Origin of the sequence: Streptomyces sp. GSL17-111, from assembly GCF_037911585.1 — a bacterium.
In the GTDB taxonomy this organism is placed as follows: domain Bacteria; phylum Actinomycetota; class Actinomycetes; order Streptomycetales; family Streptomycetaceae; genus Streptomyces.
Genome location: NZ_JBAJNS010000001.1, coordinates 1,115,001 through 1,230,343, shown reverse-complemented (window position 1 = coordinate 1,230,343; position 115,343 = coordinate 1,115,001). Strand labels below are relative to the sequence as shown.

Here is a 115,343-nt window from a genome sequence, read left to right as displayed (position 1 = left end):
ACGGGCTGAACTGCGACGCGTACCACCCCGTGGCGCCCAACCAGGACAGCGTCGCCCGGTGCATGCAGCTGGCGCTGGACGACGCCGAGGTCAAGCCGTCCGAGGTGGACTTCATCTCCGCCCACGGAACCGGCACGAAGGCGAACGACGTGACGGAGGCCGCCGCCATCCGCCGGGTCTTCGGCGACGAGCCGCCCCGCACCGTCTCGATCAAGTCGATGATCGGCCACAGCATGGGCGCCGCCAGCGCGCTGGCCTCCATCGCCTGTGCGCTGGCGATCACCGAGGGGTTCATCCCCCCGACGATCAACCACGTCGAGACGGACCCGGAGTGCGCGGTCGACTGCGTGCCCAACCAGGCGGTCGAGGCTGACCTGCGCGTCGTGCAGAACAACGGTCTCGCCTTCGGGGGCAACAACTCCGTCGTCATCTACGGCAAGTACGAGGGGCAGCAGTGAACGTGCGCCGCGCACTCCCGGGAGGAGTGTCATGAGCGTCCTGGTGACCGGCGCCGGGGCGATGGCCAGCATCGGCTCCGGTGTGGACGAGGTCTTCGACGCCCTGTGCGAGGGGCGCAGCGGTCTGGCCGAGCTGCGCGGGTTCGACCGGGAGCGGTACCGGGCCCGGCACGCCTACGAGATCGACGACCGGCCGGAGCCCGGCGCCGACGAGCCGTACCGGGCGACCCGGTGGCTGCTGCACGTCGTCGAGGAGGCGGCGCGGCAGGCCGGCATCGACCAGGACCTGCGGGACGTGCCCGTCCTGGTGGGCACCGGTCTGCGCGAGCTGCGGTCGGCCGAGCTGGGCTGGCGGGACGGTGCCGACTTCAGCATCGACCGGCTGCACTTCGGCACCGCGCTGCGGGAACGGTTCGGCACCGTCCAGAGCTACACGTTCTCCAACGCCTGCTCCGCCTCGCTGCACGCTCTGGCGCTGGGTGCCGACATGCTGCACGCCGGTGAGGCCGACCACGTGATCGTCGCCGGAGTGGACACGCTCACCGAGAGCATGCACGGGCTGCTGGACCGGGTGCACATGGAGCCGCCGCGGCAGGTGCAGCCCTTCGACCGCGACCGCAAGGGCGTGCTGATGGGCGAGGGCGCGGCGGCGGTGGTGCTGCGCCGGGAGTCCGCCGACGAGGCGGGCACCTCGCTCGGCCGGCTGCGTGCCGTCAGCGTCAACTGCGACGCCCACCACGTCACCGCACCGGACGCCGCCGGCATCACCGAGGCGGTCCGCGCCGCGCACGACCAGGCGGGCGTCAAGCCCGTCGACATCGACCTGGTCATGCTGCACGGCACAGGGACGCTGCTCAACGACGAGACGGAGGCGACCGCCATCTCCGCCGCGTTCGGGAGCGACGCCGACGTTCCGCTGATGACCGCTCTGAAGTCGATGACCGGGCACACCTCCGGAGGGTCGGGGCTGCTCAGCCTGATCGTCGCGCTGCGGGCCATGGCGACCGGCCGCGTGCCGGCCACCGTCGGCCTGAAGGAGCCCGTACCGGAGGCCGACCGGTTCCGCTTCGTCCGCGACGAGGCCCTGCACGCGCCCGGCCTGACGCTGGCGCAGGTGGACGCCTTCGGCTTCGGCGGCGTCAACACGGTCGCGATCGTGGAGAGGACGGACGCATGAGCGCGAACGGTGTGCACGTCACGGGCATCGGCCTGGCCCTGCCCGGGGTGACGGAGGCCGCGGACCTGCTCCGCACCGAGCCCGGCGCCGACGCCGTCTCCCCGGCGGAGCGGATCGGCCGCAAGGGGCTGCGCTACAAGGACCGGGCCACCCAGCTGGCCCTCGCCGCCGCGCGGGACGCCCTGCGGGAGGCCCGGCTGATCACCGAGGAGTCGGAGACGTGCGCGCTCGGCGCCTCCACGGCCGTCGTGGCCAGCTCCAACCTCGGCAACCTCGACACCGTCTGCCGGACGGCCGCCGAGATCGCCGAGCAGTCGGTCGACGGGATCAGCCCGATGGGCCTGCCCAACGCGTCCAGCAACGTGGTGGCGTCGTCCGTCGCCATCAGGTTCGCCCTGCGCGGGCCGAACCTCATGCTGTGCAACGGCGTCACGAGCGGCCTGGACGCGGTGCGGTGGGGTGCGAGCCTCATCGCCTCCGGCCGCGCGGCCCGCACGGTCGTCATCGGTGTGGAGACCCACAACGAGGTGACCGACGCACTGACCGGCCACGCGGGTCAGGACGTGCTGGACGGTGCCGTCGCCGTCGTCCTGGAGCGGGCGGAGGACGCCCGCGAGCGAGGCGTCGTCCCGCTGGCCGAGCTCGGCGCGTACACCCGCGGCGGGTCGGTGGCCGAGTGCGTCGCGGCGCTGCTGCCCGACGACACCGGGGCCGACGTCTGGTTCACCCCGCAGGGCTTCGACGCCGAGCTGCCCGTCCCCGCGACGCACGGCCTCGCCCGGCACGATCTGAGCCGGAACATCGGCCACGCGTCCGGTGCCCTGGGCGTCGCCCAGTGCGCCGCCGCGGTGGGCGGCTTCGCCGGGAACGGCCTCGGCGTCGCCCTGCTCACCAACGGCGACGACAGCTCCGACGCGGTGGCCGGCCTGGTGTTGCGAGCGGTGAAGGGCGACGCATGAGCGCGGGTCCGCCGGTCCCCGAGGACGCACCCGTCGTCGTGCGACGGGCCCGGGCCGCCGCTGCCGGGACGCAGGACGCACCGCGCGTCCTGCTGCTCCACGGCCTGGCGAGCAGCTCCAGCTCCTGGGAGGCGCTCCTCCCGCTGCTGGACCCGGCGTGCGAGGTGTGGACGGCGGACCTGCCCTGGCGCGGCGCCGGAGTGGACGGCTGGTGGGAGCCCGCGCCGGCCACCTGGGCGGACCGGGCGATCCGCGCGGTCCCCGGCGGTCCCGACGTCGTCGTCGCGCACTCCTTCGGGGCGGGCGCCCTCCTGGGCTGGCTCGACGCCCGGTGCGACGCGCCGGACGCGGACGTCGCGTCCCCGCGCGGGGTCGTGCTCGCCTCGCCCTTCTACCGGGCGGCGGCGGAGGACTTCGCCTGGGACACGATCTCCTACTACCTCAACCACTTCGACAAGATCCTCGAGGACGGTGTGCGCGTCCGCTCGGCGGGCCGGCTCTCCGAGGACGTCCAGCACCTCATGGCGCTGAAGGTCCGGGACCGCGTCGGCTGCCACGGCTGGATGCGCTTCTTCGACACCTACCTGAAGACGCCCACCCTGCGCACGCAGGCCATGCGCCTGCCCGTCCGGATCATCGCGGGGGCCGACGACTTCGCGGCCTTCCCCCGGGACGCGCTCGCGCTGGGCGAGGCGCTGCTGGACGCCTCGGTGCACGTCCTGGACGACACCGGCCACTTCTCCATGGTGGAGCGGCCCGAGGTCTTCGCCGACCTGACCAACGCACTCATACACGACGTCAGTGTCCCGGCCCGGCCGGGACACCTGTCAGCTCTGGAGTACAACTGATGACCGCACTGACCGACACCGCCTTGACCACGGGCCTGAAGGCCCTGCTGGAGACGACGTCCACGGTGACCGTCCGTCCTCGCTACGAGGGCTCCAACATCTGCACCTGGATCGGTTTCAAGCACGTCAACTACATGGTGGAGGAGGCCGTCCTCGACCACTTCCGCACGGCCGGCCTCCCGGCGCGCGGGCTGTACGAGGAGTTCGGGCTCGGGCTGGACATCGTCGACCTCGACACGCGCATCCTGCACGCCTTCCACATGGACGACACGGCCCAGGCGGAGGTCGTGCCCCACACCAAGGAGGACGACCGCGTCATCGGCTTCCGCGTGACGGTGACCGTCGAGCGCGACGGGGAGCCGGTGAAGGCCGTCACCTCCAAGGTCAAGGTGTCCCTGCGCCCCGACGGCTACCTCCAGAACGCCGACGAGCCGCCGGCGCTCCTGGGCCGCTTCGTCGTGCCCCGGCTCGGCGCCCACCTGGAGACCGCCGACGCCCCGAGCGTGTCCGTCACCCCGGCGGACAACACGTCCCTGGCCCAGGGCCGTGGCACCACCGTCTCCGACGACCCGGTCCTCGCCCAGCTCACCCAGGGCGAGAACGCGTTCGGGTGGAAGTGGCGCATCCCCTACCCCTACTGCCACTTCACGGAGCGCCTGCAGATGTCGGGCTACCTGCGGCAGATGGAGGAGGTCGTCGACCTGTTCCTCGCCGACCGCGGCATCTCCATCAAGACGCTCCTCGACGACCGGCGGTGGATCCCCGTCGTCCCGCACTCGCGGGTGCAGATCCTCGACGAGGCCCTGATGGAGGAGGACCTCTACACCGTCTACACCGTGGAAGAGGTGTTCAAGGACTTCACCTACACCTCCCGCATGGACTGCTACGTCGTCCGCGACGGTCGGCTGGTGCAGACCGAGACGGGCCGGATCACCCACGGCTACGCGGTGATCGAGAACCGCAAGGACTGGTCGCTGGTCAACTTCGACGAGCGCGTCGTGAACGCCTTCAAGGGCGGACCGGCCCAGAGCTGAGCGAGGGAGTTCCGCGGACGTCGAACGGCACCTGGAGAGACGAATGGACGACGTACTCATCACCGGACTGGGCGTCATCTCATGTCTGGGATCGGGCCTGAACGCCTTCTGGGACGGCATGAACCGGGCCGTCAGCGCGCCGCGGAAGGTCACCGACCCCCACGCGCACATGGACATCCCGCACATGTACGCGGTGCCCGACGCCGACGTCCCCGCTCCGGTGGAGGCGTTGGACGGGCAGCCGCTGGGGCTCGCGTCGCGGTTCGCGCTCGACGTCACGCGGCAGGCCATGGCCGACGCGGGGCTGACGGGCAACGACCCGTGGCGGACCGCCGTGGTCATCGGGACCGGGATGGGTGACGCCGGGCTGCACGAGCAGTGGCGGACCGACGGACACCCGGAGCAGGACCGCTGGAACGCCACGTTCAGCGTCGCCTCCGCCGTCGGCGAGCTGGTCGGCGCCGCGGGGCCGAACACGAGCGTCAGCAACGCCTGCGCGGCGAGCGGCTTCGCCCTGTCCCTCGGGGCGGACCTGATCCGCTCCGGGGAGGCGGACGTCGTGATCGCCGGTGGCGCCGAGGCGTACTCCCGGGTGGCCCTCGGATGCTTCAACCGGCTGGGCGCCGTCGACCCGGACACCTGCCGGCCGTTCGACGCCAAGCGTGCGGGGACGGTCTTCGGGGAGGGCGCCGCGGCGCTCGTCCTGGAGTCCGCCGCGCACGCCCGGAAGCGGTCCGCCGCCACGGTGTACGCGCGGCTGGCCGGAGCCGGCTGGAGCTGCGACGCGCACCACACGACGGCCATCGAGCCGGAGGGCGTGCAGATCACCCGGGCGATGCGCCACGCACTCACCGAGGCGGGCATCGGCCCCGCCGAGCTGGGGTGCGTGGTGCCGCACGGCACCGGCACGCTCATCAACGACACCGTGGAGAGCCGGGCGCTGGCCGGGCTGCTCGGGACGGCCGCCGAGGAGCGGCCCCTGTACAGCCTCAAGTCGCTGATCGGCCACACGGGCGGCGCGGCGGGAGCGCTGGCGGCCCTGTCGGCCGCGCTGATCGTGCGCAACGGAACGGTTCCGCCGAACGTTCCGCGGACCGATCCCGACCCCGAGTGCCGGGTCAGCCTCCCGGAGGAGGCGACCGCACTGGCCACGTCGGCCGTCATGGTCAACGCCTACGCGTTCGGCGGCAACAACGTCTCTCTCGTGATGCAGGAGGCCGGCGCATGACCGCCCTTGACGCCACCCGTGTGGCCGTGACCGGCATCGGCGTCGTGAGCCCGCGCGGCTTCGACGGTTCCGCCGCCGCTCGGGAGCGGACCGCCTCCCCGGAGGGCTGGTTCGACCACCGCACCCACCTCGGGCGCCGGGGCTACAAGTACCTGCCGACCGCCGCGCAGTACTTCCTGGCCGCGTCCAACCGCGCGCTGGAGGCGGGCGGCGGCCTCGACCACGTACCCCCGGAGAGCCGGGGGGCCGCCGTGGGGACCAACAGCGCCGCCGAGGCGCTGCACGCGGCGATGGACACGACGATCACCACCACCAGCGCCACCGACCTGAGCCCGGCGACGGCACCGTTCTTCTCGATCAACCTCTTCGGCAGCCGGATGGCCATGGAACACGGCCTCCAGGGCTTCAACCTGACGCTCACCAGCCCCCGGGTCGCCGGGCTGGAGGCGATCCAGACCGGGCTCCGGTCGGTGACGCTGGGCCGGGCGGACTGGCTGCTGGCGGGCGCGACCGAGGAGGCGCTCGCCCCCCTCGACCCGGCCGCCCGCGACTCCGAGGCGGGTGCCGTCGCCCTGGTGCTGGAACCCGCCCGGGAGGCGGCCGCACGCGGGAGCGACGTCCTCGGCCACCTCGTGGTGCGCTCGGGCTACCTGCCGCCGGGGACGCCCGCCCCCGAGGCCCGGGAACGGGCCGAGCGGCTGCTCGGCGAGGGCCCCGGAGGGCTCGCGCTCCGCGACGCGACGGTCGTCGCCGTCGTCGACGACTCGCCGGTCTCGGAAGCGGTCGTCGGTGCCCTGGGGACCGACGTGCGCCGCGTCCCGGCGGGAGCCGGGTCGCTGGAACCGCTCCTGCAGATCGCGGGGCTGCTGGGCTCCGGGGCCGACGGCCCCACGGCCGTCGTCACGGCGGCGGCCCAGGGCAACGTCGCCCTCTGCTGGGTCATACCCCCCGACCGTACCGACGCAGCCCCGGCCACGCCGCGGGACGAGGCATAGGAGAACAGCATGGAAACACCTCTCGACGGTTCCTGGGCGCTCGTCCTGGGCGTCTCCAGCGGTATGGGCCTGGCGGTGGCACGACGGCTCGCGCACGAGGGGGTGAACATCCTCGGCGTCCACTTCGACACGGCCAGCGGCCAGGAGAAGGCGGAGGTGGCGGTCGAGGAGTTGCGCTCCCTCGGGGTCCAGGCGCACTTCCACAACGCCAACGCCGCACGGTCCGCCACCCGCGCCGAACTGGTGCCCGCCTTTCGCGAGCTGACGGGTGAGCGCGGTATCCGCGTCCTCGTCCACTCCCTGGCGTTCGGCACGCTCGTGCCCTTCGTCCCCGAGGAGGGGACGCCCGGGGTCTCGGAGCGTCAGATGAACATGACGCTGGACGTGATGGCCCACTCCCTCGTCTACTGGACCCAGGACCTGTACGCGGCCGGCCTGCTGCGCCAGGGCGCCAAGATCTACGCGATGACGAGCGCCGGCGACCTCAAGGTCTCGCCGAACTACGGCGCCGTCTCCGCCGCCAAGTGCGCGCTGGAGTCGCACGTCCGGCAGCTCGCGATGGAACTCGCGCCCAGCGGCGTCGCGGTGAACGCCCTGCGGGCCGGAGTGACGGTCACCCCCTCGCTGGAGCGCATCCCCGAACACGAGGAGCTGGTGGAGCGCGCCACGCGGACCAACCCGCACGGGCGCCTCACCCGGCCCGAGGACGTCGGCGAGGCGGTGCTCCTCCTCTCGCGGACCGAGTCCTCCTGGATCACGGGCAACGTCATCGGCGTTGACGGTGGGGAAGTGCTCACCGCCTGATGGACGACACGGAAGCCCAGCACGCCGAGCGTGCCACCGGGGCCCCGGGCGCCCTGTTCCGGGTGCTGACGGCACCCGTGGCGGCGCTGCGCGGAGCGCTGCACGGGGCGCGCCACGCCTACGAGCTGTACCACCCCCCGCAGAGCCGGGTCGGGCGTACCCCCGAGAACAAGGGGCTGCCCATGCGGCGCATGCGGGTCACCACCACTCTGGACCGCCTCACCCTCGAAGCGTGGGTCATCCCCGGGGACGGGCCGCACACCGTGGTGATCTGCCACGGTGTGGAGCGGTCCAGGTCCAGCACGCTCAGCCACATCGAGATGCTGCACCGGGCCGGCTACCACGTGGTGGCCTACGACATGCGCAACCACGGCGAGAGCGGCGGGGACCGGCGGTTCAGCCGCATGGCCCGGCGCTACACCAGCGACCTGCGCGACGTGCTGCGCGAGGTGGCCGCCGACCCCGAGGTCGGCGGTGGCGGGCTGGCGGTGCTCGGCTTCTCCTTCTCGGCCTGGCCCTCCCTCCAGGTGCTCAGCGTGCCGGACGCCCCCGCCCTGAGCGCCGTCATCTGCGACAGCGGGCCGATGCACGACATTCCGGCGGGCCTCGCGGGCTTCGCGGACCTGCGCCGGGGCGGCCTGCCGGAGCACCTGCGGCGCCGGGCCGCGTTCACCGCCTACCGGCGGGTGTTCCGGACGCTCGCCTTCCACATGCTCGCGGTCAGGAACTGGCCCCCGGACATGACCGGGGTGCCGACCCGGCTGATGTTCGTCGCCGGGGCCGAGGACCCCGTCGTCAGCGCGGCGCAGGTCGGCAAGGTCGCCCGCACGCTGCCCGGCGCGCACCTGTGGGTCGCCCCGACGGCGATGCACATGAACGCGATCCGGTTCGACCGGCAGGAGTACCGCACCCAGGTCCTGGACTTCCTCGCCGACGCGTTCACGGCCGGCGCGGGTGCCTCCCGGCCCCGCGACCGACACCACCACCAACGGACGGAGGCCGACGCGTGACGGAGCTCCTGCTCGTCCAGAGCGACGACCCGGCCCACAGCCCCGGAGGCGAGCGGTTCCTGGAGGACGCCCTGCACCTGGCGGCCGCCGGACACCGCACCTCGCTGTTCCTCGTCGACAACGCCGTGTTCGCGGCCCTGCCGGGCGCGCTGCCGAGGGTGGCCGAGTTCCTCGGCGCGGGGGGCCACGTCCTGGTCGACGCGTTCTCCGCGCAGCAGCGCTCCCTCACCCCGGACGACCTGCTGGCGCAGGCGCGGACGGTGGAGATGGACGACCTGGCCGCGCGGCTCCTCGACCCCCAGACGAAGGTGGTGTGGCACTGACATGGCTCCCGTACCCCGTACCGACGTCCTGCTCGCCGTCTTCGGCGGTCCGCACCGCACCGAGCTGGTCAGCACGACCTTCCGCCTGGCGCACGCGCTGCTGGACCGCGGCGCCACGCTCCAGATGTGGACGTGCGGCGACGCGACGGGTCTGACGCGCCGCTCGCTGGGCGACTCCAAGCCCCGCAACGTCGTCGACTGGACGCGTGACCACCCCTCGACGGCCGCCGTGGCCAGGGGGCTCATCGCCGACCACCCCGGGCGACTGCACTGGTACGTGTGCCGGTTCTGCTCCGACGAGCGCGGCATGGGCGACCAGATACCCGAGGTCCGACGGCGGCCGCCGTTCACCTTCCACGAGCACACGCAGGCCGCCGGCAAGGCACTCACCCTGGGGGTCTGCTGAGATGACCACCCCGCAGAACCCGGCGCTGGTCCTGGTCGACCGCGCCTACCGCGGCTCCGTGGAGACGCAGTTCGCCGACGTCCTCTACATCATCCGGGAACTCAACCGGCAGACCGGCGGACTGCACCTCGCCCTGCGCGGGCACGCCGTCACCTACGCCGTCGGGGCCCCGGAGTACGAGCCGAGCGTCCGCATCGGCAGCCGGACCCTCGACACCCTCCCCGACCCCCGGCGTTCGGTGCGCACGATGCTCGACGAGGGCGCCACGGTCTGGGTCGAGGAAGCGGACCTCCAGCGCATCGGGCCCAAGGCGGCGAGCAGGCTGCTGCCCGGCACCCGCACGGCCGAACCGGGCGAGCTGGCGTTGCGCTGGTTCTCCTACTCGCAGGTGTGGTTCATGTGACGCCACCCGTCGGCACGACTCAAGGAGCAAACGAAACGATGGCCACAGCCACCGCTGAAGGCTCGCTCATCTCCGCCTGGGCGGCCGTGTCCCCCTGGGGTCTGAGCAGCACGGAGTTCAGCTCGGGTCTGAAGGACGCCCGTCCGGCCGGCACCCCGGTCGACCCGGAGCGCTGGACCGTCCCGCAGGACGAGGTCTGCCTGGTACCGGAGTTCGACGTCCGCAAGAGCCTCGGCCGCAAGGGCACGCGCTCCATGGACCGCGTGACCGGGCTCGCCGTGACCGCGCTGGGGCAGCTCGTGGGCGGGGAGACCCGGCTGCCCGGGGTCGGCCCGGACACCGGGCTGGCCCTGGGGACGAGCACCGGCAGCGCGCAGAGCATCATGGACTTCACCCGCGACTCCCTCGTCGGGGAGAAGCCCTTCTTCGTCGACCCGGCCCGCTTCCCGAACACGGTCATGAACTGCGCCGCCGGGCAGTCCGCGATCTGGCACGAGCTCAAGGGACCGAACACCACCATCGCCGGCGGCAGGGCCACCGGCCTGCTGGCCCTGCAGTACGCGGTGCGGCTGCAGCGGGCCGGCCGCGCGAACACCGTGCTGTGCGGCGCCGTCGAGGAGTTCTCCGCCGCCCGGGCCTGGCTGGAGTGGCACAGCAACGGCCGGGAGTCCACCGGGGCGCCGCTCGGCGAGGGCGCGGCCGTCTGGCTGATGGAGTCCGAGGAGACGGCCCGCAGCAACGGCCGCACGGGGCTCGCCCGCGTGGAGGGCCTGGAGTTCGGCTTCGCCGGTGAACCCGGAGACATCCAGGGCGTGCTGGCGGAGTGCGTACGGAACCTGTACGAGCGCAGCGGCACCCGGGCCGAGGACCTGTGGGCCGTCGCGACGTCGCAGCTGCCCGGGCCGGACGGGGACGCCGAGCAGGCGGCGCTGCGCGACGTGCTCGGCACGCACCGGCCCCACGTGCTGCCCTGCTCCGAGCTGATCGGCGACACCTACGCCGCCTCGGCCGCGTTCCAGGTCACCGTCATGCTCGCGCACGCCCAGGAGCACCCCGAGGGGGCCGGCCGGACGGCCCTGGTGACCTCCGTCGAGCAGGACGGCGTCGTCGCCGCCGCACTCTTCCGGCTGCTGGGGGAGGAGAGCCGATGACCGCTCCCGTCCCCACCGCGCTTCTCTTCCCCGGCCAGGGCGCCCAGCGCAGTGGCATGGGGGAGCCGTGGCGGATGTGCGCGTCCTGGCGGCTCACCCGGGAGATCTCCGAGACCTCCGGCGTGGACGTCGAGGAGTTGCTGCTCAAGGCGGACGACGAGGCGCTGCGCCGGACGGACCTGGCCCAGCTCGCCGTCTTCACCGCCGACGTCATCGCCCTGCACGAGGCACGCGCCACCGGCGGGCTGGGCACGGTGTGCGGCTACGCCGGGCACAGCCTGGGGGAGTACGTGGCCCTCTACGCGGCCGGCGCCCTGTCCCTCGGCGACGCCGCACGGGTCGTAGCCGAACGCGGCCGGGCCATGCGTCAGGCGGCGCAGGACACCCCGGGCACGATGGCCGTGCTGGTGCGGGCCGACGCCGAGACGGTCGACGCCCTCGTCCTGGCGGTCCGCGAGGAGGGCCACGACGTCTGGGTGGCCAACCTCAACGCACCGGGCCAGGTCGTGGTGTCCGGCTCCCTCGACGGTATCGAGCGCGCCGCCGAGGTCGCCGGTGACTACGACGCCAAGGTGATGCGCGTTCCCGTCGGGGGTGCCTTCCACACCCCGCTCATGGCCGCCGCCGTCGAGCCCCTCACCCGCGCGCTCGCGGCCGTGCCCTTCGCCGCGACGCACGAACCCGTCGTCGCCAACGTCGACGCCCGGGTGCACACCGGGGCCGGTACCGACTGGCCCGCGCTCCAGGTGCGCCAGCTCACCCACCCCGTGCTGTGGGAGCGCGGTGTGCGCACGCTGCACGCCGAGCTCGGCTGCCTCCGGTTCGTCGAACTCGGCCCGGGGCGCGCGCTGTCCGGCATGGTCAAGCGCACCGTCAAGGACGCCGTCGTCGTGACGGTCAACACCCCCGACCACCTTCCGTCGCCGGTCGCCTGACCGGCGTCATCCGACCATCCACCACAGGAGAGGACACCAACCATGTCTGAGATCACCCAGGCACTCGACCTCGAGGACCTGCGCACGACCGTGGCCGACGTCCTGGACGTCGAGGAGAAGGAGCTGACCGACGACGCCCACTTCGTCGAGACGCTCGGCGTCGACTCGCTCATGGCCCTGGAGGTCATGGTCGTGCTCGAGAAGAAGTACGGCGTCAAGCTCCGCGAGGAGGAGCTGAAGGAGGTCACCTCCCTGCGGAAGGCGTACGACCTGCTCTCCGCGAAGCTCGAGGCCCGCTGATGCCGACGGCGTGCACGCCCGTCGACGGTACGCCCGAGCCGGTCGACACCGAGGACGGCACGGCCACGGTCGTGACGGTGGCCGAGGACGAGAAGGTCTTCCCCGGCCACTACCCCGGATTCCCCATCTACCCGGGCGTCTGCATCGTCGAGTACGCCCACCGCAGCGCCCTGGCCACCTTCCCGGCCGAGGGCCGGTGGGACCTGGCGGCCGTGGAGTCCACCCGCTTCCTGTCCCCGGTCTTCCCCGGCGACGAACTGCGCACCGAGCTGACGTGGTCGCAGGACGGAGCGCAGTGGCGGTGCAAGGCGAAGGTCGCCTCGCAGCGCGGGAACGCCGCGCAGATCAGGTTCCGATTCGACGCCGGGAGGGCGGGATGAGCAGCGTTCCCGAGGGGGTGGCCGGAATCAAGGCCGTGCTCCCCCACCGCTACCCCATGCTGCTGGTCGACCGCGTGCTGGAGCTCGTCCCCGGCGAACGGCTGACCGCGCTGAAGGCGGTCACCTGCAACGAACCCTGGTACGAGGGGCTGAGCGAGAAGGCCTCGGAGGAGGACCACGACTACCCCCGGGTCCTCCTCATCGAGTCCTGGTGCCAGGCGGCCGGTGTGCTCATCGCCTCCGAGCGTCCGAACCCGGACGTGCTCAGCGGGCAGGTGATGCTCTTCGGCGGCATATCCGACGTCCGCTTCACCGGCCGGGTGCGGCCCGGTGACGTCATGCGGCACGAGGTCCGCCTCGCCAGGGCACTGACGGACACGGTGATCTTCGAGGGGGAGTGCCTCGTCGACGGGCGGGTGGTCGCGGAGATCGGGCGGGTCGTCATGGCCATGCGCCCCGCGACGGAACTGACGGAACAGGTGCCCAGCACCGCTGCGAGCAGCGAGGAGAAGCCCTGATGGCGGAGAAGACCGCGCGCACGGCCCTGATCACCGGTGGCTCCCGGGGACTGGGCCGGGCGACCGCGCTGCGGCTGGCCGACGACGGCTACGACGTGGCGTTCTGCTACACCGCGAACGAGGAGGCGGCCCGGGGGCTGGAGAAGGAGGTCTCCGAACGGGGCGTGCGCGTCCTGGCCGTGCAGGCCGACGTCTCCGACCCCGACTCCGCCCGCGCCTTCGTGAACGCGGCCCAGGAGGAGTTCGACGCGCTCGACGTCGTGGTCACCTCGGCCGGCATCGTCAGGGACAACCCGTTGCTGATGATGAAGGACGAGGACTGGAACCGCGTCATCGACGTCAACCTCAACGGCACGTACTACGTGTGCCGCTACGCCATCTTCGAGATGATGAAGCGCAAGTCGGGGTGCATCGTCAACATCTCCTCCGTCGCCGGGGTCCACGGGAACCCGACGCAGAGCAACTACTCGGCCTCCAAGGCCGGGATCATCGGCTTCACCAAGGCGATCGCCAAGGAGGTCGGCCGCTACGGCATCCGCGCCAACGTGGTGGCCCCCGGGTTCATCGAGACGGACATGACGTCCTCGCTGACCGACCAGGTGCGCGAGCAGGCGCTGAAGCAGATCGCGCTGGGGCGGCTCGGACGTCCCGAGGAGGTGGCCGACATGGTCGCCTACCTCGCCGGGGCCGAGTACGTGACCGGGTCCGTGCTGCAGATCGACGGAGGCATCGTCCTGTGACGCGGGGCGGGAAGGGTGGGGAACGGTGAGACGCGACCGCGTGCCGCGCTGGTACTTCTCGCTGCGCAGCCCGTACTCGTGGCTGGCGTACCGCGACCTGAGGACGCGTTACCCCGACGTGCTGGACCGCCTGGAGTGGCGGCCCTTCTGGGAGCCCGACGCCCTCTCCGAGCGGCTGCTGACGGAGGCGGGCGGAGCGTTCCCGTACGTGGCGATGTCACGGGCCAAGCACCTGTACATCCTGCAGGACGTGCGCCGGCTCGTGCGCGAACGCGGTGAGGAGTCCACCTGGCCCGTCGACCGCGACCCGTGCTGGGAGGTGCCCCACCTCGCCTACCTCGCGGCACAGGACGAGGGGCGGGGCGCGGAGTTCGTCGACGTGGCCTACCGGGTCCGCTGGAACGAAGGCCGTGACATCTGCGACTCCGGTACGATCGCCGCAATCGCACGTGAGTTGGGGCTGGGGGAGAGCCGGCTGGTCGAGGCGGTCGACGACCCGAAGCTGCGGGAGAGGGGGACGACGGCGCTCCTCGAGGTGCACCGGGACGGAGTGTTCGGCGTCCCGTTCTTCGTCAACGGCTACGAGAAGTTCTGGGGGATCGACCGCCTCCCCGCGTTCGCCGCGTCGGTGCGGGGCACCGGCGGCGCCGTCGGACCGACCGAGGAGACCGCTGCGACGTCCGACCCGGGTGGGGACCAGGGCCACGCGGGGGGATGCGGCTGACCCAGCGGTCCGGGTGCCGGCGGCGCCGGGCCCGACCAGGCCGCTCGTCCCCACCACAGGCCCTCGCGGCCGTGGCGAGCGTCTGGTCCCGGCGAGCCCCGCTCACGACCAGCGAGAGCCCATCACACAACAGGAGTCATCATGGCCTTGGCCCCAGGTAAGAGCCGGTCCCGCGGGTACTCTCCGGTAACCCGCGTCCTCTCGGCGCTCGCCCTGCCCTTCGCGCCCCTGTGCGGGCTCGCACTGGCGTACATGCTCTTCCACCCGCCGCGCAGGCCCCACCACAAGACGCCGGTCGACGTGGGGCTGCCCGAGCCGGAGGAGCTGTGGGTCCCGATCGGCGGGGGCAAGCGTGTCCACGCCTGGCTCTGCCCCGGTGACACCGACCGCGTCGTCGTCATCGGGCACGGCATGGGGCTCAGCAAGTCCGCCACGTTGGGGCACGCCAAGTTCCTGCACGACGCCGGGTACACCGTGTGCCTCTTCGACCACCGCAACCACGGCCGGAGCAGCCAGGACCGCTCGGTCACCGGTCTGAGCGACAAGTTCACCTCGGACGTGCTCTCCCTGGTCGAGCTGTTGCGCGGCCGTGCGGAGTACCGCTCGGCGAAGGTCGCCGTGTACGGCTTCTCCTTCTCGACGTTCCCGATGTTCTACTCGCTCCGGGACCAGGACGTCGCCGTGGACGCGGTGATCTGCGACAGCGGTCCCGGGCTCGAACTGGCGCCGCTCTTCGCGAACTTCCTGGACGCCGACGTGCTCCCGGTGCCGAAGGCGCTGCGGGCCAACCCGGCGCGCTTCGCCATGGAGCGGACGCTGTGCTGGGCGGGCACCACGATGCTCCGCTCCGAGTGGCCGCCGCCGCTGGAGGGCCGCTACGTCGACACGCCGCTGCTCTTCATCGCGGGGGAGGAGGACCGCATCCTGCCGGCCTCCTCGGTGGACGCGCTGGCGGGCTGCTACGCCGACGCGGAGGCGCACATCCTGCCGGGCATCGGTCACCTGCTGGGGCTCAGGGAGGCCCCGGAGAAGTACACCTCGACCGTCCTGGACTTCCTGCGGCGGGCTCTGACGTAACGGAATCGAGCGACGTTGAAGCTTCCACGCGAGTGGGGTGTGCGCGAGGCGGAGGTCCTCGCGCACTACCCCTGCGACGACCTGCTGACCTCCCCCCGGGAGCACTGGTACCGGGCCGTGACGGTCCGGGCCGACGCGGCCACCGTCTTCCGGTGGCTGTGTCAGCTCAAAGTGGCTCCGTACAGCTACGACCTCCTGGACAACCTCGGTCGGCGCAGCCCCCGCCACCTCACGCCGGGCGCCGAACGTCTGGAGACCGGCCAGCGGGTCATGACGATCTTCCGGCTGGTCGACTTCGAGCCCGACAAGCAGCTGACCGTCGTACTGGACAAGCCGAGGGCCCTGCGCCTCTTCGGTGGCTTCGCCCTCACCTACACGGTCGAGGAGGTCACCCCCCGCGTCACCCGCCTGGTCGCCAAACTCGTGGTCGGGGACGACGACGGGGTGCTGGGGCGGCTGCGCAGGCCGCTGATGGCCTGGGGCGACCTGCTCATGATGCACCGCCAGCTCACCACCTTGCGCAAGCTCGCCGAACGGCGATGACGCACACCACGGGGAGAACCGCACCATGACGATCCTGGACGAGCGCCGCTCCGCCCTGCCCCGGCCCGCGACGGCCGAGGACGCCCCACCGCCCGCCGGGCCGCCGACCGAACCGGCGGCCGAACCGGCGGCCGAGGGGCCGCGGACCCTTGAGACGCTGACGGACGAGCTGGCCGCCCTGCGCCGGCGGGCCGTGGACGGCCCCAGCGAGCGGGCCACCGAGGCCCAGCACCGCAAGGGCAAACTGACCGCGCGTGAACGCATCGAACTGCTCCTCGACAAGGGGTCCTTCAACGAGGTGGAGCAGTTGCGGCGGCACCGCGCCACCGGGTTCGGACTGGAGGGCAAGCGCCCCCCGACGGACGGGGTGGTGACCGGCTGGGGCACCGTCCACGGCCGCACCGTGTTCGTCTACGCCCACGACTTCCGCATCTTCGGCGGGGCGCTGGGCGAGGCCCACGCCCAGAAGATCCACAAGATCATGGACATGGCGCTGAAGGCCGGTGCGCCGCTGGTCAGCCTGAGCGACGGAGCCGGGGCGCGCATCCAGGAAGGCGTGACCGCGCTCGCCGGTTATGGGGGGATATTTCAGCGGAACGTCGCCGCCTCGGGCGTGATCCCGCAGATCAGCGTGATCCTCGGCCCCTGCGCGGGCGGGGCCGCGTACTCGCCCGCCCTCACCGACTTCGTGTTCATGGTCAAGGGCACCTCGCAGATGTTCATCACGGGGCCCGACGTCGTCCAGGCGGTCACCGGCGAGGAGGTCACCCACGACGAGCTCGGCGGGGCCGAGGCGCACGGCAGCAGGTCCGGGGTGGCGGCCTTCGTCCACGACACGGAGGAGGAGGCGCTGGAGGACGTGCGCTACCTGCTCTCGCTGCTGCCGTCGAACAACAGGGAGCTGGCCCCGGAGCTCACGTCGACGGACCCGGCCGACCGGGCGAACGACGCGCTGGAGCGCATCGTCCCGGTGGACGGTAACCGGTCCTACGACGTCCACGACGTGATCGAGGAGATCGTCGACGACGGGGACGTCTTCGAGGTGCACGCCACCTGGGCGACGAACATCGTCTGCGCCTTCGCCCGGCTCGACGGTCAGGCCGTCGGGATCGTGGCGAACCAGCCGTCCCGGATGGCCGGAGCGCTGGACATCAGCGCCAGCGAGAAGGCCGCGCGCTTCGTCTCCTTCTGCGACGCCTTCAGCATCCCCCTCGTCACGCTGCTCGACGTGCCGGGCTTCCTGCCGGGCGTCGACCAGGAGCACGCGGGCATCATCCGGCACGGCGCCAAGCTGCTCTACGCGTACTGCAACGCCACGGTGCCCCGCATCCAGCTGATCATGCGCAAGGCCTACGGCGGCGCGTACATCGTGATGGAGTCCCTGTCGATCGGCTCCGACCTGTCGTTCGCCTGGCCCACCAACGAGATCGCGGTCATGGGCGCCGAGGGCGCGGCGGGCGTCGTCTTCCGTCGCGAGATCGCCGCCTCGGACGACCCGGAACGCACGCGCGGGGAACGGATCGCGGAGTACCGCAGGGAGCTGATGCACCCGTACTACGCGGCCGAGCGCGGCCTGGTCGACGACGTGATCGACCCCCGCGAGACGCGCGCCACCCTGGTGCACGGCCTGCGCATGCTGCGTACCAAGCACAAGCCACTGCCGGACCGCAAGCACGGGAACCAGCCGATATGAGAGACGAGGCCACCGCACCGCTGCGCGTCCTGCGCGGCGCTCCGGACGAGCATGAGCTGGCCGCGGTGACGGCGGTCCTGCTGGCCGTGCGGAGCGGCCGCGGCGACGAGGCGCCGAAGCCGGGATCGCGCCGCACCGGGTGGGACCGGACGAGGGCCGGCTACGTCGCGCCCACCTCGTGGACCACCCGCCACCGTTCCTGAGGTCCTTAAGGCCCTCGAGGTTTCCGGCAGCCCCGGACGCCGGGACACCCGCCCGTGGGGGCGGGTGTCCCGCGCCGCGTCAGAAGCTCGCCTCCGGCAGCTCCATCAGTGAGTTGTCCGTCTGCTCGGCCAGTGCGCGCTGCACGGACACCGAGGGCAGGACCTCCGCCGCGAAGAAGGTGGCGGCCGCGACCTTGCCCCGGTAGAAGTCCGCCGCCTCCCCCCGGGCGGTGGGCAGTTTCGCCAGGGCCACGGCGGCCGACCGGAGCAGCAGGTACCCCACCAGCACGTCGCCGGAGGCCAGCAGCAGGCGGGTGGTGTTCTGCCCCACCTTGTAGAGGGACTTCACGTCCTGTTCGGTGGCGGCGAGGTCGGTGAGCATGGTGCCGACGATGGCTTCGAGGTCGGCGGCGGCCTTGGCGAGGGTGTCGCGGGCGGTGGCCAGTTCTTCGCCGCCGGCGGCGTCGGCGAGGAACTTCTTGATCTCCTCGGAGAGGGCGGTGAGGGCCTGGCCCTGGTCGCGGACGACCTTGCGGAAGAAGAAGTCCTGGCCCTGGATGGCGGTGGTGCCCTCGTAGAGGGTGTCGATCTTGGCGTCGCGGATGTACTGCTCGATGGGGTATTCCTGCAGGTAGCCGGAGCCGCCGAAGGTCTGCAGGGACTGGGCGAGCTGCTCGTAGGACCGCTCGGAGCCGTAGCCCTTGACGATGGGCAGGAGCAGGTCGTTGAGGCGGTGGGCGGCGGAGGCGTCCTGGCCGGCGGCCTCCTGGACGAGGATGTCGTCCTGGACGGAGGCGGTGTAGAGGACCAGGGCGCGCATGCCTTCGGCGTAGGCCTTCTGCGTCATGAGCGAGCGGCGTACGTCGGGGTGGTGGGTGATGGTGACGCGGGGGGCGGTCTTGTCGGTGAACTGGGTGAGGTCCGCGCCCTGGACCCGCTCCTTGGCGTATTCCAGGGCGTTGAGGTAGCCGGTGGAGGCGGTGGCGATGGCCTTCGTGCCGACCATCATGCGGGCGAACTCGATGATCTTGAACATCTGGCGGATGCCGTCGTGCTTCTCGCCCAGGAGCCAGCCCTTGGCGGGGTGCTTGTCGCCGAAGGTCATCTCGCAGGTGTTGGAGGCCTTGAGGCCCATCTTGTGCTCGACGTTGGTGGCGTAGGCGCCGTTGCGCTCGCCGAGCTCGCCGGTCTCCCAGTCGAAGTCGTACTTGGGGACGAGGAAGAGGGACAGGCCCTTGGTGCCCGGTCCGGCGCCCTCGGGGCGGGCGAGCACGAAGTGCATGATGTTCTCGGACAGATCGTGTTCGGCGTTGGTGATGAAGCGCTTCACGCCCTCGATGTGCCAGCTGCCGTCCTCCTGCCGGACGGCCTTGGCGCGGCCCGCGCCGACGTCCGAGCCCGCGTCCGGCTCGGTCAGCACCATGGTCGCTCCCCAGCGCCGGTCGACCATCGCCCGCGCGATGGCCTGCTGCGCCTCCGTACCCAGGTCGAAGACGACCCGGGCGAAGCTCGGGCCGCCGGCGTACATCCACAGCGCCGGGTTGGCGCCGAGGATCATCTCGGCGAACGCCCAGTACAGCGTGGGAGGCGCGTTGGTCCCGCCCAGCTCGGCCGGGAGCGCGAGCCGCCACCACTCGGCGTCCATGAACGTGTCGTACGCCCTCTTGAACGACTCCGGCAGCGGCGCCGTGTGCGTCTCGGGGTGGAAGACCGGGGGGTTGCGGTCGGCTTCGATCGCCGAGTCGGCGAGCTCGTGGACGGCGAGCCGCTCGACCTCGCTGAGGATGTCCTCGGCCGTCGCCACGTCGATCTCGGCGAAGGGCCCGGTGCCGTACACCGAGTCCCTGCCCAGGACCTCGAAGAGGGTGAACCGCAGGTCGCGCAGGTTGGAGAGGTAGTGGCCCATGGTGCGTCAACTCCGCTGAAGAAGGACGGACGTTACCGCCGGTGCAGAGGCCGGTGCGACCACTGGCCCGGGCGCTTGCGGCCAGGATGCTACTTACTAGTAGGGCATCGCAACGGTCCACCGGGAGGCGTGCGCCAACTGGCAGGTTCCTGCCCTGCGTTCCCCCTGGACGTCGCCCGCGCCCTCAGCGCCGCGGCAGGACGCAGGCCGTCACGACGAGCCCGTCCTCGGCGAGCCAGCCCCCGGGGAAGTGCCGCGGCCCGCCCGGGTGCCCCGCCGCCAGCACCCGGGCGTCGAACGTCCCCCGCGCGGCGTCGATCGTGACCGTCGCGTCCTGGAACCCGAGCCACCCGCGCGTGAGCGGGAACCATGCCTTGTAAAGGGCCTCCTTGGCCGAGAACAGGACCAGATCCCACCGCCGGCCGGGATGGGCCCGCGCCAGATCCGCCAGCTGCTCCAGCTCCTCGGGGCGCGCTATCGCCCGCAGCGTGTCCGGCCGCATCGCGCGGTCCGACTCCGCGTCGATGCCCAGGGCCGCCACGTCGCCGCTCCGCGCGACGGCAGCCGCCCGGTACCCGTGGCAGTGCGTCATGCTCCCCACCACGCCGTCCGGCCAGCGGGGCGCCCCCACCGCGTCCGGGAGGAGTGGGGCGGGGGCGTGGCCCAGCAGGCCGAGGGCACGGCGGGCGCAGTGCCGGACGGTGAGGAACTCGCCCCGGCGGGCGGCGTTCGATCCTGCCGCCTCCAGGGCCCGCGCCTCCTCCTCGAACGCGAGGGGCCCGGGATCGTCCGCGAGGGCATGCGCCGACACGACGGGTGAGGGGAGTATCCGGCCGATCACCGGCAGGACCGTACCAGGCTCCGCCCGGCCGCCGCGCGGGCGTTCACGGCCGGTGCGGAGCGCCGCTGTGCGCGGCGAGGTACGCGTCGATCTCCGCGTTCAGCGCGGTCTTCCCCGGCTGCTCCAGGAACGACGCCTCCACCGCGTTCTTCGCCAGCGCCGCGACGCCGGCGGCGTCCAGGTCCAGCAGCCGGGCGGCGATCCCGTACTCGGTGTTCAGGTCCGTGCCGAACATCGGCGGGTCGTCGCTGTTGATCGTGACCAGCAGGCCCGCGTCGACCATCGCGCGCAGCGGGTGCAGCTCCATCCGCTCCACCGCCCGCGTCGCGATGTTCGACGTGGGGCAGACCTCCAGCGGAACCCGCCGCTCGGCCAGGTACTCCAGGAGCCGGGGGTCCTGCGGGGCGCTCGTGCCGTGGCCGATGCGCTCGGCGTGCAGGTGGGTCAGGGCGTCCCAGATCGTGCCCGGGCCCGTCGTCTCGCCCGCGTGCGGAACGCTGCGCAGGCCCTCGGCGACGGCCCGGTCGAAGTACGGCTTGAACTGCGGTCGCGGCACGCCGATCTCGGGACCGCCCAGCCCGAAGGAGACCAGGCCGTCCGGACGCAGCTCGCACGCCTGCCGCACCGTCTCCTCGGCGGCCTCCAGCCCGGCCTCGCCCGGGATGTCGAAGCACCAGCGCAGGGTGACGCCCAGCTCGGTGCCCGCCGCCTTCCGCGCGTCCTCGATGGCCTCCATGAAGGCCACGTCGGGGATACCGCGCCGGGTCGAGCTGAACGGCGTGACCGTCAGCTCCGCGTAGCGGATGTTCTGACCGGCCATCTCCCGTGCGATCTCGTAGGTCAGCAGCCGCACGTCCTCGGCGTCCCGGACGAGGTCCACGACGGAGAGGTAGATCTCGACGAAGTGGGCGAAGTCCCGGAAGACGAAGAACTCGGCCAGGGCCTCCTCGTCCGCGGGCACCCTGCTGTCCGGGTGCCGGGCCGCGAGCTCCGCGACGATCCGGGGGGAGGCCGAGCCGACGTGGTGCACGTGCAGCTCCGCCTTGGGCAGGCCCGCGATGAAGCCGGACAGCTCGTCGGGGATCGTCAGGTCGGTCAGGTCGGACAAGGGTGCACCTCCGAAGAAAACAGCGGCCCGTGAAGGCCGCCCGCCATCGTATGCCCGGTGCGGAGGGGGCGGCTTACGATGAACGGCCGAAGCGGAGCCGGGAGGGCGCATGACGCATTACGAGGGCCGGGACGGCGGTCAGGACGGGCCCGACCCGTGGGCTCCCCCGAGCGCGCGGACACCTCTGCACAAGCCGGGAACGCCGCCACCGGTCGACGGGCGGCGGACGGTCGCCGACGTCCCCCTCGCCTCGGGCGATCCCGGCGGCGGCGCCGCGCGGGTGCCGCCCGTGCCGCCCGCCCCCTCGCCGCCGCCGAACGCCCTGCCGCCGCTCGGCGGCCCCTACGCCCCGGCCGCGTGGCCGCCGCCGGTGGGCGGGGCCCCTGCGGGCTACGGCGGCGGGGGACCGGGCCCGGGGTACGGCTACGCCCCGAACGCCTTTCCGCCCGGCGGCCCGTGGCTGCCTCCGCCGCCCCCGCCCCGCACGAGCGGCATCTGCACGGCGGCGATGGTGGTGGGCATCGTGGGCACGTGCCTGGCGCTGACGGTCATCGGCTCCGTCGTCGGCATCGTGTGCGGCCCGGTCGCGATCTGCCTCGGCGCCGTGGCGGGACGTCGCGTCCGGCGGGGTGAGGCACACGGCTCGGGCCAGGCCACCGCCGGCCTCGTGCTCGGCATCGTCGGCACGCTGCTCTCGGCCGTGATCGTCGCCCTGATGGTGGCCGGGTTCACGGCCGGGGAGGACGAGTCGGACCCCTACGGCGACCCCTACGACGGGTACAACGCCGTCACCGCCGCGCCGCCGACGCCCGGGGCGCCCGGCGTCAGTCCCGCGCCGTCAGGGCCGGCGTGGCGCGGGTGAGGACCTCGCCGCGGAAGAACGCCGGGCTGCGGCGCTGCATGACGAGCATGAGCACGCCGCCCACCAGCAGCAGGCCCACGCCGATGACGAAGACGCTGCCCACGCCGGCGATGGCGCTCCCGCTGCCGTAGGCCGGGTCCCACATGTCGATGAGCGTCTTGAAGAACACCGCCGTCAGCAGCACGCCGCCGAGGAGCGGCAGCACGCCCTTGGTGACGGCGTCCCGGGCTCCCCGGCGCAGGTCGTGGCGGAAGTGCCACACGCAGGCGAAGGCGGTCAGCGCGTAGTAGAAGCAGATCATCAGGCCGAGCGCGTAGATCGTGTCGATGAGCACGTTCTCGCTGACCAGGGCCATCACCGCGTAGAAGGCACCCGTCGCGAGACCGGCCGCCACGGTCGCCCTGCCGGGGGTGCGGAAGCGCGGGTGGACCCTGGCGAAGGAGGCGGGGAACGCCTGGTAGGTGCTCATCGCGAGCATGGTGCGCGCCGCCGGGAGGAAGGTCGTCTGCAGGCTCGCCGCCGCGCTCGCGACGACCGCGAGGAAGAGCAGGACGCCGAGCGGGCCCATCACCGGCCCGGCCAGGACGGCGAAGACGTTGTCGGAGGTGTCCGGGTTGCCGAGACCGAGACCGGTGGTGCCGGTCCCGGCGAACATCAGCGCCGCGACGGCGGTCAGCAGGTAGGAGCTGACGAGCACCACGATGGAGATCATCGCGGCCCTGCCGGGCGTGGTGGAGCTGCCGGTGGTCTCCTCGTTGACCGTCAGGCTGGTGTCCCAGCCCCAGTAGATGAAGATCGACAGGGACAGCCCGGCGGTGAACGCGGAGAACGAGGTGACGGAGAACGGGTCGAACCAGGCGAGGGAGAACTCCGGGGCCGCAGCCGTGCCCGGCGCCCCGTCGCCCGCCTTGGCGAAGGCCATGGCGACGAACAGCGCCAGAACGAGCATCTGCAGGGTGACCAGGGCGTACTGGAACCACTTGGTGGCCGTCATCCCCCGGTAGCTGATCGCGGTCGCGACGGCGATGAAGGCCAGGACGGTGACGACGTGACCGGCGGTGGAGTCGCCGAAGCGCGACAGCGCCTCGCTGCCGGTCAGTTCCCCGAGGAGGAGGTAGAAGAACTCGGCGGCGACCCCGGCGAGGTTCGACAGCACGATCACGGTCGCGATGACCAGGCCCCAGCCGGTCATCCAGCCGATCCTGGGGCCGAGTGCCTTCACCGTCCAGGTGAAGGAGGTGCCGCAGTCGGGGACGGCCCGGTTGAGCTCCCGGTAGGCGAAGGCGACCAGGAGCATGGGGAGGAAGCCGGCGAGGAAGACGGCGGGCATCTGAAGCCCGACCTCGCCCACGGTGGGGCCGAGGGTGCTGGTGAGGCAGTACACGGGGGCGACGGTGGACAGACCGATGACGGCGCTGCCGAAGAGACCGACGGAGTTCTTGTGCAGTCCCTTGGACCGGATCTCCTCCGGTGACGCCGCGCTACGCGCTATCCCTCCGGCCGGGCGCTGGTTGACGAGCTGTGGCATGGCCCGGACGCTATAGCGTGCTGGATCCGTAGCGGCTGTTGCGGCCACCGGGGCCCGGGGCCTTGGATGTGAGCGACATTCATCTACCCATCCTCGGATAGCCAGGTGGAAGTCCTGCTCTGGCCATGTATTCCAAGGCGGTCGTCTCCTGTTTCCGGAATGCGGTAATCGCAGAGTGTCCGGTTTGGGGTGGTCGCAAAAATTCCGTCGTGACGCTGTGCGGTCGGTCCACGACCGTGCACGCCGCCGTGCTCCGCCCCGAACTCACCGCTCGGACGGCCATGATGCGCTACGGCCCGCCGGGCCCGCCCCGCCGTCCGTACGCCGCGCGGCCGTCCCGTCCGCCGTGCGGAACGAAATCCTCACCTCTCCGGCGGCCCCGGGACGGTGCGTGCGAGACGTTGACGGCGGCGGCGACCCCGGCAAGCAGCAGCCCGCCGAGGCACCAGCTCGCCACCACGTCCAGCGGCCAGTGGTACGCGCGGCGTACCAGCCCGGCCCCCGCCCCCAATGCCAGCAGCACCGCGGCGGCGCCCAGGGCGCGGCGGGCCCCGGTCCGCCGCAGGTGGGGCATGAGGACGACTGCCGCCGCCCCGTAGCCGACGACGGCCGTCGCGGCGTGGCCGGAGGGGAAGTAGCCCTCGCCGCCGAGCGGACCGGCCCGGTCGAACAGGGCCTTGAGCGGGACGACGAGCAGGGGAACGGCCGCCATCGCCGCAAGGGCGGCGGCGGGCGGCAGGACGCGGCGCCCGCCCCGCACCCGTACGCGAGGGCGAGCGCCACCAGCAGGACGGGGACGGCGACGTGGACGTGGCCGAGGTCGGCGCCCCACTCCGCCGGACCGTCGGCCGCCGCGGGGGAGCGCGGGGCGGCCTGGCGCCACGCACGGGACAGCCGCTCGTCGGCGTCGAGGACGGCACCCGGCACGGCGACCTGAAGGCTCAGCGCGGCGAGGAGCAGCAGACAGCCCACGGCCGTGACCAGCACGGCCGTCGAGGCGCCGAGGCGGCGCGGGAACGAGCGGACGGCGAACGGCCGCCCGGGAACAGGGGGGAGTATTCCCGGACGGCCGTGATCCCGACCGGTCACCGCGCGCCCCGGGGGGTGTGGGGCGGGCGGCGGTCCGACCGGAGTGCTGCCTGCGCCGCGGCGCAGTCCCGGTACCGGGCGAGGCTCGCCGGTCCCGGGGTGCCCGCAGTCCCGCGCGGGCGGTGTGTGCCGTACATCCGGAGCCGACACTACGTCACCGGCGTCCGGCGTGGGGAGGCCGATAACCGAACGGCCATGGGCCTCCCACATCTCCTTCACGGCGTCCCACACCGCGCGACCGGCGCGGCGGGGAGGGACGCGCCCCCGCTCAGGCCAGCTCGGCGAACGCGCTCTCCAGCACGTCCAGGCCCTCGCCCAGCAGCTCCTCGCCGATGACCAGCGGCGGCAGGAAGCGGATGACGTTGCCGTAGGTGCCGGTGGTGAGGATGAGGAGACCGGCCTGGTGGCACGCCTTGGCGACCTTGCCCGTCAGCTCGGCGTCCGGCTCCTTGGTCCCCGGCTTGACCAGCTCGATCGCGATCATCGCGCCCCGGCCCCGGACGTCGCCGATGGCCGGGTGGTTCTCGGCGATCTTGGCCAGCCGGGGCTTCATGATCTCCTCGATGCGCTTGGCCTTCGCGTTGAGGTCCAGCTCCCGCATGGTCGCGATGGCCCCGAGCGCACCGGCGCACGCCACCGGGTTGCCGCCGTAGGTGCCGCCCAGGCCGCCCGCGTGGGCGGCGTCCATGATCTCCGCGCGGCCCGTGACCGCCGCCAGCGGCAGACCGCCGGCGATGCCCTTGGCCGTGGTGATCAGGTCGGGCACGATGCCCTCGTCCTCACACGCGAACCACTGGCCCGTGCGGCAGAAGCCGGACTGGATCTCGTCCGCCACGAACACGATGCCGTTGGCCTTCGCGAACTCGGCGATGCGCGGCAGGAACCCCTTGGCGGGCTCGATGAAGCCGCCCTCGCCCAGCACCGGCTCGATGACGATGGCGGCGACGTTCTCGGCGCCGACCTGCTTGGAGATCTGGTCGATCGCCTGCGCGGCGGCCTCCTCGGCGCAGTTCTCCGGGCCGGTCAGCCAGCGGTAGGGGTAGGCGACCGGTACCCGGTACACCTCGGGGGCGAACGGGCCGAAGCTGTGCTTGTACGGCATGTTCTTCGAGGTCAGCGCCATGGTGAGGTTCGTGCGCCCGTGGTAGCCGTGGTCGAAGACGACGACGGCCTGCCGCTTGGTGTGGGCGCGGGCGATCTTCACCGCGTTCTCCACGGCCTCCGCGCCGGAGTTGAACAGCGCCGACTTCTTGGCGTGGTCGCCCGGCGTGAGGGCCGCCAGCTCCTCGGCGACCTTCACGTACCCCTCGTAGGGGGTGACCATGAAGCAGGTGTGGGTGAAGTCCGCGAGCTGCGCGGTCGCCTCGCGCACGACGGCCTCGGCGCTGGCGCCCACCGAGGTCACGGCGATGCCGGAGCCGAAGTCGATGAGGTGGTTGCCGTCGACGTCCTCGACGACGCCGCCGCCCGCCCGGCGCACGTAGACCGGCAGCACGTTGCCGACGCCGTCGGCGACCGCGGCCTGCTTGCGCGCGTGCAGTTCCTGCGACTTCGGGCCGGGGATCGCGGTGACGACGCGGCGCTCCTGCGCGGGCGTCGAAGAGGTGGAGGTCATCGCACTCTCCTTGAGGTGTTTCGGCGGGGAAGAAAACGGAAGAAAGTGTGTGGGTCGCTCCTCGCAGGCTAGGGGCAGCCGTCGGGGCGTGACATGCACCGCTGCGGAAAAGTCCGCAGGGCGTGTTGGCCACGGCGGACAGGTCCTGCCACCCCGCCCCGAGGGTGGGCGGCAGGGTCTAGATTGGGGCCGCGACACCCACAACGGCGGGCTGGCAGGGGGCGGAACGGCAGATGAGCGCGGACGGCGGCGCGGGCGGCGGGCTGTACGGCGGCACGGCACCGGGCGGCGGTGATCCCCGCGCCCGGTCCACCTCCGCCCGACCCGACTCGGCGCGGCCCCCCTTCACCGGAGGCATGGCGGTGCCCCCGCCCCCGGCCGCGCCGCCCATGCCCCGCCAGGCGCCCCGGGAGGCGCTCGCCCCCCTGGTGACCTGGCTCCGCACCCCCCGGCCCGAGGCCGCCCCCGGTATCTGGCGGTACGGCCACCGGCCCCGGCCGGCCGAGGAGCCGGAGGACGTGCCCGAGCGGCAGCTCCTCGGCGGCGCGCTGCTGGCCCTGCTGTGCGCGCTGCTGATCGGCTCGCTGAGCGTCAACGAGTACCTCCCGTTCGTCGCCTGGATCTACGCGGCGCTGCCCACCTCCTGGTACGACGGGGGCGGCTCGGCCTTCCTCGTGCTGCTCCTGGCGTGGACGGTGCACCTGCTCGTCCTGCTGCCCGTCGGGTGGCTCGCGGGACGCTACGGCCGCTGGCCCCGGGTCCTGCGGCGGTACGCCTCGAAGCGGTGGCGGCGGCGTGGTGCGGTGCTCGTGAGGGCGGCCCGCGCCGTTCGTCCCCACCGCAGGGCCCTCCTCGCCCTGCTCGCCGCCGCCGTGGTGTGGGTGCTGTGTTTCAGCGACGGCGGCTGGACGTTCTGGCTCGCCCCGCTGGACTGGCTCACCCCCGACAGCTGGCGGGAGCCGGTGCAGACGACGCCCTACGTCGTCGCCTACAACGTCTACTACGTCCTCTTCACACTCCTGCTCCTCCTCCTGGCGGCGAAGGCGGGCGGCTGGCGGCGGCTGTGGCACCGTCCGGCGGCCCGGGCCGAGGCCGAGCCGTGGACGCCGATGCCCGAGCGCTCCACCGACGCCCTGCCGGACGAGTGGCCCGAGCTGCGCGCCGCCGGGCTCACCGAGCCCGCCGACCGGCTCACCGCCGACGTGCGCGGCGGCCGGGCGAGCGACCTGGACTACGTCCGCGTCGAACGCGTCTGGCGCACCGTGCGCTCCCGGCCCGACGCGCTCCCCGCCTTCGCCGACGCGGTGCGCGAGCGCGGTGCGGCGGCCTTCCTCCACCCCTCCGGCGCCCGCGACCTGTCCGTCCGCACCGCCGCCCACGACCTGCTGACGGGACAGGTGCGCATCGGCCGGGCCCTGGACGACCGCCGCAACCCCTACCGGCACCGGGACTGCGCGCTGGCCCTCAGCCCAGCGCTGCTCGGCACGTCGCTGCTGGCCGTGGGCCCGCCCGGGTCCGGCAAGACGGGCCGGATCGTGCGGCCCGCCGTCGAGGCGCTCTGCCTGCAGGCTCTCGCGGGCCAGGCCGCCGTCGTCGCCGTCGGGACGGCCCGCGCCGCCCTCGCGCCGGACGACGCGTTCGACGTCGTCGTCCGGCTCGGCGACCCCCGCTCCACCCATGACCTCGACCCGTACGGCGGCACGACCGACCCGGACGAGGCGGCGGCCCTCCTCACCGAGGCCCTGATCGGCCCGGACGCCGCCGACCGCCGTGCCGCGTCCGCCGCCCTCGCCCAGCTCCTCGGCCCCTACCAGGCCGCCCACGGGCACTTCCCGCCGCTGCGCGCCCTGCGCGACCTGCTGGACGGGGACGCCGTCGCCGTGGCCGGGCTGCGCGAGGCCCTGGACGCCGCCGGGGAGTTCGGGCAGCAGCGCGAACTCGACGCGCGCTCCCGGAACGCCGGCCGGCCCGGCGACCCGGGCGCGCTCCTCGCCGATCGGCTCGCGGTGCTGCTGCGCCCGGCGTTCGACGGCTTCTTCGGGGGCGGCACCGGCCGCGGCAGCGGTCCGCAACCGTTCTCGCTGCGCACGCTCCAGCATCCGCTGCGCGTCCGGGTGGACCTCCCCGAACGCGGCCACGCCGAGGCGTCGCGCATCCTCTCCCGGCTGATCCTCGCCCAGTTCACCGCCGGTGTGACCGCGCGCGACGACCGCTCGCTGTTCGCCTGCCTCGTGCTGGACGACGCCGAGCACACCGTCACCCCGGACGCCGTGCGGGGGCTGCGGCAGCTGCGCTCGGCCAACGCCGGGGCGGTGCTGACGCTGCGCACCCTCGACGACGTGCCCGAGGCGCTGCGCGCCGCGCTCATCGGCACCGTCGGCTGCAAGGTCGTCCTCTCCGGCGTCACCACCTGGGACGGCGAGGTCTTCGCCCGGGCCTGGGGCCAGGACTGGGTGGAGACCGAGGACGTCACCCGCAACCCCGACTTCTCCGGCGGCGGCCTGAAGCGCGCGCTCCGTGCGGTGCGGACGGCGTTCACCGGGGTGCGGGCCACGACGACCTCCGTCACCGTCCGGAAGGTGCGGCGGGAGCGCTGGTCGGCGTCGGACCTGGCCCACCACGTGCCCCCGGGCCACGCGGTGCTGTCGCTGACCTCCGTCGGCGGCGAGGCCGGGCCCCCGCTGCTGGCCCGGCTGGGCGGCGGCGCGGGACGGCCCTGAGCTGTACGCTGAGGCCAAGTCGGCGGGCATTCGCACTACCGTGCGGACAAAACCCGCCGCACCTCCCGAGCCCGATCGGTCCGCACCATGCAGCCCACCCTCGCCTCCCTCGTCCAGCACTCCGCCCTCAAGCTGACCGTGCTCGCCGGCTCCGACCGGCTGGACGCGCCGGTGCGCTGGGCGCAGGTGAGCGAGCTGACCGACCCGGTGCCCTATCTGGACGGCGGGGAGCTCCTGCTCGTCACGGCGATGAAGCTCGACGCGGAGGATCCGGCGGCGATGGCCGCCTATGTGCGACGGCTGGTGGCCGCCGGTGTCGTGGGCCTGGGGTTCGCGGCGGGCGTCAACTACGAGCACGTCCCCGCCGCGCTGGTCGACGCCGCTCGCGCCGAGGACTTCCCGCTTCTGGAGGTGCCCCGGCGGACGCCGTTCATCGCGATCACCAAGGCCGTCTCCGCCGCCATCGCGGCCGACCAGTACCGCTCGGTGACCGCCGGGTTCGAGGCCCAGCGGGAGCTGACCCGGGCGGCCCTGTCCGCCGAGGGGCCCGCCGCCCTGCTGGCCCGCCTCGCCACCCACGTCGGCGGCTGGGCCGCGCTCTTCGACGTCTCCGGCGCGCTGGTGGCGGCGGCCCCGTCCTGGGCCGCGCGCCGCGCCGGACGGCTCACCGCCGACGTCGAGCGGCTGCGCGACCGGCCCGCCCCGGCCAGCGCGGTCGTCAGCGCGGACGGGGACGACCGCGTCGAGCTGCAGTCCGTGGGCAGCTCCCGCCGCACCAGGGCCGTCCTGGCGGTCGGCACGGACGCGCCGCCCGGCACCGCCGCGCGGTACGCCGTCAACTCCGCCGTCGCCCTGCTCACCCTCACCACCGAACGCTCCCGCGCGCTCCAGGCCGCCGAACAGCGCCTGGGCGGCGCACTGGTGCGCATGCTGCGCGGCGGCGAGACCGGGCACGCCCACGACGTCGCGGGCCCGCTGTACGGCCCGCTCCTCGACGGCCCGCTGCGCGTCGTCCTCGCCGAGGACACCACGGGCGGCTCCGGCACGCCGTCCCCGCAGGCACCGGAGGCACCCGAAGCGCTGGACGCCCTGGCGGAGGTGGTCGAGTCCGGTGCCGCACGCCGGGGGGAGACCGTCCTGGCCGCCGCGGACGCCGGCCGCCTGGTCGTCCTGGCGGCGGACGGCGGGGCGGCCCTGGAAGCCTGTGCCCGGCACGCGCGGGCGGTGGGGGAGTCAGTGGTGGCCGTCGGCGTCTCCCCGCCCACCGCCGCGGCGGAGGCGGCCACGGCGTTCCGGCAGGCCGAACAGGCGCTGTCGGTGGCCCGGCGGCGTGGGGTGCCGTTCGTGGAGCACGAGGAGATGGCCGCCGGTTCGGTGCTGCCGCTGCTGGCCGACGACGCCGTCCGGGCCTTCGCCGAAGGCGCCCTGCGCCCGCTGCGCGAGCACGACGCCAGCGGGCGCGGTGACCTCGTCGCGTCGCTGCGCGCCTGGCTGTCCCGGCACGGACAGTGGGACGCCGCCGCCGCCGACCTCGGCGTCCACCGGCACACCCTGCGCTACCGCATGCGGCGCGTCGAGGAGATCCTGGGCCGCTCGCTCGACGACCCCGACGCCCGCATGGAGCTCTGGCTCGCACTGAAGGCGTCGGACACGCGCCCCGGCTGAGACAGCCCGTGGTCCGTGGGCCGTGGGCCGTGGTCCGTGGTCCGTCGTCCGCGCCCGGTGCGCTCCGGTCCCCACGCACCGAGCCCGTGCGCCCCTGACGAATCGGCGCGACACGGCTCGGCACTGCTCCGTGCCGGACAAGACACACCCCGGCGCGCTGCCCCTAACGTGGCCAGCAAGGAGCACATCCCACCCCGACCCGGAAGGCCGGTATCGCAGTGACCGACGCGACTTCCACGCACCCGTTCTGGCTCGCCGGCCGACAGGCGACCGGCGACGACACCCTTGAGGTGACCTCCCCCTGGGACGGCCGGACCGTCGGCCGGGTCAGCGTGCCCACCGACGCCCAGGTCGAGGAGGCGGTGGCGGCGGCCGAGGCCGTCGCGGCCGAGTTCTCCGCCGCCCCCGCGCACACCCGCGCGGCGGCGCTCGACCACGTGGTGAAGCGGCTCGGTGAGCGCGCCGAGGAGATCGCCGCGTTGATCAGCGCCGAGAACGGCAAGCCCGTGAAGTGGGCCCGGGGCGAGGTCGCGCGCTGCGTGTCCGTCTTCCGCTGGGCCGCCGACGAGGCGCGCCGCTTCAACAGCGGCGAGGCCCAGCGCCTGGACGCCGACGCGGGCGGCACCGGACGTCTGGCCCTCACCCGCCGCTTCCCGCACGGCCCGGTGCTCGGTATCGCGCCGTTCAACTTCCCGCTCAACCTGTGCGCGCACAAGGTCGCCCCGGCCATCGCCGTCGGCACCCCGATCATCCTCAAGCCCGCCCCGGCCACCCCGCTGTCCGCGCTGGTGCTGGGCGAGCTGCTGGCCGAGACCGACCTGCCGGCCGGCTCCTGGTCCGTCCTGCCGGTGGCCAACGAGAAGATGCCCGCCCTCGTCCAGGACCCGCGGCTGCCCATCATCTCCTTCACCGGCTCGGAGCCGGTCGGCTTCGCCATCCTCGACTCCGTGCCGCGCAAGCGCGTCACCCTGGAGCTCGGCGGCAACGGCGCCGCCGTCGTCCTCGCCGACTTCGCCTCCGACGCCGACCTGGACTTCGCCGCGCAGCGCATCGCGACCTTCTCCAACTACCAGGGCGGCCAGTCCTGCATCTCGGTGCAGCGCGTCATCGCCGACGCGGCCGTCTACGACCGGCTCGTGCCGCGCGTCGTCGCCGCCGTGGAGGCCCTCCACACGGGCGACCCCTCCGACGACGCCACCGACGTCGGCCCGCTCGTCAGCGAGGACGCCGCCCAGCGGGTCGAGACCTGGGTCCAGGAAGCCGTCGACGCCGGGGCCCGGCTGCTGACCGGTGGCAAGCGCGACGGCGCCACCTACGCCCCGACGGCCTTGGAGAACGTGCCCGCCGACACCCAGCTCGGCCGTGAGGAGGTCTTCGGCCCGGTCATGAGCTTCACCCGGGTGGAGGGCGAGGCGGAGGCGTTCGCCGCCGTCAACGACTCCAAGTACGGCCTCCAGGCGGGCGTCTTCACCCACGACGTCCAGGCGGCGTTCCGGGCCCACCGCGAGCTGGAGGTCGGCGGCGTGATCGTCGGCGACGTCCCCTCCTACCGCGCGGACCAGATGCCCTACGGCGGTGCCAAGCAGTCCGGCGTCGGGCGTGAGGGCGTCCGCTTCGCCATGGAGGACTACACCTACGAGCGCGTCCTCGTCCTCACCGGCATCGCTCTCTGACAGCGCCACCGCACCACCACGCCCGCCCCGGCGTCCGGCCCCGCAGGGGGAGCCGGACGCCGGGGCGGTGGGGCGTCACGAACCGAAGATGGCCCGCCCACGTGCGGGCGGAACGGAGGCCGGAGGTACCCGGGGCCCGAGCGGGGAAACGGGCGGGCCCCCGTCCGGGTGAACGCGAAGGGGCGGCGGGAACGACCGAGGGCCGGGTCCGCACCCCGTGGAGTGCGGACCCGGCCCTCGGGTGAGCCGATCGTCAGGCAGGGACGATGTTCTCGGCCTGCGGGCCCTTCTGGCCCTGCGTGACGTCGAACGAGACCTTCTGGCCCTCGGTCAGCTCACGGAAGCCCTGGGTGGCGATGTTCGAGTAGTGGGCGAAGACGTCGGCGCCGCCGCCGTCCTGCTGAATGAACCCGAAACCCTTTTCCGAATTGAACCACTTCACGGTGCCGGTAGCCATGTCCATCTCCTTTTCAGGGGGTGCAGATCGAAAGGCGCCGGTGCGCCTTCCGGGTCGCCGCATTGAGCCCATCCGGAGATGACCGGGAAAACAAAATGCGCCAGAGGGTCACGTCCCGTCCGGCGCACATCACGTTCATGGGTACCAAAACTGCAACTGGTTTCCACCCTAGCACGCACCCTCGCGAGCGTCCGGTGAATCGGGCGACGGTGTTCCGCACGTCGCCCGGAGGGGCCCGTACACCGTGTCCCGGCGAGCGGACACAATGGGGGGATGACGGAGATGCTCGCTGACCCGCATGTCAGCTACCCCGTGGGGGACGGTACGCAGGAAGGGCCACGGGATGTCGTCATCCTGGGGTCGACGGGGTCGATCGGCACGCAGGCGATCGACGTCGTGCTGAGCAACCCGGAGCGCTTCCGGGTGACGGGTCTCTCCGCCGCCGGGGGACGGATCGGGCTGCTGGCCGGGCAGGCGCACCGGCTCCAGGTGCGCACGGTCGCCGTCGCGCAGGCGGACAAGGCGCCGGAGCTGCGGCAGGCACTGCGGGCGGAGTACGGCCCGGGGGAGCCGATCCCCGAGGTGCTGGCGGGGCCGGACGCGGCGACGGAGCTGGCCGCCTCGCCGTGCCACACCGTGCTCAACGGCATCACCGGTTCCATCGGGCTCCGCCCGACGCTCGCCGCGCTGGAGGCGGGCCGCGTCCTGGCGCTGGCCAACAAGGAGTCGCTCATCGTCGGCGGGCCGCTGGTGAAGGCCGTCGCCGCCCCCGGACAGATCGTGCCGGTGGACTCGGAGCACTCCGCCCTCTTCCAGGCGCTGCTGGGCGGGGCCCGACGCGAGGTGCGCAAGCTGCTGGTCACGGCGTCGGGCGGGCCCTTCCGCGGCCGGACGCGCGCCGAGCTGGCGCACGTCACCCCGAAGGAGGCCCTGGCCCACCCCACGTGGGCCATGGGCCCGGTGGTCACGGTCAACTCGGCCACGCTGGTCAACAAGGGGCTGGAGGTGATCGAGGCGCACCTGCTCTACGACGTGCCCTTCGACCGCATCCAGGTGGTCGTCCATCCGCAGTCGGCCATCCACTCGATGGTGGAGTTCACCGACGGGTCGACGCTCGCGCAGTGCGGCCCGCCGGACATGCGGCTCCCGATCGCCCTGGGCCTCGGCTGGCCCCGGCGCGTCCCGGACGCCGGCCCCGTCTACGACTGGACGAAGGCCATGAGCTGGGACTTCTACCCGCTGGACGAGGAGGCCTTCCCCTCCGTGCCGATGGCCGCACACGTGGGCGGGCTCGGCGGCACGGCCCCGGCCGTGTACAACGCGGCCAACGAGGAGTGCGTGGAGGCGTTCCTCACGGGTGGGCTGCCGTTCACCGCAATCATGGATACGGTGACGGCTGTGGTCGAGGAACACGGCACACCCTCACGTGACGCGCTCACCCTGGACGCCGTCCTCGACGCGGAGACGTGGGCGCGCGCACGCGCCCGCGAACTGGCGAAGCGCGCCATGACCACGACAGCGGAGGCCCGCCCATGACGACGGCTCTCATGACGATCCTCGGGATAGTCGTCTTCGTTCTGGGCCTGCTCCTCTCCATCGCCTGGCACGAGCTGGGCCACCTGTCCACGGCGAAGATGTTCGGCATCCGCGTCCCGCAGTACATGGTGGGCTTCGGGCCGACGCTCTTCTCCCGCCGCAAGGGGGAGACGGAGTACGGGATCAAGGCGATCCCCCTCGGCGGCTACATCCGCATGATCGGGATGTTCCCGCCCGGCGACGACGGCAAGCTGCAGCAGCGCTCCACGTCCCCGTTCCGCAGCATGATCGAGGACGCCCGCTCGGCGGCCTACGAGGAGCTCCGGCCCGGCGACGAGAAGCGGCTGTTCTACACGCGCAGGCCGTGGAAGCGCGTGATCGTCATGTTCGCCGGCCCGTTCATGAACCTGATCCTCGCCGTGGCGATCTTCCTCGGGGTGCTGCTGACCTTCGGTATCAACACCACCACGACGACGGTCTCCAGCGTCTCGAAGTGCGTGGTCGCGGCCGACGAGGAGAGCGACACCTGCCCCGAGAACGCGCCGCCCACGCCGGCCAACGCCGCGGGGCTGCTCCCCGGTGACAGGATCGTCGCCTACAACGGGGTGGCGATCACCGAGTGGGACGAGCTCCAGCGGCTCATCCGCGACGGCTCCGGCCAGGTCACCATCACCGTCGAGCGCGACGGCGAGCAGCGGACGCTGACGGCCGAGCCGATCCGGAACACCGTCACGAAGATCGACGAGGACGGGCAGTACGTCCCCGGCGAGTACGTCACGGCCAACTTCCTCGGCTTCGCCCCGGCGAGCGGCGTCGTGCAGCAGACCTTCCCGCAGGCCGTCGACCGCATGGGCCAGATGATGGAGGACGGCGCCGAGGCGCTGGTCGCGGTGCCGTCGAAGATCCCGATGCTGTGGGACGCCGCCTTCAACGGCGGGGAGCGCGCCCAGGACTCCCCGGTGGGGGTCGTCGGCGCCGCCCGGGTGAGCGGCGAGATCGTCGCGCTGGACATCCCGCCCACCCAGCGGGTGGCGATCTTCCTGTTCGTCGTCGCCGCGTTCAACCTGTCGCTGTTCCTCTTCAACATGCTGCCGCTGCTGCCGCTGGACGGCGGTCACATCGCCGGCGCCCTGTGGGAGTCGGTGCGCCGGCTCTTCGCGAAGGTGCTCCGCAGGCCCGACCCGGGACCGTTCGACGTGGCGAAGCTCATGCCCTTCGCGTACGTCGTGGCGGGCGTCTTCATCTGCTTCACGCTGCTCGTGCTGATCGCCGACGTGGTCAATCCCGTACGGCTGGCGGGCTGACCCGGCCGGAAGCGGACGCCCGCCGCCCGGCGCCGTCCCCCTTCGGGCGCGGCGCCGGGCTCGATGTGCTCCGGCCCGGTGGTGTGCCGTAATCTCGGGGCTGGAGCCCGCCGATCACGGCATCGAGTACCACACCTTGGGGTTGCGCCACATGACAGCGATTGCGCTGGGAATGCCGTCCGTACCGATCAAGCTCGCCGAGCGCCGTGCCAGCCGCACCATTCAGGTCGGGTCGGTGGCGGTGGGCGGCGACGCGCCGGTGTCGGTGCAGTCGATGACGACGACGCGCACGTCCGACATCGGTGCCACGCTGCAGCAGATCGCCGAGCTGACGGCGTCCGGCTGCCAGATCGTCCGGGTCGCCTGCCCGACGCAGGACGACGCCGACGCCCTGTCCACGATCGCGCGCAAGTCGCAGATCCCGGTCATCGCCGACATCCACTTCCAGCCGAAGTACGTCTTCGCCGCGATCGACGCCGGCTGTGCGGCGGTCCGCGTCAACCCCGGCAACATCAAGCAGTTCGACGACAAGGTCAAGGAGATCGCGAAGGCGGCCTCCCAGACCGGTACCCCCATCCGCATCGGTGTCAACGCCGGTTCGCTGGACAAGCGGCTGCTGCGCAAGTACGGCAAGGCGACGCCCGAGGCCCTGGTGGAGTCGGCCCTGTGGGAGTGCTCCCTCTTCGAGGAGCACGGCTTCCACGACATCAAGATCTCCGTCAAGCACAACGACCCGGTCGTCATGGTCAACGCCTACCGGCAGCTCGCCGAGCGTTGCGACTACCCCCTCCACCTCGGGGTGACGGAGGCGGGCCCGGCGTTCCAGGGCACGATCAAGTCGGCCGTGGCATTCGGAGCGCTGCTCAGCGAGGGCATCGGCGACACGATCCGGGTGTCGCTGTCCGCGCCGCCGGTCGAGGAGATCAAGGTCGGCATCCAGATCCTGGAGTCCCTCGGGCTGCGCGAGCGCGGCCTGGAGATCGTCTCCTGCCCGTCCTGCGGCCGTGCCCAGGTGGACGTGTACAAGCTGGCCGAGGAGGTCACGGCCGGGCTCACCGGGATGGACGTCCCGCTGCGGGTCGCCGTCATGGGCTGCGTCGTGAACGGTCCCGGCGAGGCGCGCGAGGCGGACCTCGGCGTCGCCTCCGGCAACGGCAAGGGGCAGATCTTCGTCAAGGGCGAGGTCATCAAGACGGTGCCGGAGTCGAAGATCGTCGAGACGCTCATCGAGGAGGCGATGAAGATCGCCGAGCAGATGGAGCAGGACGGCGTGATGTCCGGCGAGCCGCAGGTGAGCATCGCCTGACGGTGACATGCCGCCCGCCGTGCTCGGCCGCCGCCCCTCGCCGCCCCTGGAGCGGGGGTACAGTGCGGAGAATCGCCCCCTGAGGGATCGATCTCCGACCGCTTCGGCCCCCCTCGGGCCCCGCACGGTGAGGCACCCTTCGCACGTGTTGACGACGACTTCCACCCGGCCCCTCGTGCCCGACGACCTGGACGAGGCGCTGGCCGTGCTGCACCGGGAGCCGGTCGCCAACGCCTTCGTGGCGGCCCGGGTGCAGTCCTCCGGGCTCGACCCGTGGCGGTTGGGCGGCGAGATGTGGGGCTGGTTCCACCGGGGTCGGCTGACGTCGCTGTGCTACGCGGGCGCCAACCTCGTACCCGTCTGCGCCGGGCCGGAGGCGGTGGCGGCGTTCGCCGAGCGGGCCCGCCGCCAGGGCCGCCGCTGCTCGTCCATCGTGGGCCCGGCGGAGCCGACCGCCGCCCTGTGGTCGCACCTGGAGCCGCACTGGGGCCCGGCCCGCGAGGTGCGGCCCCGGCAGCCCCTGATGCTCACCCGCACCCCGGCCGTCGACGTCACCGCCGACCCGTCCGTGCGCCGGGTGCGCAAGGACGAGCTGGAGACGCTCATGCCGGCCTGCGTGGCGATGTTCACCGAGGAGGTCGGCGTCTCCCCGCTGGCCGGGGACGGCGGACTCGTCTACCAGGCCCGGGTGGCCGAGCTCGTCGGCTCCGGCCGCGCCTTCGCCCGCTTCGAGGAGGGCGAGGTCGTCTTCAAGGCGGAGATCGGGGCCGTGACGCCGTACGCCTGCCAGGTGCAGGGCGTGTGGGTGCACCCGGACCGCCGAGGACAGGGGCTGTCCGTCGGCGGCATGGCCGCCGTGCTGCGCTTCGCCCTCGCGGAGTTCGCCCCCGTGGTGAGCCTCTACGTGAACGACTTCAACGCGCCCGCCCGGGCCGCCTACCGGCGCGTCGGCTTCCGCGAGGCCGGCTCCTTCATGTCCGTCCTCTTCTGACCCTTTCTGACCTTCTTCGGACCGCCGGGCACCCGCCCGTCAGACGAGGCGCTTGATGTCCCCGCGGACGCGGTAGAAGCCGCTGGAGGACTCGTGCACCGCGTCCACGACGTACCGGGCCCCGGGCGCGCGGAGCTGGCGGGGGAACTGGACGTTCCACTCCCGGCGGTAGCCCTGGGAGGCGACGTGCACGCGCAGCCGCCCGGCCTCCTGGACGCACTCCAGGACGATGCCGCCCGCCGGAGCCGCCACGGACTCCACCGAGGCCGTCCACGCCGCCGGTGACCGGGTGGGGACGGCCTCGGCCAGTTTCACGTCCCGGGCCACGGGAACGGACCCCTGCTGCGCGGCCGCCACCGCCGCCTCGCTCGCGTCCACACAGACCAGGGAGCCGTCGGTGGTGACGAGGAACAGCCGCTCGTCCGCGTACTGCATGGACAGCGCCGAGCCGCCCCCGGTGGCCAGCTTCCACAGCCGCGTCCCGTGTTCGTCGAAGCAGTACACCGAGGACTGCGAGTCCCCCGCGAAGACGAACCGGCCGCCCGGACTGGTGGCGCAGGAGTACACGGCGCCGTCGCACCGGTACGTCGCGCCGATCGCGCCCGTGGCCTTGTCGAGCCGGTGCACCACCTGGTGCGAGGTACCGGCGTAGACGGCGTCGTCCTCCTGCCAGCCGAACAGCACCCCGCCCTGGGTCGGGGTGTGCCACAGCTCGCCGCTCCCGCCGGGCGCGTAGGCCGTCACCCCGCGCAGGTGGCCGTGGTAGACGCCGGCGTCGTCGGCGCGGACCATCCAGGCGTGCTCACCCCGGCTGCGCCGGGCCCACTGGTGCTCGTCCTCGTGGTCGATGACGGTCAGCCCGCCGGCACGGTCGGAGACGTGGAGCACGCCCTCGTGGATGTCGAGCCAGAAGATGTTGATGTCGTCGGAGACGGCGTAGGCGGCGAAGGGGAGCTTGCCCGACAGGTCGTACACCTGGCCGTCGTCGCAGCCGGCGTAGATCCAGAAGTCGTCCGCGACGAGGCACTTCACGCCGTCGGGCAGGGCGTAGCGGGCGAGCACGTCACCGGAGTGGCTGAGGTTGTAGACGTCCCCCGCCTGGTTGCCCACCCAGCACCGGTCCTCGTCGATGTGGATGCCGAAGGCGGCCGAGCCGGTGCGGAAGCGCCACAGGACGGGGGCGACGGCGCGGGCCGTGGACGGCGCGGAGGAGACCTGCCGACGCGTCACCGCCCGTGGCGCGCGCTCCCCCTGGACGGCCGGGGCGTACCCCTTGCGCACCTTCTCGGCGATCTTGCGACGCGCCGCCGCACGGGCCTTGTCCTCGGTGGCGAAGCTGGAGCTCTGCACCTGCCCGCCCGCCCCGATACGGCCGTAGCGGACCGTCACGTCGAGCCCGTCGACGGTCACCTCGTAGAACTTGTGCGCCCCACCGCCGTCCTGCGACAGCTCCAGATACGTCTTCGTCCCCGGTGTACCCGGCATCCCGGTGCCTCCCCATGCGCCTGCCCGGCAGCGGCCCGAACCGGCCGTGCCCCGAACACCCATGACGCTAGGTGGGGCCACTGACAACGCGCGCGGCGGGCCCGCCCGGGACACCATCCCGGTACGGGCCCGCCGCGCGTCGCGCCGGCGTCAGAAACTCGGCGCGGCCGAGGGCGCCTTGAGCTGGCCGAGGAACGGGTGCCACAGGTGGGTCGGGTCCTCCTCGACCGCCTTGACGATCTCCCGCATGGCCGCGAGGGCCTTCGGCTCCTCGTCGTCGTAGACGTCGCCCTGGAGCAGCTTGAGCACGTCGAGACGGTAGCGGTCGTCCTGGACGAACGCCGTGAAGAGGATGTTCAGCCGGTAGTAGATCGAGATGAACTCGTACCAGTTCTTCACCCCGCGCCGCAGCTTCTCCTCGTACGCGGCGAAGCGCTCCTTGCCGAAGTCACCGGCCTCGGCCGCCGCGATGATGTCCTTGCAGGCGATGCGGGCGCTGTTGAGCGCGACGCTGACCCCGCTGGAGAAGATCGGGTCGACGAAGCGCGCGGCGTCGCCGATCAGGACGAACTTGTCTCCGGCGACCTGCTTCATGCCGTAGCTGTAGTCGCCCTCGGTCTTGAACGGCTTGACCCGCTCGGCGTTCTTCAGGACGTCCAGCAGCTCGGGGCGGCTGGCGACGGTGTCCCAGAAGTACTTCTCGCGGTCACCGTCGTACTCCTTGAAGCGCGCCTTCTGGCTGACGACGCCGATGGAGGTGATGGTGTCCGTGATCGGGATCTGCCACACCCAGGTGTCGGAGACCGGCAGGAAGTGGATGAAGATGTAGTCCGCCTGGTCCTTGTTGACCGCGAGCGCCTTGCGGTCCAGGTTGTCGAACCAGGTGTGGACGGCGTACTGGTTGAACACCGGGTCCGGCACCTTGAACTTCAGCTGGCTGCCCAGGTGGGTGCGGCGGCCGCTGGCGTCCACCACCATCCTGACCGCCACGTGCGCCTTGCTCCGGCCGATCTTCGCCTCGATGACCGGGTGCTCACCGTCGAAGTCGACCTTGCCGACGTGCACCCCCTGGAACACCTTCGCGCCCAGCTCCTCCGCGTGCTTGAGGAGGATCTGGTCGAACTTGGCGCGGTCGACGTGGAAGGTGTAGTCCCGGTCGACCCCGGCCTGGTCGCGCTCGCTGAAGAGCACCTCGGCGGCGCGGAAGTCGTGCTCCAGGCCGCGGAAACCGTTGTGGTCGATGGCACGGTCCTCGGCGGACGTCCAGGCGGCCCCGTACTTCTTGGGGAACCCCGCCGCCTCGACCTTGTCCATGGCGCCGATGTCCAGGAGCACCGGCGTGGTGGCCGGCACCAGCGACTCGCCGACGTGTTCGCGGGGGAAGTTGTCCGCCTCGAAGACGGCGACCTTCAGGCCGGCTTTGGCGAGGTAGGAGGCAGCCGTCGATCCCGCAGGGCCGCCGCCGATGATGCCGATGTCGAACTCTGCGTCCACGACGCACTCCGTTCTGCCGTTCTGATGAGGATCGTGCTCGGTGGTGCGGGCGCGGCCGGCGTGGGTGGGGGTCTGGCCGCCGACGTCCTGTCAGGCAGCGGGCTGCGGGGACAGCTCGTGGACCATGTCCGTGATCGTGGTCAGGTTCTGGAAGTGCTTGCCGGTGATGTGCGTCGGCGGGATGGTCACGCCCAGTTCGTTGCGGATGAAGCTGAGCAGGAGCGAGGTGTTCATGGACGTGAGGACGCCCCACTCCAGCAGCGGGGTGTCCGCCTTCAGCTCCGAGACCCCGCTGTCGCCGAGGAACTGCTCCTGGATGTACGCGCTGAGCTCGGCGTAGATCGCGTCCCGGTCGAGTGCCGCCACTTGGTGCCTCCGTACTGGCCGAGATGGTCGCCGGGCGTCCTGCCCGGCCGTGTGGCCCACCATGGACGCCCGGTCTGGAAGACCGCTCGCCTCTCACTCACGTCCCGGGCGTGGACACGGGCGCCGGGTGCGTCACATGGGGAAGGAGGTCACTGGACGGTGAGTTTTTCGTGCGTTTTAATTGATTCGGTGATGAATTGTGGGTGCCGTCCCCACGGCGTCCCCACGGCGTCCCCATAGGTCGTCCCGACAGTCGGCCCTGCAAATCGGGCAGCGGATCGGGCGGCAGATCACGCGGCAGGTCGGGCGGAGGTCGGAGCGGGCAGGCATAGAGTGAAGCGCCATCTGATGAGGTGATGGCCTGACGGGAGGTGGGTGCGGTGTCGGCTCCTCATGGGGCGGAGGGCTCCGGCGAGATCGCGGAGGATCTCGGCGGTGGCCGGAAGCGGACCGGCCGCCGGCCGGGTGTCACCCTGAGTCGGCAGGCGATCCTCCAGGCCGCGCGGAGCAGGTTCGCCGAGCACGGCTACGCGGGGGCGTCCGTGCGGGCCATCGCCAACGACGCGGGGGTGGACGCGGCGCTCATCCATCACTTCTTCCTCTCCAAGGAGGGGCTGTTCGCCGCGTCGATACACGACGCGCTCCACCCCGAGGCCGTGGTCGAGGCCGTGCTCGGCGGGAAGGGCGTACGCGGCATGGGGGAGCGGCTCGTGCGCACGTTCCTCGGGCTGTGGGAGGGGGAGACCACCGCTCGGCAGATGCGCAGCATCCTGCGCTCCGCCGCCTCCCACGAGGCCGCGGCCCGCATCCTGCGCGAGTTCATCACCCAGGAGGTCCTCGTCCCGATCGCGAAGACCACCGGCCGGACGCACCCGGACGTGCGGGCGTCCCTGGCGGCCTCGCAGCTCGTGGGCCTCGCCATGACGCGGTACATCGTCGAGATCGGGCCGCTGGCCACGCTGCCGCAGGACGACGTGGTCGCGTGCGTGGCCCCCACCCTCCAGCGCTACCTCACCGGCGCGCTGCCGGCCCCGTTCGACGGCTGAGCCGCCGCGGCCGTCCCCGGTGCGCCGTCCGGTCCCGTCAGCGCGGCCAGTGCGGCGGTCAGGGCCCGGGGAAAGCCCTCGTCGGCGACGAAGAAGTGCCCGCCCGGGCGCAGGGTCAGCTGGAAGGGGCCCGACGTCTCGCGCTCCCACGCCAGGACGCCCCGGGGGTCGGTCAGGACGTCGCGGCGCCCCGCGAAGGCGGCCAGCGGCAGGGTGAGCGCCGGCCCCGGGCGTCGGGTCCACGTCTCCACCAGTCGCAGGTCGCAGCGGAGCGCGGGCAGGTACATCGCCAGCAGTTCCGGCTGCCGCAGCAGCGCGTCGGGCAGCCCGCCGAGCCGGTGCAGCGCGTCGGTGAAGCGGTCGTCCGGCAGGCCGTGCAGCGGGCGGTGCGACAGCGGCTCGGCCGGTCCGTTGCGTCCGGCGACCAGCAGGGCGTCCGGCGGGGTGCCGGCCGCCGTCAGCCGACGGGCGACCTCGAAGCCCAGTAGGGCGCCGAAGCTGTGCCCGAACAGGGCGAACGGCCCGTCCTGGGGCCGGATGCGGGCGGCCACGTCGGCCACCAGGGCGGCCACGTCGGTGAGCAGCGGCTCACGCAGCCGCGCGCCGTGGCCGGGCAGTTCCAGGGGCGTCACCCGGACGGCGGGGCCGAGCGCGCTCGCCCAGCGCGTGTAGGGCATCGCGCTGCCGCCCGCGTGGGCGAGGCAGTACAGGACGCGCACGCGTCCGCCGCCCCCTCCGCCGTGCCCCGGTGCGCTCGGGGACTCCGGTCTCCCGGTGCTCGGTGTCGTCGCCATCGTCTCTCCTCCCTCGTCGGGCCGGACGGGCCTTCAGGGCCGTCCTCTAGTCGGGCGCGAGGTGCCTCTACGACCGTTGGCCGAGTGGTTGTGCACCATACCTGAAGTCATCGGATGCTGAATTACGGGAGTTGTGCATGTCCGAGCCGTTCACCATCCCCGCACTCCGGCCCGATGACGCCCACGCGATCGCCGTCGTCGGCGCCGGCTGCCGGTTCCCCGGCGGCGTCCGGGACCTGGACGGCCTGTGGCGCGTCCTGGCCGACGGCGTGGACGTGGTGGGTGAGGTGCCCGCCGACCGCTGGGACGACTCCTTCCACGACGACGACCCCAAGGCGCCGGGCACCACGTACTGCCGTGAGGGCGGCTTCCTCACGGACATCGACCGGTTCGACGCCGAGTACTTCGGCATCTCCCCGCGCGACGCGCGCGAGATGGACCCGCAGCAGCGCCTCCTGCTGGAGGTCACCGCCGAGGCGCTGGAGGACGCGGGCGGCCCACGGGAGCGCTGGGCCGGCACCCGGACCAGCGTCCATCTGGGCATCCTCGGCTCCGACTACCTGCTGCTGCACTCCAAGACCTCGGGCATCGGCGGCGTCGGCCCCTACTTCGCGGCGGGCAAGGAGTTCAGCTTCGCCGCCGGACGCATCGCCTACCTGTTCGGCCTGCACGGACCGGCCATGTCCGTCAACACGGCCTGCTCCTCCTCCCTCGTCGCCGTGCACCTCGCCTGCCAGGCCCTGCGCACCGGAGAGGCGGACACCGCGCTGGCGGGCGGCGTCAACGCGATCCTCACCCCCGAACTGACCGTCTTCATGGGCAAGGTGCAGGCGCTGTCACCCACCGGCCGGTGCAAGCCGTTCGACGCCCGGGCCGACGGGATCGTCCGGGGTGAGGGCTGCGGCGTCGTCGTGCTCAAGCGCTACGCCGACGCCCTGCGCGACGGCGACCGCGTCCACGGTGTCATCCGGGGCAGCGCGGTCAACCAGGACGGCTACAGCGCGGGGCTCATGGCGCCCAACGCCGTCGCGCAGCAGAACCTGCTGCGCAGCGCGCTGGACAACGCCCGCCTGACCGCCGACGCCGTCGCCTACGTGGAGGCCCACGGGACCGGCACCCCGCTCGGCGACCCGCTGGAGATCTCCGCGCTCACCGACGTGATCAGCCACGACCGGCCGGACGACCGCCGGCTTCTCGTCGGCTCGCACAAGGCCAACTTCGGCCACATGGACTCCGCCGCCGGTATCGCCGGGCTGCTCAAGACGCTCCTCGTGCTGCGGCACCGCACGGCACCGGGCCAGATCCACCACCGGACGGCCTCACCGTTCATCGACTGGGACCGCTCCGGCATCCACATCCCACGGCACCCCACTCCGCTGCCGGTGCCGGCGGAGAGCGAGGCCGTCGCCGGGGTCAGCGCCTTCGGACTGTCCGGAACCAACGCCCACGTGCTGCTGTCCGCCGCGCCCCCGCAGCCGCCGCCCCCCGCGCCGGGACGCCGGGACGCCGGGCGGACGCTGGTGCTCTCCGCCTCCACCGAGGCGGGGCTGCGCGCGCTGGCCGGGGACTACGCCGACCACGTGGAGCGCGCCGGGGACGCCGAGCTGGACGCCGTGACCGCCGCCGCGGCCGTCCGCCGCACACCGCTGCGCACCCGGCTCGCCGTCGTCGGCGCCTCGGCGCAGGACCTCACCGAGGCCCTGCGCGCCCACCGCGACGGAGAGCCCCACCCGAACGCCCTGACGGGCGGCGCCCCCGACGCACCGCTGCCCGTGGTGTACGTCTTCTCCGGCCAGGGCTCGCAGTGGTCGGGCGCCGGGCTCGACCTGTACGAGAGCGAGCCCGCCTTCCGTACCGCCCTCGACGCGTGCGCCGACCTGATCCGCGACCACGCCGGCTGGTCCCTGCTCGACGCGCTGGGCGATCCCGACCCGGCGAGGCTGCGGGCCACCGAGGTCGCCCAGCCCGCCGTCTTCGCCCTGCAGGTCGCGCTCGCCGCGCAGCTGGACGCCCTCGGGGTTCGCCCCGACGCGGTGATCGGGCACAGCATGGGCGAGGTCGCCGCCGCCCACGTCGCCGGTGCCCTCAGCCTCCCCGACGCCACCCGGCTCATCGTGGAGCGCGGGCGGGTCATGCAGCGGGCCACCGGGACCGGGCGCATGGTCAGTGTCGAACTGGGCGCGGAGGAGATCCGCGACCGCCTCGGCGACGGACACCCGGACGTGGCCGTGGCCACCGTCAACGGCCCCGCGTCCGTGGTGCTCGCCGGGCCGCCCGAGGCCGTGGAACGCGCGGTCGCCGAGCTGCGCGCCCAGGGCGCGACGACGACGCCGCTGCCGGTGACGTACGCCTTCCACAGCCCGCTCATGCTTCCCCACGCCGCCGCACTGGAGGCGGCGCTCGACGGCCTCACCGCCCGCGCCCCCACCGTGCCCTTCCGCTCCACGGTCACCCCCGGCGAGGAGGTGACGCACGACGCGGCCTACTGGGCCGCCGGTGTGCGCGAGCCCGTGCTGCTGTGGCCCGCCGTCCGGCGGGAACTGGACGAACGGGCGCCCGGCGGCGTGGCGTTCGTGGAGCTGGGTGCGCATCCCGTGCTGAGCCGCCCGATCCGATCGGCCCTCGCCGGGCGGGACGGCGGGGGACTGGTGACCAGCACTCTGGCCCGGGGCCGGGACGGCCGCCGCGAACTGGCCCTCACCCGGGCGCGGCTGCACGTGCACGGCGCCCCCGTCGACTGGTCCACCGACCACCCCGGCGGGGTGCGCCCGCACACCCTGCCGCCGCACCGCTGGGCGGACGAGCGGCACTGGCTGGACGGCGTCCCGCGCGGGCGGCAGGGCGGCGCGGCCGTCGGCGGGCAGGGGCTGCGGGCCGAGGTGCGGTTGTACGACGCCGACAACCGGCTGATCGGCGAGGTCACCGGTGTGCCCCGGCCGGTCGCCGAGCAGCGGGCGGCCGAGCCCGCCCCCGCCCCGGCGGCCCCGACCGCCCCGCACCCCACCCCGGAGAACGCCCGGCAGGCCACCCGGGCCTGGCGGGACGCGGGGAGCGAGGCGGACACCGTCGCACGGGTCGTGGCCGAGGTCCTCGGCCACGACCCGGACAAGCGGCTCCCGCGCACCCGGGGCTTCTTCGAGCTGGGCCTGGACTCCGTCACCGTCGCCGAACTCGCCCGCCGGCTGGGCGCGGAGCTGGGGTGCGAGCTGGACGCCGCCGACGTCCTGGAGCACGCCAGCATCGAGGCCCTGACCGCGTACGTCCGGCCGCTGCTGCCCGACCCGGGCCCGACGGACGACGGCACGGCCCCGGCCGCGCCCCGCCCCGCTCCGGCGGGCACCTCGGCCGGGGAGCGCCGGGGGCCCGAGCCGATCGCCGTCGTCGGGATCGGCTGCCGGCTGCCCGGCGGCGTCAGCGACCCGGACGGCTTCTGGTCGCTGCTGGAGGCGCGCCGGGACGCCAGCGGGGACGTACCGGCCGACCGCTGGGACGCCACGGCCCTGCACGCCGCCGACGGCGCTGCCGAACCCGGCACGGTGGTCACCACGCGCGGCTCCTTCCTGGACGCCGTCGACGGCTTCGACCACACCTTCTTCCGCGTCTCCCCCCGGGAGGCCCGCAGCATGGACCCGCAGCAGCGGCTCCTCATGGAGGTCACCTGGGAGGCGCTGGAGGACGCCGGCGTCCCGGCACCACGGCTGCGCGGCGGGCGCACCGGGATCTTCGTCGGCCTCAACACCACCGACTACCAGCAGCTCGTGACCCGGCGCGCGTCGGACGTGGACCTCTACTACGGCACCGGGAACTCCTTCAGCGGCGCCGCCGGCCGGCTGTCGTACTTCCTCGGTACGCGCGGTCCGAGCATGGCCGTGGACACCGCCTGCTCCTCCTCCCTCACCGCCGTGCACCTGGCCTGCCAGAGCCTGCGGGCCGGGGAGAGCGACCTCGCCGTCGCCGCCGGTGCCAACGTCATGTCCACCCCCACGGTCTTCCTCGCCATGTCCGCCGCCGGCGCGCTGGCCCCCGACGGGCGCTGCAAGACCTTCGACGACGCGGCGGACGGCTACGGACGCGGTGAGGGCGCCGGTGCGGTCATTCTCAAGCCCCTCTCCAGGGCGCTTGCCGATGGTGACCGGGTGTACGCAGTCGTGAGCGGCAGCGCGGTGAACCAGGACGGGGCCAGCGGCGGCCTCACCGTCCCGAGCGGCGAGGCGCAGCAGGAGGTCGTGCGCACGGCGCTCGAGCAGGCCGGCCTCGCGCCCGGGGACGTCGACTACGTGGAGGCCCACGGCACCGGCACCCGGCTCGGGGACGCCGTCGAGGTCCGGGCCCTGGCCGCGTCGCTCGGCGACGGCCGTCCCGCCGACCGCCCCCTGGTCATCGGCTCGGTGAAGACGAACGTGGGGCACCTGGAGGCCGCCGCCGGGATCACCGGCCTCATCAAGGTCGCGCTCGCCCTGGGACACGAGCGCATCCCCGCGCACCTGCACGTCGAGGAACCCACCCGGCAGCTCGCCTGGGACCGGCTGCCCGTACGGGTCGCCACCGACGCCGTCCCCTGGCCGCGCGGGGCACGCGCCCGCGTCGCGGGGGTCAGCGCCTTCGGCTTCACCGGCACCAACGCCCACGTCCTCCTGGCGGAGGCCCCCGCCGCCGCCCGCACGCCCGGGGACGCCGCCGAACGGCCCGCCCGGCCCCACGTGCTGACCGCCTCGGCCACCACGGGCGCCGCGCTGGCCGAGACCGCCGCGCGGCTGCGGGCCCGGCTGGCCGCCGCCGGTGACGCCGAACTCGCCGACCTGTGCTGGACGGCCGCCGCACGCCGCACCCACCACGAGCACCGGCTGGCGGTCGTCGGGCAGAGCCGGGCCGAGCTCATCCGCCGGCTCACCGCCGCCGAGCGGGGCGAGACGGGCGCGCGGGTGCGGGCGGGCATCGTCGGCGCGGACGAGGAACGCACCCTCGCCTTCGTCCACGGCACCGCCGCCCCCGACCTGCCCTGGGCCGAGCTGCTGGACCCGGCCGCCGACACCCCCCTGGCGGCGGCGCTGCTGGGCGACCGGGAGGCCGCGCGGGCCTTCACGACGACCGTCGCGGAGACCGACGCCGCCCTGCGCCGAGCGCTCGGCTTCTCACCGGTGCGGGTGTGGGAGTCCGCCGCCCCGCACCCCGCGCCGGGCACGGTGGAGGAGACCGCACTCGCCTGGGCCGGCCAACTGGCCATGACCGCCCTGTGGGTGGCGCTCGGGGTCAGCCCCGACGCCGTGGTCGGCGCCGGAGTGGGGGAGCTGACGGCGGCCTGCACCGCCGGCGAGCTCGGCCTCGACGAGGCGGCCCGGCTGCTCGTCGCCGGCGGCACCCCGCCGCCCGCCGGCCACACCGGGCGGCTGCCCCGCTACTCGGCGGCCGGCGGCTGGCCCGCGCTGGCGGCCGAACTCGTCACCGACGGCGTGCAGACCCTCCTCGACGTGGGCACCGGCAGCGCCGCCGCCCAGCTCCTGTCGGCCGCCCTGGACGGGCGGGGGGCGGACGCCGTCGTGCTGTCCACCCCGGTGCGGCGCACCCCCGGCGGCGGTCAGCGGACCACCCCGGACGCCGCCGACCTGCTGGACCTGGCGGCCGCACTGCACGTCCTCGGCTGCGCCGTCGACTTCGACCGGCTCTGCGGCGGTCCGCGCCGCGTCGTGCCGCTGCCCGGGTACGCCTGGCAGCGCCGCAGCCACTGGATCGGCCCGGCCGACGTCGCGGCGGGCGAACCGGCTGAACCGGCTGTACCGGCCGAACCGGCTGGTCCGGCTGGTCCGGCTGGTCCGGCTGAAGAATCCGCCGACCCGGCGGGCGCCCCCGCCGAACGGACCGGTGCGGCGGCCGCGCTCGTCGCCGAGGTCGCGGCGCTGCCCGCCGACGCCCGGACGGAACGACTGCTGGACGCGGTGCTGGAGTGGGCCGGGGACGTCCTGGGCGGCGCCGACGACGTCGCGCCCGAGCAGGGCTTCTTCGACCTGGGCATGGACTCCGTGCTCTCCCAGGAACTCAAGCGCCGCGCCGAGCGGGAGCTGGGCTTCGAGCTGCCCGGGACCGTCATGTTCGAGTGCCCCAACGCCCTGTCGTTCGCCCGGTTCCTCGACGCGGAGCTCGACGCCCGTCCCGCCCCCGAGCGTGAGGGTGCCGCCGACGCCGCGTCCGGCGGGGCGCCGCCCGGCGCCGAGGGGCCCGCACCGCACGCCGCGCCCCCATCCGACGAACTGGACGACCTGAGCGACGACGCCCTGATGGCCCGGGCGGTCCACCTGCTCGCCAGCTCCGAAACCCTGCTCACCGAGGGAGACTGATGATGACGACGCAGGCCGGCAACCCCACCCAGGAGGACTACCGGGCCCGTCTTGTCGACGCCCTGCGCACCATCGAGCGGCTCCAGGGCCGGCTCAGGGAGAGCGAGCGGCCCCCGACCGACGAGCCGATCGCGGTGATCGGCCTCGGCTGCCGGCTGCCCGGCGGCGCCGACACCCCCGAACGGTTCTGGCAACTGCTCCGGGCCGGGACGGACGCCACCCGCGAGTTCCCGGCGGAGCGGGGCGACGCGCAGGCGCTGTACGACCCCGACCCGGACACTCCGGGGCACGCCTACGTCATCCGGGGCGGCTTCCTCGACGGACCGGTGGACCGCTTCGAGCCCGAGGCGTTCGGCATCACGCCCCGCGAGGCCCGGGGCATGGACCCGCAGCAGCGCATGCTGCTGGAGGTCGCCTGGCAGGCGCTGGAGCGCGCCGGCTACGCCCCCGACTCCCTCGGCGGCTCGGCCACCGGCGTCTACGCGGGCATCAGCACGACGGACTACGCGCGCATGCGGCAGTCCGAGGGCGACATCAACGACGTCGACGCCTACCAGCTCGTCGGCGAGCCGAGCTTCGCCGCCGGCCGCATCTCCTACACCCTCGGACTCCAGGGGCCGTGCAAGGTCATCGACACCACGTGCTCCTCCTCCCTCGTCGCCGTGCACGAGGCGAGCCAGGCCCTCCGGCTGGGCGAGTGCGACCTGGCGCTCGCCGGCGGCGTCAACCTGATGCTCTCGCCGTACGGCTTCGTGATGATGAGCAAGTTCCGCGGGCTGTCGCCGGACGGCCGCTGCGCCACCTTCGACGCGAGCGCCAACGGCTACGCGCGCGGTGAGGGCGCGGTCATGGTGGTGCTGAAGCGCTACTCCGACGCCGTGCGCGACGGCGACCCCGTAGCCGCCGTCATCCGGGGCTCCGCCGTCAACCACGACGGACGCAGCAGCGGCCTGACCGTGCCCAACCCGGCCGCCCAGCAGCAGGTCATCCAGGCGGCGCTGCGGCAGGCGGGCCTCGCGCCCGGGGACGTCGACTACGTCGAGGCGCACGGGACCGGGACGGCCCTCGGCGACCCCATCGAACTGCGCGCGCTGCAGGCCGTCATCGGCCGACACCGGCCGCCGGGCGCGCCGCTCCTCGTCGGCTCGGTGAAGACCAACATCGGCCACCTGGAGTCGGCGGCGGGCGCGGCCGGGCTGCTGAAGCTCGTCCTCGCGGTGCAGCACGCCGAGTTGCCGCCGCACCTGCACTTCACCGAGCCCAACCCGGAGGCCGGCTGGGACCGGCTGCACATCGAGGTGACGGCGGACGGGCGGGCGTGGCCGGTCGCCGACGGAGCCGGGCGTCCGCGCATCGGCGCGGTGAGCAGTTTCGGCGCCAGCGGCACCAACGCGCACGCCGTCATCAGCTCCCCGCCCGACCCCCGCCCCACACCCGCCGACGATCCCGACCCCGAACACCGTGAGAGCCCCGAGGTGCTGGTGCTGTCCGCGCACAGCGCCGAGGCGCTGACCGAGGCGGCCGGGGAGTGGTCCCGCCACCTGCGGCGCACGCCCGGCCTGCGCGCGGCGGACGTCTGCTGGACGACGCAGGTGGCCCGCTCCCGGCAGGCCCGCGGCATCACCGTCGCCGCCGAGGGCCTCGACGCGCTCGCCGACGCCCTGGACGCCCACGGGCGCGGCGAGCGGGACCACCGCGTGACCGCCACCACGCTGCCGGTGCACAAGTACCGCAAGGCGGGCTGGCTGTTCACCGGGCAGGGCGCCCAGTACGCGGGCATGGCACGGGAGCTGGCCGACGAGCCGGCCTTCCGGGAGCCCTTCGACGCCTGCGTCGCGCTGTTCGACGCGCAGGGCGTCGGCGACGGGCGCTCCCTGCGCACGGTGGTCTGGCCGGACGCCGGGAGCGGGACCGGCGAGGACGGCGGGGCGGACGTCATCGACGACACCCGCTGGACGCAGCCCGCCCTCTTCGCCGTCGAGTACGCGCTCGCGCGCATGTGGCAGACGTGGGGACTGCGCCCGGCCGGGCTCCTCGGGCACAGCGTCGGGGAGATCGCCGCCGCCTGCGTCGCGGGGGTGTTCTCGCTGCCGGACGCCGTGCGGCTGGTCACCGCCCGGTCCGCGCTGATGGCCGACCTCCCCGCCGGGGGCGCCATGGCCGCCGTGTTCTGCGACGAGGCCACCGCGCGTGCCGCCGTCGCCGGGTACCCCGACACGCTCTCCGTCGCCGCCGTCAACGGCCCGGCCGCCGTCACCCTCTCCGGTGCCGAGGACGACCTGGCCACCGTCCGCCGGTCCCTGGCCGACCAGGGGGTGCGCAGCAAACCGCTGAAGGTCTCCCACGCCTTCCACTCCCCGCTGCTGGCCCCGATGCTGGACGCCTTCCGCGAGGTCGCCGAGTCCGTGACCTACCAGCCGCCCGCGCTGCCGCTGTACTCGAACGTCACCGGCGCCCTGTGGACCGCCGAGGAACTGGGCGCCGACTACTGGGTCCGGCACGCGGCGGGCGCCGTGCGGTTCCACGACGGCATCGGCGCGCTGTACGCCACCGGGGTACGCACCTTCCTGGAGGTCGGCCCGGCCCCCGTCCTCAGCGGCCTCGGCCGGGCCGCGCTGGAGGACGCGGAGTGCGCCTGGGTGCCCTCCCTCACCCGGCCCGGCAAGGGATCGGGGGACCGGCTCACCGTGCGACGGGCCCTCGGCGTGCTGCACCAGCGCGGCGCGGCGGTGAACTGGCGGGAGGTGCACGCCGGCCGGAGCCCGCGCCGCGTCCCGCTGCCGCCCACCGTGTGGCGCGGACAGCCCTACTGGTTCCCGCAGCCCGGCGTCGAGACCGCCGGGCAGGCGGGCACCCGCGAGCGCACGGCCGCCGCGCCGGCGCCCCGGACGGGCACCGAGGTGCCCGGCGTCGGGGTGCGCATGCCCGGCGCCGCGCCGACCTACGAGATCGCGCTGGACGACCCGCGCTGGGAGAAGTACATCCGCACCGGCGAGGACGGCGACCGCTACCTGCCGCTCGGCGTGCTCGCCGGCGTCACCAGGACCGCCGCGAGCGACGCCGTCGGCGGCCGCTGGTCGTGCCTGGAGAGCCTGGAGATCCACGAGCGCGTCCCGATGGACGGCGACGGCCGGGTGCTGCACGTCATCTTCGCGCCCAGCGCCGAGGACGGCCACGTGGCCTTCGCCTGGCACAGCATCTCGCCGACCGAGGAGGCGGCGGCCGCGCCGTGGCGCCGTCACGCCCGCGGCCTGCTGCGCCGCCGCCCGGCCGGACGCCGGCACAGCCCCGAGCCGATGGCCTGGCTCCAGGCCGAACGGTACGGCGAACCGGTCCGCTACGAGACGGCGTCGATGTCCGCCGCCCTGGTCGGCGCGGTGACCGGCGCCCACCGGGGCGACGCCCCCGGCGTGCTGGTGGCCCTCGGCCCGCAGCAGCGCGAGGAGCGGGACCACCCGCTCGTCGAGGTCCTGGACGCCTCCGTGGCCGCGCTCTCGTGGGACGTCGCCCCCGAGCGTCCCGGCCACGCCCCAGGCTACGGGGTCAAGATCACCGACGCCTGGTGCAGCGCCCCCGAGGCGGTCCGCTACGTGCGGGCCACGGCCCACCGTCGCGCCGGGACGCCGGAGCACGCGGGCACCGTCGCCGGGGAGGTGGAGTTCTTCGCCGAGGACGGATCGGTCATCGGCGGCATCCGGGAACTGCACGTCATGGACCCGGCCGCGGCCGCCCCGCGCCCCGCGCCCTGGCGCCGCCCCGAGGACCTGCTGCTGACGGTGTGCTGGGACCGGGCCGCACCGCCGCCGCCCCCGCAGGACCTCTCCGGCGAGTCCGTGCTGCTCCTCCCGGACGGCTCCGGCCTCGCTCCCGTCCTGGCGTCCGCACTCCGCGCCCGGGGGGCCGCGTGCCGCGTCGCCGACGCGGACGCGGTGCGACCCGACCGCGCGGCCCTCGGCGCCCTGCTGGACGGCTGGCGCGAGGACCTGACGCCGGGCACGCCCGGCCGCGTCGTACTGCTCAGCGGGGTCGACGCGCCGGACGTCACCGTGGCGGACCCGGCGGCCCTCACGGCCTACCGGGACCGGACGGAACTCACGGCCGTCGCCCTGGTGCAGGAGCTGCTCGAGCGCCCCCACCACGCCCGCACGACGCTCGCCCTCGTCACGCGCGGAAGCGTGCCGGCCGGTGCCGGGGCGGCCGCCGGGGAGGGGCCCCCGCCCGCCGTCACCAACCCCTTCGCGCACACGCTGTGGGGCCTCGGCCGCGTCATCGCGCTGGAACACCCCGACCACTGGGGCGGTGCCGTCGACCTCGCTCCCGAGCCCCCGCCGGACGAGCCGACGTCGGACGAGGCCGACGCCCTCGTCGCCGCGCTGTGGGACGCGACCGCCGAGGACCAGCAGGCGCTCCGCGCCGACGGGCGCTACCTGGCCCGCGTGCGCCGGGGCGGTGCGACCCCGCAGGAGCTGCGCCGCACGCCCGTCGTCCGGCCAGACGCCGGCTACCTGATCACCGGGGCCTTCGGCGGCATCGGCCGGACGGTCGCCCGCTGGCTCGCCGACCAGGGCGCCGGTCGGCTGGTGCTGCTCGGGCGCACCCCGCTGCCGCCCCGCGCGGACTGGGACCGGCCGGGGCTGAGCGCCGCGGTGCGCGAGCGCGTCGCCGTCGTGCGCTCCCTGGAGGCCACCGGCGTCCAGGTGGAGGTGGTGGCCGCCGACGTCGGCGACCCGGACCAGGTCCGCGACGTCGTGGACCGGCTCGCGCGCGGTGCCACCCCGCTGGCCGGCGTCGTCCACGCCGCCGGTGTGTCCGAACCGCAGTTCCTGCGCGACGTCCCGGTGAGCGACCCACGGGCCTACGACGCCGTCTGGCGGCCGAAGGTCGTCGGCGGCTGGCTCCTGCACCACTTCACCGAACACCTGGAGCTGGACTTCTTCCTGGGCTTCTCCTCCATCGCCGCCACCTGGGGCTCGCAGCACCTGACGAGCTACTCGGCCGCCAACGCCTTCCTGGACGGCCTCGCGGAGTACCGCCGGGCCCGGGGGGCCGCAGCGCTGACGGTGAGCTGGGGCCCGTGGGAGCTGCCGTCCGCGCTCTTCGGCGAGGACGTCCTGGAGTTCCTCACCTCCACGGGCCTGCGGACGCTGTCGTCACCGCAGTGTCTGCGGCTGCTGGGCATGCTGCTGGCCGGGGACGCCCCGCAGGCCGTGGTGTGCGCGGCCGACTGGTCGGTGTACAAGCCGGTCATGGAGGCCCGCGTCGAACGCCCGATGCTGCGGGAGCTGGAGACCGCCGAGGCGTTCGACGGCGAGGAGTCCCCGCTGCTGGCCGAACTCGCCGCGGCCGGTCCGCAGGAACTGCGGGCGCGGCTCGTCGGGCTGCTGCGCGAGGTGCTCGGCGAGATCGTCGGCGTCGACCCCGACCGCGTCGACCCCGCCGCCGACGTCATGGCCCACGGGCTGGACTCGCTGATGGTCATGGACGTCGTCAAGCGCTGCAAGCAGGAACTGCGGGTCAGCCTGCGGCCGAACCAGCTCTTCGAGCGCTCCACCCTGGAGGACTGGGCCGAGCTGCTCGCCGGTGAGCTCGGCACCTCGGGCGACGCCGGGGCGGGCCCGGACGCGTCCGGCATGAGCGACCCCGGCCGGATCGCCGAGGACGTGACCCTCGACCCGGACATCCGCCCCGCAGGCCCGCTGCGCCAGGGCTACACCGACCCCGACCAGGTCCTGCTCACCGGCGCCACCGGATTCGTCGGCGCCTACCTGCTGGACGAACTGCTGGCCACCACCCGGGCGACCGTGCACTGCCTGGTGCGCTGCGCCGACGAGGCCGAGGGGCTGGCCCGCATCCGACGCAACGTCGAGCAGTACCTCCCCTGGCGCCGGGACGCCGACGTCCGCATCGCCGTCGTCCCCGGCGACCTCGGCAAACCGCTGCTCGGCCTGGACCGGGAGCGCTTCGAGGCGCTCGGCGAACAGCTCGACGCGATCTACCACAACGGGGCCTGGGTCAACTTCTCCTACACCTACGAGCAGTTGCGGGCCGCGAACCTGACCGGCTGCGCGGAGATCCTGCGGCTGGCCTGCCACGGCCCGCTCTCACCTGTCACCCACGTGTCGACGTACGGGATCTGGGGCCTGCCCGCCGACGGACGGACGGTGATCGGCGAGGACGACGACATCCTCGGCGCGGGCAAGCTCGTCACGGGCTACGTGCAGACCAAGTGGGCGGCCGAGCGGATGATGGAGCTGGCCAGGGAGCGCGGCATCCCCGTCGACGTCCACCGGCCGGGCCGGGTGCTGGGGGACTCGCGCACCGGCGCCTGCCTGACCACCCACTTCACCACCCGCGTCATCAAGGGCTGCCTCCAGCTGGGCCGGGCACCCGCCCTGGACCTGGAGGTGGAGATGACGCCGGTGGACTACGTCGCCGGCGCCCTGGTGCGGATCTCCCGCGAGCCGCACGACTTCGGCCGCACCTACCACCTGGTGAACCGGGCCAAACTCCCCTTCACCGGCCTGCTGGAGGCGATGGCCGGCTTCGGCTGGACGTTCGACACCGTCCCGGTCGAGGACTGGTGGAAGGCCCTCCAGGACTCCTACGCCGTCCGGGAGAACGAACTGCACCCGGTGATGGGCGTCGTCGAGGAGTTCGTCGTCGGCGGCGAGGAGGCCATCGACTACCGCACGGACAACGTCGAGCGCGCCCTGCGCGAGACCGGCCCCCACTGCCCCGCCCTGGACGCCGCGCTGCTGCGCACCTACTTCGCGTGGATGGTCGACAGCGGCTACCTGCCGTCTCCCACCACGCCCTGAGCCCGCCTCCAGCGGGAGCGAGCACCATCCGTGTCACCGGCACCCGGCACGGCCGCACCGACGCACCGAGGACATCGAGGAGACCCGCCCATGGCCCCCAGTCGACGCAAGACCACCGAACCCCGACCGGCGAGCTCCGGAGACCGACCGCAGTACGACGTGGCCATTCTCGGCTCGGGCCTGGCCGGGTCCACCCTGGCCGCCTGCCTGGCCAAGAACGGTGCGAAGGTGCTGATCCTGGACGCCGGGTCGCACCCGCGCTTCGCGATCGGCGAGTCCACGATCCCCTACACCTCGATGATGATGCGGCTGGTCAGCGAGCGGTACGGGGTGCCGGAGATCAAGTGGCTGACCACTTTCGAAGCCACCCAGGCCAAGATCTCCACCAACTGCGGGGTCAAGCGGAACTTTGGCTTCCTCTACCACCGGGAGAACGCCAAGCAGAACCCGCTGGAGACCAGCGAGTTCCCCATCCCCAAGATCACCCACACCGAGAACCACTTCTTCCGGCAGGACACCGACGCCTGGATGCTGGGCGTGGCCGTCAAGTACGGCGCCCACGTCCGACAGCAGACCAAGGTCGACGACGTCGAGATCGACGAGGAGGGCGTCACCGTCCTCGCGGAGAACGGCGACCCGGTGCGGGTGAGGTTCGTCGTGGACGCCAGCGGGCACCGCTCGCCGATCGCCCGGAAGTTCGACCTGCGGGAGGACCCGAGCCGGCTGCGGCACCACTCGCGGTCGCTGTTCACCCACATGGTCGGCGTGAAGCCCTACGAGGGCACGGTGCCCAAGGGCGTCCACAACAACCCCAGCCCGTGGAGTGAGGGCACGCTGCACCACCTCTTCGACGGTGGCTGGATGTGGGTCATCCCCTTCGACAACCACCCCCGGGCCACCAACCCGCTGTGCAGCGTCGGGCTCAACCTCGACCCGCGCAAGCACCCCAAGCCGGACTGCTCCCCCGAGGAGGAGTTCCGCCGCTTCATCGCCAAGTACCCTGACATCGAGCCGCAGTTCAAGGACGCCCGCGCCGTGCGCGACTGGGTGAGCACCGGCCGACTCCAGTACTCGTCCAAGCAGACCGTCGGCTACCGCTGGTGCCTCACCTCGCACGCCGCCGGGTTCGTGGACGCGCTGTTCTCCCGGGGCCTGTCCAACACGATGGAGATCATCCACGCCCTCGGCTGGCGGCTGCTGGACGCCATCAAGGACGACGACTTCTCCCCCGAGCGCTTCGAGTACGTCCAGGAGCTGGAGCAGGGCCTGCTGGACTTCAACGACGACCTCGTCGCCAACGCGTACACCTCGTTCAGTGACTGGCACCTGTGGAACGCCTGGTTCCGGATCTGGTCCCTGGGGCAGATCCTCGCCACCTTCGAGATCAACCGCGCCTACGCCCGCTTCCTGGACAGCCACGACCCCGCGGTCCTCGCCCGGCTGGAACGGCAGGCACCCGACGGCGCCATCCCCGACTACGCGCCCGCCCGCGAGCTGCTCAAGCGGGTCAGCGAGCTGACGCAGTCCGTGCACGCCGGTGACCTCCCCGCGCGTGCCGCCGCCCACGAGATGATGGAGATGCTGCGCGCGGCCGACTTCGTCCCGCCCGCCTTCGGTCTCGCCGACCCGGACAACCACTGGACCGACGCCTCCACGATGAAGATCATCGACACCCTCAAGTGGGCGAAGCGGAACGCGCCGGTGGAGATCGGCGAACTCGTCCACGAAGGACTCACGCTCTTCATCCGCAAGCGGTTCGACCGCGAGGAGTTCGACCTCGCCGAGGAGCTCAAGCACATCGTCGCGCGCTGGCCGGTCATCGGTAAGCCGCTGCGGGTGCCCCTGCCCAAGTGACCCGGCGCCCCCACCGGACCACTCCCGCGCCCCGCGCGGACACGGCACCCGCCACCACCGACCGACCGGACGGCTCCAAGGAGACCACCGTGCACGAGCAGCCGAACCCCGACCCCAAGAAGCCCTTCGACGTCGCCATCCTCGGCTCCGGTATCGCCGGCTCCATGCTGGGGGCGATCCTCGCCCGCAACGGCGCCAAGGTGCTGCTCATCGATGCGGCCTCGCACCCGAAGTTCGCCATCGGCGAGTCCACCATCCCCTACACCCTCGTCGCCCTGCGCACGATCTCCGAGCGCTACGACGTGCCCGAGATCAAGACGCTGGCCACCTTCACCAACAGCACCAAGGTCCTCGGCCCCAAGTTCGGCGTGAAGAAGCACTTCGGCTTCCTCCTCCACCACGAGGGCCGGCCCCAGGACCCGCGCGAGGTGAACCAGTTCGACACCCCTGGCCTGCTGCACGAGGCCAGCCACCTCTACCGCCAGGACATCGACGCGTACATGTACCACACGGCCGTCAAGTACGGCTGTGTGCCGCGCGTCAACTTCCGCGTGGAAGACGTCGACTTCGACGACAGCGGCGTCACCCTCAGCTCCGCGGCCGGGGAGCAGTACCGGGCCCGCTACGTCGTCGACGCCAGCGGCTACCGCTCGCCCCTGGCGGAGAAGTTCCGGCTGCGCGAGGAGACCTGCCGCTTCAAGCACCACTCGCGGTCGATCTGGAACCACATGATCGACGTCCCGCCCACCGACACGCTGTTCCACCACTCCCCGGAGAACACCCCGCCGGTGCCCTGGTACGAGGGCACCGTCCACCACATGTTCCAGCGCGGCTGGTTCTGGGTCATCGGCTTCGACAACCACCCGTGGTCGAGGAACCCGCTGTGCAGCGTCGGGCTCACGCTCGACCCGCGCTCGTACCCCAGGTCCGAGACCATGACGCCGGAGGAGGAGTTCCACCACTACGCGCAGCGCTTCCCGGACGTCGCCCGGCAGTTCGAGGGCGCCAAGCCGATGCGCGAGTGGGTCTCCACCGGACGGCTGCAGTACTCCTCCACGCGCTGCTCGGGCGACCGGTGGTTCCTCCTCTCGCACGCGGCCGGGTTCATCGACCCCCTCTTCTCCCGCGGCCTGTCCAACACCGCCGAGGCCATCAACACGCTGTCCTGGCGCCTGCTGGAGGCCGTCAAGGACGACGACTTCTCCCAGGAGCGTTTCGACTACGTCGACCGCCTCCAGCAGGGGCTGTTCGACTACAACGACAGCCTCGTCAACGCCGCGTACATCTCGTGGGACGACTACGACCTGTGGACCGCCGTCTTCCGGGTCTGGGCCTGGGGTGCCAACGCCGGCACCTTCCACCTCCAGTCGGCGCTCACCAAGTACCTCAAGGACGGCCGCGACGAGCACTTCAAGCACGCCGAGGACGTCCCCCACCTGGGCCTGTACTGGCCCAACCACGAGGGCTACAAGAGCCTCTACGACGAGATGGTCGAGCAGTGCGACGCCTTCGAGTCGGGCAAGAGCACGGCTCGAGAGGCAGCCGACACCATTTACGACCACATCGCCCGGGCACCGTACGTGCCCAAGCACTTCGGGTTCGCCGAACGCGACCAGCGCTTCCTGCACCCCACACCGAAGGTCCTGCGGAAGACCATCGGCTGGGCGCGCAAGGAGGGCGACCCGGCGGTGCGGCGACTGATGTTCGGTACCGGCATCGAGGCACTGAAGGCGAAGGCGAAGGGCCGCCGCATCTTCTAGACACCCCGTCCCGGAACAACGTCTCGGCACAACGTCTCCGGCGCGTCCCTTCGGGCGCGCCACCGGCCGGGCCACCGGGCCCGGCGGGGCCGTCCGGCGTGACCCGGCCCGAGCAGGCGGAGGGCGCCGCGTTCCCGACCCGGGAGCGCGGCGCCGCCCCGGCAACGCGAAAGGAATGGAAGATGAGTGTCTCCACCGGGCCCGGGCCCGTGCGGCCCCCGACCCCCGACACCGCGCCGGCGGCCGACGACGCGCAGGGCCAGGCACCGCCGGTCCCCGGCCGCTGGCTGATCCTCGTGATCGTGCTGTCGGCGGTGTTCATGCAGCTGCTGGACACCACCATCACGATCGTGGCGATCCCCTCGATCCAGGCGGACCTCGGGGCCTCGTTCGCCGACGTCCAGCTCGTCGTCGCCGTGTACGCCCTGGCCTTCGCCTGCATGCTGATCACCGGCGGCCGGCTGGGCGACATCTACGGCCGCAAGCGGATGTTCCTCATCGGCATGCTGGGCTTCACCTGCGCCTCCGTGATGTGCGGGGCGGCCACCAGCGCCGACTTCCTGGTCCTCTCCCGGGTCCTCCAGGGGCTCTTCTCCGGGCTGATGTTCCCCCAGGTCCTGTCGATCATCCAGGTCACCTTCTTCGGCAAGGAGAAGCCCAAGGCGCTGGCCTTCTACGGCGCCTCCATCGGCCTGGCCACCGTCCTCGGACCCGTCCTGGGCGGCTGGCTCATCGAGCTGGACATCGCCGGGAGCGACTGGCGGTCCATCTTCTACGTCAACGTGCCCATCGGCCTGCTCGCCCTCGGGCTGGGCGCCGCGCGGCTGCGGGAGTCCTCCGCCGAGACCCGGACGCGGCTGGACGTCACCGGTGCGCTGATCGTCACCGCGGGGCTCTTCCTGCTCATCCTGCCCCTGGTCGTGGGCCGTGAGCACGACTGGCCGGGCTGGAGCCTGGCGATGCTGGCGGCCAGCCCGTTCGTCCTGGCCTGGTTCGCGTTCGTGGAGAAGCGCAGGACGGCGGACCCCGACGCGTCGCCGCTGGTGCCCGTCACGCTCTTCAAGGAGCGGTCCTTCACCGTCGGCCTGCTGATCAGCCTGGTCTTCTTCACCGGCATCCCGTCCTTCTTCATGACGCTGTTCATCACCCTGCAGATCGGCTTCGCCTACAGCGCCGTCTCCGCCGGTGCGGTGACGCTCGCCTTCGCCCTGCTCATCGCCGTCGGCTCGGCGCGCTCGAACGTCGTCGTGCGCAAGCTCGGCACCTGGACGCTGGCCCTCGGCACCGCGCTCCTCGTGACCGGCATGGGCGGCGTCATCCTGACGCTCAACTGGGCGGGTACCGACCTGCGCGGCTGGTACCTCGTCCCGGCGCTCATGGTCGGCGGCGCCGGCACCGGTCTGGTCGTCGCGCCGATCACCGGCATCATCCTGGAGGGCATCAGGTCCGGTGACGCGGGCTCCGCCTCCGGCGTCATCGCCACGACGCAGCAGGTCGGCATCGCCATCGGCATCGCGGTCATCGGCATCCTCTTCGCCAACCTCATCGCCGGCAACGCCGGGGAATCCCTGGCCAAGGTGGAGCCGCAGCTGCGGCAGGACCTCGTCGCGGCCGGACTGCCACCGGACCGCTCGGAACAGGTCGTCGCCGGTTTCCAGACCTGCTTCGAGGACCGCACCAACCAGAAGGACCTCACGGCCGTCCCGGCGAGCTGCGAGCGGATCGAGCGGCAGGCCGAACAGCTGCCGCTGCCGCCCGAGGTCACGGAACAGGTGCGCACCGCGGTCCTCGTGGAGGCCGCGCCCGAGGCCCGCAAGGAGAACTTCAGCCAGAGCTTCCAGGGCGCCCTGGGCTGGCAGTTGGGGGTCTTCACCCTCTGCTTCCTGCTGGTCCTCGCCCTGCCGAAGGTCAAGCCCGCGCAGATCACGCCCGGCGGCGCCTGACCCGCCGCGTCACCCGCAGCCCCTGCCCCGGTCACCGCCGACCGGGGCAGGGGCGTGTTCCAGCCACCGTCAAGGCCGCCCCGAGCCGCGCCGCCTAGCGTTTCCACGGGCCCGCCCCGCGGCTCACGCGGCGCCCGCGGCGGGGCGGCGGCCGGGCCCGTGACCGCCGCACCCGCATGCCGGAAGGACACAGGCGATGACCCCTGCACCCCCGACCGACGCCGTCCGGGCCGCCGATCCCGCCGAACGGTACGACGTCGCCGTGCTCGGCGGGACGCTCGCCGCCGGCCTGCTGGGAGCCGTGCTGGCCCGGCAGGGCGTGCGCGTGCTGCTCGTCGGCGCGGCGGACGACCGCTCCGCCCCCTCCGGTGAGACCACCGTGCCCTACACGGCCGAGGTGTTCCTGCTGCTCGCCAAGCGCTTCGACGTCCCCGAGATCGCCGCGTTCGGTCTCTTCCCCGACCTGCCGGCGGAGGTGCGGCGGACCAGCGGGGTCAAGAAGAGCCTGGGCTTCCTCCACCACCACGCCGGGCGCCGCCACGACCCGGCGGAGAGCGTCCAGTTCAACGTGCCCGGCGAGCACGCCGAGTGGCACCTGTACCGCCCGGAGGTGGACGCCTACGCGCTGCGGATCGCCGCCCGGCACGGCGCTGCCCTCGTCCCGCGCGGCGTCACCGTCACCGACGCCGAGGCCGGACCCGACGGGGGAGAGGTCCGCGCCTCCGACGGCCGGACGTACCGTGCCCGCTACCTCGTGGACTGCTCCGGGGACGCCTCGCCGCTGGTGCGCCGGGCCGGCGGCGACGACGCCGTGCCCCGGCTCACCCACCGCTCGGTGAGCTACGCGGCGCACCTGCGGGGCGTGACGCCCTTCGAGGACGTCGTCCCGCTGCACCGGCACCCGAAGGCCACCGCCTGGTCCGAGGGCACCGTCCACCACCTCTTCGACGGCGGCTGGCTCCAGCTGGTGCACTTCGGCAATCACCGGTCCGGGGAGAACCCGCTCACGTCCGTCACGCTCAGCGTCGCCCCCGAGGTCGCCGCCGAACTGCCCGACGACCCGGAGAAGGCCTTCCGCACCGTCGTCGAGCGTTACCCCGACCTCGCGCGCCAGTTCGACACCGCGTCCCCGGTGCGGCCGTGGACGGCCCACGTGCCGACGCAGCGCACCGCCGCCCGCACGCACGGGGAGCGCTGGTTCGCGCTCGAGCGCTCCGCCGCGCGCACCGACCTGTTTCTCTCCCGCGACGTGACGACGGCGGCCGAGCTGGTCCACGCGCTGGCCGGCCCGCTGATCACGGCCGTGCGCCGGGACGACTTCGCTCCCGAGCCGTTCGCCCGGGTGGCCCGCTTCCAGGAGGAGCTCGGGGCGTGGAACGACCGGCTGCTGGCCGCCGCCCGCACCGCCTGCCGCGACTTCCGACTCTGGAACGCCTTCTCCCGCGTGTGGCTGCTGTGGCAGATCCTCGCCGACCTGTCGCTCAAGCGCGCCCGCCTCGACTGCGAGCAGTCCGGGAGCTGGGCGCCGGTCGAACGCTTCGAGCTGGGCGGTATCTGGTTCCACGCCCCCGAGGGCCTGCGCGAACTGGTCGGCCGCAGCCTGGAGACGATCGCCCAGGTGCGCGACGGCCGCCGGGACGCCGCCACCGCCGCCTCGGCGATCTTCGCGGACCTGCGCCGGGCCCCCTTCGTGCCGCCGCTGTACGCCTTCGGCGACCCCGGGGCCCGCGTCTACCACTTCACGTTCCCCAAGCGGCTGCGCATGCTGCTGTGGGTCAAGACGAAGGCGCCCGCGGACTTCCGCCGGCTGCTCACCCGCGACAACGTCACCTCCGTCACCTCCGCCACGAGCCGCTGAACCGCACCGACCGCGCACGGAAGGGGAGGGCCATGTCCGTCCAGCTGACCCACGGCACGACGACCGTGCTCCACCACGAGGCCGGAGGCCTGTTGCTGCGCGCCGGGCTCGTCCCGTACGCCGGTGCGACGGCCGTCACGTTCCAGCTCGGCTACCTCGGCCACGGCCGGATCGTCGTGGACGTCGTGGTGGGTGAGCGGCCCGGGGAGCAGGTCACTCTGGACGGCCGCCCGCCGGGCGAGGGGCCCGGCGCGGCCGGCACCACCGAGTGGACCTCCCTCGTCCCGCTGCCGCCGACCGGTTCGGCGGTGGACCTGACCTACACCGTTCTCGGCCAGCCCGGCGAGGACGACCCCCTGCGCGGCCGCCTCGACTGCCGGCTGACCGGCTCCGGCCGCCGGCTCAGCACCGAGACGACAGCGGGCATCTGCTGGGAGCCGCTGGCCGCCTGACGCCCGCTCACCGGGCCGCCCGCAACGAGAGGACACCCCATGGACGTGCAGCAGATCCCGTCGGCGCAGGAGGCCGCGCGGCAGCCGGTCACCGAGGAGGCCGTGCTGGAGTGGCTCGTCGCCCGCGTCGCCCTCCTGCTCGACGTCCCCGCCGAGCAGGTGCCCACCGACCGCCACCTCGACGAGCTCGACATCGACTCGGTGGACGCCGTCCTGCTGGCGGGCGAGTTGGAGGCGTGGCTCGGCCAGGAACTCGGTCAGGAGATGCTGCGCCACCGCGCCGGCCTGGCCGAGCTGGGCGCGTACCTGGCGCGCCGGTACGCGCTGGCCCCCTACGGCATCGGCTTCTGAGCCGCGCCACCGCGTGCGGGGAGGGCGCCACCCGGCCGGGTGGCGCCCTCCCCGCACGTCCCGTCACCCCGGCCCGGGAGGCCCGGGCACGACGGCGGGCGCCCGGTGGGCCGTCGGGCCCTTCCGGACGCCCGTGGCGCGGCGCCGACTACACCGCGACCGGGTGGGTCGTACGGGCGCCGGGGGCCAGCTGCGCGTAGTCGCTGCGCCAGTAGGTCAGCGGGAGGGTGTCGACGCCCGCACTCCCCGCCACGACCCGGCCGAGCAGCAGCGTGTGGTCACCGGCCCGCACGGCGCTGTCCAGCTCGCACTCGGCGTGCGCCGTGGTGCCCAGCAGCACCGGCATGCCGGTCGTCGCGCCCGGCTCCCACCGCACCCGGCTGAACTTGTCCTGGGTCCCGGACGCGAACACCTGCGAGGTCTTCTCGTCGCGGGAGCTGAGGATGTTCACCGCGAACCGGCCCCGCTCCAGTATCGCCTGGAGTGAGCCGCTGCGGCTGGCGATGCTGGACAGCAGCAGCGGCGGGTCGACGGAGACACTGCAGAACGCCGAGCAGGTCAGTCCCCGCGGAGTGCCCTCGCCGTCCACCGTGGTGACGACGGTGATGCCACTGGCGAACGAGGCCATGACCTGGCGGAACGTCTGGAGGTCGACGGAGGCCAGCTCTTGGGTGACCAGCTCTTCGGTCATCAGGTTCTGGGCGTTCATCACAGCTCCCCGGACTCGATCTGGGTGGTCAGCAGCGGACGGTCGAGCTTTCCGTTGGCGGTTCGCGGGAGGTCTTCCTGGAGGTGGAGCCTGTCGATGATCATGTAAGTCGGCAACCTTTCCGCGCAGCAGCGCTTGACGTGGAGCAGGGACGGGCGTTCGCCGGGGGCGGGCACCACGACCGCGTGCAGCTCGGCCTCCAGACCCGCGCCGATCACCAGCACCGCCACGTCGGCCACGGTGTCCAGCGATCCGACGGCCGCCTCGATCTCACCGAGCTCGATCCGGTGACCGCGGATCTTGACCATCTGGTCCCGGCGGCCGACGTACGCCAGCTGTCCGTCCGCGTCCCGGCGGGCGAGATCGCCGGTGCGGTAGGGGCCCCGGTGCGGCTCGCGGCCCCAGTAGCCGAGCATCACGGTCGGGCCGCTCACGACGACCTCGCCCTCCTCGGCGTCCGGCGGGTCGAGCAGCACCTCGTCACCGGAGCAGGCGGCGCCGATGGGGAGCGCGCCGGTGCGCTCCAGGTCGGCGTCGGTGACCTCGTAGGAGGTGCAGACGTTGGTCTCGGTGGGCCCGTACCAGTTGAGCAGGCGCACCTTCGGCCAGCCCGCCCGCAGCTCCCGCACGTGGTGCGGGGCGAACGGCTCACCGGCGAAGAGACACACCCGCAGCGCGGTGGGCGGCTCCCCCTCCAGCAGTCCGCCCTCGCGGATCATCAGGCTCAGGGCCGAGGGCACGGAGTACCAGACGGTGATCTCCCGCTCGTGCAGGAACCGGACGAGCTGGGCGGGCGCGTAGGCCATCTCCTGCGGCACCAGGTGGACCGAGGCGCCGGCCGCGAAGGCGCCGTACAGATCGAAGACGGAGAGGTCGAAGTTGAACGGCGCGTGCTGGGAGAGCCGGTCGTCGGGCCCGAGGGCCAGCTCCGCCACGGCCCACTCCACGAAGGCCAGGGCGTTGCGGTGGCTGATGCACACACCCTTCGGTTCCCCGGTCGATCCGGAGGTGTAGAGGATGTACGCCGGCTCGTCCGGGCCGGCGTCGTACGGCGTGACGCGGGCGCCCTCCGGGGCGTCGGCGAGCAGGTCGGAGAAGGTCACCAGCGGGGTGTCGTCCCCGTCGGGACGGGGACGCCGGGCCAGCTCCTCGTCCGCGACGACCAGCGCGGGCCGCGCGCCGGCGGTGATGCGCGCCAGGCGTGCGGGCGGGTTGGAGCCGGTCACCGGGACGTAGACGGCCCCCGTGCGCAGCGCGGCCTGCATGAGGGCGATCGTCCGGACGCCCTTGTGGCTCCACAGGACGACACGGTCGCCGGGACGGACGCCCCGGGCCGTCAGGGCGGCGGCGAAGCGGTCGGCCAGCGCGTCCAGTTCGCCGTAGCGCACCGGCCCCTCGGGGCCGTGCACGGCCACGGCCCCCGGGGTCCGCCGGGCCGAGGCCGTCAGGAGAGCGTGCAGTGTCATAGGCCCAGTTCCCTTGCGATGAGTTCCCGCTGGATGTCGGAGGTGCCGGAGAAGATCACCGAGGGCACCGCGTCGCGCAGGGCCGCCTCGATCCCCCCGGCCGTCAGGTAGCCGCGCCCCCCGAAGGTGCGCACGGCGTCCAGGGCGGCCTGGACCACGCCCTCGGAGACGGCGAGCTTCGACAGGGCGACGGAGAGGGTCGCCGGGCGGCCCTGCTCCATCTCCCAACAGGCGCGGTACAGCAGCAGCCGGGCCGACTCCAGGCGCAGCTTCATGTCGGCGATCCGGTGCGAGACGGCCTGGAACTCCGCCAGGCGCCTGCCGAACTGCCGCCGGGCGCGGACGTGCTCGACGCACCGTTCCACCAGCCGGTCGGCCAGGCCCACGTAGCCCGCGAACAGGCACGCGCGCTCCCAGCCCATGGAGTGCTGGAAGACGAACCCGCCCTGGCCCGGCTCCCCGAGCACCGCGGAGTCCGGCACGAAGCAGTCGGTGAACTCCACGGTCCCGGCCGGGCACTGGGAGAGCCCCATCTTGGCCATCGGTCCGCTCGCGCTCACCCCGGCGGCCGTGCGGTCCACGACGAACCCGGTCACCCCCAGATGACCCGCCCGGGGGTCGGTCGTGGCGTAGGTGACGTAGAGGTCGGCCGCCGGTCCGTTGCTGACGAAGCTCTTCGCGCCGTTCAGCACCCAGCCGCCCTCGACCGGCCGGGCGGTGACGGCGAGCCGGGAGACGTCCGACCCGGCGCCGTCCTCGGTCATCGCGTTGCCCGCGATGAGTTCACCCCGGCAGATGCCGGGCAGCACGCGCTCCTTGAGCTCCTCGGAGCCGAAGTCGACGACGGGCATGGCGCAGGCGAACAGGTGCGCGCTCACGCCGAAGACCAGCCCCGTCCGGGGACAGCCGCGCCCAAGCGCCTCCACCTGGAGCGCGGTGTCCAGGGCGCCGAGCCCGCCGCCGCCGTACCGGGTCGGCACGGACAGTCCGAGAAGGCCCAGCTGCCCGAGCAGCAGCCAGTCCTTGCGGTCGTAGTACGCCGAGGCCGCCTCGGCCTGCTCGGCCTCGGCCGCCGCCCCGTCCTCCGGGAAGGCGTCCCGTACGGCCGTCAACGTCTCGTGGTAGCGGGCACGTTGCCGCTCGGACCAGTCGAACTCCACGGTCTCTCTCCTCCGCTGCGTTCAGGGGGTGCGCTGGGAGCCGGACGGCGCGCCGCCGACGAGGGACGCCGCGCCCACCGGGGGGCCCGGCGGTGCCGGGAGCGGCACCGGACTTCCACCGGCCGTCGGACCGCCGGCACCGACGCGGCGCAGCAGCCACGACAGCAGGGGAGCGGTCATGGCCGTGGTGACCAGCGCCATCATCACCATGGCCGTGAACAGTTCGGTGCTCAGCAGCCCGAGGGACAACCCCACGTTGAGGATCACCAGTTCCGTGAGCCCCCGGGTGTTCATCAGGAGGCCGAGCACGGTCGACTCCTGCCACTTCATGCCCGTCATCCGGGCCGACAGGAGCACGCCGCCGAGCTTGCCGACGCAGGCCACCACGATGATCAGCACCATGTGGACGGCGCCCTGCCCCGTCATGGCCGTCAGGTCCACCGACAACCCGGTGACCACGAAGAACAGCGGCAGCAGCAGCTTGCTCACGTGCTCCAGCGGCAGCAGGGTCGTGCGGCGCAGCAGCAGCTGCGGGTCCTTGCGCGGCATGACGAGGCCGAAGAAGAACGCGCCGAAGATCGCGTGCAGCCCGATGTTCGAGGTGACGTAGGCCGAGCCCAGCGCCCCGGCGGCGGCGAGCATGGCCAGCCAGGGCGCCGCCGACGCGGTGGCCCGGGCCGCGAGGGCCGCCAGGACCGGCCGGACGAGCGCGAGCATGACGACGACGTACAGGGCCCCCCAGCCGAGCACGCCGAGGAAACCGGCCGCTCCCGAGGCGGTGATCAGGGCGACGACCACGGCCAGCAGGCACCAGGCCAGCACGTCGTCCAGCGCGGCCAGGGCCAGGGCGAGATTGCCCACCCGGCTCAGGTGCAGCCGCTTGTCGGTGATGATCCGGGCCAGCACCGGGAAGGCGGCGATCGAGACGGCCGTTCCCAGGAACAGGGCGAATTCCAGGAACCGGATGCTCTCGCCGTTCACGGTGTCGTGCGCGCCGAAGAGGAGGGCGGCCAGACCCACGCCCAGCCCCATCGGCAGGAGGGCGCCGCCCAGCCACACCGTCCCGGTGGTGCGACGGCGGCCGCGCAGCGAGGTGTAGTCGAACTCCCAGCCGATGGTGAACATGAAGAGCAGCAGGCCCACTTGGGCGACGATGCCGAGGTAGGGGCGCACTTCGACCGGGAAGAACAGCGCCGGCAGGTCGCCGGGGAGCAGTCCGAGGACGCTCGGGCCGAGGCAGATGCCGGCGGTGATCTCGCCGATGACGGCCGGCTGCCCGAGCCGGCGCGCCAGCGCCGCGAAGCCCGCCCCCACGACCAGCACGAGGGCGATCCCCCCGATGGCGGTGGCGGCGATCCACTCCGCGTGTTCCGGACTGCTCACGGCTGTCCTCCGTCGTTCATGCGTGACGCGATGCTCCGGAGCAGCTTGGGCGAGCACGCTAGAAGCCCGGTGGACGGCCAGTGCAGCTGATGACGGGAAGCCCGTGGCCACGCCGAAGGCCCGGCCCGGGGCGAACCCGGACCGGGCCTTCGGCGCCGCGGGGCGTCGGCCCCTACTGCCCGTTGCGCCGGGGCGCGGCCAGCTCGCGGCGGCCGGCCCAGAACGCGCCCGCGAGCCCGAGCAGGGCGAAGACGACGCCCCACGCCCACTGGCCGGCGGTGTAGGAACCGGCGAAGTCGTGCAGCACCGGGTTGCTCCACTCGAACACCCGCGACGGCGGCCACCACTCCGCGATGGTCCGGGCCGTCGGAGGCATGCCGGGAACGCTGACGAACCCCCCGCCCACGAAGAACGTGGCGATGGCCACGAGGATGACCGGAGGCTGGATCGCGCGGTGCTGGCGCAGGAGCTGTGCGAGCAGGACGCCGAGCCCCGCCGCCGCGACCAGCAGCGGCAGCATGAACAGCAGGACGAGGACGAGTGAGCCCACGTCCGGGGTGAACCCGAACAGCAGCAGCCCCGTCAGATACGTGGGTACGGCGCTCAGGTAGGCCAGCAGCGAGGAGGTGAGCACGCACCCCAGGGCCGCCGGTACGGCCCCGAAGGGCGACATGAGCAGCTCCTTGCCCGTGCGCCCCTCCTCCTCGACGGCGAACACGTTGGCCGCCAGCAGCATCGAGCCGAGCAGCAGCGCCAGGAGCAGCACGCCGCCCGCGATGAACGCGGCCCGGGTGACGTCCTCCTCGGCCACGGTCTGGAGGTCGACGGTGGCCGGCAGCGCCCCCCGCACCTCGTCGTGGATGTTGAGCGCGTCGTCGACCCGGAAGCGCAGGTTCTTCGTCGCGTCGGTGTTCACGTTGTACGTCGAGATCCGCACCTCGTTGGTCGTGGCCACGTCCTCGGGAATGGTGATCACCAGCTGGAGGCGGCCGTCCTCCAGCATCTCCCGAGCGGCGCTCGGGTCGTCCTCGATCGTCTCGAAGTACAGATCGACGTTGGACCGGGACTGCGCCAGGGAGTCCGTGATGGCCGCGGACCTCTCGTTGTCCGCCCGGTCGATGACACCCACCGGCCAGCGGTCGCCCCAGGAGCCGAAGAGAATGGCGCACAGGACCAGGACCACCAGCGGGACGAGGACGCCCTGCGCCACCAGGTCGGGCCGGCGGCGCAGCAGCCGCACGTTGCGCCGGTGGGCGGCCAGCGCGCCCCGGATCATCTCGTTCATCACAGCCTCCGTCGTTCCTCTCACTGGCCTTGGGTGAAGCGCAGTTGACGCCGCATCCGCACCACCGCGAGCAGGGTCAGCAGTGCCGCGATCCCGGCGGTGCCGCCCAGCGCGGTCCAGTCCGTGGAGCCGTCGCCGAGCCCGGTCGCGTCCAGCCGGAGGTCCTGGGTCAGACCCGCCGTCGGCCACCAGTGGGTGCTCGCCCACAGCCACTCCACCGCGCCCCCGTGCGCGAAGCCGCGCATGTAGGACTCGTAGCCGCTGAGGAAGAAGTGGACGATCGCCAGCACGACGCAGAGCGGGACGAGCGGCAGCGAGCGGCGGAGCGTGACGCCCAGCAGTGTTCCCAGCGCGCTGCCGTAGGCGAAGAGCACCAGGAGCCCGAGCCAGCTGGTGGCGCCGAGCGAGAGCGCGGGGAAGTCCAGCAGCCACGCGAGCCCGGCCAGGACGAGGACCAGCCCCACCAGCGTCTGGACGCCGGCGCTCAGCCACTTCCCGCCCAGGAAGGGGGCGTTGCCCACCGGGGAGAGCACCAGCGACTTGGCCGTCCGGTCCTCCCACTCGCGGGCGACGAGCGTCCCGGTGTTGACCATCGAGGCGTACAGCACGGCGAACACCAGCAGGGCCGTGCCGAGGTAGGCGCTGGTGCCCATGTCCGCGCGGAAGTAGCTGTTCTCACTGACCGTGGTGACGGGCACGCCTCCCCCCGTGTCCCGGGCGAACTCCCGCACCGCGCCCTCCGCGCGCAGTTCGAAGTTCTTCGTGCCGTCGGCGTTGATGTTGTAGACGCGCAGGGGCACCTCGACCGGCTCGCCGGCCGAGACCCGGTCGTCGAAGTCAGCGGGGATCGTCAGCACGGCGCCGACCTCCCCGGCGGCGAACATCCCGCGCGCCTCCCCAGGATCCGTCGTGCGGATCTCGAACAGCTCCCCGTCGGTGTTGTGCATGGTCCGCAGGATCTGCAGGAGCCGTTCGCTGTGTGGCCCGCCGCCCTCCTTGGCGACGGCGACGGGGGAGGTGGTGGAGACGGTGACGAGCAGCGCGTACAGCGAGACGAAGACGAGCGGTACGAGCACGGTGATGACGACGAAGACGGGGCTTCTGCGGGAGAGGGTGAGGTCCTTGCGCACCATGGCGCGGATCGCACTCCACATGGGTCCTCCAGGTTCTCGGTTCGGCGGCCGGATCTTCGGTCAGTCGCGCAGGTCGCGGCCGGTGAAGTGGAGGAAGACGTCCTGGAGGCTGGGCTCGCTGAACCGGAAGCCGACGATCGTCGGCCCGCCGTCCAGCCGGTCGAGCGCCGACCGCAGGAACGCCACGTGGTCGGCGTCCTCGGGCACCTCGACGAGGAGTCGGTGCTCGTGCGCGCCGACCCGGTAGCCGTCGCTCAGCAGCGGCTGTGCGGACGCGGCGGCCTCGGCGGAGGCGTAGGTCAGCTCCAGCCGCCGCCGCTGCGCCTGGGCCTTGAGCTCGTCGGGGGTGCCGATGACGACGCGGTGCCCCCGGTCGATGATGCACACGCGCTGGCCGAGGCGTTCGGCCTCCTCCATGTAGTTGGTGGTCAGCAGCACGCTGCGGCCCTCGGCGGCCAGGCTCTGGACGCGGTCCCAGATGGACTCGCGCGACTGGACGTCCACGCCCAGCGTCGGTTCGTCGAGGAACAGCAGGTCCGGCTCGGTCAGCAGGGCACGGGCCAGCGTCAGCCGGCGCTGCATGCCGCCGGAGAACGTCCCCACCCGGTGCCCGGCCCGCTCGGTGAGCGAGACGAGTTCGAGCACGGTGTCGATGCGTCGCCGCGCCGAGGCCCTGGGCACCCCGTAGTAGTCGGCGTGGAACTCCAGGTTCTCCCGGCCCGTCAGGTCCGAGTACAGGGCGGTCTCCTGCGGGGCGAGTGCGATACGGCGCAGCAGCCTGCTCCGCTCCCCGGACGGATCCATGCCGAGGACGCGCACCCGGCCGTCCGTCGGCCTGAGCAGGCCGCTGAGCAGGTTGATCACCGTCGTCTTGCCCGAGCCGTTGGGCCCGAGCAGGCAGAAGACCGTCCCCGGCTCGATGCGCAGGCTCAGGTCGGTGATGGCCTGGAACGGCTCGGCTCCACGCCGCTTGAACACCAGGTCGACGTGTTCCAGTTCGGCGACGGGCGCACCGCCGGCGAGCGTCGCCGCCGGCTCCGGACTGGGGGTCGTGGCCGTGGTCATGGGGTCTCCTCTTCCGTCACCGCTGCTGGTCAGGCGCTGCAGCGAAACAGCCGTGCGGCACGGCGATCCGTCTCGTCGCGGGCTCGGGCGGTCGCGCCGGTCCGCGTTCCGGTTCTGTTGTCGCAAGAACTCTACAACTGTAGAGTTCATTACGTGATGAGTTACCGACATGGTCGACCACACCGGGGGATCAGTTCAAGAGAGGAGTGCCGACATGGCCACTGGAAGTGACTACGAGGTCGTCATCGCGGGGGCCGGTCCCACCGGTCTGTGCCTCGCGGGCGAGCTGGCCCTCGCCGGCGTGCGCTGCAAGGTCGTCGAGCGCCGCACGCACCGCACCGAGGAGTCCCGGGCGCTCGGTCTGCACGGCCGCACCATGGAGGTGCTCCGCACGCGCGGCATGGCCGACACCGTCCTGGAGCGGGCCAACCCCGTCAAGCAGGTCCGGGTCAGCCTGGGCAACTCCCTGCTCAACCTCCGCCGCCTGCACAGCGACTACGGACAGCTCACGATCATCCCGCAGGGGGAGACCGAGGCGATCCTCGAAGAGCGCGCCCGCAGGCTCGGCGTCACCATCGAGCGCGGCGTGAAGCTGACGGGCTGCCGGCAGGAGGGCGAGGAGGTCGTCTACCGGCTGGAGTCCGAGGATCGCGGGTGGGAGGAGCGCACGCCCTGGCTCGTCGGCTGCGACGGCGCGCACAGCGCGGTGCGCCACGCGATGGGCGCCGCCTTCGAGGGCGAGATGTACCCGTACACGATCATCGTGGCGGACGTGAAACTCGGAGTGCCGCTCGACGAGCAACTGCTCATCCACGTCGGCCGGGCCGGTCTCGTCGTCTGCACCGACTTCGGAAACGGCTGGTACCGCCTGGGCGTCATCGACCGCAGCAAGTCCTGGTCGGACGACCCCGTCACACTGGCCGAGGTCCGCGAGACCCTCGTGCGGCTCTTCGGCAAGGACCTGCGCCCCAGCGAACCCCTGTGGACCTCCCGCTTCCGCATCCAGGAACGGCAGGCGGAGACCTACCGCAAGGGCCGCATGATCATCGCCGGTGACGCCGCACACGTCCACTCACCGCTCGGCGGACAGGGCCTCAACCTCGGGATCCAGGACGCCATGAACCTCGGCTGGAAGCTGGCCGCCGTGGCCCTGGGCCGGGGCTCGGACCGGCTGATCGACACCTACCAGGAGGAGCGCCGCCGCGTCTCCCAGGGCGTCATCAAGGTCACCGACATGGCCACCCGCATGATGACGTCCGACGCCCTGCCCGCCCGCGTCGCCCGGCTCGTCGGCGTCTCCACGGCCACCCGCGTCCCCAAGGGCCACCGACTCGCCGTCGGCCACCTCTCCGGCATCGCCACGGCCTACCCCACCACCGCCGACTCCCGCAGCCCCAAGGGCACCGCGGGCCACCGCGTGCCGGACCTCTCCTTCCGCACTGGACCGGCCCAGGGCGACCGGCTCTACGACGCCATGGGCGCGGGCACCTTCGTCCTCGTCGACCAGAGCGGCAACCAGCCCTCCGGCCTGCTCGACCCGTGGGGATCCCTCGTCAGGGAACTGCGGGGCAGGGTCGGCGGCGTCAAGGGCCCGTGGATGGACGCGGAGATGATCCTCGTCCGCCCCGACGGCTACTGCGCCTGGGCCGGAAGCCGCGAACGCGCCGCGGTCGAACTGCCCGCCGCCATGCGCCGCTGGGCCGGGGCGCCCGCCGTCCCCGCGACGTCCCCCGCGGCCGACGGCTGACCCGCGCCGACCGCCTCCGTCCGGTGGCCCGGCCGCGTCCCGACCGCTCCGCGGGCCCGGCCGGGACGCCGGCGGGCCGCGCCGCGACCCCCGCCACGAGTAGGCTCTGACCATGGCAGACGTGGAGGTGGGACCACTCGACCTGGCAGCCCGGGTGGACGAGGCGCTGGCCGTCCAGGCGCTGGCGTTCGGCCTCACCGACGACGAGATCGGCATCCGCCGCCCCATCGTGCTGCGTCACCTCACCGTGCCCGGTGCCCGCGCCCTCGGGGCGACCACCCGCGAGGGGCGGCTCGTCGGCTTCGTGTACGGGCTGCCCAACGACCGGGCCCAGTGGTGGTCCACCGTCGTGGAGCCCTACCTGCGCCGGGCGGGCACCGACGCCTGGCTCGACCACGCCTTCACCATCACGGAGTTGCACGTCCACCCCGCCCACCAGCGGCACGGCCTCGGCGTCCGGCTCATCACCGCCCTCACCGACGACGCCCCGCAGCCGCACTCGATCCTGTCCGCCGTCGACACCGAGAGCCCGGCCCGCGCCCTCTACCGGCGGTTGGGCTACCACGACCTCGCGCGCGGCGTCCTCTTCCCCAGCGCACCGCACCCCTACGCCGTCATGGGCGCACCCCTGCCGCTGCGCCGCCTGAGGCGCTGACACCCGCCCCCGTCAGAGCCAGGCCGCGAACTCCAGCAGCAGCTCGCCGTCCTCCCGGTCACCGGCCAGGACGTGCCGCACGCCCGACTCCACGGCCCGGTACAGCGCCCAGCCGCGCAGCCGCTCCCGGTCCACGTCCAGCGAGTCGGCCAGCCGCTGCACGCGGCGCCGCGTGGCCGCCCCCGCACCGGGGGAGGCCACCAGGTCGTGCAGCCGGTCGCGGGCGAGCCGGGCCAGGTCGAACGCCGGCTCGCCGACCAGCGGCTCCGGCCCGACGGCCAGCCACGGCGAGCGGTCGGCGTCCGACGCCAGGACCGCGCCCTGCCGGAAGTCACCGTGCAGCAGCACGCCCTCCGGGGCGTCGGCCAGCAGCTCGCCCCGCACCGCCAGCGCCGCGTCCACCAGCGGACGGACGTCCTCCGGCGCCCGGCCGAGGACCCGCTCCACCTCGGCTCCGGTGTGCTCGGCCACCGTGGTGAACACGAACCCGCCCGCCTCGGGCGGCACCCACAGCCGCCGGACCGCCGAGCTGGACTCCAGCATCGCCTTGTCCTCGGGCAGCGACCGCAGCGAGACCTCACCGTGCAGCCGCTCCAGCAGCAGCGCCCCCGCCGCCACGTCGGAGCGCAGCAACCGCACCGCCCCGAGGCCGTCCCAACGGGCCAGTGCCGCGGCCTCCGCCCGTGCCCCCGCGCCGTTCGGGGCGCACAGCTTGAGCGCCGCCGGACTGCCGTCGGCCCGCCGCACCAGCACCACCACACTGGTCCGGCCCCCCGGCAGCACGGTCCGCTCCGGCGTCAGCTCCCACTGCTCCAGCAGCCGTTGCGACAGCGCCGGAACTCCGGCGAGCCAGGGGTGGTCCGGGCTCAGGGCGCGGACCAGACGCTGCGGCGGCTGCGGGGGCAGAGCGGAGGCCATGTGCTGGCGGTGCCTTTCCGTCGGTCGTCGAATCGCCCGTCACCGGGCCACCGCGGGGTGGTCACCGGCTGCCGTCCGCACCGCCCCCGCTCCGGGCGTCGGCCGTGCGTTCGGCAAGACCAGGGAAGGCTACGCCGCCACCCCGCCAGCGCGCCGCCCGGAGGGCCGCTTCGCGCAGCGCCCCGGCGGCCTCCCGCCGCCGTTCCCCGCCACCCGCCCGCACCAGATCGGCGTACACCCCGGCGACCCGGTCCTCCAACTCGGCGGCGAACCGTGCCGCCGTCGCCGCGTCCGGTACCGCGTACGGCAGGACGTACCCGGCCGCCGCCGCCGTCGGCGTCCCGCCCAGCTCCCGCACCGCCCGGGCCAGCGCGTCCCGCCGGGCCCGGTGCGCGGTGTGCGCCTCCCGCGCCGCCCGGTGGCCGTCCGCGTCCGTCCGCGCGCCCACCACGCCGTAGCCGTACACCGCCGCGTGCTCGGCGGCCAGCGCCGCCTGGAGAGCCGTCAGCTCCCTCTCCGAGCGCTCCGTCTCCGGGTGCTCCTTCTCCGACCGCCGCGTCTCCGCCATCAGGCACCCCCGGCCGTTGCCTCGCCCAGCAGGAACGCGTGCACCTCGCCGGCCGCCGCCACGGACGCCAGCAGCCTGGCCAGCTCCGGCGGGGCGTCCGCCAGGGCCCGCACCCGCTCCCGCGCCGTGCGGCGCTCGGCACCCGCCAGCTCCGCGAGCGCCGCCGCCCGCTCTCCCGGCACCTCCGCACCGGGGGACGGACTCGCCTCCGGGTCGTCCTGCCGCCCGCCGCCGAACGCCTCGGTGTGCCGCAGGACGTCCGCCCGCAGCGGCGCCAGCCGTGCGGCGAGGCCGGGATGGGCCGCGCTCGTCGCGTCGTACCGCTTCAGGAGGGCGGCGCTGTCCGCCGCCGCCGCGCGCCGCAACCGGGCGCCGCGTTCGGCCGCCCGCCGTTCCCGTTCCTCGCGGCCCCCGCCCGAGCAGCCGGTGGTGAGGGCGAGCGCTCCCACCACACCGAGGCCGGTCAGGCCGACCGCGCCGGTGCGCAGGAGGCTGCGTCTGGAGGGCGGTCCGGGCGGATGCGACACCACGTAACACCCCACAGGCAAGTTCGTCGGCAGGAGGAGCGGGACCAGAACAGTTGATCACCGTGCCGTGAGCGTACCCGGCGCCCCCACCGGCCCCGACCGGCGTCCCCGGCGTGCCCCCGGCAGGCACCCGAGCGGCGGCGGGGCGGGCACCCGACCGGCGCCGGGCGTCCGGCACGGTCGGCGCGACGCGCTAGGCTGTAGCCGGACACGCCGAGAGGCGCGGCGGTCGACATCGGCCGTCGCTGTTCTCCACCAGGCGTCACCCGAGCATCACCGAGCCACCCCTGACAACAGCACACGCGGCCGAGGAGTCACCCGGATGAGCACCACCCAGATCGATCGGCTGCGCGGGCTGCTGGAGCCGCTCGTCACCGAGCGCGGGCTGGATCTCGAAGAACTCACCGTCACGCCGGCCGGCAAGCGCCGCGTCCTGCGCGTCGTCGTGGACTCCGACGAGGGTGTGCAGCTCGACGCCTGCGCCGAACTGAGCCGGGCCGCCTCCGCCGCGCTGGACGAGAACGATCCGATGGGCTCGGCCCCCTACGTCCTCGAAGTCACCTCCCCGGGCGCCGACCGGCCGCTGACCGAGCCGCGGCACTACCGCCGCGCCGTCGGCCGGCTGATCACGGCCCGGCTGCACGAGGGCGGCGACCTCACGGCCCGCCTGCTGGCCGTCGACGCGAGCGGCCTCGACCTGGAGGTGCCCGGGGTGAAGGGGCGCAAGCCCACCCGGCGGCGCGTGGAGCTCGGCGAGATCGCCCGGGCGCGGGTCGAGATCGAGTTCAACCGTCCCGCCGCCCGCGACGACCGCGACGACAACAGCGACAACGACGACAACAGCGACAACGACGACAACAGCGACAACGAGAGTGACGGGGAGGCGTAGCCGTGGACATCGACATGAGCGCCCTGCGGGGACTGGTCCGGGAGAAGGAGGTCTCCTTCGACCTGCTGGTCGAGGCGATCGAGGCGGCGCTGCTCATCGCCTACCACCGCACCGAGGGCAGCCGCCGGCACGCCCGCGTCGAGCTGAACCGCGACAGCGGCCACGTGACGGTGTGGGCCAAGGAGGACGCCGCCGACCTCGCGGAGGGCCAGGAGCCGCGCGAGTTCGACGACACCCCGACCGGCTTCGGCCGGATCGCCGCGACCACCGCCAAGCAGGTCATCCTCCAGCGCCTGCGGGACGCGGAGGAGGAGGTCACCTTCGGCGAGTACGCCGGGCGTGAGGGCGACATCGTGACCGGCGTCGTCCAGCAGGGCAAGGACCCCAAGAGCGTCCTGGTCGACATCGGCAAGATGGAGGCCATCCTGCCGCCGCAGGAGCAGGTGCCCGGTGAGGTCTACCGGCACGGCACCCGGCTGCGCTCCTACGTCGTGCGGGTGGCCAAGGGCGTGCGCGGCGCCTCCGTGACCCTCTCGCGCACCCACCCCAACCTCGTGCGCAAGTTGTTCGCGCTGGAGGTTCCGGAGATCGCCGACGGTTCGGTGGAGATCGCGGCCATCGCCCGCGAAGCCGGCCACCGCACCAAGATCGCGGTGCGTTCCACCCGTGCGGGCCTCAACGCCAAGGGTGCCTGCATCGGCCCCATGGGCGGCCGGGTGCGGAACGTCATGGCCGAACTGCACGGCGAGAAGATCGACATCGTCGACTGGTCGGACGACCCCGCCGAACTGGTCGCCAACGCCCTGTCGCCCGCCCGCGTGAGCCGCGTCGAGGTCGTCGACGAGGCCACCCGGTCGGCCCGGGTCACCGTGCCGGACTACCAGCTCTCGCTGGCCATCGGCAAGGAGGGGCAGAACGCCCGGCTGGCGGCCCGTCTCACCGGCTGGCGCATCGACATCCGCCCCGACCGGACGCCGGGCGAGGAGTCCGGTGAGGACTCCGGGACGGCTCCGGGGGAGGCGGCGGCGGGCGTCTGACGTCGGCCGCCGACCGGGCCGTCCCGCCGTGCGCGGAGGCGGTCCGGCCGGACCCGGTGGCGGGGAACACCCCGCCGTCCGTATCCGCTATCGCGTCGTCACCCCCCGCCAAGGGGAACCGCACGCGGGGAGGTAGACTTAGACGGTGTCTGGCCGCACACGTGACCCAGCCTGCCCCGAGCGCACCTGCGTGGGGTGCCGGGAACGATCGGCCAAGGCCGACCTGCTGCGTGTGGTGGTGATCGAGGGCGAATGCGTCCCCGATCTTCGCGGTACGCTGCCCGGCCGGGGTGCGTACCTGCATCCCAGCCTCGCCTGCTGCGATCTGGCGCTCCGGCGCCGGGCGTTTCCGCGGGCCTTCCGGGTCACGGGAGGTTCCGGTCCGCTCGGGACGGAGCAACTGCGCCGGTACGTGGAGCGGGCGCCCCGGGAGGCCGGGGACACCGAGCACAACGCAACACCGTAAGAACGTAAAAGGTCCGCACGGATGGTCGTGCGGACGAGGTACCTCGCGAGTCGGAAGTAGGTCGAGATTGCGATGAGCACTCGATGAGTACGCGATGAGTACGCCCATGCATAAGTAGCGAAGGTCCGGCGGACGACCACCCCGGACCGTCTAAGGAGCGAAGTGGCTAAGGTCCGGGTATACGAGCTCGCCAAAGAGCTTGGAGTGGAAAGCAAGGTCGTCATGGCCAAGCTCCAAGAACTCGGTGAATTCGTCCGTTCGGCGTCCTCGACGATCGAGGCGCCGGTGGTACGCAGGCTGACCGACGCGTTGGACGCGTCCGGCGGCGGCGCCAGGAAGTCGCAGAAGCCCGCCGCGAAGCCGGCGGCCCCCACATCAGCAGCACCCAAGCCGGGTGCCCCCAAGCCCGCCGCCCGTCCGGGCGCCCCCAAGCCGGGCGCCCCGCGCCCCGGCGCCCCGAAGCCCGGCCCCGAGCCGGTCAAGCCGGCCGAGGCCGCCAAGCCCGCCGAGGCCGCCAAGCCCGCCGAGGCCGCCAAGCCGGCCGAGGAGGCCGTGCGCCCCAGCGCCGAGGCCACCCGCCCGGCCGCGGACGCGGGCCGTCCCGCCGCGCCCAGGCCCGGCACGGCGCCCAAGCCCGGTGGCGCGCGCCCCGGGGCCCCGAAGCCGGCCCCGTCGCGCCCCGAGTTCACCGCGCCCCCGGCCGGTCAGACGCCGCCGAAGCCCGGTGGCGCCCGTCCCGGTGCCCCGAAGCCCGGTGCCCCGAAGCCGGCGGCCTCGGGCCCGAAGTCGGGCGGTCGCTCGACCGGTCCTCGTCCGGGCAACAACCCCTTCACCTCCGGCAGCAACACCGGCATGGCCCGCCCGCAGGCTCCCCGTCCGGGCGGCGGTGCCCCGAAGCCCGGCGGCGGTGGCCGTCCCGGCCCCGGCGGTCAGGCGGGCCCGCGCCCGCAGGCCCCCGGCGGCGGCCGTGCGACCCCCGGCAACATGCCGCGTCCGCAGGGCGCCGGCCAGGGCGGTCCCCGTCCCGGCGGCCCGCGTCCGAACCCGGGGATGATGCCGCAGCGTCCCGCTGCCGGCCCGCGTCCCGGCCCCGGTCGCGGCGGTCCCGGCGGCGGTCGTCCAGGCGGCGGCCCCGGCGGTCGTCCCGGCGGCGGTGGCCGTCCCGGTGGCGGCGGCTTCGCCGGTCGTCCCGGCGGTCCCGGCGGCGGTGGCGGCGGCTTCGCCGGTCGCCCCGGCGGCGGTGGTCGTCCCGGCTTCGCCGGTCGTCCCGGCGGCCCCGGCGGCCGTGGCGGCACGCAGGGCGCGTTCGGTCGTCCCGGCGGCCCGGCGCGTCGCGGCCGCAAGTCGAAGCGGCAGAGGCGCCAGGAGTACGAGCAGATGCAGGCGCCCTCGATCGGCGGCGTGATGCTGCCGCGCGGCAAGGGCGAGACCGTCCGGCTGTCGCGTGGTGCCTCCCTCACGGACTTCGCGGAGAAGATCAACGCCAACCCGGCGTCGCTGGTCCAGGTCATGTTCAACCTGGGCGAGATGGTCACCGCCACGCAGTCCGTCCCCGACGAGACGCTCGCGCTCCTCGGCGAGGAGATGAACTACGTCGTCCAGATCGTCAGCCCGGAGGAGGAGGACCGCGAGCTGCTCGAGTCCTTCGACATCGAGTTCGGCGAGGACGAGGGCGGCGAAGAGGCCCTGGTCTCCCGTCCGCCGGTGGTGACCGTCATGGGTCACGTCGACCACGGTAAGACCCGCCTGCTCGACGCGATCCGCAAGACGAACGTCATCGAGGGCGAGGCCGGTGGCATCACCCAGCACATCGGTGCCTACCAGGCGGCGACGGAGGTCAACGGCGAGGACCGCCGGATCACCTTCATCGACACCCCCGGTCACGAGGCGTTCACCGCCATGCGTGCCCGTGGTGCGAAGTCCACGGACATCGCGATCCTGGTCGTCGCCGCGAACGACGGTGTGATGCCGCAGACCATCGAGGCGCTCAACCACGCCAAGGCGGCCGACGTCCCGATCGTCGTCGCGGTCAACAAGATCGACGTCGAGGGCGCCGACCCGACCAAGGTGCGCGGCCAGCTCACCGAGTACGGGCTGGTGGCCGAGGAGTACGGCGGCGACACCATGTTCGTCGACATCTCCGCCAAGCAGGGGCTGCACATCGACTCCCTGCTGGAGGCCGTCGTCCTGACCGCCGACGCCTCCCTCGACCTGCGGGCCAACCCGGAGCAGGGCGCCCAGGGCATCGCCATCGAGGCCCACCTCGACCGCGGCCGTGGCGCCGTGGCGACGGTGCTGGTCCAGCGCGGCACCCTGCGCGTCGGCGACACGATGGTCGTGGGCGACGCCTACGGCCGCGTGCGCGCCATGCTCGACGACAAGGGCAACAACATCGAGGAGGCCGGCCCCTCCATGCCGGCCCTGGTGCTGGGTCTGACGAACGTCCCGGGCGCGGGCGACAACTTCCTCGTCGTCGACGAGGACCGCACCGCCCGCCAGATCGCCGAGAAGCGCGCCGCCCGCGAGCGGAACGCGGCGTTCGCCAAGCGCACCCGCAGGGTCTCCCTGGAGGACCTGGACAAGGTGCTCAAGGCCGGCCAGGTCGAGCAGCTCAACCTCATCATCAAGGGCGACGCGTCCGGTTCCGTCGAGGCCCTGGAGTCCTCGCTGCTCCAGCTCGACGTCGGCGAAGAGGTCGACATCCGCATCCTGCACCGCGGCGTCGGCGCGGTCACGGAGTCGGACATCAACCTCGCCTCCGGCTCCGACGCCATCGTCATCGGCTTCAACGTCCGCGCCGAAGGCCGCGCGACGCAGATGGCCGAGCGCGAGGGCGTGGACGTCCGCTACTACTCGGTCATCTACCAGGCGATCGAGGAGATCGAGGCGGCCCTGAAGGGCATGCTGAAGCCCGAGTACGAAGAGGTCGAGCTGGGCACGGCGGAGATCCGCGAGGTCTTCCGCAGCTCCAAGCTGGGGAACATCGCGGGTGTCCTCATCCGCTCCGGCGAGGTGCGGCGCAACACCAAGGCCCGCCTCCTGCGCGACGGCAAGGTCGTCGCGGAGAACCTCAACATCGAGGGTCTGCGCCGCTTCAAGGACGACGTCACCGAGATCCGCGAAGGCTTCGAGGGCGGTATCAACCTCGGCAGCTACAACGACATCAAGGTCGACGACGTCATCGCCACCTACGAGATGCGGGAGAAGCCCCGCGTGTGACGTGGCGCGTGTGACACACCCGCCGGACGCCTCCGGGCGTCCGGTGCGGTGCTGACACCGGCCCGGGCCCGTCCGCCGAGCCACCCGCTCGGCGGACGGGCCCGCCGCTGCCCCCATGCCCCGGAGCGCGTCCGGCGAATATCCGTCGAATCGCCACCCCGGGTGCGTGTACGGTTTCAGGTGTTCCGCACGAACCGTTGACCAACGGATGAGGCCTCACGGGTCGGCTTTGACCCGCACCGCATGTATGTAGGGACCCTGTCCTTCGACCTCCTGCTCGGCGACGTCCGCTCGCTGAAGCAGAAGCGCTCCGCCGTTCGCCCCATCATCGCGGAGCTGCAACGCAGGTTCGCCGTCAGCGTCGCCGAGGTCGGCGACCAGGACCTGCTGCGCAGGGCCCGGCTCGGGCTCGCCGTCGTCTCCGGGGACGCCGCCCACGCGAGCGCGATCATGGACGACTGCGAACGCCTCGTGGCCGGCCGGCCCGAGATCGAGCTGCTGTCCGTACGCCGGCGCTTCCACGGCGAAGACGATGAGTGACCGCCCGACCGCCCGGCCGGGCCACGCGTCCGGCCCGGCACGCACACGAACTGACCGAACGGAAAGAGTGATCACATGACCGACACCGCGCGGGCACGCAAGCTGGCTGACCGCATCCGGGTCGTCGTCGCGGAGACACTGCAACGGCGCATCAAGGACCCGCGGCTCGGCTATGTCACGATCACCGACACCCGGGTCACCGGCGACCTGCGGGAGGCCACCGTCTTCTACACCGTCTACGGTGACGACGACGAGCGCGCCGCCTCCGCCGCCGCCCTGGAGTCCGCCAAGGGCGTCCTGCGCTCCGAGGTCGGGCGGCAGACCGGGGTCCGGTTCACGCCCAGCCTGACGTTCGTACCCGACGCCCTGCCGGAGAACGCCCGCACCATCGACGACCTCCTCGCCCGCGCCAAGGAGTCGGACGCCCAGGTCCGGGCCTCCGCCTCCGGAGCGCGCTTCGCCGGGGAGGCGGACCCGTACCGCAAGCCCGGCAGCGAGGACGACGAGGATGACGGCGTCGAGGACGGCATCGACGGGGAGCCCGGCGGCCGGCACGGCGAGGACGTCTGATCCGTGACCGACACCCCCGAGACTCCCGCGGCCGCCGGGCGCAGCGACCGTCCGGCCCCGCCCGACGGCCTGGTCGTCGTCGACAAGCCCGCCGGTTTCACCTCGCACGACGTCGTCGCGAAGATGCGCGGCATCGCCCGCACCCGCCGCGTCGGGCACGCCGGCACGCTCGACCCCATGGCCACCGGCGTACTCGTCCTCGGTCTCGGCAAGGCCACTCGGCTGCTGGGCCACCTGGCCCTCACCGAGAAGGAGTACCTCGCCACCATCCGGCTCGGGCAGACCACCGTCACCGACGACGCCGAGGGCGAGCCCACGGGCTCCACCCCGGCCGACGGCATCGCCCGGGCCGCCGTCGACGACGCCGTCGCCCGCCAGACCGGTGACATCCAGCAGGTCCCGTCCAAGGTCAGCGCCGTGAAGGTGAACGGCAAGCGGTCCTACGCCCGGGTCCGCGAGGGCGAGGACGTCGAGCTGGCGGCCCGGCCCGTGACCGTCTCCTCCTTCGTCGTGCACGACGTCCGGCAGGAGACCGCCGAGGACGGCACACCCGTCCAGGACCTCCTGGTCTCCATCGTCTGTTCCTCGGGCACCTACATCCGGGCCATCGCCCGGGACATCGGTGCCGAGCTCGGCGTGGGCGGCCACCTGACCGCACTGCGCCGCACCCGCGTCGGCCCCTACACCGTCGCCGCGTCGCACACCCTGGACGCCCTGCAGCAGACGCTCACCGTCCTGCCCATCGGCGAGGCCGTCACCCAGGCCTTCCCCCGCTGGAACGTGGGGGAGAAGCAGGCCAAGCTCATCTGCAACGGCGTCCAGCTCGACATGCCGCAGCTCCCCGCCGGGCCCATCGCCGTCTTCGGCCCCGGCGAACGCTTCCTCGCGCTCGTCGAGGAGCGCCGAGGGCGCGCGAAGTCCCTGGCGGTCTTCGCCTGAGACCGGCTCGACACGGGGTGTGATCCTTGTCCGACCGTGCCGGGCAGCGGCCCACGAGCGCCGCATGGCACCCTTGGACCCGACGGAACATCGGCAGCACCGAGGAGCGGGCACAGTGCAGCGCTGGCGTGGCTTGGCGGACATCCCCGAGGACTGGGGGCGCAGCGTCGTCACCATCGGCTCGTACGACGGCGTCCACCGAGGACACCAGGTGATCATCGGCAAGGCGGTGGCCCGGGCGAGGGAGCTCGGCGTCCCCGCCGTCGTCGTCACCTTCGACCCGCATCCGCGCGAGGTGATCAAGCCGGGCAGCCACCCGCCGATGCTCGCCCCGCACGACCGCCGCGCCGACCTCATGGCCGAACTCGGCGTGGACGCCGTCCTGGTGCTGCCCTTCACCACGGAGTTCTCCAAGCTGCCGCCCGCCGAGTTCGTCGTGAAGGTCCTCGTCGACCGGCTGCACGCCCGCACCGTCGTCGAGGGCCCCAACTTCCGCTTCGGCCACCGGGCCGCGGGGGACGTCGCCCTCCTCACCGAACTCGGCGAGAGCTACGACTACGACGTGATGCTCGTGGACCTGTTCGTGCAGGGCGAGGCGGGCGGCGGCGTGCCGTTCTCCTCCAGCCTGGCCCGACGCCTCATCGGCGAGGGGGACATGACCGGCACCGCCGAGGTCCTGGGCCGCCCCCACCGGGTGGAGGGGATCGTCGTGCGCGGCGCGCAGCGCGGCCGGGAGCTGGGATACCCGACCGCCAACGTCGAGACGCTGCCCTTCACCGCCGTACCCGCCGACGGCGTCTACGCGGGCTGGCTCGTCGTCGGCGACGAGGCCATGCCGGCCGCCATCTCCGTCGGCACCAACCCGCAGTTCCACGGCGTCGACCGCACGGTGGAGGCCTACGCTATCGACCGCGTCGGCCTCGACCTCTACGGGCAGCACGTCGGCGTGGACTTCCTGGCCTACCTCCGGCCGCAGGAGACCTACCCCTCGCTGGACGCCTTCCTGGCCCAGATGGCGAAAGACGTCGACAAGGCCCGCGCCCTCGTCGCCGACGCCACCGCACCGCCCGCCCCGGGCCGGCCGACGGCCTGACGCCCGCCGCTGCCCGCCCGCTCCCGCGCAGGAGCGGAGCGGGCGTCAGACGAGCCGGGGTCAGCCGGGCAGCCCGTCAGGCGGTCAGCCGCCGGGCTGCCGCCGCTGCTGCCAGTCCGGGGCCGGGCCCGGCTGGCCCGGGTACCCGTATCCGCCGGGCGGCGGGCCCTGCGGCGGGGCGCCGTGCGGCGGGGCGCCGTGCTGGGGAGTGCCGTGCTGGGGCGGGGCGCCGTAGGGAGCCGCCTGCCCCGGGAGCGGCGGAGCCACCTGCGGCGGCAGCGCCGAACCGCTCTGCGTCCACAGCCCGTGCGACTGCTGGTGCCGCGTGATGTCCTCCGCGATCAGCGCCGCCAGGTTGAAGTAGGCCTCCCGCGTGCGCGGGCGCATCATGTCGAGGTCCAGCTCCGCGCCGGCGGCCAGGTGCTCGTCGAAGGGCACGACGACGACCTCCCGGCAGCGCGTCTTGAAGTGCCCCACGATGTCCTCGACCCGGATCATCTTCCCGGTCTCCCGCACCCCCGAGATGACCGTCAGGCTGCGCTGCACCAGGTCCCCGTACCCGTGCGCCGAGAGCCAGTCCAGCGTCGTGCTCGCGCTGCTGGCGCCGTCCACGGAGGGCGTCGAGATGACGATGAGCTGGTCCGCGAGGTCCAGCACACCCCGCATCGCCGAGTACAGCAGACCGGTACCGGAGTCGGTGAGGATGATCGGGTACTGCTTGCCGAGGACGTCGATGACGCGGCGGTAGTCCTCGTCGTTGAACGTCGTCGACACCGCCGGGTCCACGTCGTTCGCCAGGATCTCCAGCCCGGAGGGCGCCTGCGAGGTGAACCGGCGGATGTCCATGTAGCTGTTGAGGTGCGGGATGGCGGTGACCAGGTCGCGGATGGTCGCGCCCGTCTCCCGCCGCACGCGGCGGCCGAGCGTGCCCGCGTCCGGGTTCGCGTCGATGGCGATGACCTTGTCCTGCCGCTCGCTGGAGAGCGTCGCACCGAGCGCGGTCGTGGTCGTCGTCTTGCCGACGCCGCCCTTCAGGCTGATGACGGCGATGCGGTAGCAGGACAGCACCGGCGTGCGGATGAGTGCCAGCTTCCGCTGCCGCTCGGCCTCCTCCTTCTTCGCGCCGAGCCGGAAGCGGGAGCCGCCCCTGCCGCTGCTCTGCGGCTTGGGCTTGCGCTTCTGGTTCAGCAGCCGGTCCGAACTCAGCTCCACCGACGCCGTGTAGCCGAGCGAGCCCGGCTGCGCGTGCGCCTGCCGGGGGTCGGGCCAGGCGTGACCCGCGCGCGGGTCGCCGGGCGCCGACGCGGCCGGGTTCGGTCCGGGCCCCTGCTGATGCGGCACGGGCGGCTGCGGTGCCGGGGGGTGCGGTGCCGGGTGGTGCGGCTGCTGAGCCTGCTGCGGCGGCGGGAAGCCGTAGCCTCCGCCCTGCCCGCCCTGCGGATAGCCGTAGTTCGGCGCCTGCGCCTGCGGTTGCGGCTGTGCCTGCGGTGCCGGAGCGGGCGGCTGCGGTGCTGCCGGAGGGGCCGACCGGGGAGCGGCCGCGCCGGGGTAGCCCGGCCCGGCCTGCGGCGTGGTGTGCTGCGCAGGGGCGGGCTGAGGCGGACCGACCTCGGGCGGCGTGCCCTGCGGGGGAGTGGCCGACCGGTACTGCGGGGGCAGCGGGGGCAGCGGCGCGGCCGTCCCTCCGGCGGGCGTGCTGCCCGGCCCCTGCTCCCAGGGCTGGGCAGCCGGAGCGGAAGGGGGCACGGGAGCCGTGGGGGGCGCGTCCTGCGGTCGAGTGGCCTCGGGCGGGGAGGACGGTTCCGGAGCCACCCGTTCCCCGGCGTCCCCGCTGCCCGAAGCGACGGCGGGGTCGGCGGGCTTCCGGTCCTGTTCCGCCACGGCCGAGGCCGCGTCGGCGCCCGGCTCGGCCCGCTCCGCGTCCCGCCGGGCGAACTCCCGGCGCAGCGCGGAGGCGGAGATCCGCATCGTCCTCCCGCTGAGCTCCTCCTCCGGCTCCTCGTCCGGCTCCGCTCGCTCCGCCTCGGTCGGCCGAACGGGCGCGTCGGTGGGCTCCGGCGGTGCGTCCTGCGGTACCTCCCGGGCCACGGGCCCGACCGGTCCGGCGTCCCCGGGTGGCCCCTGCGGCCCCTGCCGGGCCGGCACGGCGGGCGGTGCTGAAGGCGGCGCGGGTGGCACGGGCGGCGATGCGGGCCGGGGTGCGGGCGCGTGGTCGCCGGGCACGGCGTCCTGGGGCTCAGCGGGCGCGGCGGCCGGCGTCGGTGTCGGCGGCGGAGTGGCGGTCTGCGGAGCGGCCGGGGCGTACTGTTCCGGCGGCGCCGGCATCCGGCCGTACTCCGGCGCGGGCGGCGCGGGTGCCGCGGGCCCAGCGGAGGGCGTCGCGGCGCCGCTGTTCTGCGTGTACCAGGCGGGCGGCGTGTAATCGATGGTGAACTCGCCCGTGTTCTCCAGATCCGATTCGGGCTCGTCGCCGGGGGTGATCCCGTCGCCGCGGATCTCGTCCCGGTCGCTGCTCACAGTGCCTCCTGCTGATCTGATCGCTCACCCCGGTCACCCGGTGCCCCCGGTCGCGAGGCTCCCTCCGGCCCGCGAGCCGCACGCCTCCCCAGCCTAAACGCCGCGCACCGCTGTGCGGCAGGCCGGGCTGCCTCGTGACCCCGCGGTCGTCCCACGCGTTGGGTCCGGTATATGAGGACGTGGGCCGCAGGCGCGGCCCACGTCTCAGCCGACCCCGGGAGTGCCGCACCGTGACCGTCGCCCTTCGCCGAGCCCGCACCTCGCTCGCCCTGACCGCAGCTCTGCTCGCCGCCCTCACCGCGTGCGGGGGTTCGGAGGACCGGAAACCCGAGGACGCCGGCCCCACCGGCGGCGACCCGGCGTCCCAGGCCCTGATCGAGAAGGTCAACGAGGCGATGCGGACGACGACGTTCCACTCCTCCGGCACCACCACCGCCTTCGCCGAGGGGGACCAGGAGACGACCTGGGACCCGGACAAGGGCCTGCGCACCGTCGCGTCCGGTACCTACTCGGGCGAGATGTACTGCAAGGACGGCGTCAACTACCTCAGCTCCGGTCTGCTCGCGGCGTCCCTCGGCCAGTCCGGCCAGCAACTCGACGTCCCCGAGGCCCTGGCCGACAAGTTCGTCTACACCGACACCGGCCAGCAGTGCACCGCCATGTTCAGCATCGACCCGTCGGGACGGCTCACCCCGGACAAGGACACCGAGGTCGACGGCCGGCCCACGAAGGCCGTCACGGTCGAGGGTGCGGGAGGCTCGGACGTCTACCAGGTGTCCGCCTCCGGCCCGCCCTACATCCTCCAACTCGTCTCCGACCGTGGCGGGCGCACGAGCACGACCACCTTCGACGCCTTCGGCGAGCCCACCGACATCACCATGCCCCCGGACTCCCTGCTGGTGCCGCTGGAGGACTTCCAGAAACAGGCAACTCCCACCGAGTGACCCGGTCATCACGCTGCGCGGCCCCGCCCGTCCCCGTAGAGTGGCCGGGCGGCACCCGCCCGTGGGCGTGGGCCGAGGCGATGACCGAGCGCAGAAGGGACACTCCGCAGATGGCGACCGAGCAGGAGAAGGACGAGCTGTACGCCATGGACATCTCGGGTGTCGAGTGGCTCAGCGCCCCCGACAGCCCCGCCGACGAGCGGGTCGAGATCGCCTACCTCCCGGGCGGCGGCGTGGCGATGCGGAACTCCAAGGACCCCGACACCGTCCTGCGGTACACGGCCGCCGAGTGGAAGGCCTTCGTACTCGGCGCCCGCGACGGCGAGTTCGACCTCAAGCACTGACCGGCCGGACGGCGAGGAACGGGCGACCGCGCGTCGCCCGGCTCAGTCCAGACGCCGTGCCACGCCGAGCAGACCCGTCTCGGCGTCCGTCGGCTCGATCTTCGCGAACTGACGGTCTTTCGGTGCGCACCACAGCGTGACGCCGTCTCCCAAGGACGGCAGCGCCTGGACCTCGGGCTCGGACAGGGCCAACACCGCACTCAACCGCCGTGCCTCCTGCGGTGACACCCGCTGAACACCCGTCAGCGCGGCGCCGCGCAACAACCGGGGCGCGGCCGGACTCAGGTACGGAAGCAGCGTGAGGACCGACTGCCACGGCGCGGAGGTCACACGCCCGCGCGGCGGCTTCATGCCGCAGTCCCGTACGACGACGACCGGGCCGCTCACCCTCGCGCCGAGCGCCGGAACCCGCCCCACCTGGTGCACGGACATGGCTCCCCGCGCCCCGCCCTCGCCCCCGACGGCGTGCAGCAGCGCCGTCCACACCTGGGGCCGCCCCGTCTCCACCGCGATCCGCGCCCCCGTCGCCGCGAGCCGCAGCGCGAGGACCTGCGCCGTCCACAGCCCCCCGATCAACAGCACGTCGAACGGCCGGGGGTGGTGGAACCCGATGACCGCCGCCGCGCCCCGCGCATCCACCCCGGCGACCACCCCGTCGTCCCCGACCGGCAGCGCCAAGGCGTCGAGCTGCTCGGCCGACACGACGTGCCGCGCCATCCGTGGACCTCGCGCACGCAACGTCATGGCAGTCCTCCGAGAGGAATCGACGCCAGGACACCGGGCGTCTGCTGATGATCCAGCCGGACCAGGCCGACACGTGCCCGCCGCGCCGTGTCCTCAAGCTCCCGGCACCGCGACGCAAGCTCCTCCGGGCTGCTCCCGGTGATTCTCACGTGGCCCGTGACCGCCACCGACTCCCGCGCGGACGACGCCAGCGTGATGCTCAACGTGCTCGCCGACGCCGGCACCGCTGACAGGAGCCCGGCCACGTCCACCAGCGGAAGACCACCGGTGCCCATCCCGGGCCAGTCACCGACCCCGTAGACCGTGTGCCACCGGTCGTCGCACCGCCAGTGGCGCACCGACTCGGCCGTGCGGCGACCGGAGGCGGGGCCCGGACCTCCGGCCTGCGCGGCCACGGTCGGATCCGCGCCCACCGACGTGGCCAGCGCAGTCACCACCTCATCCTCCGACAGCACCGTCGCACGGAACCCCGCTCCGACCAGCCTGCTGGCCAGATGGTCCGCCGTCCGCACCACCGCCCGCTGCGCGCCCTCGGCCCCGCCGCCGCGTGCCTCCACGGCCTCCGCGCACGATTCGGGGTCCAGCTTGAGCGCCACCCAGGTCAAGCGCACCGCCGGAGCCCCCGCAGCCGCCCGCAGGGGGCCGTAACTCGACGCGGCCACCGAGCGGGGCGGCAGCGACGGGGCGGGCGCCGGCTGCGTGTGCTGCACCACCTGGACGGACTCCAGCCGGACACCGTCCACCTCCAGGGCGTCCGTCAACAGGCCGAGCGACAGGGAGGGTCCGGCACGCGAGCCGCTCAGTGCCCTCGGCCGCTGCTCCACACGGACCAACGCCGTCGTGAAGGTCGCGTCCGCGACGATGCCGATGGACCGCCCGTCGCGGTGTGTGAACGTACGGGTGTGCACGCCCGGCGCGCACTCGACCACCGGCGCCAGTCCCGGCGGGACCTGACGGGCCGACACCGAGGCAGCGGTCCTGGTACGTCGGCGGAACCCCACAGTGGCCGCCAGCCGTTCCGGCAGGGAACGCCGCCTCCATCGCGCCGACATGACGAGGAGCACACACCCGGTCGCCGCACACACGACGAGGAGGACGTCGTCGACCACCCAGGCCGTGAGGACGAGGCACACGCAGACCTGGACGAGGACCACCTGGTACAGGTGAACAGGACCGAAACGACCAGGAGTCGACTCTCTGACCGGCCGCACGAGGGCCTGTTGGCGTCGCCGAGCCTCCGGCTCTCGCGACGGGGAGCTGTGCGAGTCCCCCGGACCGCTGCCGTCGGTCGTTCGGGCCCGGGTGGCGGTCCGCCCCATTCCCCTACGCCCCCTTGTGTCTGTATTCGGCCGCACAGCGGACGCAGCTGACCGGGGCTCACCTTACCCGAGCGACCACCGCAGCCGGTCCGCGGACATGGTAGAACCCGAGCGCGTCGACCACGCCGCCGAGGTCGTAGTCTGTGACCGCTGATCGCAGGGGAACCGGTCAGCGAGGAGGGGCGAACGGACATGGCATCCAGGCGCGACGAACTCAACGCCTACACCTTTGCGAAGAAGCGGACTGTCGCGTCCTTCCTGCAACCTTCGCCCACCGGTACCGAAGAGGGAGCACCTCGACCTCTGCGCGCCTTCCTGCCCGGCCTCGTCGTGGGAGCCGTCATCATGGCGGGCTTCGGTGCCTGGGGCATGTTCAAGCCCAAGGTTCCGAGCGGCTGGGACGAGCCCGGGAAGAACGTCATCGTCGCCAGCAAGTCCACCACCAGGTACGTCGTCCTGGAGACGGACGGGGAGCCGCAGCTGCACCCCGTCCTCAACTTCGCGTCGGCCAAGCTCCTGCTCGACGGCGAAGGGGCCGAGATCGTCGAGGTCGACGAGGCCGTCCTGGACAGTGGCGACGTCCCGATGGGGCCCACGGTGGGCATCCCCTACGCTCCCGACCGACTGCCCGCACCCGGTGAGGCGGGCACCGCCAAGCGCTGGGCCGTGTGTGAACAACCGGGTGCGGCCGACCAGTCGGTCCAGAGCGCGACCTTCCTGCTGGCCGACCGGGACGCGGAAGCCGTCGAGGGCAGGCACCGGCTCTCCGGCGACGACGTGATGTACGTGCAGAGCGACGAGGGGAAGCGCTTCCTCGTCGACGCCCGGGGCACCAAGTACGAGATCGGTACGGAGAACAGCGAACTGCTCCTGCGCTCGCTCGTCGGGGAGGGGCGTCGCCCGCAACAGGTCAGCGACGCCTGGCTCACCACCTTTCGGGAGGGCAGCCCGGTCGTCTTCCCGGATCTCCCCGACGGGCTCGGCACCGCGGCGGGCATGGAGGAGCTGGACGACTCCGCCAACCGGGTCGGCATGGTGCTCATCGCTCCCACCGGCTCCGGGCCGCAGCACTACGTCGTCCTTCGCGGCAAGGTGGTCCCGATCAGCGACTTCAGCGCTCGACTTCTCCTCGACCACCCGGGCTCCCTCGAACTGGGTCAGAAGAGCCGGGCCATGGAGGTCGCGGCCCAGTCGTTCACCGCGGCCCCGGCCTCCGAAGGCCCCACCGTCGAGCACGACTGGCCCGAGCTGGAACCCGACCACGTCAACTCCGCGTCCCGCGACACGGTGTGCAGCGTCCTACGCGACGTTGACGACGACGGCTCCGTCACCTTGTCCACCTGGGCCGGCGACGCCTACCCCGTCCCCATCACCGACGGCGCCACCAGCGCCTACGTCACGCCCGGCTCCGGCCTGCTGTACCGCCAGTTCCAGGGCACCGACACCACTACCGGCGGAACGTTCCTCGTCACCGACACCGGCCTGCGCTACGCCGTGCAGTCGAACGCCGACAGCAGCGCGCAGGAGACCGGGACCACCGAGGACGGCGACGCACAGAACGCGGGCAACGACGTCAACCAGGCCCAGCTCCGACTCGGCTATCAGGACGTCGACCCGGTCCCGGTGCCCGCCCACTGGTCCGAGTTCCTGCCCAAGGGCCCCCGGCTCGACACCACCAGCGCCCGGCAGCCGCAGGGAGCATGATGAAGCGCCCCGTGCCCCTCCTCGCCGTCCTCGCCCTCACCTTCGGCACGCTGCTGGTCCCGCCCGCACAGGCAAGCGACCCCGACGCCCGCACCGACCTCGCGGCAGGTGGCACGTGCACGTACCCCGCCAAGAGCTTCACGGGCCGACCCTGGTACCTCCAGCGCGTCCTGCTGGACGAACTGTGGGACCGAACCCGAGGCGAGGGCGTACGCGTCGCCGTCATCGACACCGGTGTCGACGCCAAGCACCCCCAGCTCACCGACGCCGTCGACGTCACCGCCGGGGCCGACCTCATCCCCGAGGACAAGCAGCGTGAAGGCGCCCCCCAGGGCCCGACCGCCGATCTCGTCGGTCACGGCACCAAGGTCGCCGGCATCATCGCCGCACGTCCTGCTGAGGACACCGGGTTCGTCGGCATCGCTCCCGAAGCCACCATCATCCCGATCCGCCAGAACGACGCGGAGGGGGCCGGTAACACCGAGACCCTCGCCCAGGGCATCCGCCACGCGATCCGGGAGAAGGCCGACGTCATCAACATCTCCCAGGACACCGTCAAGCCACTGCCTGACGATCACCCGCTCAAGGCAGCCGTCGACGAGGCGCTGGCGGCCGGCATCGTCGTCGTGGCCTCCGCCGGCAACGACGGGTCGGACGGCAAGCTCAAGAACACCTTCCCCGCCTCGCTGCCCGGCGTACTCGCCGTCGCAGCCTCCGACCGGAACAACGAGCGTGCCCGCTTCTCCCAGCGCGGCGAGTTCGTCGGTGTGGCCGCGCCGGGCGTCGACATCGTCTCCACTGTTCCCGGGGGCGGACACTGTGCCGACAACGGGACGAGCTTCGCCGCCCCGTTCGTCGCCGGTGTCGCCGCCCTCCTCCTGGCCGAGCACCCTGATTGGGAGCCCCACGAGGTCGTGGCACAGATTCAGCAGACCGCCGAGCGGGCGGTCAGCGGTGCCGACCACCACGTGGGCTGGGGCGTCATCGATCCGGTCCGCGCCGTCAGCCAGGCCGACCGGCCGATCGAGAAGCCCGTGGCCCGCGATGGCGTCCAGCCCGCCCCCGCACCGCAGGCGGCACCGCTCCACCTCGGTGAGTCCTACGCGGAACGCAACGAGCGTCTGGGCACCTACGTGTTCCTGACCGCGGCCGTCCTCGTCAGCGTCGTCACCGGCACGTCGGTGGTCCTCCGCGACCGCCGAAGGCACCAGCCCGGAGGATGACCCGCTCACGAGGTGCAGATCCGGCCAACGTCACTTGAGTCAGCTGATGTTGCACTTGTGACAAGGCTCTTTGAGGCGTCAACTAAGGGCTCGCACTATGATTTTCGACGCTCGACCTTGCAGTTGGAACCGACTGCGCATCGAGATAGAGTGACCACTACACGTGAACGGGGTTGGCCAGGGGGGCTTGCCATGGTTGACGCCCATCAGGGCGGCGGGGGGACTCCGAGCGACTTCAGACGTGCTGCGGAGTCATTGAAGGACTTCAAGAAGCGCGTTGACGGCATCATCGAGAACCTCGAGAAGTCCGCTGCGTCCAAGACCAGCATCAGCACCAACGCCGTGGTGCCCAAGGCGTCCTACGGCACGGGCTTCAGCGAGGCCGAGGACCTGTCCTTCCAGTACGAGCGCATCCACGAGCATCTGACGTCGTTGTCACAGACGTTCACCGACCAGATCGACGCGATGGGTATCGCCGTACTCGGCGCCGACATCGGGTTCGACAACCTGGAAGAGGACCTGAAGCGCCGGTTCTGGGAGATCCACGATCGCACGAAGCTGCGACACGAGGAGGGCCAGACCGTCAAGGACGGCGGCGACAAGCCCGCCTCCGACGTAAACCAGGGCCTGTAAGCAGTGAGGGCAGCAAACGATGAGTGACGAAAAGCTCTCGTTCGACGAGACGCAGGCAAATCTGCAGGTGTCCCTGACCGATACGAACAGGCGGCAGCGCACCGCCTTCACGTGGGCGGGGGTCAACGCTGCACTCGGGCAGACGGACTTTGAGGGCTACCAGCTGAACACCATGCTCGACATGATCGAGAGTGCGAAGCCCAGTGATCTGGAGGCTGCTGCGGACGCCCTGGCCAACGCGTCGGACGCGATCGAGGGTGTCGGCGAGGACATCAAGAAGTACGCGGCCAACGTCGACTGGGAGGGTGAGTCGGGGGAGGCGTTCCGCACCTGGGCGGACAACCTGGGCAAGAACACCCTCAAGCTGGCCACGTACACCGGCCAGGCAGGTGTGCAGATGCGCGCGGCGTCCATCGGGCTGGCGTCGGTCAAGAGCGGTATGCCCCCGCGCGAGCAGGGCCCATATCTGCCTATGGACATCGACAAGGCCAACGCGGCGGAGGACCCGAGGGAGAAGAACCGCCAGGAAGCCATCACCCAGATGAACCGGCTCAGCTCCTTCTACACGGTGTCCCGCGACACCATGGCCGCCCAGGAAGAGCCCACCTTCGCCCCACCCCCAAACGTCGGCGTGCCGATTCCCGACGGTGACAGGGCTCCGGAAGCCGGAAGCCCGCCCGGTCCGGACCATCCGACAGGCTCAGAGAGATGGGGAGCCAACGGTGCGGCCATCGCCGCCAATGATCCAGAGCTAGCCAACATCTCCTACTCCACGCAGCCCGTTGGCATGGAAATCAACACCGCAAGCAGTCATCAGACGAATCCGGTGGAGCGCACGTCGTTGCGTCCCGGGCTGACGACGAGTAGCTCCCCATCCGTGCCGAACGGCTATGCCCTGGTGCCACCGACCGCTGGAACCTCCCCCACTCCGCAACAGCGGACTGGGCGTGGTCCCTACGGGGGAAGCCCACAGAAGCAAGCGATCGCCCCGCACCAGACCAACAGCTGGCGGCAACCCGATGCCCGAACAAGCGGCACGCCGCCTGTTGGAGGACGCCTTCCCGGGCCCGCTGCGAGCAATCCCACACCCGTGGGACGAGCACCGCACAGCGCATTCCCTGCCAGACCCGGTCGCCCGGACGCGGTATTCGGTGGTATGCCCTACCGGCCCGGCGTTGCAGGCTCCCCACCCATTCCACAAGGAAGAGTGATCGGGGCCGAAACTGGCACGTCGAGCCGTACGCCCATGGTGGGCCATTCCGGGGCCGCTGGGCCGCACGGAAACACGGGCTCAGTCGGGCCGGACCACCGCCGTGCCAATGGGCATCGAAGCGTGGAGGGCGCCTCGCGCCCGGTGCCTGCAAGCCGAATGCAAAGTGGCGGATTCTTCACGCCTGGCGGTATGGGACTCGTTAATCCACGGGGCACCGTGCGGGCGGAATCTCATGAAGAGAGAAGAGTAAATTCTCGGCCAGAATATCTGGCCGAGGACGAGAAGACATGGAAATACAGGCGGGACATCGTGCCGCCAGTGGTTGAGTGACCAAATGAGTCAGCCAGAAGCCGTGGTGACGAAGAGGACCGTGAAAAGATCATGTTGTCAGTAAGGATCTTGCGAAAAGTTTCCCATGTCACCATTTGTGCAGCGCTCACTGGGGCGATAATTGGGCTAGCGCCCGCGGCGCAAGCCCAAGACCTAAGCGATCGCCAGTGGTACCTCGAACCGATGCAAGCTGAAGCTATGTGGGAAGTTAGTAAAGGCGAGGGCATTACGGTCGCTGTGATCGACACGGGCGTAAGCGCATCGAGTAAGACTCTTGCGGGTCGCCTACTACCGGGCGAAGACTTGACCGATCGACCAGGATCAGCCACGGATGACTACGCAGGCCACGGAACGGGCATGGCTGAATTGATCGCCGGGACAGGAGCGGGGGGCGGTATAAAGGGACTAGCGCCGAAAGCGAAGATTTTGCCGCTCAGGGTGACTTTGGCTGAGGACGATGGTTTTGTGGATGCTGAGGATCAGTCCCTTGAGAATGCAGTACGAGTAGCTGCTGACAGCGAGGCTCAGATTATTAACATGTCTCTTGGGTCGGTCGGCACAGAAGAGCTAGAGGCAGCCATCGAATTCGCAGTCGGCAAGGGTAAGCTGATTTTCGCCAGCACTGGCAACAGCGGCAAAGATTACTCGGAGTATCCGGCCGGGTTCCCTGAAGTTGTCGGCGTCGGCGCTGTCACGGAAAAGAACAAGGTAGCGGAGTATTCCCACGGCGGGAATGTCGACCTGACAGCGCCGGGGTCCGATTTTCCTGGATGGTGCGACAACAGTTTCTCCCGCCGTTGCACCACGAGTGGAACCAGTAACGCCTCAGCCATCGCCTCTGCTTCTGCCGCGCTCATCTGGGCGGAGCACCCGGACTGGACGGCCAATCAGGTGCTTCGAGTGATGATGCAGACTGCCAGCAAAGCTATCGACGGGAGCGACTACACCACGAGGCTGGGGTACGGGACCGTCCGGCCTCGAAAGGTTCTTCTTGACGGGGAGGGTGACCCGGGGGATCCCGACCAGCACCCGCTGCTCAAGCAAGAAGAGTCCCCGTCACCCTCGGCGCAGCCGGAGGGTGGGTCGTCGGACGGCGACGAGTCGGCATCCGACCGGGTGAAGGTCGCCGATGAAGGCGATGACGGTCCGCCAACCGGATTGCTGATCGGCTCGGGGGTGGCGGTAGTCCTGGTCGCAGCGGGAGCGATCGGGTTCCTGGTGCTGCGTCGCAGGTAGGCCGTTGGCGTCTGTCGTTTCGAACGAACGCTTATGCAATCACGCGCTCTGGAGGAGGAGCATATGGCCGAGGGAAGTAGCCCGGGCACCGGTTTCAGGTCAGAGGACGGAGACCTCGCCGGGCTTATCAAGGACGTCGAGGAGATGCAGGGCACCCTGCAGGGCCGGATCTCCGCGCTGAACGCTGCGGTGGACACCATCGAGACGGGGTGGAAGGGGTCGGCCGCCGGGGCCTACAACCATCTCCAGCGTCAGGCGAACGAGTACGCGCGCAAGCTGTACGACAAGCTCCGCTTCATGGAGGAGGCCCTCCAGATGAGCAAGGACGGCTTCACCGCGAACGAGCTGGAGCAGATGGAGAACTTCAAGAAGATCCAGGGGCAGAGCCCGATCAGCGACTTCATCGACGCTTCGCCGACCGTCAAGTAACGAAGAGGGGGAATCATGACCATCGAGGTCACGTATGGGACGGTCACTGCGGCCGCCAGCGACATCCGGAAGGCCGCGGGCGAGATCGGCACCCAGCTCACAACTCTCCAGGGTCGGGTGGCGAAGGTCGTCGCCGGCTGGGACGGTGAGGCCAAAGAGGCGTTCCACGCCAAGCAGCGTGGCTGGGATCAGGAAGTCCAGGGTCTTAAGGAAACGCTCGACGCCATCGCCACCGCGCTCGACAACTCGACGGCCGGCTACCAGGGGACTGACAAGAAGGCTTCCATGCAATTCGACTTCTGAGTCAGCGTGCGTACGCACGTGAAGGGGCGGACCTCTCAAGGTCCGCCCCTTCACGTCTACCCGGTCGGCGCCGGACCGTGTGCCGCTGCCCTCCCTTGTCGCCGCAAGCTGAGCGCGCGTCACGTTGGGGTGGGACGTGATGGCGCAGGGTGTCCGTCAGGCGGCAGGTGCTGTTGGTGTCGACGTGCCTGTGGTGCGGTTGACCCTGTGTGCAGCACGCCCGAGGGGCCCCGGCGCAGTCCTCACTCTGCTTCTGGTCTGCCCTGACCGAGGATGAGGGACACGCAGTCGTCAGGTCTGGTTGTTCGGCAGCCAGCCGACCTGGACGAGAGGCGCACCGCGTTTGCGGGAGGCGAAGACACCGCGTCCGGGCGGCATGGGCCGGGCGCGGACGTTGCCGAGGATGTCGCCCTCCATCGGGTCTCCCGACAGGACGACGCCCTGGGCACCGAGTTCCTTGACGCGCTGCATGAACGCCTCGTAGAAGGACCGGGACGCGCCGGACGCGTTGCGGGCGATGATGAACCGGACGCCGATGTCCCGGGCGAACGGCAGGTGCTCGGTGAGCGCGGCGAACGGGTTGCCGGTGGAGTTGGCCACCAGTTCCCAGTCGTCGACGATGATGAAGATGCGCGGCCCCGACCACCAGCTCCGGTCCCGCAACTGCTGGGGCGTGACGTCGTCCGGTGGGGTGCGCTTCTCCATCAGGTCCCGCAGCGCGGCCACGTGCGTCTCCAGACCGTTGGACATGGCCGCGTACACGATGAGGTGGGAGTCGGGGATGCTGCTCAGCAGTCCGCGCCGGTAGTCGGCGACGACGATCCTCGCCTCGTCGGGGGTGTACCGCTCGGTGATCTGCTTCGCCAGCAGCCGGACGAGCGCCGTCTTGCCGGATTCGCTCTCCCCGAAGATGAGGAAGAACGGGTCGGTCTCGAAGTCGACGTACACCGGTTCGAGGTTGGTCTCGTCGAGGGCGAACGCGATGCCGCGCTCCGGGTGCTCGTTTCCCTTGGGAAGCTGCTGGGCGGGGATCTCCCGGGGCAGCAGCCGCACGGCGGGTGCGGCGTCGCCCGGCCAGGCGTCCCGCACCCGGGCGACCAGGTCCTCGCTGCCCTCGGAGAGGGTCTCGGCGTCGTTGCTGCCGTCGATGCGCGGCATCGCCGCCATGAAGTGCAGCCTCTGCGGGGTCTGACCGCGCCCGGGGACGCCGGCGGGTACGTTGGCCGCGACCTTGCGGTCGAACTCCGAGTCCATCGTGTCGCCCAGGCGCAGCTCCAGCCGGTTCATGAGCTGGTCCTTCAGCGCCGGTCGCATCTCCATGCTGCGCGATGACGTGGCGATGACGTGGATGCCGTAGCCCAGACCCCGTCCGGCGATGTCCGTCACGACTTCGGTCAGCAGGTCGTACTCCTGCTTGAAGCTCGCCCAGCCGTCGATCACCAGGAACACGTCGCCGAAGGGCTGGCCGGTGATCTCCCCTCGGGCCCGACGGCGCCGGTAGGTGCCGACGGAGTCGACGGAATGCGCCCGGAAGTACTCCTCACGGCGGGCGAGGATGCCGGCCACCTCGGAGACCGTCCGCCGGACGCGCTCCGGGTCCAGTCGCGAGGCGACGCCCCCGACGTGCGGGAGGTCCGACACCGCCGACATCCCGCCACCACCGAAGTCCAGGCCGTAGAACTGCACTTCGCTCGGGGTGTGGGTCAGGGCGAACGAGGAGACGATCGTGCGCAGCAGCGTCGACTTGCCCGACTGCGGGCCGCCGATGATGAGCATGTTGCCCGCCGCGCCGGAGAAGTCGCCGTAGAGCACTTCGCGGCGTTGCTCGAAGGGCTTGTCGACGAGCCCGAGCGGGACGACGAGTCCTCCGGGCCGCGGGTGGTCGGGGACGGTGAGCCCGCGCCCCTCCACCGTGGTCAGGTCCGGGAGCAGCTCGTCGAGCGGGGAGGCCTTGTCCAGCGGCGGCAGCCACACCTGGTGGGCCGACGGTCCCTGGCCGTCGAGGCGCCGGACGATGACGTCGAGCACCGTGTCGGCCAGTGCGTCGTCCTCCGTCCGTGTCACGGTCTCGGACGGCTGGGCCTGAGGATCCGGAGCCGCGTACCGGACGGGCACCGGCGCGGCGGTGAACAGGGCCGGCCGACGATCGACGGCCGGCCCCCTGCCGGGGTCCACCGGGCGTGAACCGTTCGCCCGGTAGACCCCGGATACGTAGGCCGCCTTGAACCGCGTCATCTCGTCCGTGCCGAACTTCAGGTAGCCGGAGCCGGGGACGGACGGGAGGTGGTAGGCGTCGGGTACACCGATCGCGGTGCGGGACTCGGCGGCCGAGAACGTGCGCAGACCGATGCGGTACGACAGGTACGTCTCCAGACCGCGCAGGCGCCCCTCCTCCAGTCGCTGCGAGGCCAGCAGCAGGTGCACGCCCAGCGAGCGGCCGATGCGGCCGATCTGAATGAACATGTCGATGAAGTCGGGTTTTGCGGTGAGGAGTTCACTGAACTCGTCGATGACGATGACCAGCGAGGCGATCGGGTTCAGTGGGGCGCCGGCCGCTCGGGCCTTCTCGTAGTCGTGGATGTTGGCGTAGTTGCCGGCGTCGCGCAGCATCTCCTGGCGGCGGTTGAGTTCCCCGCGGATCGAGTCACCCATCCGGTCGACCAGTGTGAGGTCGTCGGCGAGGTTGGTGATCACAGCGGCGACGTGCGGCATGTTCGACATGCCGGCGAACGTCGCGCCGCCCTTGAAGTCCGCGAGGACGAAGTTCAGCGTCTCCGAGGAGTGGGTGACCGCGAGCCCCAGTACGAGCGTCCGCAGCAGCTCCGACTTGCCCGAGCCGGTCGCGCCTACGCACAGGCCGTGCGGGCCCATGCCGTCCTGAGCCGCCTCCTTGATGTCGAGCATGACGGGCTGGCCGTCCTCGCCGACGCCGATCGGCACACGGAGCCGGTCCCCCTGTGCGCGTGGCCGCCAGGTGCGCGAGACGTCGACCGACGCGGCGTCGCCGAGCGCGAGCAGCTCGGTGAACTCGAGGTTCGCCAGCAGCGGCTCCTCGTCCTCACCACCCGACGACGCCGACAGCGGGGCGAGTTGGCGGGCGAGGGCCTCGGCTGCCTCCGCCGCCAGGGTGTCGGGCTCGCCCTCGTAGACGAAGCCGTTCGCTGACTCCATACGCAGCTCCGACGGGCGCACGACGACGGACAACCCCCCGCGCGGCTCTCTCAGCTCACCCGCCACCACCTCGACGACCGTCACCCCCTGAAGACCTTCGGGGGACGCGAATACCGAGGTGGGCGGCACCGTCGAGCCGTCCAGCACGAGGACGACGTGCGGTTGGTCCAGCGTGGGCTGGCCTTGAGGGTGGAACCGTGTCCGGTTCTCCAGCCGCGGGCGGAGCATCTCCTCCAGCTCGATCAGGTCCTCGCTGATCATGCGACGCGTGCCGGCTCCGTCGATCGAACCCGGAAGCTGGAGGTGCGGAAGCCACTTGGACCACTCCCACCGCTCGGCGGCGTCAGGACCACCGGCCGCGACCGCGACCAGCAGATCGTCCGGCGAGTGCAGGGCGGTCATCTGGGCGACGAGCGCCCGTACGGAGCCGTGCACGGAGTCCGCGTGGCCGGAGACGGTCAGGTGGTAGAAGGCGCGCAGGGAGACCGCCATCGGCAGGCCGTCGACGGTGCTGTGCGTGGCGATGAACCGTTGCATCGCGCCGGCCGTCAACGGCTCCAGTTCGTCGACCGGCGCCGTCTCGGGGGCGACGAGCTGGGAAGCGAGTTGCTGCGCCCCGAGCCCGACACGGACCTGCCCGAAGTCCGCGTCCCCGGCCCGCCGTTCCCACAACCGGCTGCCCTCTGCGACGAGCGCCCACAACTGCTCGGGCGCCGGATGCAGGTAGAACTGGGCGTCGCGTTGCCGGGCGGCGTTCCGCCGGACCGTGCGCCTCGTCTGGGCCAGGTACTTGAGGTAGTCACGGCGAAGCTGCGCCATCTGCCCCTGTGTGCCCCGGCGGAAGCGGATGATGGTGAACACGACCATAGCGACCGTCGATACCGCCATCACCGCGCCCATGATCCGCATGAAGGGCATCGGTGACATGAAGAAGAAGACCACCGAGCCGCCCATGCCGAGCATGGGCACCACCTGCATGAGGACGCCCTCCTGAGGCCCTCGCGGCAGCTCCGGCGGAGGTTCGAGCCGCAGGTCGTCGCCAGGCACTTCGGGCGGCAGCGCCCGTGGGGGGCGCTTGACGACGATCTGGCTCACGAACGCATCAGTCCCTCATACGAACGGAGGCTGGTCTGTGGCCCGTCGCCCCCGTGGCAGCGGTCTCCCTCCGCGCTGAGCGATCCTACTCGCCGGGCTGCCCGAGGAGTCCGGATAGGGTGTCGCACGCCGCGTGCGCAACTGTGACGAGGGGGCCGATGGATGAGTACGTCAGCGAGCGCGTCGGCCCCTGCGCCGACCGCCTCCGCGACGGGGTTCTGCCGGGTGACGATCGTCGGCCCCGACAGCCGCATCGACGTAGCACTCCCCGAGGACCTGGCGGTAGCCGACCTCTACCCCGAGATCCTGAGGCTGAGCGCGCAGACGCCGACCCCGGGTGCTCCGGTGGGGTACAACCTGGTCCGCCGGGACGGGGCCGTGTTGGACGGCTCCCGCTCGTTGCTCGCCCAACGGGTGCTCGACGGTGAGGTGCTGAGCCTGCGTCCGTTCGCGGAGTCGCTGCCGCCGGCCGTCTTCGACGACGTGTCCGACGCCGTCGCCTCGGCCGTCAGCCGTGACCGCACGCTGTGGAACGACCGGCTCATGCGCCTGGCCGGGCTCGTCGGCGGCGTCGTCCTGCTGACGCTGATGGCGGGCATCGTCTGGTTCTCGGACCCGGTGGGGCACGACATGCACGGCCCGGCCGGTGTCATCGCTGCCGTCACGGCCGTGCTGCTGCTGGCGCTGGCGGCTGTCCGGGCCCGGGTGTACGACGACCGGGCCGCCGGTCGGGCCCTGGGGCTTGCCGCCTTGCCGCACGCCATGGTCGCCGGCTCCGGTGTGCTGCCGCTGATGGAGGGGCACGGCATCGGCCGACTGCAGTTCCTGCTCGGCTGCGTGGCCGTACTCCTCGCGTCGACCCTGCTGATCGCCGTGATGCCGGGGGGCGACGCCCCCTTCGTCGCCACCGCCTTCGCCGGAGCGGTCGGTACGCTCGCCGTGTTCGGCATGATCCTGCTCGATGCGGACGCCCTGAGGGGGGCCGCCGTCTCCGCTCCCTTCGCCATCGGAATCATGGCCTTCCTCCCCGGGCTGTCGGCCCGCTTCGCACGGCTGCCCATCGGGTACGCCCCGCCGCGTCCCAGCCAGGAGGCCACGGCGGTGACGGGGGAGGACCCGTTCGCCCCCGCCGACCCCGGGCCGGTCGACCCGCAGCGCATCGCCGGGCAGGTGCGTCGAGGCCACGAGATGCTGCTCGGGCTCGTCGGAGGCTGCGCCCTCGTCGTCGCCGGGGCCGCGACGACCCTCGGATTCTCGGACGACGTCTGGGCCCAGGTCCTCGCGCTGGCCTCCGGTGTGGCGTTGTTGCTCCGCGCCCGCCTGTTCCGCTACACGTCGCAGATCGTCTGCGCTCTGACGGCCGGGCTCGTCGCCGTCGCGCTGCTGGTCATCGCGCTCGCGCTGAACTCGCCGCTCGCCCAGGACGGGGGCGGTGTGCGTACGCTGTGGCTCGCGGCCGCGCTCGCGGCCGGGGCGGCGCTCGTGACGGGGATCGGGCTCGTCGTGCCGAGGACGGGGCTCACACCCTTCTGGGGCAGGTCCCTCGACCTCTTCGACGCCCTCGTCCTGCTCTCCCTCACCCCGCTCAGCCTCGCCGTGCTGGACGTCTACGACGCCGCCCGCTCCATGACGAGCTGACCCCGGACGGGCCGACGTCACGGAGGGTGTAAGCTACGGGCGGCCGTTTGTGTGCGCTGCCTTCCGGATCACGGGTCCGGGGAAAGCGCCCGGCGCGCCCCACGAAGCCTCCCGAGTTCCGGAAGCTCCCCTGTGCAGTGGACCAGGGGCACTCGGCGGCCCTGCACCCGCAGGATGACATCACAAGGAGTGCGTGTGTCCTCTCTCGACGCCGCGACGAAGAAGCAGATCATGTCCGAGTACGCCACCAAGGAGGGCGACACCGGCTCCCCCGAGGTCCAGGTGGCCCTGCTCACGCAGCGCATCAAGGACCTCACCGAGCACCTGAAGACCCACAAGCACGACCACCACTCGCGTCGTGGTCTGCTCCTCCTGGTCGGCCAGCGCCGTCGGCTGCTGCAGTACCTGGCCAAGAAGGACATCCAGCGTTTCCGTGCCCTGGTCGACCGCCTCGGTATCCGCCGTGGCGCGGCGGGCGGCGCGCGCTGATCGCATGAGGGAGGGAGCGGTTCCCTGACCGGGGGCCGCTCCCTTCGTCGTACCCCGCGCGGCGGCCGATCTTTGTAGGCTGTCCCCAGGGAACGACACAACAGCATGAGGCGGGGCGCACCCGCACGACGCCGGTCCTCGGTAGTGGCCCCCGGACGACGGACGCAGACCGTCCGGGAGCTTCGATCGAAGACCGGCCCGCACAGGGAGCGCTCCACCTGCCGCAGTCCGCCGCGACACGCGTGGTGGACGAACGTACGAGGAGACATTCCTGGTGGAGAACGAGACCCACTACGCCGAGGCCGTCATCGACAACGGCGCCTTCGGCACCCGCACCATCCGCTTCGAGACGGGCCGCCTCGCCCGCCAGGCCGCCGGTTCCGCCGTGGCCTACCTGGACGACGACACCATGGTGCTGTCGGCCACCACCGCGGGGAAGCACCCGAAGGAGCAGCTCGACTTCTTCCCCCTGACGGTGGACGTCGAGGAGCGCATGTACGCCGCGGGCAAGATCCCCGGTTCCTTCTTCCGGCGGGAGGGCCGTCCCTCGGAGGACGCCATCCTCACCTGCCGCCTGATCGACCGCCCGCTGCGGCCGTCGTTCAAGAAGGGCCTGCGCAACGAGATCCAGATCGTCGAGACGATCATGGCCCTCAACCCCGACCACCTCTACGACGTGGTCGCCATCAACGCCGCCTCCTGCTCCACGCAGCTGGCCGGCCTGCCGTTCTCCGGCCCGATCGGTGCCACCCGCGTCGCCCTCATCAAGGGCCAGTGGGTCGCGTTCCCGACGCACACCGAGCTGGAGGACGCCGTCTTCGACATGGTCGTGGCCGGCCGGGTCCTGCCCGACGGTGACGTCGCGATCATGATGGTCGAGGCCGAGGCCACCGAGAAGACGATCGAGCTCGTGCGCGGTGGCGCCAGCGCGCCGACCGAGGAGGTCGTCGCCGCCGGTCTGGACGCCGCGAAGCCCTTCATCAAGACCCTCTGCAAGGCCCAGTCGGACCTCGCCGACAAGGCCGCCAAGCCCACCGGCGAGTTCCCGGTCTTCCTGGACTTCCAGGACGACGTCCTGGACGCCCTGAACGCCGCCGTCCGCGACGAGCTGGCCCGGGCCCTGACCATCGCCGGCAAGCAGGAGCGCGAGGCGGAGCTCGACCGCGTCAAGGCGGTCGCCGCGGAGAAGCTGCTCCCGCAGTTCGAGGGCCGGGAGAAGGAGATCTCCGCCGCCTACCGGTCCCTGACCAAGGAGCTGGTCCGCGAGCGCGTCATCAAGGAGAAGAAGCGCATCGACGGCCGCGGGGTCACCGAGATCCGCACGCTGGCCGCCGAGGTCGAGGCCATTCCGCGGGTCCACGGCTCGGCCCTCTTCGAGCGCGGTGAGACGCAGATCCTCGGCGTCACCACGCTCAACATGCTGCGCATGGAGCAGCAGCTGGACACCCTCTCGCCGGTGTCCCGCAAGCGCTACATGCACAACTACAACTTCCCGCCCTACTCCACCGGTGAGACGGGCCGCGTCGGCTCGCCCAAGCGCCGTGAGATCGGCCACGGCGCGCTCGCCGAGCGGGCGCTCGTGCCGGTGCTGCCGACGCGCGAGGAGTTCCCCTACGCGATCCGCCAGGTCTCCGAGGCGCTGAGCTCCAACGGCTCGACGTCCATGGGCTCGGTGTGCGCCTCCACCATGTCGATGCTGAACGCCGGTGTGCCGCTGAAGGCACCCGTCGCCGGTATCGCCATGGGCCTGATCTCGCAGGAGATCGAGGGCGAGACGCACTACGTCACCCTCACCGACATCCTCGGTGCCGAGGACGCCTTCGGCGACATGGACTTCAAGGTCGCCGGCACGCGGGAGTTCGTCACCGCGCTCCAGCTCGACACCAAGCTCGACGGCATCCCCGCCTCGGTGCTGGCCGCCGCGCTGAAGCAGGCCCGTGACGCGCGCCTGCACATCCTGGACGTCATGGGCGAGGCCATCGACGTGCCGGACGAGATGTCCCCCAACGCCCCGCGGATCATCACCGTGAAGATCCCCGTGGACAAGATCGGTGAGGTCATCGGCCCGAAGGGCAAGATGATCAACCAGATCCAGGAGGACACCGGCGCCGACATCACGATCGAGGACGACGGCACCATCTACATCGGTGCCGCCGACGGCCCGGCCGCCGAGGCCGCCCGCACCACGATCAACGGCATCGCCAACCCGACGATGCCCGAGGTCGGCGAGCGCTACCTGGGCACGGTGGTGAAGACGACGACGTTCGGCGCGTTCGTCTCGCTGCTCCCGGGCAAGGACGGTCTGCTGCACATCTCGCAGATCCGCAAGCTCGCCGGTGGCAAGCGCGTGGAGAACGTCGAGGACGTCCTCGGCGTGGGCCAGAAGGTCCAGGTCGAGATCGCCGAGATCGACCAGCGCGGCAAGCTCTCCCTCATCCCCGTCCTGGAGGACGAGGAGGGCGCGAAGGGTGACGACGGCGAGAAGGCCGACGCCGCCGCGGACGCCCAGTGACGCGTACGCACCGTGCGACGGCCCGCCCCTCCCGTGTGGAGGGGCGGGCCGTCGCCCGTACCACGACACTCCTGAGCGGCGAGAACGGTGCCGGTACGGTCCGGCGCACCGTGCTCCCCGGCGGCCTGCGCGTCGTCACCGAGACGCTGCCGACCGTCCGCTCGGCCACCTTCGGCATCTGGGCGCGGGTCGGCTCCCGGGACGAGACGCCCGCGCTGAACGGCGCCACGCACTATCTGGAGCACCTGCTCTTCAAGGGGACGAAGCGGCGCAGCGCCCTGGAGATCTCCGCGGAGCTCGACGCCGTCGGCGGTGAGATGAACGCCTTCACCGCCAAGGAGTACACCTGCTACTACGCACGGGTGCTCGACAACGACCTCCCGCTGGCCGTCGACGTCGTCTGCGACATGCTCACCGGATCCCTGATCCGCCCCGAGGACCTGGACGCCGAGCGCGGCGTCATCCTCGAGGAGATCGCCATGACCGAGGACGACCCGGGGGACTGCGTCCACGACCTGTTCGCGCAGACCCTCTTCGGCGACACCCCGCTCGGACGCCCGGTCCTTGGGACCGTGGAGACGGTCGAGGGGCTCACCCGCGACCAGGTCGCCCGCTTCTACCGCAGGCACTACGACCCGACCCGCCTCGTCGTGGCCGCCGCGGGGAACCTGGACCACGACGCGGTGGTCCGCCAGGTCCATGACGCGTTCGAGCGGGCGGGTGCGCTCACCCGCGCCGACGCCGCACCGCTGCCCGCGCGGACGGGCACCCGCCGCGTGACGACCGCGGGCCGGCTCGACGTCGTCCGCCGCCGCACCGAGCAGGCGCACCTCGTCCTCGGGATGCCCGGCGTGGCCCGCACGGACGAACGCCGCTGGGCGCTCGGTGTCCTCAACGCGGCCCTGGGCGGCGGCATGAGCAGCCGCCTCTTCCAGGAGGTCCGCGAGAAGCGCGGGCTCGCCTACGCGGTGTACTCCCACAGCTCCGGCTACGCCGACTGCGGACTCTTCGGCGTCTACGCCGGCTGCCGCCCGGGGCAGGTCCACGACGTCCTGCGGATCTGCCGGGAGGAACTCGCCGACGTGGCGGAGAACGGACTGCCGGAGGAGGAGCTGCGGCGCGCCGTCGGCCAGCTCGCCGGCTCCACCGTCCTCGGTCTGGAGGACACCGGCGCCCTGATGCACCGCCTGGGCAAGAGCGAGCTGTGCTGGGGCGAGCAGCTGTCCGTCGACGACATGCTGGCCCGTATCTCCGCCGTCACCCCCGACGACGTCCGCGCCGTCGCCGCCGACGTGCTCGGACACCGCCCGTCCCTCGCCGTCATCGGCCCGCTCACCGAGAAGCAGACCGCACGTCTCGACACCGCCGTGGCCTGACGTATCTTTGCGGACGCCGTCGCCCGTACCGTCTCGAACACGAAGGAAGCACCGAACCATGAGCAAGCTCCGCGTGGCCGTGATCGGCGCCAAGGGCCGGATGGGCGCCGAGGCCGTCCAGGCCGTCGAAGCCGCCGAGGACCTGGAGCTGGTCGCCGCCGTCGACCGCGACGAGGCCCTGGAGACGCTGACCGGGGCCGGCGCGCAGGTCGCCGTCGACCTCACCCACCCCGACGCCGTCATGGGGAACGTCGAGTTCTGCGTCCGGAACGGCATCCACGCGGTTGTGGGCACCACCGGCTGGACCGACGAGCGGCTGGACACCCTGCGGGGCTGGCTGGCCGACGCACCGGGCACGGGCGTCCTCATCGCCCCGAACTTCGGCATCGGCGCCGTGCTGACCATGCGCTTCGCCCGTCAGGCGGCGCGCTTCTTCGACTCCGTCGAGGTCGTCGAACTGCACCACCCCGGCAAGGCCGACGCGCCCAGCGGCACGGCCGTCCGCACCGCGCAGCTCATCGCCGAGGCCCGGCGCGAGGCCGGCTGCCCGCCGCAGCCCGACGCCACCAGCACGGCGCTGGACGGCGCGCGCGGTGCCGACGTCGACGGTGTCCCCGTGCACGCCGTCCGGCTGCGTGGCCTCGTCGCCCACCAGGAGGTCCTGCTCGGCGGAGAGGGCGAGATGCTCACCATCCGCCACGACTCGCTGCACCGCTCCTCGTTCATGCCCGGTGTCCTGCTCGGCGTCCGGCGCGTGCCCACCGCTCCCGGTCTCACCTTCGGCCTGGAGCACTTCCTCGACCTGGACGACTAGGAGGGCCCACCCATGCGGGCCAAGATCACGTACTTCGTGCTGGCGGCTGTGCTCGTCGTGTACTTCGTGCTGGTCGGCAGCCGGGGCGTGCTGCTCATCCAGCAGGGCACGCTGATCACCGTCGCCTTCGGCGCCGCCGTGCTCGTCCTGCCGCTCATCGGTGCCTGGTTCCTGTGGCACAACACGCGCTTCGCGCTCCTGGCCGGACAGCTCGCGCGGCAGCTGGAGGCCGAGGGCGGCCTGCCGGAGGACGACCTCGCCCGCACTCCCGGCGGTCGCATCGACCGGGCGTCGGCGGACGCGGCCTTCGCGCGCAGGCAGGCCGAGACCGAGGCGCGGCCGGAGGACTGGCGGAGCTGGTTCCGGCTCGCCGTCGCCTACCACGACGCGCGGGACACGCCACGGGCCCGCAAAGCCATGCGCCACGCGATCGCCCTGCACCGCGCCGAACGGTCCGCTTCCGTGTCGTCCACCGCCGTGGGCGGCACCGCCGTGGGCGGCACGGGGGAGCCTCAGGCGCCCTGACCGCCGCGGTGGTCGGCCGCCCAGCCCTCCAGCACGTCCGCCGCCCGGTCGAACGCCTCGGGCTTGCTGAGGAAGTCGGCGCTGCGGTCGGTGACGAGCGCCCGCAGCGGCTCCCCGGAACGCCGCTCGACGAGGAGGGTCTGCCCCTGCACCGTGCGCGGCAGCCCGAGCCAGCGCACCGGCTGCTGCACCGTGCGGACGGCCGCGACCTGCGACCAGGCGAGCGTCACGGTGCGGACCAGCGTCACCTGACGCAGACCGTGTGAGCTGACCCAGATGCCGATGCGCAGCGTCCGCAGCGCGACGGTCAGCAGGAGCGCCGCCCCGACCAGGCACGCGGCGGCGCCGGAGAGTGTCCCGGCGAGCGTGATGACGAGGGCGGAGATCAGCAGGTAGGCGGCGAGGAGCAGCAGCAGGGCCGCTCCACCCACGCGCCACGGCCCCGGCCGGTAGGGGCGGCGCCAGCGCCCACGGTCGGCGTACGGAAGCGGCTCCTCGGAGATCTCCGCGGAAGCACTCAGCTGATGGTCGGCCGACAGGAAGGTCAGGGGCACGACGGGTCCTCGCTCGCGATCCGGGTCTGTGCGACAGGACGGGGCGCCCGTCCTGTGACGGGTGAGATTATCCGGAACGCGTGCGACCGGTCACCCCAGGGCGCACGACCCGGCGCGCCCGGCGTAGGGGGCGCCGCCGCTCAGCGTTCGGCTCAGCGGTTCTCCGTGGCCTCCTGCTGCTGCCCGCGAGGCTCCTCCAACCGCACGTCCAGCGCGGGAGCGGCCAGGAGGAGCGAGCCTATGATCCCTCCGACGGCCACCAGCGTCAGCAGGACGCGGCCCATCACCTCGCCCACGCTCGCGCGCTCCCGGGGCGGCGGCGTCACGTTGGAGCGGAACCGGTCGGCCTCGGAGACGAAGGCGAACGGCACGGGCTCTCCGCGGCGGAACATGGTGGGTCGCTCCTTCTGGAAGTGATCGGTTGCTACGGGCTGAACGTCCAATGACTCGCCCAGGTGCCCGATTATGGGTGACTTCCTCAAACATGTGGACGATCGGACCCGGTCTGAGGTTGCTTGCCCGGGGCCGGTCGCCGCAAACACCGTCCGACCCGGGCCGTAGGCTGGGCGCCGCCTGGCCCACGTACCCGGAAGGACCCTTGGTGACCGACAAACCCCGCTTCCGCAGCGACATGACCGTCGAGCTGGTCAAGCACAGCGCCGCCGACACCGACGTGCTGTGGGCGGCCAGGGTCTCCACGGCCGGCGAGCAGTCGCTGGACGAGATCAACAAGGACCCGGAGCGCTCGAAGGGCCTGATCAACTACCTGATGCGGGACCGCCACGGCAGCCCCTTCGAGCACAACTCGATGACGTTCTTCGTCACCGCCCCCCTCTTCGTCTTCCGGGAGTTCCACCGCCACCGCGTCGGCTGGAGCTACAACGAGGAGAGCGGGCGTTACCGGGAGCTGGAGCCGGTCTTCTACGTTCCGGACGCCGAGCGGAAGCTCGTCCAGCGGGGCCGCCCGGGCAAGTACGAGTTCGTCCAGGGCACGCCCGAGCAGCTGGAGATCGTCGAGCGCACGATGAGCGATGCCTACGAACGGTCGTACGCGGCCTATCAGGAGATGCTGGCCTCCGGCGTGGCGCGGGAGGTCGCCCGGGCGACGCTGCCGGTCGGCCTGTACTCGTCCATGTACGCCACCTGCAACGCCCGCTCGCTCATGCACTTCCTCGGGCTGCGCACCCAGCACGAGCTGGCCAAAGTGCCCTCGTTCCCGCAGCGGGAGATCGAGATGGTCGCCGAGCTGATGGAGGCCGAGTGGGCGCGTCTGATGCCGCTGACGCACGCGGCCTTCAACGCCAACGGCCGCGTCGCACCCTAACGGCCCGTTGTGTCCGAATTGCGGCACTTCGTAGGCGTCCTCTACGCTGGCAACACGGACCCGGCACTGCTTGAACCCCCGAGCAGGCAGTGCCGGGCTCCCCATGTCCCCGCCCCGAGGGAGCATCGGACCCGCACCTGCGAGTAGCGTGGACCCCATGGCTCCGACCTCCACACCGCAGACGCCCTTCGGGCGGGTCCTCACCGCCATGGTCACGCCGTTCACCGCGGACGGCGCGCTCGACCTGGACGGCGCCCAGCGCCTGGCCGCCCACCTCGTGGACGCCGGTAACGACGGCATCGTCGTCAACGGCACCACCGGTGAGTCGCCCACGACCAGCGATGCGGAGAAAGCCCAGCTCGTGCGGGCGGTCGTGGAGGCCGTCGGAGACCGCGCCCACGTCGTCGCCGGAGCCAGCACGAACAACACGGCCCACAGCCTGGAACTGGCCCGCGCCGCGGAGCAGGCCGGAGCCCACGGGCTGCTGGCCGTCACGCCGTACTACAGCAAGCCTCCGCAGGAGGGGCTGTACCGTCACTTCGCGGCCATCGCGGACGCCACCGGGCTCCCCGTGATGCTCTACGACATCCCCGGCCGCTCGGGCGTGCCGATCAACACCGAGACGATCGTCCGGCTGGCGGAGCACCCGCGCATCGTCGCCAACAAGGACGCCAAGGGAGACCTGGGCCGCGCCAGCTGGGCCATCGCCGCCTCCGGTCTGGCCTGGTACTCCGGCGACGACATGCTGAACCTGCCGCTGCTGTCCGTCGGCGCGGTCGGCTTCGTCTCCGTCGTCGGGCACGTCGTCTCGCCCGAGCTGCGCGCGATGCTCGACGCCTACACCAGTGGCGACGTCGCCAAGGCCACCGAGATCCACCAGAAGCTGCTGCCCGTCTTCACCGGCATGTTCCGCAACCAGGGCGTCATCACGACCAAGGCCGCCCTCGCCCGCCAGGGTCTCCCCGCCGGGCCGCTGCGCCTGCCGCTGGTGGAGCTGACGGACGAAGAGGTCGAGCAGCTCAGGCGCGATCTCGCCGCCGGCGGGGTACAGCTGTAGACACCACCTACTTGACCAGCACAGAGCGACACAACTGAACCGCACGACCAACGCGCGCGCCACGTGCCCCGTCGGGTGCGTGGCGCGTGTGGTGAGGAGACTTTCTTGAGCCATCCACATCCAGAGCTCGGCCCCCCGCCGCCGCTGCCGAAGGGCGGCCTGCGCGTCACCCCGCTCGGCGGCCTTGGCGAGATCGGCCGCAACATGACCGTGTTCGAGTACGGCGGCCGTCTGCTGATCGTCGACTGCGGCGTCCTGTTCCCCGAGGAGGAGCAGCCGGGTATCGACCTGATCCTGCCGGACTTCAGCTCCATCCGGAACCGCCTCGACGACATCGACGGGATCGTCCTCACCCACGGCCACGAGGACCACATCGGCGGCGTGCCCTTCCTCCTCAGGGAGAAGCCCGACATCCCGCTGATCGGCTCCAAGCTGACCCTCGCCCTGATCGAGGCGAAGCTCCAGGAGCACCGCATCCGCCCGTACACCCTGGAGGTGCGCGAAGGCGAACGGGAGCGGATCGGCCCGTTCGACTGCGAGTTCATCTCCGTCAACCACTCGATCCCCGACGCCCTGGCCGTCGCCATCCGCACGCCGGCCGGCCTGGCCGTGCACACCGGCGACTTCAAGATGGACCAGCTCCCGCTGGACGGCCGCCTCACGGACCTGCGCGCCTTCGCCCGGCTGGGGGAGGAGGGCATCGACCTCCTGCTGTCGGACTCGACGAACGCGGAGGTGCCGGGGTTCGTCCCGCCGGAGCGCGACATCTCGCAGGTGCTGCACCAGGTCTTCGGCCGGGCCAGACGGCGCATCATCGTGGCGAGCTTCGCCAGCCACGTGCACCGCATCCAGCAGATCCTCGACGCCGCACACGAGCACGGCCGTCGGGTGGCCTTCGTGGGCCGTTCGATGGTCCGCAACATGGGCATCGCCCGTGAACTCGGCTACCTGAAGGTGCCGGCCGGGCTGGTCGTGGACGTCAAGACCCTCGACGACCTGCCCGAGAGCGAGGTCGTCCTGGTCTGCACCGGCTCGCAGGGCGAGCCGATGGCCGCGCTGTCCCGCATGGCCAATCGCGATCACCAGATCCGCATCGTGCAGGGCGACACCGTCATCCTGGCCTCGTCCCTCATCCCGGGGAACGAGAACGCCGTCTACCGCGTGATCAACGGGCTCACCCGATGGGGTGCCAACGTGGTGCACAAGGGCAACGCCAAGGTGCACGTCTCCGGCCATTCCTCGGCAGGTGAGCTGCTGTACTTCTACAACATCTGCCAGCCGCGCAACCTGATGCCGGTCCACGGGGAGTGGCGGCACCTACGCGCCAACGCCGAACTGGGCGCCCAGACGGGCGTCCCGCACGAGCGCTGCGTCATCGCGGAGGACGGCGTCGTCGTCGACCTCCACAAGGGCAAGG

95 protein-coding genes (2 of these 95 cut by a window edge) are annotated in these 115,343 nt (G+C 72.5%); 68 read left to right on the top strand and 27 right to left on the bottom strand.

Annotated features, from left to right (window positions below; translation table 11 throughout):
• From V6D49_RS05090 to V6D49_RS04980, 23 genes are all read left to right on the top strand, one after another.
• On the top strand, window positions 1-458 hold the 3' portion of the coding sequence (locus tag V6D49_RS05090) for a beta-ketoacyl-[acyl-carrier-protein] synthase family protein (RefSeq protein WP_340557506.1). Its footprint begins 772 nt before the window's first position; only the last 458 of its 1,230 coding nucleotides appear in the window; its start codon lies off the left edge, out of view; the stop codon is at window positions 456-458.
• 31 nt (window positions 459-489) lie between these two features.
• Window positions 490-1,635 carry a beta-ketoacyl synthase N-terminal-like domain-containing protein gene (locus V6D49_RS05085; protein WP_340557504.1) on the top strand — a complete coding sequence of 382 codons (1,146 nt, stop codon included), beginning with the start codon at window positions 490-492 and terminating at the stop codon, window positions 1,633-1,635.
• On the top strand, window positions 1,632-2,594 hold the full coding sequence (locus V6D49_RS05080) for a beta-ketoacyl synthase N-terminal-like domain-containing protein (protein WP_340557503.1): 963 nt from the start codon (window positions 1,632-1,634) through the stop codon (window positions 2,592-2,594). Before V6D49_RS05085 ends, V6D49_RS05080 begins: the two co-directional genes overlap by 4 nt.
• Window positions 2,591-3,442 carry an alpha/beta fold hydrolase gene (locus tag V6D49_RS05075; protein WP_340557502.1) on the top strand — a complete coding sequence of 284 codons (852 nt, stop codon included), beginning with the start codon at window positions 2,591-2,593 and terminating at the stop codon, window positions 3,440-3,442. Before V6D49_RS05080 ends, V6D49_RS05075 begins: the two co-directional genes overlap by 4 nt.
• Window positions 3,442-4,476 (top strand): hypothetical protein, encoded by a 1,035-nt coding sequence (locus V6D49_RS05070; RefSeq protein ID WP_340557501.1) that lies wholly within the window; start codon window positions 3,442-3,444, stop codon window positions 4,474-4,476. Before V6D49_RS05075 ends, V6D49_RS05070 begins: the two co-directional genes overlap by 1 nt.
• Window positions 4,477-4,519: 43 nt before the next feature.
• The gene (locus V6D49_RS05065) at window positions 4,520-5,704 is read left to right on the top strand and encodes a beta-ketoacyl-[acyl-carrier-protein] synthase family protein (RefSeq protein ID WP_340557500.1); all 1,185 of its coding nucleotides are present in this window, start codon (window positions 4,520-4,522) and stop codon (window positions 5,702-5,704) included.
• Complete coding sequence (locus V6D49_RS05060; protein WP_340557499.1) at window positions 5,701-6,699, top strand: beta-ketoacyl synthase N-terminal-like domain-containing protein; 999 nt, start codon at window positions 5,701-5,703, stop codon at window positions 6,697-6,699. Before V6D49_RS05065 ends, V6D49_RS05060 begins: the two co-directional genes overlap by 4 nt.
• A 9-nt stretch (window positions 6,700-6,708) precedes the next feature.
• Complete coding sequence (locus V6D49_RS05055; protein ID WP_340557498.1) at window positions 6,709-7,503, top strand: SDR family oxidoreductase; 795 nt, start codon at window positions 6,709-6,711, stop codon at window positions 7,501-7,503.
• Entirely contained in the window at window positions 7,503-8,513 is a 1,011-nt protein-coding gene (locus V6D49_RS05050) for an alpha/beta hydrolase (protein ID WP_340557496.1), read from the top strand. Before V6D49_RS05055 ends, V6D49_RS05050 begins: the two co-directional genes overlap by 1 nt.
• Window positions 8,510-8,836 carry a DsrE family protein gene (locus tag V6D49_RS05045; protein WP_340557494.1) on the top strand — a complete coding sequence of 109 codons (327 nt, stop codon included), beginning with the start codon at window positions 8,510-8,512 and terminating at the stop codon, window positions 8,834-8,836. Before V6D49_RS05050 ends, V6D49_RS05045 begins: the two co-directional genes overlap by 4 nt.
• 1 nt (window position 8,837) lies before the next feature.
• A complete protein-coding gene (locus V6D49_RS05040; protein WP_340557493.1) occupies window positions 8,838-9,242 on the top strand; it encodes a hypothetical protein in 405 nt (134 codons plus the stop codon).
• A gap of 1 nt (window position 9,243) precedes the next feature.
• Window positions 9,244-9,645 (top strand): hypothetical protein, encoded by a 402-nt coding sequence (locus V6D49_RS05035; RefSeq protein WP_340557491.1) that lies wholly within the window; start codon window positions 9,244-9,246, stop codon window positions 9,643-9,645.
• A gap of 38 nt (window positions 9,646-9,683) precedes the next feature.
• Entirely contained in the window at window positions 9,684-10,796 is a 1,113-nt protein-coding gene (locus tag V6D49_RS05030) for a beta-ketoacyl synthase N-terminal-like domain-containing protein (RefSeq protein WP_340557489.1), read from the top strand.
• The gene (locus tag V6D49_RS05025; RefSeq protein WP_340557487.1) at window positions 10,793-11,731 is read left to right on the top strand and encodes an ACP S-malonyltransferase; all 939 of its coding nucleotides are present in this window, start codon (window positions 10,793-10,795) and stop codon (window positions 11,729-11,731) included. Before V6D49_RS05030 ends, V6D49_RS05025 begins: the two co-directional genes overlap by 4 nt.
• 42 nt (window positions 11,732-11,773) lie before the next feature.
• Window positions 11,774-12,031 (top strand): acyl carrier protein, encoded by a 258-nt coding sequence (locus V6D49_RS05020; protein WP_340557485.1) that lies wholly within the window; start codon window positions 11,774-11,776, stop codon window positions 12,029-12,031.
• A complete protein-coding gene (locus V6D49_RS05015) occupies window positions 12,031-12,411 on the top strand; it encodes a 3-hydroxyacyl-ACP dehydratase FabZ family protein (protein WP_340557483.1) in 381 nt (126 codons plus the stop codon). The genes V6D49_RS05020 and V6D49_RS05015 overlap by 1 nt, the downstream gene beginning before the upstream one ends.
• A complete protein-coding gene (locus V6D49_RS05010; RefSeq protein ID WP_340557481.1) occupies window positions 12,408-12,929 on the top strand; it encodes a 3-hydroxyacyl-ACP dehydratase FabZ family protein in 522 nt (173 codons plus the stop codon). Before V6D49_RS05015 ends, V6D49_RS05010 begins: the two co-directional genes overlap by 4 nt.
• Window positions 12,929-13,669 carry a 3-oxoacyl-[acyl-carrier-protein] reductase gene (fabG, locus tag V6D49_RS05005; protein ID WP_340557478.1) on the top strand — a complete coding sequence of 247 codons (741 nt, stop codon included), beginning with the start codon at window positions 12,929-12,931 and terminating at the stop codon, window positions 13,667-13,669. The genes V6D49_RS05010 and fabG overlap by 1 nt, the downstream gene beginning before the upstream one ends.
• 25 nt (window positions 13,670-13,694) lie before the next feature.
• Window positions 13,695-14,393, top strand: coding sequence for a 2-hydroxychromene-2-carboxylate isomerase (locus tag V6D49_RS05000; RefSeq protein ID WP_340557476.1), 699 nt, complete (start codon window positions 13,695-13,697; stop codon window positions 14,391-14,393).
• A gap of 141 nt (window positions 14,394-14,534) precedes the next feature.
• The gene (locus V6D49_RS04995) at window positions 14,535-15,470 is read left to right on the top strand and encodes an alpha/beta hydrolase (RefSeq protein WP_340557474.1); all 936 of its coding nucleotides are present in this window, start codon (window positions 14,535-14,537) and stop codon (window positions 15,468-15,470) included.
• A 15-nt stretch (window positions 15,471-15,485) separates the two neighbouring features.
• Window positions 15,486-16,013 carry a hypothetical protein gene (locus V6D49_RS04990; RefSeq protein ID WP_340557472.1) on the top strand — a complete coding sequence of 176 codons (528 nt, stop codon included), beginning with the start codon at window positions 15,486-15,488 and terminating at the stop codon, window positions 16,011-16,013.
• A 25-nt stretch (window positions 16,014-16,038) separates the two neighbouring features.
• Window positions 16,039-17,706: an acyl-CoA carboxylase subunit beta gene (locus V6D49_RS04985; RefSeq protein ID WP_340557470.1), complete on the top strand. Its 1,668-nt coding sequence runs from the start codon at window positions 16,039-16,041 to the stop codon at window positions 17,704-17,706.
• Window positions 17,703-17,909 carry an acyl-CoA carboxylase subunit epsilon gene (locus tag V6D49_RS04980; RefSeq protein ID WP_340557468.1) on the top strand — a complete coding sequence of 69 codons (207 nt, stop codon included), beginning with the start codon at window positions 17,703-17,705 and terminating at the stop codon, window positions 17,907-17,909. The genes V6D49_RS04985 and V6D49_RS04980 overlap by 4 nt, the downstream gene beginning before the upstream one ends.
• A gap of 79 nt (window positions 17,910-17,988) precedes the next feature.
• Here V6D49_RS04980 and V6D49_RS04975 read toward each other — a convergent pair whose 3' ends face one another.
• The 3 genes from V6D49_RS04975 to V6D49_RS04965 form a co-directional block, all read right to left on the bottom strand.
• On the bottom strand, window positions 17,989-19,815 hold the full coding sequence (locus V6D49_RS04975) for an acyl-CoA dehydrogenase (protein WP_340557466.1): 1,827 nt from the start codon (window positions 19,813-19,815) through the stop codon (window positions 17,989-17,991).
• 184 nt (window positions 19,816-19,999) lie between these two features.
• Window positions 20,000-20,656, bottom strand: coding sequence for a 4'-phosphopantetheinyl transferase family protein (locus V6D49_RS04970; protein ID WP_340557464.1), 657 nt, complete (start codon window positions 20,654-20,656; stop codon window positions 20,000-20,002).
• Window positions 20,657-20,699: 43 nt separating this feature from the next.
• Window positions 20,700-21,764 carry an adenosine deaminase gene (locus tag V6D49_RS04965; protein ID WP_445330465.1) on the bottom strand — a complete coding sequence of 355 codons (1,065 nt, stop codon included), beginning with the start codon at window positions 21,762-21,764 and terminating at the stop codon, window positions 20,700-20,702.
• Between the two features lie 109 nt (window positions 21,765-21,873).
• Between V6D49_RS04965 and V6D49_RS04960 the strand changes: the two genes are divergently transcribed.
• Entirely contained in the window at window positions 21,874-22,626 is a 753-nt protein-coding gene (locus V6D49_RS04960) for a DUF4190 domain-containing protein (RefSeq protein ID WP_340557460.1), read from the top strand.
• On the opposite strand, the gene V6D49_RS04955 is transcribed toward V6D49_RS04960, so the two are convergent.
• From V6D49_RS04955 to gabT, 3 genes are all read right to left on the bottom strand, one after another.
• Complete coding sequence (locus V6D49_RS04955) at window positions 22,589-24,154, bottom strand: APC family permease (RefSeq protein ID WP_340557458.1); 1,566 nt, start codon at window positions 24,152-24,154, stop codon at window positions 22,589-22,591. The two genes, V6D49_RS04960 and V6D49_RS04955, sit on opposite strands and share 38 nt — an antisense overlap.
• Window positions 24,155-24,443: 289 nt before the next feature.
• Entirely contained in the window at window positions 24,444-24,866 is a 423-nt protein-coding gene (locus V6D49_RS04950; protein ID WP_340557456.1) for a phosphatase PAP2 family protein, read from the bottom strand.
• Between the two features lie 645 nt (window positions 24,867-25,511).
• Window positions 25,512-26,858 carry a 4-aminobutyrate--2-oxoglutarate transaminase gene (gene gabT, locus V6D49_RS04945; protein ID WP_340557454.1) on the bottom strand — a complete coding sequence of 449 codons (1,347 nt, stop codon included), beginning with the start codon at window positions 26,856-26,858 and terminating at the stop codon, window positions 25,512-25,514.
• Between the two features lie 233 nt (window positions 26,859-27,091).
• Here gabT and V6D49_RS04940 point away from each other — a divergent pair, with 233 nt between their 5' ends.
• From V6D49_RS04940 to V6D49_RS04930, 3 genes are all read left to right on the top strand, one after another.
• Window positions 27,092-29,578: an ATP-binding protein gene (locus V6D49_RS04940; protein ID WP_340557453.1), complete on the top strand. Its 2,487-nt coding sequence runs from the start codon at window positions 27,092-27,094 to the stop codon at window positions 29,576-29,578.
• An 87-nt stretch (window positions 29,579-29,665) separates the two neighbouring features.
• Window positions 29,666-31,243 carry a PucR family transcriptional regulator gene (locus tag V6D49_RS04935; protein WP_340557451.1) on the top strand — a complete coding sequence of 526 codons (1,578 nt, stop codon included), beginning with the start codon at window positions 29,666-29,668 and terminating at the stop codon, window positions 31,241-31,243.
• A 218-nt stretch (window positions 31,244-31,461) separates the two neighbouring features.
• Window positions 31,462-32,916 (top strand): aldehyde dehydrogenase family protein, encoded by a 1,455-nt coding sequence (locus V6D49_RS04930; RefSeq protein WP_340557448.1) that lies wholly within the window; start codon window positions 31,462-31,464, stop codon window positions 32,914-32,916.
• 253 nt (window positions 32,917-33,169) lie between these two features.
• Here the strand turns inward: V6D49_RS04930 and V6D49_RS04925 are convergent, their stop codons facing one another.
• Window positions 33,170-33,373, bottom strand: coding sequence for a cold-shock protein (locus tag V6D49_RS04925; protein WP_191212109.1), 204 nt, complete (start codon window positions 33,371-33,373; stop codon window positions 33,170-33,172).
• 273 nt (window positions 33,374-33,646) lie between these two features.
• On the opposite strand from V6D49_RS04925, the gene dxr reads away from it, so the two are divergent.
• From dxr to V6D49_RS04905, 4 genes are all read left to right on the top strand, one after another.
• Window positions 33,647-34,909, top strand: coding sequence for a 1-deoxy-D-xylulose-5-phosphate reductoisomerase (gene dxr, locus V6D49_RS04920; protein ID WP_340557447.1), 1,263 nt, complete (start codon window positions 33,647-33,649; stop codon window positions 34,907-34,909).
• Entirely contained in the window at window positions 34,906-36,213 is a 1,308-nt protein-coding gene (locus tag V6D49_RS04915) for a M50 family metallopeptidase (RefSeq protein WP_340557445.1), read from the top strand. The genes dxr and V6D49_RS04915 overlap by 4 nt, the downstream gene beginning before the upstream one ends.
• A gap of 151 nt (window positions 36,214-36,364) precedes the next feature.
• Entirely contained in the window at window positions 36,365-37,519 is a 1,155-nt protein-coding gene (ispG, locus tag V6D49_RS04910) for a flavodoxin-dependent (E)-4-hydroxy-3-methylbut-2-enyl-diphosphate synthase (RefSeq protein WP_340557444.1), read from the top strand.
• 145 nt (window positions 37,520-37,664) lie between these two features.
• On the top strand, window positions 37,665-38,510 hold the full coding sequence (locus V6D49_RS04905) for a GNAT family N-acetyltransferase (RefSeq protein ID WP_340557443.1): 846 nt from the start codon (window positions 37,665-37,667) through the stop codon (window positions 38,508-38,510).
• A gap of 39 nt (window positions 38,511-38,549) precedes the next feature.
• Here V6D49_RS04905 and V6D49_RS04900 read toward each other — a convergent pair whose 3' ends face one another.
• The 3 genes from V6D49_RS04900 to V6D49_RS04890 form a co-directional block, all read right to left on the bottom strand.
• Window positions 38,550-39,995, bottom strand: a complete 1,446-nt coding sequence (locus tag V6D49_RS04900) for a WGR domain-containing protein (RefSeq protein WP_340557442.1) — start codon at window positions 39,993-39,995, stop codon at window positions 38,550-38,552.
• 150 nt (window positions 39,996-40,145) lie between these two features.
• Entirely contained in the window at window positions 40,146-41,489 is a 1,344-nt protein-coding gene (locus V6D49_RS04895; protein ID WP_340557440.1) for an NAD(P)/FAD-dependent oxidoreductase, read from the bottom strand.
• Window positions 41,490-41,579: 90 nt separating this feature from the next.
• Window positions 41,580-41,855: an acyl carrier protein gene (locus V6D49_RS04890; protein ID WP_340557438.1), complete on the bottom strand. Its 276-nt coding sequence runs from the start codon at window positions 41,853-41,855 to the stop codon at window positions 41,580-41,582.
• Window positions 41,856-42,235: 380 nt separating this feature from the next.
• Between V6D49_RS04890 and V6D49_RS04885 the strand changes: the two genes are divergently transcribed.
• Window positions 42,236-42,901: a TetR/AcrR family transcriptional regulator gene (locus V6D49_RS04885; protein WP_340557436.1), complete on the top strand. Its 666-nt coding sequence runs from the start codon at window positions 42,236-42,238 to the stop codon at window positions 42,899-42,901.
• On the opposite strand, the gene V6D49_RS04880 is transcribed toward V6D49_RS04885, so the two are convergent.
• Complete coding sequence (locus V6D49_RS04880) at window positions 42,862-43,695, bottom strand: thioesterase II family protein (RefSeq protein ID WP_340557434.1); 834 nt, start codon at window positions 43,693-43,695, stop codon at window positions 42,862-42,864. The genes V6D49_RS04885 and V6D49_RS04880 overlap by 40 nt on opposite strands.
• A gap of 137 nt (window positions 43,696-43,832) precedes the next feature.
• Between V6D49_RS04880 and V6D49_RS04875 the strand changes: the two genes are divergently transcribed.
• From V6D49_RS04875 to V6D49_RS04840, 8 genes are all read left to right on the top strand, one after another.
• On the top strand, window positions 43,833-50,027 hold the full coding sequence (locus V6D49_RS04875) for a type I polyketide synthase (protein ID WP_340557432.1): 6,195 nt from the start codon (window positions 43,833-43,835) through the stop codon (window positions 50,025-50,027).
• A 2-nt stretch (window positions 50,028-50,029) separates the two neighbouring features.
• Window positions 50,030-56,845 carry a thioester reductase domain-containing protein gene (locus V6D49_RS04870; protein WP_340557430.1) on the top strand — a complete coding sequence of 2,272 codons (6,816 nt, stop codon included), beginning with the start codon at window positions 50,030-50,032 and terminating at the stop codon, window positions 56,843-56,845.
• Window positions 56,846-56,935: 90 nt separating this feature from the next.
• Entirely contained in the window at window positions 56,936-58,699 is a 1,764-nt protein-coding gene (locus V6D49_RS04865) for an NAD(P)/FAD-dependent oxidoreductase (protein ID WP_340557428.1), read from the top strand.
• 89 nt (window positions 58,700-58,788) lie between these two features.
• Complete coding sequence (locus V6D49_RS04860) at window positions 58,789-60,459, top strand: NAD(P)/FAD-dependent oxidoreductase (RefSeq protein ID WP_340557426.1); 1,671 nt, start codon at window positions 58,789-58,791, stop codon at window positions 60,457-60,459.
• A gap of 182 nt (window positions 60,460-60,641) precedes the next feature.
• The gene (locus tag V6D49_RS04855) at window positions 60,642-62,402 is read left to right on the top strand and encodes an MFS transporter (RefSeq protein ID WP_340557424.1); all 1,761 of its coding nucleotides are present in this window, start codon (window positions 60,642-60,644) and stop codon (window positions 62,400-62,402) included.
• A gap of 196 nt (window positions 62,403-62,598) precedes the next feature.
• Window positions 62,599-64,260, top strand: a complete 1,662-nt coding sequence (locus tag V6D49_RS04850; protein WP_340557422.1) for an NAD(P)/FAD-dependent oxidoreductase — start codon at window positions 62,599-62,601, stop codon at window positions 64,258-64,260.
• 32 nt (window positions 64,261-64,292) lie between these two features.
• Window positions 64,293-64,712 (top strand): hypothetical protein, encoded by a 420-nt coding sequence (locus V6D49_RS04845; protein WP_340557420.1) that lies wholly within the window; start codon window positions 64,293-64,295, stop codon window positions 64,710-64,712.
• Between the two features lie 39 nt (window positions 64,713-64,751).
• The gene (locus V6D49_RS04840; RefSeq protein ID WP_340557418.1) at window positions 64,752-65,063 is read left to right on the top strand and encodes an acyl carrier protein; all 312 of its coding nucleotides are present in this window, start codon (window positions 64,752-64,754) and stop codon (window positions 65,061-65,063) included.
• Window positions 65,064-65,211: 148 nt separating this feature from the next.
• Here V6D49_RS04840 and V6D49_RS04835 read toward each other — a convergent pair whose 3' ends face one another.
• From V6D49_RS04835 to V6D49_RS04805, 7 genes are all read right to left on the bottom strand, one after another.
• Window positions 65,212-65,772, bottom strand: a complete 561-nt coding sequence (locus V6D49_RS04835; RefSeq protein WP_340557416.1) for a flavin reductase family protein — start codon at window positions 65,770-65,772, stop codon at window positions 65,212-65,214.
• The gene (locus tag V6D49_RS04830) at window positions 65,772-67,238 is read right to left on the bottom strand and encodes an amino acid adenylation domain-containing protein (RefSeq protein WP_340557415.1); all 1,467 of its coding nucleotides are present in this window, start codon (window positions 67,236-67,238) and stop codon (window positions 65,772-65,774) included. The genes V6D49_RS04835 and V6D49_RS04830 overlap by 1 nt, the downstream gene beginning before the upstream one ends.
• On the bottom strand, window positions 67,235-68,398 hold the full coding sequence (locus tag V6D49_RS04825; protein WP_340557414.1) for an acyl-CoA dehydrogenase family protein: 1,164 nt from the start codon (window positions 68,396-68,398) through the stop codon (window positions 67,235-67,237). Before V6D49_RS04825 ends, V6D49_RS04830 begins: the two co-directional genes overlap by 4 nt.
• Before the next feature lie 21 nt (window positions 68,399-68,419).
• Complete coding sequence (locus tag V6D49_RS04820; RefSeq protein ID WP_340557412.1) at window positions 68,420-69,781, bottom strand: cation:proton antiporter domain-containing protein; 1,362 nt, start codon at window positions 69,779-69,781, stop codon at window positions 68,420-68,422.
• A gap of 172 nt (window positions 69,782-69,953) precedes the next feature.
• On the bottom strand, window positions 69,954-71,066 hold the full coding sequence (locus V6D49_RS04815; RefSeq protein WP_340557410.1) for an ABC transporter permease: 1,113 nt from the start codon (window positions 71,064-71,066) through the stop codon (window positions 69,954-69,956).
• 20 nt (window positions 71,067-71,086) lie between these two features.
• Window positions 71,087-72,220: an ABC transporter permease gene (locus tag V6D49_RS04810; RefSeq protein ID WP_340557408.1), complete on the bottom strand. Its 1,134-nt coding sequence runs from the start codon at window positions 72,218-72,220 to the stop codon at window positions 71,087-71,089.
• Between the two features lie 39 nt (window positions 72,221-72,259).
• Window positions 72,260-73,264, bottom strand: a complete 1,005-nt coding sequence (locus V6D49_RS04805) for an ABC transporter ATP-binding protein (protein ID WP_340557406.1) — start codon at window positions 73,262-73,264, stop codon at window positions 72,260-72,262.
• Between the two features lie 214 nt (window positions 73,265-73,478).
• Between V6D49_RS04805 and V6D49_RS04800 the strand changes: the two genes are divergently transcribed.
• Window positions 73,479-75,011, top strand: a complete 1,533-nt coding sequence (locus tag V6D49_RS04800) for an FAD-dependent monooxygenase (protein ID WP_340557404.1) — start codon at window positions 73,479-73,481, stop codon at window positions 75,009-75,011.
• 112 nt (window positions 75,012-75,123) lie between these two features.
• Window positions 75,124-75,666, top strand: coding sequence for a GNAT family N-acetyltransferase (locus tag V6D49_RS04795; protein ID WP_340557402.1), 543 nt, complete (start codon window positions 75,124-75,126; stop codon window positions 75,664-75,666).
• Window positions 75,667-75,678: 12 nt separating this feature from the next.
• On the opposite strand, the gene V6D49_RS04790 is transcribed toward V6D49_RS04795, so the two are convergent.
• The 3 genes from V6D49_RS04790 to V6D49_RS04780 form a co-directional block, all read right to left on the bottom strand.
• A complete protein-coding gene (locus V6D49_RS04790; protein ID WP_340557400.1) occupies window positions 75,679-76,584 on the bottom strand; it encodes an aminoglycoside phosphotransferase family protein in 906 nt (301 codons plus the stop codon).
• A 61-nt stretch (window positions 76,585-76,645) separates the two neighbouring features.
• On the bottom strand, window positions 76,646-77,152 hold the full coding sequence (locus tag V6D49_RS04785) for a DUF4439 domain-containing protein (protein WP_340557398.1): 507 nt from the start codon (window positions 77,150-77,152) through the stop codon (window positions 76,646-76,648).
• On the bottom strand, window positions 77,152-77,679 hold the full coding sequence (locus V6D49_RS04780) for a hypothetical protein (protein ID WP_340557396.1): 528 nt from the start codon (window positions 77,677-77,679) through the stop codon (window positions 77,152-77,154). The genes V6D49_RS04785 and V6D49_RS04780 overlap by 1 nt, the downstream gene beginning before the upstream one ends.
• A gap of 322 nt (window positions 77,680-78,001) precedes the next feature.
• On the opposite strand from V6D49_RS04780, the gene rimP reads away from it, so the two are divergent.
• The 8 genes from rimP to V6D49_RS04740 all read left to right on the top strand — a co-directional run bounded on the left by rimP (window position 78,002) and on the right by V6D49_RS04740 (window position 86,432).
• The gene (rimP, locus tag V6D49_RS04775; protein WP_340557394.1) at window positions 78,002-78,568 is read left to right on the top strand and encodes a ribosome maturation factor RimP; all 567 of its coding nucleotides are present in this window, start codon (window positions 78,002-78,004) and stop codon (window positions 78,566-78,568) included.
• A gap of 2 nt (window positions 78,569-78,570) precedes the next feature.
• Window positions 78,571-79,605, top strand: coding sequence for a transcription termination factor NusA (nusA, locus tag V6D49_RS04770; protein ID WP_340557392.1), 1,035 nt, complete (start codon window positions 78,571-78,573; stop codon window positions 79,603-79,605).
• Window positions 79,606-79,750: 145 nt separating this feature from the next.
• A complete protein-coding gene (locus V6D49_RS04765; RefSeq protein WP_340557390.1) occupies window positions 79,751-80,071 on the top strand; it encodes a YlxR family protein in 321 nt (106 codons plus the stop codon).
• A gap of 162 nt (window positions 80,072-80,233) precedes the next feature.
• Window positions 80,234-83,290: a translation initiation factor IF-2 gene (gene infB / locus V6D49_RS04760; RefSeq protein ID WP_340557388.1), complete on the top strand. Its 3,057-nt coding sequence runs from the start codon at window positions 80,234-80,236 to the stop codon at window positions 83,288-83,290.
• A 243-nt stretch (window positions 83,291-83,533) separates the two neighbouring features.
• A complete protein-coding gene (locus V6D49_RS04755) occupies window positions 83,534-83,830 on the top strand; it encodes a DUF503 domain-containing protein (protein ID WP_340557387.1) in 297 nt (98 codons plus the stop codon).
• A 75-nt stretch (window positions 83,831-83,905) separates the two neighbouring features.
• Complete coding sequence (gene rbfA, locus V6D49_RS04750; RefSeq protein ID WP_340557385.1) at window positions 83,906-84,400, top strand: 30S ribosome-binding factor RbfA; 495 nt, start codon at window positions 83,906-83,908, stop codon at window positions 84,398-84,400.
• Between the two features lie 3 nt (window positions 84,401-84,403).
• A complete protein-coding gene (truB, locus tag V6D49_RS04745) occupies window positions 84,404-85,339 on the top strand; it encodes a tRNA pseudouridine(55) synthase TruB (RefSeq protein ID WP_340557383.1) in 936 nt (311 codons plus the stop codon).
• Window positions 85,340-85,454: 115 nt separating this feature from the next.
• Complete coding sequence (locus V6D49_RS04740) at window positions 85,455-86,432, top strand: bifunctional riboflavin kinase/FAD synthetase (RefSeq protein WP_340557382.1); 978 nt, start codon at window positions 85,455-85,457, stop codon at window positions 86,430-86,432.
• Between the two features lie 84 nt (window positions 86,433-86,516).
• Here V6D49_RS04740 and V6D49_RS04735 read toward each other — a convergent pair whose 3' ends face one another.
• Window positions 86,517-88,949, bottom strand: a complete 2,433-nt coding sequence (locus tag V6D49_RS04735) for an SCO5717 family growth-regulating ATPase (RefSeq protein ID WP_340557381.1) — start codon at window positions 88,947-88,949, stop codon at window positions 86,517-86,519.
• Between the two features lie 230 nt (window positions 88,950-89,179).
• Between V6D49_RS04735 and V6D49_RS04730 the strand changes: the two genes are divergently transcribed.
• Window positions 89,180-89,893: a hypothetical protein gene (locus V6D49_RS04730; RefSeq protein ID WP_340557380.1), complete on the top strand. Its 714-nt coding sequence runs from the start codon at window positions 89,180-89,182 to the stop codon at window positions 89,891-89,893.
• Between the two features lie 110 nt (window positions 89,894-90,003).
• Window positions 90,004-90,237 carry a DUF397 domain-containing protein gene (locus V6D49_RS04725; protein WP_191212074.1) on the top strand — a complete coding sequence of 78 codons (234 nt, stop codon included), beginning with the start codon at window positions 90,004-90,006 and terminating at the stop codon, window positions 90,235-90,237.
• A 42-nt stretch (window positions 90,238-90,279) separates the two neighbouring features.
• On the opposite strand, the gene V6D49_RS04720 is transcribed toward V6D49_RS04725, so the two are convergent.
• Both V6D49_RS04720 and eccE read right to left on the bottom strand, forming a co-directional pair.
• On the bottom strand, window positions 90,280-90,981 hold the full coding sequence (locus V6D49_RS04720) for a hypothetical protein (protein WP_340557378.1): 702 nt from the start codon (window positions 90,979-90,981) through the stop codon (window positions 90,280-90,282).
• A complete protein-coding gene (gene eccE, locus V6D49_RS04715; protein ID WP_340557377.1) occupies window positions 90,978-92,135 on the bottom strand; it encodes a type VII secretion protein EccE in 1,158 nt (385 codons plus the stop codon). The genes V6D49_RS04720 and eccE overlap by 4 nt, the downstream gene beginning before the upstream one ends.
• A gap of 357 nt (window positions 92,136-92,492) precedes the next feature.
• On the opposite strand from eccE, the gene eccB reads away from it, so the two are divergent.
• The 7 genes from eccB to V6D49_RS04680 all read left to right on the top strand — a co-directional run bounded on the left by eccB (window position 92,493) and on the right by V6D49_RS04680 (window position 99,371).
• On the top strand, window positions 92,493-94,004 hold the full coding sequence (gene eccB / locus V6D49_RS04710) for a type VII secretion protein EccB (RefSeq protein WP_340557376.1): 1,512 nt from the start codon (window positions 92,493-92,495) through the stop codon (window positions 94,002-94,004).
• Window positions 94,001-95,227 carry a type VII secretion-associated serine protease mycosin gene (gene mycP, locus V6D49_RS04705; RefSeq protein WP_340557375.1) on the top strand — a complete coding sequence of 409 codons (1,227 nt, stop codon included), beginning with the start codon at window positions 94,001-94,003 and terminating at the stop codon, window positions 95,225-95,227. The genes eccB and mycP overlap by 4 nt, the downstream gene beginning before the upstream one ends.
• A gap of 255 nt (window positions 95,228-95,482) precedes the next feature.
• Window positions 95,483-95,860 (top strand): hypothetical protein, encoded by a 378-nt coding sequence (locus tag V6D49_RS04700; RefSeq protein WP_340557374.1) that lies wholly within the window; start codon window positions 95,483-95,485, stop codon window positions 95,858-95,860.
• A gap of 19 nt (window positions 95,861-95,879) precedes the next feature.
• The gene (locus tag V6D49_RS04695; RefSeq protein ID WP_340557372.1) at window positions 95,880-97,403 is read left to right on the top strand and encodes a hypothetical protein; all 1,524 of its coding nucleotides are present in this window, start codon (window positions 95,880-95,882) and stop codon (window positions 97,401-97,403) included.
• Window positions 97,404-97,454: 51 nt separating this feature from the next.
• Window positions 97,455-98,639, top strand: coding sequence for a S8 family serine peptidase (locus V6D49_RS04690; protein ID WP_340557371.1), 1,185 nt, complete (start codon window positions 97,455-97,457; stop codon window positions 98,637-98,639).
• 63 nt (window positions 98,640-98,702) lie between these two features.
• Window positions 98,703-99,068 (top strand): WXG100 family type VII secretion target, encoded by a 366-nt coding sequence (locus V6D49_RS04685; RefSeq protein ID WP_191212069.1) that lies wholly within the window; start codon window positions 98,703-98,705, stop codon window positions 99,066-99,068.
• Window positions 99,069-99,083: 15 nt separating this feature from the next.
• Window positions 99,084-99,371: a WXG100 family type VII secretion target gene (locus V6D49_RS04680; protein ID WP_340557369.1), complete on the top strand. Its 288-nt coding sequence runs from the start codon at window positions 99,084-99,086 to the stop codon at window positions 99,369-99,371.
• 291 nt (window positions 99,372-99,662) lie between these two features.
• Here V6D49_RS04680 and eccCa read toward each other — a convergent pair whose 3' ends face one another.
• On the bottom strand, window positions 99,663-103,637 hold the full coding sequence (eccCa, locus tag V6D49_RS04675) for a type VII secretion protein EccCa (RefSeq protein WP_340557367.1): 3,975 nt from the start codon (window positions 103,635-103,637) through the stop codon (window positions 99,663-99,665).
• Window positions 103,638-103,799: 162 nt separating this feature from the next.
• On the opposite strand from eccCa, the gene eccD reads away from it, so the two are divergent.
• The 6 genes from eccD (at window position 103,800) to V6D49_RS04645 (ending at window position 110,991) form a co-directional block, all read left to right on the top strand.
• Complete coding sequence (gene eccD / locus V6D49_RS04670) at window positions 103,800-105,275, top strand: type VII secretion integral membrane protein EccD (RefSeq protein WP_340557365.1); 1,476 nt, start codon at window positions 103,800-103,802, stop codon at window positions 105,273-105,275.
• A 195-nt stretch (window positions 105,276-105,470) separates the two neighbouring features.
• On the top strand, window positions 105,471-105,764 hold the full coding sequence (rpsO, locus tag V6D49_RS04665) for a 30S ribosomal protein S15 (protein WP_318153930.1): 294 nt from the start codon (window positions 105,471-105,473) through the stop codon (window positions 105,762-105,764).
• 274 nt (window positions 105,765-106,038) lie between these two features.
• Window positions 106,039-108,276: a polyribonucleotide nucleotidyltransferase gene (locus V6D49_RS04660; protein WP_340557363.1), complete on the top strand. Its 2,238-nt coding sequence runs from the start codon at window positions 106,039-106,041 to the stop codon at window positions 108,274-108,276.
• Window positions 108,273-109,652, top strand: coding sequence for a M16 family metallopeptidase (locus V6D49_RS04655; protein ID WP_340557362.1), 1,380 nt, complete (start codon window positions 108,273-108,275; stop codon window positions 109,650-109,652). The genes V6D49_RS04660 and V6D49_RS04655 overlap by 4 nt, the downstream gene beginning before the upstream one ends.
• Window positions 109,653-109,710: 58 nt before the next feature.
• Window positions 109,711-110,466, top strand: coding sequence for a 4-hydroxy-tetrahydrodipicolinate reductase (gene dapB, locus V6D49_RS04650; RefSeq protein WP_340557361.1), 756 nt, complete (start codon window positions 109,711-109,713; stop codon window positions 110,464-110,466).
• A gap of 12 nt (window positions 110,467-110,478) precedes the next feature.
• Window positions 110,479-110,991 carry a hypothetical protein gene (locus tag V6D49_RS04645; protein WP_340557359.1) on the top strand — a complete coding sequence of 171 codons (513 nt, stop codon included), beginning with the start codon at window positions 110,479-110,481 and terminating at the stop codon, window positions 110,989-110,991.
• On the opposite strand, the gene V6D49_RS04640 is transcribed toward V6D49_RS04645, so the two are convergent.
• Together V6D49_RS04640 and V6D49_RS04635 are read right to left on the bottom strand one after the other, a co-directional pair.
• A complete protein-coding gene (locus V6D49_RS04640; protein ID WP_340557357.1) occupies window positions 110,979-111,545 on the bottom strand; it encodes a hypothetical protein in 567 nt (188 codons plus the stop codon). The genes V6D49_RS04645 and V6D49_RS04640 overlap by 13 nt on opposite strands.
• A 152-nt stretch (window positions 111,546-111,697) precedes the next feature.
• Window positions 111,698-111,937 (bottom strand): hypothetical protein, encoded by a 240-nt coding sequence (locus V6D49_RS04635; protein ID WP_340557355.1) that lies wholly within the window; start codon window positions 111,935-111,937, stop codon window positions 111,698-111,700.
• Between the two features lie 239 nt (window positions 111,938-112,176).
• Here V6D49_RS04635 and thyX point away from each other — a divergent pair, with 239 nt between their 5' ends.
• From thyX to V6D49_RS04620, 3 genes are all read left to right on the top strand, one after another.
• Entirely contained in the window at window positions 112,177-112,869 is a 693-nt protein-coding gene (gene thyX, locus V6D49_RS04630) for an FAD-dependent thymidylate synthase (protein ID WP_340563679.1), read from the top strand.
• 157 nt (window positions 112,870-113,026) lie between these two features.
• The gene (gene dapA, locus V6D49_RS04625; protein ID WP_340557354.1) at window positions 113,027-113,926 is read left to right on the top strand and encodes a 4-hydroxy-tetrahydrodipicolinate synthase; all 900 of its coding nucleotides are present in this window, start codon (window positions 113,027-113,029) and stop codon (window positions 113,924-113,926) included.
• Window positions 113,927-114,031: 105 nt separating this feature from the next.
• On the top strand, window positions 114,032-115,343 hold the 5' portion of the coding sequence (locus V6D49_RS04620) for a ribonuclease J (protein ID WP_340557353.1). It continues 374 nt past the right edge of the window; only the first 1,312 of its 1,686 coding nucleotides appear in the window; its start codon is at window positions 114,032-114,034; its stop codon lies beyond the right edge, outside the window.

Excerpts from the sequence above, each read along its gene's own strand:
- V6D49_RS05085 (WP_340557504.1), top strand. The coding sequence starts at position 490 with ATGAGCGTCCTGGTGACCGGCGCCGGGGCGATGGCCAGCATCGGCTCC.
- V6D49_RS05080 (WP_340557503.1), top strand. The coding sequence starts at position 1,632 with ATGAGCGCGAACGGTGTGCACGTCACGGGCATCGGCCTGGCCCTGCCC.
- V6D49_RS05075 (WP_340557502.1), top strand. The coding sequence starts at position 2,591 with ATGAGCGCGGGTCCGCCGGTCCCCGAGGACGCACCCGTCGTCGTGCGA.
- V6D49_RS05070 (WP_340557501.1), top strand. The coding sequence starts at position 3,442 with ATGACCGCACTGACCGACACCGCCTTGACCACGGGCCTGAAGGCCCTG.
- V6D49_RS05065 (WP_340557500.1), top strand. The coding sequence starts at position 4,520 with ATGGACGACGTACTCATCACCGGACTGGGCGTCATCTCATGTCTGGGA.
- V6D49_RS05060 (WP_340557499.1), top strand. The coding sequence starts at position 5,701 with ATGACCGCCCTTGACGCCACCCGTGTGGCCGTGACCGGCATCGGCGTC.
- V6D49_RS05055 (WP_340557498.1), top strand. The coding sequence starts at position 6,709 with ATGGAAACACCTCTCGACGGTTCCTGGGCGCTCGTCCTGGGCGTCTCC.
- V6D49_RS05050 (WP_340557496.1), top strand. The coding sequence starts at position 7,503 with ATGGACGACACGGAAGCCCAGCACGCCGAGCGTGCCACCGGGGCCCCG.
- V6D49_RS05040 (WP_340557493.1), top strand. The coding sequence starts at position 8,838 with ATGGCTCCCGTACCCCGTACCGACGTCCTGCTCGCCGTCTTCGGCGGT.
- V6D49_RS05035 (WP_340557491.1), top strand. The coding sequence starts at position 9,244 with ATGACCACCCCGCAGAACCCGGCGCTGGTCCTGGTCGACCGCGCCTAC.
- V6D49_RS05030 (WP_340557489.1), top strand. The coding sequence starts at position 9,684 with ATGGCCACAGCCACCGCTGAAGGCTCGCTCATCTCCGCCTGGGCGGCC.
- V6D49_RS05025 (WP_340557487.1), top strand. The coding sequence starts at position 10,793 with ATGACCGCTCCCGTCCCCACCGCGCTTCTCTTCCCCGGCCAGGGCGCC.
- V6D49_RS05020 (WP_340557485.1), top strand. The coding sequence starts at position 11,774 with ATGTCTGAGATCACCCAGGCACTCGACCTCGAGGACCTGCGCACGACC.
- V6D49_RS05015 (WP_340557483.1), top strand. The coding sequence starts at position 12,031 with ATGCCGACGGCGTGCACGCCCGTCGACGGTACGCCCGAGCCGGTCGAC.
- V6D49_RS05010 (WP_340557481.1), top strand. The coding sequence starts at position 12,408 with ATGAGCAGCGTTCCCGAGGGGGTGGCCGGAATCAAGGCCGTGCTCCCC.
- fabG (WP_340557478.1), top strand. The coding sequence starts at position 12,929 with ATGGCGGAGAAGACCGCGCGCACGGCCCTGATCACCGGTGGCTCCCGG.
- V6D49_RS04995 (WP_340557474.1), top strand. The coding sequence starts at position 14,535 with ATGGCCTTGGCCCCAGGTAAGAGCCGGTCCCGCGGGTACTCTCCGGTA.
- V6D49_RS04985 (WP_340557470.1), top strand. The coding sequence starts at position 16,039 with ATGACGATCCTGGACGAGCGCCGCTCCGCCCTGCCCCGGCCCGCGACG.
- V6D49_RS04980 (WP_340557468.1), top strand. The coding sequence starts at position 17,703 with ATGAGAGACGAGGCCACCGCACCGCTGCGCGTCCTGCGCGGCGCTCCG.
- V6D49_RS04975 (WP_340557466.1), bottom strand. The coding sequence starts at position 19,815 with ATGGGCCACTACCTCTCCAACCTGCGCGACCTGCGGTTCACCCTCTTC.
- V6D49_RS04960 (WP_340557460.1), top strand. The coding sequence starts at position 21,874 with ATGACGCATTACGAGGGCCGGGACGGCGGTCAGGACGGGCCCGACCCG.
- V6D49_RS04955 (WP_340557458.1), bottom strand. The coding sequence starts at position 24,154 with ATGCCACAGCTCGTCAACCAGCGCCCGGCCGGAGGGATAGCGCGTAGC.
- V6D49_RS04950 (WP_340557456.1), bottom strand. The coding sequence starts at position 24,866 with ATGGCGGCCGTTCCCCTGCTCGTCGTCCCGCTCAAGGCCCTGTTCGAC.
- gabT (WP_340557454.1), bottom strand. The coding sequence starts at position 26,858 with ATGACCTCCACCTCTTCGACGCCCGCGCAGGAGCGCCGCGTCGTCACC.
- V6D49_RS04940 (WP_340557453.1), top strand. The coding sequence starts at position 27,092 with ATGAGCGCGGACGGCGGCGCGGGCGGCGGGCTGTACGGCGGCACGGCA.
- V6D49_RS04935 (WP_340557451.1), top strand. The coding sequence starts at position 29,666 with ATGCAGCCCACCCTCGCCTCCCTCGTCCAGCACTCCGCCCTCAAGCTG.
- V6D49_RS04925 (WP_191212109.1), bottom strand. The coding sequence starts at position 33,373 with ATGGCTACCGGCACCGTGAAGTGGTTCAATTCGGAAAAGGGTTTCGGG.
- dxr (WP_340557447.1), top strand. The coding sequence starts at position 33,647 with ATGACGGAGATGCTCGCTGACCCGCATGTCAGCTACCCCGTGGGGGAC.
- V6D49_RS04915 (WP_340557445.1), top strand. The coding sequence starts at position 34,906 with ATGACGACGGCTCTCATGACGATCCTCGGGATAGTCGTCTTCGTTCTG.
- ispG (WP_340557444.1), top strand. The coding sequence starts at position 36,365 with ATGACAGCGATTGCGCTGGGAATGCCGTCCGTACCGATCAAGCTCGCC.
- V6D49_RS04900 (WP_340557442.1), bottom strand. The coding sequence starts at position 39,995 with ATGCCGGGTACACCGGGGACGAAGACGTATCTGGAGCTGTCGCAGGAC.
- V6D49_RS04880 (WP_340557434.1), bottom strand. The coding sequence starts at position 43,695 with ATGGCGACGACACCGAGCACCGGGAGACCGGAGTCCCCGAGCGCACCG.
- V6D49_RS04875 (WP_340557432.1), top strand. The coding sequence starts at position 43,833 with ATGTCCGAGCCGTTCACCATCCCCGCACTCCGGCCCGATGACGCCCAC.
- V6D49_RS04870 (WP_340557430.1), top strand. The coding sequence starts at position 50,030 with ATGACGACGCAGGCCGGCAACCCCACCCAGGAGGACTACCGGGCCCGT.
- V6D49_RS04865 (WP_340557428.1), top strand. The coding sequence starts at position 56,936 with ATGGCCCCCAGTCGACGCAAGACCACCGAACCCCGACCGGCGAGCTCC.
- V6D49_RS04855 (WP_340557424.1), top strand. The coding sequence starts at position 60,642 with ATGAGTGTCTCCACCGGGCCCGGGCCCGTGCGGCCCCCGACCCCCGAC.
- V6D49_RS04850 (WP_340557422.1), top strand. The coding sequence starts at position 62,599 with ATGACCCCTGCACCCCCGACCGACGCCGTCCGGGCCGCCGATCCCGCC.
- V6D49_RS04845 (WP_340557420.1), top strand. The coding sequence starts at position 64,293 with ATGTCCGTCCAGCTGACCCACGGCACGACGACCGTGCTCCACCACGAG.
- V6D49_RS04840 (WP_340557418.1), top strand. The coding sequence starts at position 64,752 with ATGGACGTGCAGCAGATCCCGTCGGCGCAGGAGGCCGCGCGGCAGCCG.
- V6D49_RS04835 (WP_340557416.1), bottom strand. The coding sequence starts at position 65,772 with ATGAACGCCCAGAACCTGATGACCGAAGAGCTGGTCACCCAAGAGCTG.
- V6D49_RS04830 (WP_340557415.1), bottom strand. The coding sequence starts at position 67,238 with ATGACACTGCACGCTCTCCTGACGGCCTCGGCCCGGCGGACCCCGGGG.
- V6D49_RS04815 (WP_340557410.1), bottom strand. The coding sequence starts at position 71,066 with ATGAACGAGATGATCCGGGGCGCGCTGGCCGCCCACCGGCGCAACGTG.
- V6D49_RS04810 (WP_340557408.1), bottom strand. The coding sequence starts at position 72,220 with ATGTGGAGTGCGATCCGCGCCATGGTGCGCAAGGACCTCACCCTCTCC.
- V6D49_RS04805 (WP_340557406.1), bottom strand. The coding sequence starts at position 73,264 with ATGACCACGGCCACGACCCCCAGTCCGGAGCCGGCGGCGACGCTCGCC.
- V6D49_RS04800 (WP_340557404.1), top strand. The coding sequence starts at position 73,479 with ATGGCCACTGGAAGTGACTACGAGGTCGTCATCGCGGGGGCCGGTCCC.
- V6D49_RS04795 (WP_340557402.1), top strand. The coding sequence starts at position 75,124 with ATGGCAGACGTGGAGGTGGGACCACTCGACCTGGCAGCCCGGGTGGAC.
- V6D49_RS04790 (WP_340557400.1), bottom strand. The coding sequence starts at position 76,584 with ATGGCCTCCGCTCTGCCCCCGCAGCCGCCGCAGCGTCTGGTCCGCGCC.
- V6D49_RS04785 (WP_340557398.1), bottom strand. The coding sequence starts at position 77,152 with ATGGCGGAGACGCGGCGGTCGGAGAAGGAGCACCCGGAGACGGAGCGC.
- rimP (WP_340557394.1), top strand. The coding sequence starts at position 78,002 with ATGAGCACCACCCAGATCGATCGGCTGCGCGGGCTGCTGGAGCCGCTC.
- V6D49_RS04755 (WP_340557387.1), top strand. The coding sequence starts at position 83,534 with ATGTATGTAGGGACCCTGTCCTTCGACCTCCTGCTCGGCGACGTCCGC.
- rbfA (WP_340557385.1), top strand. The coding sequence starts at position 83,906 with ATGACCGACACCGCGCGGGCACGCAAGCTGGCTGACCGCATCCGGGTC.
- V6D49_RS04725 (WP_191212074.1), top strand. The coding sequence starts at position 90,004 with ATGGCGACCGAGCAGGAGAAGGACGAGCTGTACGCCATGGACATCTCG.
- V6D49_RS04720 (WP_340557378.1), bottom strand. The coding sequence starts at position 90,981 with ATGACGTTGCGTGCGCGAGGTCCACGGATGGCGCGGCACGTCGTGTCG.
- eccB (WP_340557376.1), top strand. The coding sequence starts at position 92,493 with ATGGCATCCAGGCGCGACGAACTCAACGCCTACACCTTTGCGAAGAAG.
- mycP (WP_340557375.1), top strand. The coding sequence starts at position 94,001 with ATGATGAAGCGCCCCGTGCCCCTCCTCGCCGTCCTCGCCCTCACCTTC.
- V6D49_RS04695 (WP_340557372.1), top strand. The coding sequence starts at position 95,880 with ATGAGTGACGAAAAGCTCTCGTTCGACGAGACGCAGGCAAATCTGCAG.
- V6D49_RS04690 (WP_340557371.1), top strand. The coding sequence starts at position 97,455 with ATGTTGTCAGTAAGGATCTTGCGAAAAGTTTCCCATGTCACCATTTGT.
- V6D49_RS04685 (WP_191212069.1), top strand. The coding sequence starts at position 98,703 with ATGGCCGAGGGAAGTAGCCCGGGCACCGGTTTCAGGTCAGAGGACGGA.
- V6D49_RS04680 (WP_340557369.1), top strand. The coding sequence starts at position 99,084 with ATGACCATCGAGGTCACGTATGGGACGGTCACTGCGGCCGCCAGCGAC.
- eccD (WP_340557365.1), top strand. The coding sequence starts at position 103,800 with ATGAGTACGTCAGCGAGCGCGTCGGCCCCTGCGCCGACCGCCTCCGCG.
- dapB (WP_340557361.1), top strand. The coding sequence starts at position 109,711 with ATGAGCAAGCTCCGCGTGGCCGTGATCGGCGCCAAGGGCCGGATGGGC.
- V6D49_RS04645 (WP_340557359.1), top strand. The coding sequence starts at position 110,479 with ATGCGGGCCAAGATCACGTACTTCGTGCTGGCGGCTGTGCTCGTCGTG.
- V6D49_RS04635 (WP_340557355.1), bottom strand. The coding sequence starts at position 111,937 with ATGTTCCGCCGCGGAGAGCCCGTGCCGTTCGCCTTCGTCTCCGAGGCC.
- thyX (WP_340563679.1), top strand. The coding sequence starts at position 112,177 with ATGACCGTCGAGCTGGTCAAGCACAGCGCCGCCGACACCGACGTGCTG.
- dapA (WP_340557354.1), top strand. The coding sequence starts at position 113,027 with ATGGCTCCGACCTCCACACCGCAGACGCCCTTCGGGCGGGTCCTCACC.